Genomic DNA, 115,343 nt, shown 5'->3' on the forward strand with positions numbered 1-115,343 from the left:
GCGTCCAACGAACGATCTTGATCATGGAGCTGTGTCGTAGCCACAGCCAGAGCCTCCCATCACCCCATGATCAAGATCTAGCCCTGTAGTACTAGGCCTTCAACGATCTCGTCGAGCGCGCCCATCGCCCTGTTCCCCCTCCACGTCCGCTCTCTCGGCACCGTCGAAGCCGGACCATGAACGCGCTCCGTCGGCCGGGTTGAGCGGCAGCCGAAAACCCGGGGTCACAGCAGGGATCAAGCGCCTTTGCGGAGACATCAGCTTGACTTGTCAGTCAAACATGGGGCGGGATGCTGCCACTTCGCCAGACGATCGACGTCCGATGAGATCCAGCCTTCCCGGGAGGAATTTATGACCGCAAGCGCGTCCCCCTCGGAGTCCCAGCCGAAACCCGTCTCCTTCCATCTGGAAAATTCCGTGGACGCGGCCGAAGACCATCGGGTCACCATTGTGATTCCGACATTCAACGAAGCCGCGAACATACCCGAGCTGTTGAGTCGTTTATCCGCTGCAGTGCCACCCGGTCAGGAGTTCTCGGTGCTCTTCGTCGACGATTCGACGGACGACACCCGCGAGGCGATCGAGAAGGAGGCCGGGCGACTGCCGATCGAGGTCTGCGTGCATCATCGGGCAGACCCAGTGGGCGGTCTCGGAGGTGCTGTCATGGAGGGCATCGCCCGCAGCGTCTCCCGGTGGATCGTCGTCATGGACGCGGACCTCCAGCACCCGCCCACACTGCTGCCTGAACTGATCGCCAAGGGCGAGGAGACGGGAGCCGAGCTCGTCATCGCGAGCCGCTACATCGGCGGTGGGGACCACAGTGGCCTCGGCACCCGCTACCGCGTTCTGGTGTCTGGCTTTTCCACATCGGTGGCCAAGGCGCTCTTCCCGAAAGCGCTGCGGGACGTCACCGATCCAATGAGCGGCTACTTCGCCATTAGCCGCGATGTGGTCAGCCGGGCCCAAGAGACCGGTGCTGTAAGGCCTTTAGGCTACAAGATCCTCCTGGAGCTGATCGTCCGCAGCCGTCCTCGCTCTGTCACCGAAGTGGCGTACGACTTCGGCGTCCGCTACGCGGGCGAGTCCAAGTCGACCGTGCGCGAGGGGCTACGGTTCCTGCGTCATCTGCTGCGACTGCGCACCAGCGGTATGCCCACCCGCGCGCTCGCCGTCGGAGCGATCGGCCTGTCCGGGTTTCTGCCGAACATCGCGGTTCTGTGGGCGCTGACCCACAGAACCGGCCTTCACTACGCGGCCGCCGAGGTCATAGCCAACCAGGTCGGTGTGCTCTGGAACTTCGTGCTCATCGACAGGGTGCTCTACCGCGGACGCAAGCACATGGGCCCTCGCGCACGGCTGCTGAGCTTCATCGCGCTCGCCAACGCCGATCTCGTGGCCCGAATTCCCCTCATGCTGCTGCTCGTGTCCGGCCTCGGCCTCACGCCCCTGCTGGCCACGGCGACAGCCATGACCCTTGTCTTCGTCCTGCGCTTCCTCTGCGTCGACCGCTTCCTGTACCGGTAACGCCCGCTGCCGCACAGTCCTTGGGCCACAGGGCGGGCGTAGGCGGCCCAGCAGGTTTCAACGTGCCCGTCGCGGAAGTGACGTTCAAACTGGTGTCCAGTCGCCCGGATAGTCGGAGTCGGTCCCGGCCAGGACGTGGGCGGCGTCGATCGGGGGTGCGGCTCATCGGCCCGGGCCAAGCGCCTCGGTGCGGTCGGGGCGCCACCACGTAGGGTGAGCCGGCCTCACGCAGCACGAAATACCGGGCGTCGCGGTACGGAGCTCTGCTACGCCTTCTCATCGGTCTGCGGGAAGTCGGTGGAGAGAGTGAGGTCCTTAAGGAATCGAGGTCGCGCGCGTCGACCACCCCGCCGGTACGACTCACAGCATCGTCACCCGACTGACCGAGACCTCGTCGAAACAATGCCTCGGGGTCGGTTGTGACCTCGTGCGAGACGATCCGTACCGTGCCGCCCGCTCGAAGCGGTCCCAGCATGGTGCGGCGACGTGCGCTGCGGCGCTCTCGTTGCCCTCCTGGTGAAAGACAGCTTTTCCCAGAATTCAACATGGTCGCCCGCCCGCGGTGCGCCCGAGACAATCCGAACGGCCGAACCCACAAACAGAAGAGAGTGTGGACACGTGGCGACGACGACCAGAATTGCGCCGGGGTCTTCCCAGAGTTCGCCGGCGGCGATTCCCCTGCTGAACCGGCGGCCGCTCCTCGCCATCTGCGTCGGGGTGGGTGTGGTGCTGCTGGCCCTGTCGGGGCGGCACGGGTATCACGTCGACGAGTTGTACAACCGGGCCACCAGGGAGCACCTTGCGTGGGGGTACGTCGACCAACCCCCGCTGGTCTCGCTGATAGCCAGGGCGGAGACCACCGTGCTCGGCGACACCCTGACCGCGCTGCGCGTGGTGCCGGCGCTGCTGGCCTGCGTGGTGGTATGGGTGGCTGCCCTCATCGCGCGCGAACTCGGCGGCCGTGGCGGCGCCCAGCTCTTCGCCGCCGCCGCGGCGAGCGCCTCGGTCGTCACGCTCAACGCCGGGCACGTGCTGACCACCAACATCCCCGACCTCGTCACCTGGGTGACGGTGGGCTGGCTGGTGATCCGTCTGCTGCGTACCCAGGACACCCGGCTCTGGATCGCCGTCGGCGCGGTCACCGGTGTGGGCTTGCTCGCCAAGAACCTCATCGTGTTACTGCTCCTCGCCCTGCTCGTGGGCGTGCTGGCCATGGGGCCGCGAGCCGTCCTGCGCAGTCGGCATCTGTGGGTGGGCGCCGCTCTCGCCACTCTGATCTCGGCGCCGGCGGTGTTGTGGCAGGTGACGCACGGCTGGCCCGCGATGGAGATGAGCGCCGCGTTGAAGACAGCCCTGGGAGAAGACTCCCGGGTTGCCTTCGTTCCGTTCCAGGTGCTGATGATCGGCTTGTTCCTCACTCCAGTGTGGATCGCCGGAGTGGTGGCCCTGCTGCGCCGCGCGCAGTGGCGGGCGTTCCGATCGGTCGGCCTTTCCTACCTGTTCATGGCGGTGCTGCTGATCGCCATCGGCGGAAAGCCCGAGTACACCGGCGGTCTCCAGTTGGTGCTGCTGGCGGCGGGCTCGGTCGTGGTGGTGGAGTGGGCGAACACCACCGTCCGCCGCACGCTGGCCGGTACCGCACTGGTGGGCAACGCGGTGATGTCGGCCGTGCTCATGCTGCCGGTGCTGCCGGTCGCGTTGTACGGGTCGAACCCGGTGCTGAAGGGACTGGGGGTCTTCCAGATGGACCAGGCGGCCTGGCCCCAGCTGGCCGAGCAGGTCGGCACCGTCAACCGGTCGCTTTCTCCGCCGGACCGTGCGCACGCCGTCATCTACGCCAACCACTACGGGCTGGCGGGTGCCCTGGACCGATACGGACCGGAGCATGGTCTGCCGCACGTCTACAGTGGCCAGAATTCCTACGCCGACTTCGGCAGGCCCGCCGACGACACCGACGTGGTCATCGCGGTCGGCGTGAACCGTACGACGTTCGGTGCCCTGTTCACGAGTTGTGAGCCCAGCGGCAAGTTCAGAACCGACCTGCCCGTCGCCGACCAGGACACCGAGTTCCTGGTATGCCGCGGTCCCCTCGAACCGTGGTCACAGTTGTGGCCCAAACTCACCTGGATCGGCTTCCAGTGCCCGTACACGGCCGAAGCCATTACCGCCAAGAGCGAGAAGGGTTGCTCGCTGACGTGAGCGCCGGGCCCGGAAAGGGGCCCGCACGACACTTGGCCGCGCATGCGATCGCATGCGCGGCCAAGTCACTTCAGCGTGGGAAACCGGCGCAGGGCGGGGCTGAGGGCGGTGCCCACGGCTACGACGACCAGGCAGGCGGACCAGATCAGCAGGGTGCCGCGGCTGTCTCCGTTCGCCATCAGCAGACCGCCCACCAGCGAGCCGATCGCACCGGCACCGCCCGCGAAGAGCCCGACGATACCGCTCAACCTGCCGCGCAACGCGGCTGGCGCGACCGCGAGTTGATAGGTCATGACCGTGGTGAACGCGGTGGGGATCAGGAACGCGATTCCGCCGAGCACGACGCCGGTCGACACCCCGGTCGGCGCCAGCGCCATCACCAGCGTCAACACCCCCGCGCACCAGGGGAATCCCATGATGATCGCGGGCGCGGGCAGTACGGAATGCAGTCGGCCCGCGACCGCGGCGCCCAGCAGACCTCCGATACCGAACCCGGTCATCATCATGCCCAACGCGCCGGGGGCCATGTCGTCCTCGCCGGACAGCGCCAGCACGATGGTGATCAGGGCGGAGATGAACAGCTCGCAGCACATCAGCCAGACGAGCGTCGGCCTGATCACCTGGTGCCCCAGCACCCACCGGAACCCTTCGACGAGCATTCCCGCCCTCTCGGACTCTCCCTCGGGCCGCCCCTCGGGTTCGGGCCGGGGAAGGCGCAGGAAGGAGAGCACGACGCAGGACGCCACGAGCAGGACGACGGCGACCGCGAACGGGGCCATCGGGTCGAAGGCGAACAGGAAGCCGGCACTGGCCGGTCCCAGCAGCGTGGCGATGTAACGGCGCGTGGTGTTGCGTGCAACCGCCGTCGACAGCTGCGACTCGTGGACGACCTGCGGCAGCGCCGCGTGCTCGGCCGGGTCGAAGGCAGCGCCCAGCAGCCCCTCCACCACCGCGACCACGAACACGTGCGACAGGGAGAAGTGGTCCGCGAGCAGAGCGATCGCCAGGCTCGCCATCGCCACCGCGCGGACGCACTGGCACACCAGCATGAACCACTTACGGTCAAAGCGGTCCACCAGTACGCCCGCCGGGACGTTGGCCACCATGCCCGCCGCCCCGATGACGGCGGCGACGGCTCCCATCCAGGGCGCTGAGCCGGTCGTCGCCATCACCATCAACGGGAACGCGATGAGGCACAGCTGGCTGACCAGTTCGGACACCAGCTGGCTGCCCCACAGCATGTGGTAGTCGCGGTTGCGCGACAGCGGTAGCGGTGGCGCAGCATCTGCCTCGGTCGTCATTCAGCCGTCGCCCCGGTCCGGTGGAGCAGCCGCCCCGCGAGCTGAAGCATCTCGACCCGGCCCGTGTCCGGGTCGCGAACGAACCGGCCGGTGTCCGGCACCCCGCAGCCCTCGGTGGTGAACCGCAGGTCCGCGTAGCAGGTCAGCGCGGAGCGCGGCCCGCCCCCGACGGACAGGGTGAACCCTTCGGAGCGCACCTCGACCACGCACTCCCAGTCGCCGTTGGCGTAGCGCCCTGCGCAGTCGGTCGAGCCCGCGATGGGCGCCCCCGGATCGGACAGTGTCCGCATGGAGTGGTTGGCCACGTCGAGTCCCACCGCGCCGAGTTCGGCGACGAGGTCCTCCCACAGCCCGGAGCCGGTGCTCGCGTTCGTGACGAGTGCCACCGCCGTTCCGGTGGCCGCGTCGAAACGCAGGTGGGACCAGGTGCCGTCGCCACTGCCGTCGTGCCCGTTCCAGTCACCGTCCGCGCCGCGGTACACGGACCAGCCGAGCCCCCAGCCGTCGGCGAGGCCGAACGGTCCGACGGCGATGTCGCCGGTCCGGTCGTCGAGCATCGCGTCGGCGGCCGCGGGATCGAGCACGGCCCGGGAGGCGGTCCGGTCGTGCACACCGGCCAGCCGCACCAGGTCGGCCGCGCTGGCCGCCAGCGCCGCGGCCGGCTCCTCGACCGGCGTGAAGTACTGCTCGGGCACGGGAAGCACGTGGTCACTCACCACATGGCCCTGTGCCATGGCCCGCTCGCCCGGCTGCCCGTTGTACGCCGCCGTGATGTCGAGCGGGTGCAGCAGCATCGACTCCACGGCGGTCCGCCAGTCCTTGCCGGTCAGCACTTCGACCAGCCGTCCCGCGAGTACGTAGCCGACATCGGAGTAGGAGAAGGCGGTGCCCGGCGGGTGCATCACGGCGGCCTCGCCACAGTGCCGTTCAACCCACTGACGCCGGTCCGTGCTCGGCACCCGTTCGTCGATCGCGGCGACCAGCCCCCCGGTATGGGCGAGGACCTGCCTCGCGGTCAGCCGGCCCACCGGGCTCGTGACGGAGAGCTCGGGCAGGTACGCGCCGATCGGGGCATCGAGGTCGAGGCGCCCGTCGGCCGCCAGCAGTTGCACGGCCAGCGCGGTCACCGGCTTGGTCAAGGAGGCGATGGGGAACGCGGTGTCCGCAGTGACCGGCAGGCCGCTCCCGGCCACCCGCTCACCCGTCTCGACGACGGTCGACCGCCCCGCGTGACGCACGGCGAGCTGCGCACCCGGCACCCGGTGCGTGCGCGCCAGCTCGGCCAGACGGGCGGTCAGGAAGTCGTCGCTGATGACCGGGCCCCTGGTGCCGGTCGCCGCCGCGCTCCCGGAGGCGACCGCCTCGGGCGCGCTCTGCTGGAGCACAGCCGGCTCGGCCACCTGCGGCTGCCCGCCCGCGGGCGCGTCCGTGGTGGCCTCGGCGCGCACGGCCACCACCGCCAGACGTTCGATGGTCGGGTGCGAGAACAGGTCCCTCGGTACGACGTACCACCCGGCACGCCGGGCGCGGTAAGCCACTTGAACACAGAGCACCGAGTCCCCGCCCAGCTCGAAGAAGTCACCGGTCACATCGATCTCGTCGACCGGGAGGCCGAGCACGTCTGCCCAAACATCGGCGAGCGCGGCCTCCGTCGCATCGCGCGGAGCGATCCGCCGGGCGCCGCTGTCGGCCACCGCGTCCGGAGCCGGCAGCCGCCGCCGGTCGACCTTTCCGCTGGGCGTCAGCGGGAAGGTGTCCATCGCCACGAAGAAGGCGGGCACCATGTACTGCGGCAGGGACTGTCTGGCGTACGCCTTCAGGTCCGCGGCCGTGGGTGGCGTGTCCCCGGCCGCCACGACGTACGCCACCAGCTGCTTGCCGACCGGTCCGTCCCCGCGCGCCACCACGACGGCCGAACCCACCTGCGGGTGGGTGTCCAGCAGCGTCTCGATCTCGCCGAGCTCGATCCGGAATCCCCTGATCTTGACCTGGTCGTCGACCCGGCCGATGAACTCCAGGTCCCCGTCGGCCCTCCATCTGGCCACGTCGCCGGTGCGGTACATCCGCTCGGCGGGCGGTCCGAACGGATCGGCCACGAACCGGCTCGCGGTCAGGCCCGCGCGGTTCGCATAGCCCCGGGCCACCCCCGCACCGGCGATGTACAGCTCACCCGGTACGCCGGGTGGGACCGGCTGGAGACCGGCGTCGAGCACGTAGATCCGGGTGTTGGCGATCGGTCTGCCGATCGGCGGCGCACCCGTCGCGCCGCGCGCCAGCTTCGCCGCGGTCGACCAGATCGTGGTCTCGGTCGGCCCGTACACGTTCGTCACCGACGGCGATCCGGCGGTCAGGACCTCGGCCAGTTCCGCGGGCAACGCTTCGCCGCCGACGAGCACCCGGATCCGGGGGAGCACGTCCGCGGCGCCCTCGACCACCCCGCGCCACAGGCTCGGTGTTGCCTGCACCACCGTCACGTCATTGCCGTGGACCACCCGGCGCAGTTCCTGGGGGTCGTGGACCACTTCCTTGTCCGCGAGCACCACGGTCGCACCGCTGATCAGCGGAACGAACAGCTCCAGGTGCGCGATGTCGAAGCCGACGGTCGTCACGGCCAGCAGCCGGTCGTCGCGGGTCATCGCGGTCCGCTCCCGCATGTCCTGTACGAAGTTGCGCAGGTTGCCCCGGGTGACCACCACTCCCTTGGGACGGCCGGTGGAGCCGGACGTGTAGAGCATGTACGCGGCGTTGTCCGGGCTCGGCGGCACGGGCAGGTCCGGCTTCGTCGCGAGGTGCCCCGCCAGTGCGGCAGCCACGTCGGGGTCGGTGAGCGAGAGGGACGGTGTGCCCTCCGGCAGGTCGAGTACGGTCGCATCACCGATCAGTACCAGAGCCGGGGCCGCGTCCCGCAGCATGAACGAGAGGCGTTCGCGCGGGTGGTCCAGGTCCAGTGGCAGATAGGCGGCGCCCGTCTTCAGCACCGCCAGCATGGCCACCAGCAGGTCGGGCGTCCGCGGGCAGGCCAGGGCGACGATCTGTTCGGGGCCGAGCCCGCGCGCCACGAGGTGGCGCGCGAGCCGGTTCGCGCGGGTGTCCAGCTCGGCGTAACTCAGCGCGGCATCCCCGTGCACCAGGGCGGTGCCCGCCGGGGTGTCAGCGGCCTGCTGCTCGAACAGCTCGACGGTGGTGGCCTGTCCGGTCTGCCGGGAGGTGGCGTTCCACTCGTGCAGCACCACGGACCGCTCGGCGGACGGCAGCATGGGCAACCGGGCGATCGCCTCCTCGGTGTGATGGGCGAAGGCGTCCAGCAGGGTCGCCAGGCGTTTGGCCATACGCTCCACCGTGTCCTGGGAGAACAGGCGCGGGTCGTAGCCGACGCGCAGGTGCAGCTCGTCGGTGGTGTATGCGGTGAGCGTGAGCGCGTAGTTGGTGTCCTCCGCGCCTTCGCTCTCGCGGACCACGAGCCCGTGCCGGGAGGCCGCGTCCCGGTCGTAGGGGAAGCTCTCGAAGATGACGATACTGTCGAACAGACTCGAGCCCCTCGGCACCTCGCTCCAGGCACGCACCTGCCCCAGCGACACGTGCTCGAACTGCCGGGTCGCGACCTGCTCGTCCTGCATCCGCCGCAGCCACGACACGAGGTCGAGACCGCTGTCCAGGCGCGTCCGTACGGGCAGCGTGTTGATGAACAGACCGACGATCTCGTCCGCGCCCGCCAGTTCCGCGGGCCGGCCGGACACCGTCGCGCCGAAGCACACATCGTGCTCACCGCTGTGCCGTGCGAGCAGCAGGGCCCACGCGCCCTGCACCACGGTGTTCACCGTCAGTCGGGCGCTCCTGGCGAACTCGTAGAGTCGGTGTGAGCTCTCGGCGGGCAGCCGCAGGTTCACATCGCGCGAGGACCGGGAACCGTGCGCGACCAGTGGCACCCGGTCGAACGGCAGGGGCGTGGCCGCCGTGAAGCCCGCCATCGCGCGGCGCCAGTGCGCCTCGGCGGCGGCGTCATCCTGCTCGGCCAGCCACTGCACGTAGTCCCGGAACGGAGGGCGAGGCCTCTGCGCGGAGGGGGCCGTGGCACCGAGCGCCGCGTGTTCCTCGAAGACCTGCGCCAGCACGTCGGCGAAGCTCCAGCCGTCCAGCAGCAGGTGGTGCGAGGACCAGAACACCTGGACGCTCTCCGCCGACAGCCGGGCCAGGGTCAGCCGCATGAGCGGTGCCTCGGCCAGGTCGAGTTCCCCCGTGGGCAGGCTCTCCCACAGCGACCGCGCTCGGCTCTCCTTCCCGGACAGGTCGCTCCAGTCCAGGTGTGTCACGGGCAGTCGTACGCCGCGACGGACGATCTGGAGCGGAACGTCCAGATCGGATCCGAACACGGCGGTGCGCAGGATCGGGGTGCGGTCCACCACGCGCTGGAACGCTTCGGCGAGCCGGTGCGGGTCCTCGACCCCGTCCAGCACCGCGGCGAAGTGGGTGAGGTACACGTCGCTGCCCCCACCGTCGAGCGAGTGGAAGAGCATGCCGCTCTGCATCGGGGTGAGCGGGTAGATGTCCTCCACCGCGCGGCCGTCGCCGACGATCCGGTCCACTGCCGCCTGGTCGAGGCCGGCCAGCGGGAAGTCCGACGGGGTGCAGCCGCCGCTGCCGGGCTGGGCGCAGTGCTCGACGATCTGCTCCAGTGCCGCGAGGAAGCCCTCTGCCAGCTGTGCGACCGTCTCCTCACGATGGATGTTGCCGGAGTACTCCCAGCCGAACTCCAGCCGGCCGTCACGGACCATGCCGGTGATGTCGATGAGGCACTGCCGGGCCTGCTCGGGGCTCCGGTCGGGCACCGGGTTCTCGCACCAGCCGTGGAAGAGCCCGCCGTCGCCGGTGTCGGCGTCGAAGCGGCCGTGGTAGTTGAACCCGACCTGGCACTGGCGCCCCTGGCCCAGTGAGCCGGGCGCGCCGAGGTGCCGCAGGGCACCGTAGCCCAGGCCCCGGGACGGTACGGCGCGCAGCTGTTCCTTGACCGACTTCAGGGTGGCGCCCCATTCCTCACCGTCGGGCAGCTCCAGCGCCACGGGAAACACCGTGGTGAACCAGCCGACGGTACGCGCGAGGTCGACGTCGTCGAACAGGTCCTCACGCCCATGGCCTTCCAGCTCGACGGGCACGGTCCCGCCGGCCCATTCCCGCAGTACCCGGGCGAGGGCGCTGAGCAGTACGTCGTTGACCTGCGTCCGGTACACCTCTGGCACCTTGCGCAGCAACGCGTCGGTGAGGTCGGCGCTCAGCCGCCGGGTCAGGGTGCGTGCGGAGCCGACGGTGTTGCGCCCCTGGAGGTCCACCGGCAGCGTGGCCGCTTCCACGGTGGCCTTCTCGACCCCGGACCAGTAGCCCAGCTCCGCGTCGAACCCGCCTTCGGCCACCAGGCCGGTGAGGCGGTGCGCCCAGTCCCGCAGCGATGTGGACTTCGCGCCCAGGTGCACCTTCTGCCCGCTCGCCGCCTGCTGGTGTCCCGTCTCCAGATCGGCCAGGACGACCCGCCAGGAGACCGCGTCCACGACGTAGTGGTGCGCGCAAAGGAACAGCCGGGGAGCCCTGCCGCTGCCGAGGGTGAACAGCAGGCCCCTGAGCAGCGGACTGTCTCGGATGTCGAACCCGGTCTGCGCCTTGGTGATCGCCGCGCGCATCGCCTGTTCCTGCGCGGCTTCGTCGAGCGCGGACAGGTCGACAGCCTCGAGCACGGTGCCGTCGGCCGCGGCCTCGTTGTGCTGCCGCCACACCCCGTCGACATGCTCGGCACGGAGGCGCAGACCGTCGTGGTGGTCGAGCACGGCGGCGAACGCCGCGCCCAGCGCGTCGGCGTCGGCCTCGGCGTCCAGTTCGAGGTACAGGGACTGGTTGAAGTGGCCCGGTGTGTCGGGGAACTCCTCGAAGTACCAGTGTTGTACGGGCGTCAGCGGCACTGGCCCGGTGACCGGCCCCTGCTCGACGTCGGGCGAGGTCACCATGACGACCTCGCCTGCCAGCTCGGCGATGGTCTGGCGCAGGAATATCTGCTTGGTGGTCAACCGGAGGTTCGATCGCCTGGCGAGCGACACCACCTGGAGGCTGAGGATCGAGTCACCGCCGAGGTTGAAGAAGTTGTCCTCGACGCCGATGCGGTCGGGCGCCACGCCCAGCGCCTTCGCCCACACGTCGACGAGCACGGCTTCGACCGGGGTGCGCGGCGCGACCCGGCGGGACAGGTCGGCCTCGGGCTCATCCACCACGGCCAGGGCACGCCGGTCCAGGGTCCCGTTCGGGGTCATCGGCAGCTCGTCGAGAAGCACGATCGCCGAAGGCACCGCCTGGCTCGGGAGGTTGGCGGCGAGGAACGCCCGGAGTTCGGCGGGGTCGGGCGCCTGCGTACCGGCGGGCACCACGTAGGCGAACAGCCGGTTGTGGCCGGACTCGGACCGGCGCACGACCGCCGCCGCGGTGGCCACCTCGGGGTGGCGGGTCAGCGCGGTCTCCACCTCGCCGAGCTCCACCCGGAAGCCGCGGATCTTGACCTGGTCGTCGGCACGGCCGAGGTACTCCAGGTTGCCGTCACCGCGCCAGCGCACCACGTCCCCGGTGCGGTAGAACCTGCCGGTGCCCGGCCCGAGGACGTCATGGGGGAACCGCTCGGCGGTCAGCTCTGGCCGGTTCCAGTATCCCTGGGCGATGCCGCCGCCGCCGATGAAGAGTTCGCCGGGCACCCCGATCGGCACCGGGCGGCCCAGCTTGTCCACCACGTACACGCTGGTGTTCACCATCGGCTTGCCGATCGGGACGATCGGCGAGGGCTCGACCGGGTCGACACCCAGCGCGAATATCGTGGCGTCGATCGTCGTCTCGGTCGCACCGTAGGCGTTGACGGTCAGCGTGTCGGGGCCGACGTGTTCGAGCAGGCTGGCGCAGTCCTCCGCCAGCCAGCCCTCGGCGCCCAGGGAGAGCAGCCGCACCGACTCCAGGCCGCCGCCGCCCCGCCAGGCCAGCTCGGTGCTGATCGCCCTGGCCAGCGATGGCGTCGTCGCCAGGATCTGCGGCTGGACCTCGGTGATCAGATCCGCCAGCGCGGGCGGGTCGGTGACCACCTCCGCGGGGCACACCACCATCTCGCCGCCGAAGAGCGCGGAGAACAGGAAGTCGCCGAGGAACAGGTCGACGCCGAAGCTGGCCACGCACAGGGCCCGGCCGCGGATCTCGTCCAGCCCGTACCTGGCGTTCCAGGACCGCAGGATGTGGTGCACGTTGCGGTGGCTGATCTGCACGCCCTTGGGCCTGCCGGTCGTACCCGACGTGTAGATCACGTAGACGAGGTCGTCCACGCCGACCCCGGTCCGTGGCGGCCCGTCCGCCAGGGCGTCGATCAGCGGCCGGTCGCGGTCGAGATACACCACGGCCGCGTCATGTCCGGCGACCCGGTCCGCCACGGCGGTGTCGGTGACCACCACCGGCGCGGCCGCGTCGGCCAGCATCATGCTCAGCCGCTCCGCCGGATAGTCCGGGTCGAGCGGTAGGAAGGTCGCGCCCGACTTCATCACGCCGAGCAGCGCGACCATCGCGTCCACGCCGCGCTCGACGCACACGCCGACCCGCGTTCCCGGCTCCGCGCCCAGACCTCTCAGGTGGTGCGCCAGCTGATTGCTTCGGGAGGCCAGCGCGGCGAAGGTCAGTTTCTCGCCCGCACAGCTCACCGCCACCTCGTTGGGAGTAAGCGCGGCCTGCTCGTCGTACAGCTCGTGCACGCACCGGGGCGGATCGAACTCCACCGTGGGGCCGTTCCACTCGACGGTCAGCCGGTGCAGTTCGGTCTCGGTGATCATGGGCAGGTCCCGCATCGGCCCGTCCGGCCGCGCGGCGATGCCGTCGAGCAGGGTCAGCAGGTGCCCGCCCAGCCGCTCGATCGTCGCCCGGTCGAACAGGTCGGTGTTGTACTCGACATGGCCGGTGAGTTCGCCGTCGTGCTCGTAGAAGTCGAAGGAGACGTCGAACTTGGTGACGTGTACCGGCGGGGCGATCTCCGTGACCCGCAGGCCCGGCAGTTCGGCCTTTCCGTCCAGTGCGTTCTGGAGGTTGACCATCACCTGTACCAGGGGGGACCGGCTCGGGTCGCGCTCCGGCCGCAGGGTGTCGACCAGCAGCTGGAAGGGAACTTCGTCGTTGGCGAACGCGTCGAGCACGGTGGAGCGGACGTCCCCGAGGAAGTCGGTGAAGGACCGTGATTCGTCCACCTGGGACCGCAGGATGACAATGTCGCTGAAGTAGCCGATGAGATCGTCCAGTTCGGGCCGGCCGCGGCCCGCGGTCACCGAGCCCACCGCGATGTCGCCCTGCCCCGAGTACCGGGCGAACAGCAGCTGGCCGGCGGCCACCAGTGTCATGAACAGTGTGGAGCCGTTGCGCGCGCCGAGTTCCGTCAGCCGCCGGGTCAGCGGTTCGGGCACGGTGATCTCGTGCACCTCGCCCGCGGTGCCGAACACCGGGGGCCGCGGGCGGTCCGTCGGCAGCTCCACCGGCGGCAGCGCGGCGAGCTGCCGCCGCCAGTAGTCGACCTGACCCGCCACGTCCGGGCCGGCCAGCCGTTCCTGCTGCCAGACGGCGAAGTCGGCGAACTGCACCGGCAGGTCCGGCAGTACGACCGCCTTGCCGCGCACCTGCGCTGTGTACCGGGTGCAGAGCTCGTCGACCAGGATGCCGATGGACCAGCCGTCGCCGACGATGTGGTGCAGGCCCAGGACCAGCACATGCTCGTTTGCGGCGAGGCACACCAGCGTCACCCGGAACAGCGGACCGCGGCGGAGGTCGAACGGCGTGGCCCCCTCGCGCTCCAGGTGGTGGTCGAGTTCGGCCGCCCGCTCGGGCTCCGGCAGGCCGGACAGGTCGATGATCTCGACCGGTACCCGACCGGGCTCGTGCACCACCTGGAAGCCGTGGCCTTCGACATCGCCGATGGTGGTGCGCAGCGCCTCGTGCCGCGCGACCACGCCGTCGAGAGCCGCGCGCAGCGCCTCGATGTGGAGTTCGCCGGTCAGCCTCAGCACCCGCGGCGCGTTGTACTCGACGCTGCCGGGGTTCAGTTCGGCCAGGAACCACAGCCCTTTTTGGCCGGCCGACAACGGCAGCGCACCATCCCGGGGTGCCGGGGTGATCGAGAGCTCCTCGGCGGCGGACCCGGCCTCGCCGGCGAGCTGCCGCATGACGAGCTCCCGTACGTGGTCGGGAAGCTCCGACAACCGGTCCTTCGCGGCGGATGGCAGTTCCATGCTGTTCTCTCCCATTCAGAGGTGCGGGTCCAGCGCGGTCAGGTCTGAACTGCGGCCGTCTCCAGCACCCGGGCCAGGATGCGGTCGTGGATGGTGGCGGCCAGAGCGGCGATCGTCGGCTCCTCGAAGACGTCCCGGGGGGTGATCTCGACGCCGAATGCGGTACGCATCCTGGCGGTGGTGCGAAGGCTGTTGATCGAGTCCCCACCGAGGGCGAAGAAGTTGTCCGCTGTGCCGACCCTTTCGATGCCCAGCACTTCCGACCAGATCCGGGCCAGCGCCTCCTCGGTCGGGTCCCTCGGGGCGACGTACTCGGCACCCGCGCCGTCCTGACGGGTCGGCGCGGGCAGCGCCGATCTGTCGAGCTTGCCGTTGTGGTTGAGCGGCATGTGCTCCAGCAGGACGATCGCGGACGGGATCATGTAGTCGGGCAGTGAGACGCCGAGGTGGCAGCGCAGCTCCTCCGCAGTCGTCGCCCGCGTCATGGGCCGGCCCACGACGTAGGCGACGAGTCGCTTGTCGCCCTTGTCGTCGGGCCACACAGACACCGCGGCCTCGGCCACCCCGTCATGGCGCAGCAGTACGTTCTCGATCTCGCCGGGCTCCACCCGGAACCCGCGGATCTTGACCTGGTCGTCGGCGCGCCCGACGAAGTCCAGCATGCCGTCGGGGCGCCATCGCACAACGTCGCCGGTCCGGTACAGCCGTGCCCCGGGAGGGCCGAACGGGTCGGCGACGAACCGCTCGGCGGTCTTGGCCCGGTTGTCCATGTAGCCCCGCGCGATGCCCACGCCGCCGACGTACAGCTCGCCCGGCACTCCGATCGGCACCGGGGACAGCCGGTCGTCGAGCACATAGGCCCGGGTGTTGGCGAGCGGCTTGCCCAGCGGCACGCTGTGGTGGCCCGCGCCCGGCTCGACCTCGAAGAGGCTCACCGTCACGCCTGCCTCGGTCGGCCCGTAGTTGTTGATCACTCGGTGGTTGCGCGCCCAGGCCTCGGCCAGCTCGGGCACGACCACGTCGCCGCCGACCCGGATGGTGTCCATCCCGGGCAGGGAACCCGCGTCGAGCGACGACAGGACGGTGATGGGGATGGATGCCGTGGTGACCTCGCCCGCGAGCATGTGCTCGACCAGGTAGGCGCCGTTGCGCGCGACGTCCGGGCGCGGCACGACCATGGTGCCGCCGGCGGCCCAGGTGGTGAACAGGTCCTGTACGCCGGTGTCGAAGCTCATGGAGCACAGCTGGAACACCCGGCTGCTCGGCGTGAGCCCGTAGGGCCCGACCACCGCGGTCACGGTGTTGTAGAGCGAGCGGTGTTCGACCATCACGCCCTTGGGCTGGCCGGTCGAGCCCGAGGTGTAGACGACGTAGGCGAGGTCGCGGGCGCTGCCCCGAAGCTCGGGGTCGGTGACCGGGTACGTGTTGATGACCGGCCGGTCCCGGTCCAGGAACACCAGGTCCGCATCGGTTCGGGGGAACCGGTCGATGCCGCGCTCATGGGCCAGCACCACGGGCGGGCGGGTCTCGGCCAGCGTGACGGCCAGCCGGTCCGCCGGGTAGTCCGGGTCCAGCGGCACGTACGCGCCGCCCGCCTTGAGGATGCCGAGGATGGCGACGAACAGGTCCAGGCTCCGTTCGATCGCGATGCCCACCAACACATCGCTGCCGACGCCCCGCTCGATGAGGTAGTGGGCCAGTTGGTTGGCCCTTGCGTCCAGCTCGGCGTAGGTCAGTCGCTGGTCGTCGAGTTCCACCGCGACCGCGTCCGGGCGCAGCCGCGCCTGCTCGGAGAACAACTCGTGTATCCGGTGCTCGATGGAGGCGGCCGTATCGGCCACCTCACCCATGACCACCCGGCGCTCGGCGGGCGAGAGGGCCGGCAGCTCGCCGAGGGTCCGCCCGGGGTCGTCGGCGAACGCCTCCAGCAGCGTCCGCAGGTATTCCGCCATGCGGCGCACGCTGTCCGCCTCGAACAGCTCCGGATCGTAGTGCAGCCGCATGGTGAGCCGGTCACCGGGGAGTACGACGACGCCGAGCGCGGCGCCCGCGCCGACCTCGGTGTCGAAGTGGCTGAGTTCCAGACCGTGCGCGGTGAACGCCCGCTCGTCGAACGGGTAGTTCTCGAAGACGATGATGCTGTCGAACAGGCTGTCCCCGGAGGAGAGGCCGCTCCACGACTGCGCCTGGGTCAGCGACACAGCCTCGAAGTCCCGGGCGCGGGCCTGGTCCTCCTGGAGCCCGGCCAGCCAGGACACCAGGCTGTGCCCGCTGTCCACCCTCGCGAGGACCGGCAGCGTGTTGACCAGCATGCCGATGACGGTGTCGATGCCCGCGAGGTCCGGTGTCCGGCCGGATACCGTGCCGCCGAAGCAGACGTCCCGGCCTCCGCTGTAGCGCGACAGCAGCAGCGCCCACGCGCCCTGCAGCAACGTGCTCATGGTCAGCTTCGTCCGCTTGGCCACCTTCCCGAGCCGTGCGGACAGCTCGGGGGCGATGTCCACCTCCACCCACTCGGTCGTGCGCGGCCGGTAGTCCGGCGCGGCCGGGCGGTCGTAGGGCAGCCGGGTCGGCACGGTGAAGTCGCCGAGCACGCCGCGCCAGTACGTCTCCACCGCGGACCGGTCCTGCTCGCCCTGCCACCGCACGTAGTCCCAGAACGGCACACGGGGTTGCGGTACCGCTCCCTCGCCGTCGCGCAGCCGCGCGTAGTCGGCGGCCACCTGGGCGAGCAGCTCGGCGCCGCTCCACCCGTCCATCACGATGTGGTGGACGGACCACAGCACGCGGACGCTGGAGTCGGTGAGCCGGATGATCGCGACCCTGGCCAGTGGTGCGGCGGCGAGGTCCGTCCCCGCTGCCCGGTCCGCGGCGCGCAGTGTGTCCCACCGCTCTCGCCGTCCGGACTCCGGCAGCTCGCGCCAGTCGTGCTGGGTCACGGGCAGGGTGGCCTCGGCGCGCACCACCTGCACCGGGTTGCTGACATCGGCCCAGACGACGGCGGTGCGCAGAACGGGAAGCCGCTCCGCCGCCCGCTGCCAGGCCCGGCGGAGAAGATCCGGTTCGTCCACGTGGTCGAGCACCAGGTCGAACTGGATCAGGTGCAGACCGGTGTCCCCGGTCATCAGCGCGTCGAAGAGCATCCCGCTCTGCATCGGAGTCAGCGGGTAGACGTCCTCGACGGTCCCGCCCTCGGCGAGGCGCTCGGTCTCGGCGGCGGTGATGTGGACGAGCGGGCCCTTTGCCGGGACGCCGGAGGGGCCGCCGTCCGCACGGGTGGCGACCTCGGCCAGTTCCTCGATGGTCGGGGTGAGGAAGAAGTCCTTGGCGGTCAGCCGAATACCGTGGAGTCGTGCCCGGGAGACGACCTTGATGGCCAGGATGGAGTCGCCGCCGACGGCGAAGAAGTTGTCGGTCACGCTCACGCGCTCGACACCGAAGACCTCGGCCCACACTTGGGCCAGCAGTAGCTCGGTGTCCGTCCGCGGCTCGACGTGGTCCGCCGTGGACAGCATGTCGGCCTGCGGCGCCGGCAGCGCGCGGCGGTCGACCTTGCCACTGTTGGACAGGGGCAGTGCGTCCATGGGGACGAACCAGGACGGAACTTCATAGCTCGGCAGTCGCGCGGACAGGGCCTCCCGCCATGCCTCGACGTCGGCCTCGTGGCCGTGTTCCGGCACCACGTAGCCGACCAGGTGCCGGACGCCACGTATCTCGTGTACGACGACCGCGGCGTCGGTGACGCCGCCGAGCGCGGTGAGCGCGGTCTCGATCTCGCCGATCTCGATCCGGAGGCCGCGGATCTTGACCTGATTGTCGGCCCGGCGCAAGTAGTCCATCGTCCCATCGGCGCGCCACCGGACGACGTCGCCGGTGCGGTAGAGCCGCTTGCCCGCCCGGAAGGGGTCGGCCACGAACCGCTCAGCGGTCAGTGCCGCCCGGCCGAAGTAGCCGCGGGCCAGGCCGTCGCCCGCAATGTACAACTCGCCCGCCGCGCCGACCGGAACCGGGCGCAGCCACGCGTCGAGCACGTACAACCGGGTGTTGTCGGTCGGCCGTCCGATCGGCACCACGCCGGAGCGCACCTGCTCCACGGACAGTTCCTGGAGCAGCGCGTAGGTGGTGGCCTCGGTCGGTCCGTAGGCGTTGACGACCAGGGTGCCGGGGCAATGCGTCATCACCCGCTCCAGCGCCTCCGCCGAGGGCGCCTCGCCGCCGGTGATCACCGTGGCCGCGCCGGCGAAGCAGTCGGGCGCCTCCTCGGCAAACAGGCGGAGCAGTGCGGAGGTGAGGAATATCGCCGTTACGCCGTGCTCGGCGATCAGCTCGCGTATGAGGGCGGGCGTCGGCTCCTGCGTCGCGACGACCATCTCACCGCCGGTCAGCAGCGGTACCCACAGCTCGTAGGTCGAGGCGTCGAAGGCGTGCGACGAGTGGAACAGGACGCGCTGGTGCGCCACGTCGCGCCAGCGGTGGTCCCACGCCAGGGCGACGACGTCAGCATGGGTGATCGCGACGCCCTTCGGGGTCCCGGTGGAACCCGAGGTGAACATGATGTACGCCAGCTGACGGGCGTCCGGAATTTGCTCGGGGTCGTGGGCAGGCTGACCCGCGGTCGTGGCCGCGTCGTCCACCACTAGCACCGGGAGGTCGGCCACGGCGGCCTTGGCCGCCATGCCCCGGTCCGTCAGCACCAGCGCGGCGTCAACATCGGCCAGCACGGAGCGGACCCGGTCCTCGGGGTAGGAAGCGTGCAGCGGGACGTAGACACCGCCGGCCTTCAGCACGGCCAGGATGGACACGACCGCGTGCAACGACCGGTCCAGCAGGAGCGCGACCCGTGACTCCGTGGCGACGCCCTCGGCGAGCAGGCGGTGGGCGAGCCGGTTGGCCCGCTCGTTCAGCTCGGCGTAGGTGAGCCGCTCATCGCCGCACAGCACGGCCGTCTTGCCCGGGGAGAGCCGTACATGCTCGGCGAAGATGTCCGGCAGGCTTCGGAGCGCTGGGAAATCGTGCCTGGTCTCGTTCCAGTCGAGGAGCATGCGGCGCAGCTCGTCGCCGGGCACCAGCCGCAGCTCGGACAGCGGTCGACCCGGTCCGTCGACCACGTCCTCCACCAGCGTGCGGAACACGTGGGCCATCCGCTCGACGGTCGCCGCGCCGAGCGCGGCGGGGTCGTGGTCGACGCACACCTCGAGGCCGCCGTCCACTTCGGCGAACCGGAGCACGACGTCGGCGACGGCGAACTCACCGGGCAGCGTCGTGGCGCCCACCGCGTCACGGACCCCGCCGAGGAGACTGCCGATCGGGAGCCTGCTGTCGACGGTCGCGTGCAGTACGACCGGCGCGCCGTCGTCCTTGGCGGACCGCCCGCGGACGGTCGCGGTCACCTCGTCCTGACCCGCGTAGACCGCGGACAGCACCTGGCCGACGGCGACCAGCGCACCGAACAGCGTGCCGCCGGCTGCTTCCGCGAGCCGCCGCAGACCCGACGTGAGCGCGCTGTCGAGCGTGAACCGGTGCGTCGCCGTGGCCTCGGCGAGCGCCACCGCCCGTGGACGGTCCATGGGAAAGCGGGTCAACGCCTGGTCGACGACCGGGTCCGATGCCGGTCCTGCTCCCGGAACCCCCTCGTGTGTCACGTGGCCTCCCTCTACGGTCTGGGCGTCACTTCCACAGCGGAAGCCGTGCCGGCCGCCAAGTCTTTCCAACGGGGCACGTCCCAGCTACGCACTTGAGCGAAGGGCGAAACAGGGCGGTCAGCAGGCGAGGTGAGTCCGGGGACCGCTGCCGCCCGCACGGAGCAGCGCCGATCATGCCGGGACCAGCCCGGATCCGGTCACTGCTCGGTCCCGGGGAGCCGATGGCGCCGCCGGATGCCCGGCGGCGCCATCGCTTGCTCCCGCGGTATCAGCGGCCCATCGGTCGGATCACTCACGCCCGCCGATCGCGTCGACCGGAGCGGGCCGTATGGCGTACTTGGTGGCCATCGCGATCGAACCCCAGGAGAGCATGACGGTGAGCGTCACGATCGCGATGAGGCCGAAGGGGGAAATGCTGGGAACAGGCGACTTCGCCAGCGAGTTGCTGATGCCGACGAGCGGCGGGATCGTCGCCAGCAGCCCGAACAGCAACGCCGAGAAGATCACGATTCTGGCCTCGCCGTTCATCATCGCGCGGATCTGCTCCCGGCCGGCGCCGATGAGTTGCAGCATGGCGAACTCGCGAACCCGCGCCGCCGTCGCCATCACCAGGGTGTTCACGACGGCGATGGCGATGTAGCCGAGAAGCAGGGTCTGGAACAGGAGGTTGAGCGCCCAGTCGCCCGAACTGCCGGACCCGGGCGCGTTCTGGAACGCCTCCCGGTCGCCCACCTCGACCGTCGGGTAGCGCTCGACGGCATTCCGCAGCGCGCCGTCGAGCGTCTTCGAATCGGTTCCGACCTCGGCCCTGATCAGCACCGTGCTGTTGACCTGCGATGTCGTGTGCGCGACGACGAGGTCGTTGGGGAGGGTGACGTCCCCGAAGCCCAGGCCCCTCTCGTAGATCGCCACCACCCGTGGCTTGATCACCGTGCCGTCGCCGAGCCGCAGGTCGACCGTTTCCCCGCGGTGCGCCCGGACGGTCTCCGCGACGACCCGGCTCAGCGCCACCGTCCCGTCCTTCAGCTTCGCGACGTCACCCTCGATCACCTCGAGGTCCATGGTGTCGGAGAGCCGTTCGGGCGCGACACCCTGGGCTCCGAAGACCTTCGTCGCGGTGCTGTCCTCGGACGGAAACGTCAACAGCACCCGCATCCGCGCGACCGGCGTCACCACGGCGACCCCGGGCGCGCCGCGCACGGCGTCCACGGCCTGCGGGGACACTCCGGCGCCGGACGACGCGGTCAGCACGCGGTCGGCCCGCAGGCCGTCCTCAAACTGCTCCTGCGACGCCGCGATCGTCGTGGAAGCGCCGAACACCTGCACGGCGGCCAGCGTCACTCCCATGGCCAGCGGCGTGGCGGCGGTACTGAGCCGCCGTACGCCGGCCCGCGCGTTGGCATGGGCGAGGAAACCGTGCGCCCTGGACCGCCGGTTCAGGACGGAGCCGAACAGCAGGATGGCGCCTCTGAGCAGCAAGGGCCCGACGCACCCGAGCGCCACGACGAACAACAGGACCGCGGCGGCCGCGGTGTCGGCCACCGAGTCGCCCGAGACCGCGACATCGCTCACGGTCAGCAGCAGGCCGAGCGGGATGAGCAGGAAGCCGATGCTCAACCGGATCCAGCCGAGCTTCTTGGGCTCGATGGCGGCGTCCCCGAGCGCCTCGACCGGGCTGGTTTTGGCCACCCGGCGCGCGACCAGCCAGCCGCCGAGGCGGGCGCTGACCATACATAGCACCAGCGAGGCGAGGAAGGGAAGCCACCCCACTTCCATCTGGAAGTCCGGCGGCATCGCGTCGGCGAAGATGAACACGCCGCGCATCACGAAGGCGAGCACGATGCCGGGGATCGCGCCGACCAGGGCACCCGCCAACGACACCAGGGTCATCTCGGCGCCGATCATCCAGTGGATCTGCTTGGGCGTCGCGCCGATGGCGCGCAGCAGAGCCAGTTCCCGCCTGCGCTGCTGCACCGACAGCCCGAGAGTGGTCGCCACCACGAACACCACGATCAGCACCATGGTGCCGCCGAACGACGCCGACGACTCGACCACCAGGCTGCGGGCATCGCCCACGTCCAGGAACTCCACGTCGCCGCGTTCGGTGCCGGTGCGTGCCACCACATGTGGTACGGCGGCCGTGATCCGCTCGGCCAGCGCCTCCGGGGTGACGCCGGGTTCGGCGCGCACACCGATGGCGTCCACCCGGCCCGGACGGCCCGACAGTCCCGTCGCCCGGTCATCGGTGAAGAACACCGCGGACTGCCGGTCCAGCCCGCCCTTCGGCGGGTCGGCGATGCCCACCACACGGTAGGTCGAGGGTATCGAGCCGACCACGATCCGTACCTTCGAGCCGACCGACAGGTCCGCGCGCCGGGCAAGGTCCGCGTCGAGTACGACTTCGTCGGACGCGGAGGGCGCACTGCCCTCACGTACCGAGAAGGGCCCGAGTGACGCGCCGGACCAGCCGTGCCCGAACACCGGGAAACCGTCCGGGCCGCCCGTCTCCTCGCCGTCCTGGTTCAGCACGCTGACGTCGATGTCGACGTCGCCGACGGCGGACTTGACACCGGGCACGGCGGCCACGGCGTCGACCTTCTCGGCCGGCAGCGTGACACGCTCGCTGTAGCGGACCTCTGCGCTCTCGTCCAGCCAGTACGACTGCTCCCCGCCGATGGCTACCGCCGTGCCCGAGTACCGCTCAGGCACCACACCGGTGTTGAGCCCGGACATCAGCAGGATCCCGCAGGCGGTGATCACCGCCGAGCCCGCGGCGATCGCGACGAAGGAGCCGATGAACCCCCCCTTGCGCCCCTTGATCGTGCTCCACGCAAGCGACAGGTCCTTGCGGTACGGCACCACGAGGCGGACCAGTCGTCGAATGAGGCGGATCACCACTCGCCCAGGTGCGTCATGCGCGACGCGACCTGCTCCGATGTGGGGCTTCGCATCTCGCCGGCAAGCCTGCCGTCGGCCAGGAACACCACCGAGTCGGCGTACGAGGCGGCGACCGGGTCGTGGGTGACCATCAGCACCGTCTGCCCCATGTTGTCCACGACCTGTCGCAACAGTTCCAGGACCTGTTTGCTGGACCGGGAGTCCAGCGCTCCGGTCGGCTCGTCCGCGACCACGGCGTCGGGCCGGGTGATCAGCGCGCGGGCGACCGCGACTCGCTGCTGCTGACCGCCGGAGAGCTCGCTCGGACGCCGCTTGAGGTGCTCACCGAGGCCGACCGCGGTGAGCACCTCGCGCAGGAACACACGGTCGGTCTTCCGGTCCGCGAGTCGCAGCGGAAGCGAGACGTTCTCCTCGACTGTCAGTGATGACAGCAAATTGTAGGCCTGGAAGATGAAGCCGATCCGCTCCCGGCGTACCTCGGTGAGCTGGATCTCGTCAAGGTTCGACAACTCGACGTCACCCAGCCAAACGGAACCCGAAGTTGGCCGATCCAAGCCTGCCGCGCAATTGAGAAATGTGCTCTTACCTGAACCGGAAGGTCCCATTACGGCGGTGAAGGTGCCGCGCCGCAGTTCGATGCTCACGGCATCCAGGGCCTGCACCGGGCTCTTTGCCGAGCCATACACTTTGGATACCGAATCTAATCGAATCGACCCGTCAACTGGTGTGGCGCTGCGCGCAGTTCGAAACATGGCAGGAGCCTACCCAGGCCGTGCCGCCACCTGCCACCCTCCCCCGCCATGGGGTAGTCGAAACCGCCAGAACAGGACATCGGAAATTCAGGGATCGCAGAAGCCCCACACGACTTTCATGGAGAGTTCGAAGGGCACTCCGGAGACAGGCCGGCTATTCGAACCGTTCGAACCGCCTACCGAACCCCGGAATCCTGGATATGCAGTCTTGTCGAGGCCTTCAGGCGGAGAGCCGGCAGCCCTATTCGGCGAGGAGTTGCCGGCTTCGGGTGTCAGACGCAGTCGTACTGCGCGGGTGTGGAGGCATCGGTCCCGATGAGAGTCTTCTCGTCGGTGCTGATCGCCTTGAGTGTGAAGTAGTCCGAGACCCCGGACAACGGGTCGGCAACCACACCGTCACGCCACAGGACAGCCCGCGGAGTCGATTTGACGAACCCCACGCCGCCCACGGTTCCCGCACCACCGATGGCCTTTGCCGAGATGGCGCCGTTCCTGATCGTCCGGACCAGCGAACCCTGATCATTCCATTCGGCCGCAGCGTAACTCGTGTCATTGTCCATGCTGCCGACAACGCGCCCGTCCCGGATCGCCCACGGAGTGCCCATGCCGTTGGGGCCTTGCGCGGCGAGCGTGTGCCACTGACCGCTGGTGTCCGTGACGAATCCCTCCGTGTCGGTGTACCCGATGATCCTGCCTTGCTCGTCGATGTCGGTGGCCGTGAGACTCCTGGTTTCGGGGACGGCCAGTTCGCGGTAGGTTCCCGGGGCGCTCGCCGGCCACACCACCAGGATGAGCTTCGACCCGACCGAAGCGGTCCCGGCGATGTCACCGGCGTTGTTGATCGCGTCGGCCGACGAGTGGTCCCAGGACGGATCCATCGGCAGCGCAGCCGTCGTCCCGGTGCGGGTCACCGTCACGCCTTTGAGCGTGCCGTCGAAGCGGCCGTTGCCCGCGATGAGGCCCGCCGCGTTGACGTCCACCGGCGTGATCGAGGGCAGCCGCAACACGACCTTTCCGTTGTCCCACAGCGTCCCCTGCTTCGTCTTGTAGTCGTACGGCCAGGTGGGGGACCGCGTTCCGGTGACGCCGACTCCGTATCGCCCGCCGTCGCTCGCGTACAGCGTGCCGCGATCGGTGGTGGGCGGCAGTTCCCACACCGTCTTCTGCCATACACAGGCCGCCGCCTGACTCGTGCCGACCGGCACCAGTCCGAGTGCCGCTGTGAGCGTCGCCGCAGCGAGCACGCTTCTCATTCGTCCGTTGAACAACGGTATGACCCTTTCTGTCAAGGAATGCATTTTTTTGATAGCGGAGCCTGAAGGACTCGCCGTGGCACGTGAGGCAGGTGGAGGGAGAACGGAAGAACAGCCAGGCGCGGCAGCTTCGACGTCCGATCCGGTCGATCAACGGAACGCGAACCCCAGAAGATCGATCCCGGGCGCGGTGGTGATGGGTTCAGGGATCAAGTTGTCCTTGTGGACGAACCGCTTCAGGTAACCGGCACCTTCGGTTCCGCCGGATCCCTTGACCCCGGGCAGGTAGCGACGGCCGAATCCGTAGTGTCTGCCGCGCCAGGTCAGCAGCCTGCGTTCGACCCCGGCGAGTGCCTCGGTCAGCGCCGGATCGCCCGACCTGAGTACCACGTCGCGCAACGGACGCACCGAGCGCAGCGGCGGCAGGGTCAGTTCACGCAGGTGATCGAACTTCGAGTACGCCTCGATCTTGCGCGCGTCGTAGCCGTACACCGCCAGTTCCATCATGTGGTAGTTCAGCGACTGGACGGCGCTGGCCTCACCGGTGGCGTCGCGGAAGTTCAGGAACAAGTCCGGGGTCAGCGTCTGCAGCATGTGGAATATGTGGCTGGGCAACTCCACGTAGTGGGCGAGCTGCGCCATCAGCGCGTGCGCCTGGCCGTCGCCGCGCCCGATCGACGTCCGCGCCCTCACTGCGAAGTAGCGGATCAAGTAGAAGGCCAGCTCACACGCCTGAACCGAGCGCAGGAAGACGTTCTCGTGATGGTCGCCCGAGGCGAGGAAACCGGAGCAACGGGTCAGCACACGCGCCTGCCAGCACGCCAGCCCGTCGCCACGCGCCCGGTCGATCACCTCGGCTGCCGTCGTGCCACCGTCGGTCTCCACGCGCAGCCGCCCGATCTGCTCGCGCAGCTCGTCCAGCCTGCGTAACCGCTCCTCGGTGTGATCGGCCACCGTCAGCCGGGGAGCCGCACGCCGCTCGACCGCGTCCAGGTCGGCCAGCGTCGCCTCCAGCGCCAGCACGGCACCGGCTACGGGTTCGGTCGGATGCAGGTCGAGGAACCACGAGTAGACGTGCAGGTTGGAGTAGCGGTAATACTCGGGGATGGGTTCCCGGCTGAACGTCCGGGTCAACAGCCGCATCACCTCGCTCCCGGCTCTGCGGTCCGCGTACGTCTCTTCGTAGAGCTTGGCCAGCAGCGCGTGCTCATCCCCGGTCAGCGCACTTCGGCCCGCCCTCTGTTGAAGCTGTATGACCTCGTCGCACCGTCCCGGGAATTGCAAGGACGCCAGTCCTGTCTCCATCTGTCCTCCAGGGCTGCGCTCGGAGCCACGGGTCGCCATCGAGCCGTGGCATGACGTTTCATCTCTTGAGACCGACGACCAACTGCTTGTCCTGCGAAGTCCGATGCACCTCGCAGTCACCGAACCCCGCGCTCTCCAGCAGGCCTACGTACTCGGCCGCGGTCCTGTGCCGGCCCTTCGCCTCGACGTGCATCGACAGGTTCATCACGGCAGTGGGCAGCGGACCGCGGCGGTCGTCGTCGAACAGGCGGTCCATGATCAGGACTCGGCCGCCGTCGGCGCACGCGCGATGCGCCTTGCGCAGCAACTCCAGGCCGATCTCGTCGGTCCAGCCGGAGAGGATGTAGCCGAACGCGACGCACTCGGTCGGCGGGAACTCGTCCTGGTGGAAGTCGCCGGCGGCGAAGTCCAGCCTGCCCTGCAGGCCGTACCGCTCGACGGTGTCAGCCACATAAGGGCCGACCTCGGGCAGCTCGAACACCGTGGCGCTCAGGCCAGGGGTCGCTTCCAGCGCGGCCACGCAGAACGGCCCGCTCGCACCACCGATGTCCACCAGATGCCGGACCTCGGCCAGCCCGGCCATGGGTACCAGTTCGCGGGAGACGCCGTAGGTGAGCTGCCACATGGCCTCCAGGAACTCCTCGGTGAGCTTCGGAGTCCTGTACATGACGTCGAACGGGGCAGGCAGGGCGGCGTCCACGGCCGACTTCCCGGCCGTCAGGTAGCTGTCCAGCTGCGGCAGCCGACCGAGGGTGCTGTTCATCACATGACTGAGGAAGCCGCCGACCGAGCGTGAACTCTTGGGGTCGAGGAAGGGCGCCATCTCCGCGGAGATGCGGTACGCACCGTGCTCGTTCTGCTCGATGACGCCGAAGGAGTCGAGGAGGATCAACAGCCGGTCAAGGGTCTCCTCGTCGAGCCCGAGTTCACTGGCGATCTTGCCGGTGGGCGCCTCCTCGACAATGAGGAAACCGAAAACACCGTGCTTGCCCGCCAAATGCACTGCGGTTGTCGCATACACGCCGTACATCGCTTTTTCCAACGCGCTGGGTAGCATTACTCAATCTCCACATCGTTTCCTTGTGCGGTTACGCAGTCGCGGCTCGAGCCGATGTGCGCCCGTTTCCCGGGTCGCACGGGAGACTGACGCGAAGACGGCAGAAGTACGCGATCACGACTGGGCAGTACGGCCTTCTTGGCTTCCGCGAGTGGAGGCTATGCGCGGGCAGCGAGGCCCTCAAGGAAGTTGCTTTGTGGTTCAAGGATCGAGGCAGCCTCGCACGGAGGGCATCGACGAGAGTTTCCCCATACGAAGCATTCGCTCCGCGGAAAGAGTTTTACTCCTACGGCAAACAGCGAGGCAGCGAGGCCGCTCCGGACTGCTGACCGGGCAACGCACATCGAGCACCCCGTATGGATCCGCCACCCAGGCGCCGTCGCGGATCTCGCCGTGCGCCTCGGCGGCCGGGGCCAAGGCCGACGCAGGGACCTTCCGCACGCGGCTGCGGATCACTTCGGTGATCACCCTGCCGACCGAGTGGGACGGCCGGCGCCCGCGCCGGGCGAGCCGGGCGACGAAGTCGTGGGTGCCGCCCGCGGAGTCGGTGCGGATCGACGGTCACCCTCCCGTCCGGGCCACCCGAACCTCACCCTCACCGGCGTCGGCAGCAGCCGCCCCTCCCCTGCTCGTCGCCGGTGGCCATGAAGGCGACGATGCCGCACGGCAGGTGGCGCTCCCGGCTCATGCTGCCTCGGCCTGGGACTCGACGGCGGGACACCACCCGTTCAGCGCCGTCTTCAGGGGGGGTGTCACGACTCCTGACAGACCCGGCCGGCATGCCGAGGGTGCTGCCGCATGGTCCACGGGGTCCGCCATGCCCCGCCGGTTTGCGTCCGGTCCCGTGGGGCCGTTGCGGCCGTACCGGTATGGGCGACGCCTCGGGCGAGGGCGGTGTGGCGGCGCTGGGTGCGATTGTCGGCCAGCGCGCGCTCGACGGCCCACTCCGGCCGATGAGCGTGACGCCGTCGCGGGCGCAGGTGCCGGGGTGGAGAGCAGGTTGCGCTGGAGCAGCATCACTCCGGCGGCGCTGACCCTGAGGACGTCGCGACAACGCCTGAGACGGAGAAGTGGGCGGCGCCGAGGACGGATGCAAAACAAGTGCACAGCGGCAGAACATTCGAACGCGCCATCGATAGAGGCAGATTTGCGCCAATCTCATTGTCAAGGTCCACACCGGCGTTCAGACAGTGATTGGATCGCCTACGATCACCGAGTTAACCACCCACGCGTTTCGCGACCACCCGGCCGACCAGCAATGCAGGTGACGTGCTACTGCCGCACGAGCGCATCTCGCACCATGGTTTTTCTCATGATCGACATGGGGGCTACAGGCATGTCATTTCGGACGACGGAAAGTGTCGCCCAGATGAACTTGAGGCGACAGCAATTTCCATCCATCACCCATCGCAAGGGCGCCTGTCGGGTTGACCGCAGGACGGCATCAGGGCCTTTACTGCAGCAACATTTGGCGCCTCAGCTCGATTTGGTCGCATTTCTTGCCATGAGCGTGACTGCCACTTCCATGGTTCCCTTTCGCGGCTCTTCGAAAACGTCCGTTCCCCTGCCGCCGACCGCTACCTGGACACGCCATCGGCTCCACGTTCCATTTCTTTTCGGACATGAGGCCGAGGGGAGCCATGGGTGATGAAGCGGACTGGGCGGCGATGCCCCGGCTCGGACCTCACGAACAGCGCACTCGACCAGTTGCGAGCCCGCCGCAAACGGCGCGTTCTGCGGCATGAGACCGAGCGGCTGGTGGCCTCCATGCCGATCCCGCGGCCCTTCGATCTTGATCATTTTGTTGCGAATATCGAGCAGGCCCGCGGTCGGCGCATCGTCCTGCAGCCGATGCCGGCCCACCTCGCCAACCTCACCGGCTTCTGCGGCCTCTGGATCAAGCACGACACCCGGCCCCTCGACCTGATCCTTCATGTCCAGGGCGGTTCCCCCTCGCACGAGCGCCAGATCAAAGTGCACGAGCTCGTCCACGTCTGGGCGGAGGACGCTACCGGCGTCGGCGGCACCGACGAGGTCCTGCGAGACCTCACACCGGCGCGAGTCGAGCAGTTGGTAGCCACCGGCCAAGCTGCCGGACGGCGCCGCTACGACACCGCGATCGAGAAGCGCACCGAGGACGCGGCCGCCCTCATCAGCCAGCGAGCCGACAACCCCGACCTCATCGAGGACTCCGTAGCCCGTCGCCTCGCCGAAGACTTCGCCTACCCGTTCGGTAGCGATACCCCGGTACGGAATAGGTAGCCATGACCGTGACCGATGCGTTCGCCTGCGCGATCGCAGGCCTTCTCCTCGTCCAGGCGGCCCTGAGAGCCAAGTCCGCCTGGAGCGGGCGCCGTCGCGAGCGCTCACTGTGGGGTGCGTTCGCCGCGCTCGCGGTGAGCTGGTTGTGCCGGACATCGACGGTCAACGATCTCCTGGACGCGACGGGCATCTACGATCTCGGCTTCCTGGTCAAGCACGCCACGGCGATCGTCGGGATCTGTGTGCTGTTGCGCTACGTCACCGCGGTCTACGCGGACGCCGGCCACGCCGCAGGTGCGCGGCGTAGCGCACGCTTGTCCGCCGTCGTCCACCGGATCGCCACGCGCGCCTCGTTCGGCACGATCGCCGTCATGACGGCCGCCTTCATCTTCCTGCTGAACCCGCCGGACACCAACACCCTGTTTTTCCTGGAGCGCCACGAGGGAGATCTGGGTCTGCCGATCTACATGGGTCTCTTCTACCTCTACATGGGTGCAGCCGCCGCGGTCTGCGCCGTCCAGTGGGGCGGCGCAGCCCGAGTGACCCCGGTTCGATCGATTCGTATCGGCATGATCCTCATGTCCTGCGCGATGGTCCTGGCCGTGGTGTACGTGCTGCTGCGCATCGCCTTCGTCCTGACGATCACCGTGACGACGGTGTCCGACGGCACCAGCCAGGCCCAGGAGACACTCACCGACTCCCTGCTCTACCTGTTCTCACTGCTCTGGGGGATCGGCGCCATCGCGCCCGCCGGCCGAGCGGGCTCCGAGCGGTACCGGGCGGCCCGCAACCTCCTCTCGCTGCACCCGCTCTGGAGGGAGTTGGCGATGGCCGCACCTGACGTCGTCCGTCACAGGCCCAGCCGGCTCTTCGCGCGTCTGCCGTTCGTCGGCCAGTCCCTCGACACCTTCCGCGACGTGTTCGCGAGCCCTGACGCTTCCTTGCCCGTGCGTGTCAACCGCTACACGGTCGACATCCGCGACGTGATCTTCGAACTGCAGCGACGAGCCCCGGCAGACCTTGCCGAGAAGGCCCGCGACCACACGCAGAGCCTGCCGGACGGCCTCCACGACACCGAGATCCGGACCGAGGCGCTGTGGCTCCGCGCTGCCCTGCTGTGCGGGAGCCCTGCGATACACGGCAATTCGGCCACTCCGGCACCGTACCCCTTCGGCCCCGGCACCGACCCACGGCACGAAGTGCCGCACCTGCGGGCCGTGGCCGCGGCGTACAGGGGCATCCGCAACTCCGAAGCCCGCACGCTGCTGGCGATGACCAGTGCAAACCACGCCTGCTCTCCAGACGCGAGGAGCCACTGATGAACGCCAGTTCCGCTCGACCAACCATGTCTGCGGGGGCCGTCCTCACCAATGGCCAGGGCGAGTACCTCATCGTCAAGCCCGGATACAGGAAAGGCTGGAACCTGCCCGGCGGCGGAGTCGACGAGGGCGAGACGCCCCGGCAGGCATGTACGCGTGAGCTCAAGGAGGAACTCTGCATCGACCGCACGCCCGGGCGCCTCCTGCTGTCCGCCTACGTGCATACTGCCGACGGACCGCACATCTACTGGGTGTTCGACGGCGGAACACTTACCGCTGAGCAGCAGAAGGCGATTGTGCTGCAAGAAAGCGAACTCACAGCATTCCGCTTCAGCGCACCCGGCGAGATCACTCCGGGCGAGATCCCGCCGTCACGCAGGCCCCTGTGGGACGCGGCGATCGGCGCGCTCACGGACGGCAGTACGGCCCATGTCGAGGTAGTGGGCTAGGAGATGCCGACGGTGGGGGTGCCTGCTACGTCGGCATGTCATCCGCATCCGAGCCGAGGATCTCCGCCATGGTGTCGCTGATAAAGTCCCGGAGCTGATCCCGTGCTTCCTGTGAAATCTCCCTCTCTCCGCCGCGCGCGGCCATCACCGTGTACTGGCTGCGAACGGCGCGCGCCGAGGCGACCAGGCGGTCGATCTCCGGATCACTGCTACGGAAGAACACCGGGGGGACGTCGAAAGCCAGAGCCAGGGCATCGAGAACGTCATCCGGGGCAGTCGGCAGCGTACCTATTCGCAACTCCCTGACCAGGTCCTCCGTCAGCAGGACCCTGCCACTTTTCCGATTGCCGGCCGAGGCGAGGTCCGCGTCCGAGGGCACAGCCCCATCGTGGTTCTCCGTCTGCAGGTACTTGATCTTCTCGGCAACAGTATTGACGACCTGTGACGATGACGTCTTCGTCACCGGCTTCACGGCCGGCACCTCCTGGCTGAACGATCGCCTCTGTGCGGCCAGTAATTCAGCGCGGGTGACGTTGTAGGCGGCTGCCAGCGCCGTCACTGCCTCATCGGACAGTGCTCGCTTTCCCTGTTCGGCTGCGCGGATCGGCATCGGCGACGCGGTGTTGGTGCAGCGCGTGGTGTCCGACTGCCTCATGCCGGCGTCGCAGCGCAGATCGGCGAGGTTGGGTGGCTCCAGCCGCGGAAAGAGTGCGTCGAGTTCAACCCCGACCATCGCGGCGATCGCCGGCAAGCGTTCCTGCGGCGGCGTTGCCAGCTGGTTCTCCCAGCGGTAGACGGCGTTCGTCTTGACGTTCAGGCCTGCGGCCAGATCGGACTGCGACAGGCGCTTGACCACACGGCAGTCGCGCAGCTTGCTCCCGTCGAAGACGCGTTCGGGCACGAGTGCTCCACAGAGTTGGCGGGTTAGACACTTTAACCACTTGATCGGATCGAAGGAAGGCGATAAATTCACCTTTCAGCGATTGGCGGTCGGACCCGGCCACCGAGGGTCTCGAGGTCATGTGACGACCGCCGACGTACGCAGTCCCGAAGGTTATGTCGACGGCACCAGCATTGCCTTTTCATGTGCGTCCACGTGCCCGACCAGACACATGCGGGACATCACCAGCACCGTCACGAAGAGGTTGCCTCAACCATGGCCGGGACCGCATCAGAGGCTCCAAGGATGTCAGTACAGCTCAATCAACGGGGGTGTCGCATCTGAGATCGAGTGGGTGAACACGGGAGCGGGCAGTGCCTCGGGCCTGTGCTGCGGCCTCACTTCCCGAGCGGCCGATCGAGGCCGGTCGGAAGCGGTCACCACCTCGGAGGTGTGATGCGGTACAGAGACCCGCAAAGGCGGAGTCGGCCCGACACCGCCGCCGAGCGCGAAACGATCAGATTCTCTCACCAACTCAAAGATCCTCGACTGCAGTACTGATGAGGCTTCGCCCGAGCCGGACGAGCCACGTCCGGGTGGTGCGCGTTCGCCACGCGCTGCTGCCGTGACGACTTGACTCGATCATGCATCGTTTCGACAACCTAGCAGGCTAGTGGAGGTCTACTCGGACCAGCTTGAGACTTGACCACGATGTGTGCTAAGCGCGGGCGGCCTCCCGCGCAATTCTTCAGTCGGGCGCGTGCCGTAGCCCGACGGATCGTGGTGACGTGCCGAGGTGCCGAGGTGCCACTCGCCAGCATTGACACGCACAGGGGGACAGAGACTTGAGAATCCACTTCACGGTTGACGATGTCGCGCAGTTGAGCATGATTTCCTCGTTAGGGCCCGTCGTCGAAAGCGCATTTGCGCTGAAACAGTTAGGCAGGCAAGGCAGTCCCGCCTTCCGCGGCTGGCGCAAAGGAGTCCGGGAGCAGCTCGGCACCCGCATCGCCGCGATCGAGCAGCTCGCCGACCGGTGCAGCATCGACGAGTTACTGCCGTTGCTCAAACTCTACTCAAGCGGCAATTCCGGCATCGGGGTCGACGAACGTACCCGTCAGCAGGTGCGAGCTACTTTGTTCGAGTTCTGCCAGGTGGCCGTGTTGCCGCACTGGCGGGAGATGCACGGTCACATGGAATCGGTGCGGGACGCGTGCGGCCGGATCGGCATCGCCAACGGTATGCACGCCCTGCTGGACAACCTCCATCCGAAGCTGAACTGGAAGCCGCCGGTCCTGGAGATGGCGGGGGAACCGGACCACGATGTGTACCTCAACGGGCGTGGGATCGTGCTGTGCCCGTCGCTGTTCATGGTCGGCAAGGCCTGCATGATCCTGGAAGACGCCCTGGAGATCGGGGTACCTGTCCTGGTCTTCTCCGTGCCTGTGGACACCGCGGTCGAGACGGAGTTCTGGGGTCACAACAAGGGTGGCGAGCAGGCGTTGAGCGCCCTGGTCGGGCACACGCGCGCCGCCGCGCTCCAAATGCTCTCGGAGAGCTGCACCACGAGTGAGCTCTCACAACGGCTGAACATCTCGCTGGCCGGCGCCAGCAAACACGCCACGGTGCTGCGTAAGGCGGGACTGGTCACGACGGCCCGTAAGCGCAACACGGCGCTCCACTCCCTGACGCCCCTCGGCGTAGCGCTGCTGCGGCAGCGGCATGCGTCCAAGGTGTCGTGAGCACGGCGAAAGCCTGAGAACTCGGATCGAGCCGCCGTTCCGCAACGGGCTCGACCACAACCTACGAAGGGGAAGCAAACCATGAGCGTCAACCCATTCGAGAACCCGGACGGCACCTACCTCGTGCTGATCAACGACGAGGACCAGCACTCCCTTTGGCCGTCCTTCGCCGAGGTCCCCGCGGGCTGGACAGTCGCCCTGCCCGAGACCGACCGGCAGTCGGCGCTCGACTACGTCGAGGCGAACTGGACCGACATGCGGCCCAAGAGCCTCACGGCGGTGATGGACCGGCGCTGAGCGGGCCCACGCCCCACGGCCCCGGCTACGGGCCCACAGCAGTCATCGAGAGCCTGCCTCTCCGGTGGAGACCGGAGAGGCAGGCTCTCCCGTTTCGATGGGGTGTCACCCGGTATAGCTAGCGATACCGGTCTTTTACAACCAGGACTACAGGCGCGGCCCAGGGGTACGTGCTTCACTTGAGGCACAGCACACGGGAGTCCCCGGTGGTCGGATCGTCCCCCGTCCCGACCGACCGGTTGCGTGTTCCCCAACGGCACGGGGCCCACGCGAAAGACGGTCCGTGCGGAGTCACACCTTCGGTGACCCGCACGGACCGCTCACCCCCAGAACCAGTTCAACGAACCTGCCAGGACGAGTACTCCCTGAGTCCGTACAACAGCGGAGACCGGCTGTCCGCCGCCTCTGTCGCCGGGTGGACCACACGGAACACCTCGCCGAACACCACCGTGTGGTCACCGATCCGGACCATCCGGGTGATCCGGCAGTCGGCGATCGCGTGGGCATCGTCGGACAGGTGCGGACCGGCTGCTTCCGAGTCGGCCGACCAACGCAACAGGTCGAACCGATGAGGGGTTCCGGAGGCGAACAGATCCGCCGTCGCCCTGGCACGGGCGTGCAGCAGGTTCACCGCGAAGGCGGAGCGACGCGACATCGCCGCCAGAGTGGGACTCCCCTCACGGAGGCACACGAGCAGTGTCGGCGGATCAACCGCCACGCTGCACACCGACGAGCACGTCATTCCCCACGGCTGCCCGTCGAGGTCCGATGTGGTCACGATGGACACACCGCTGGGGAACGTCGACATCAGAGAACGGAACTGCGTGGGGGCGACCGCCGTCATCGTGGTAGAGCTTCCCATGGCACCGCCCTCCGGTCCGGAATCCATCATCGTCACCTGCTGCCTTCCTCTACCAGGGCCCATGTTTTCCAGCGGCGCGCCGCACGCCGTTCGAGCAGGCTGTAGCACGGTCCGGTCATCGCCGTGGTCACCAGCGCCATGACCACCAGCGCGAGAAACACCGGCGCGGTCAGGATCCCGGCGCTGTAACCCGCCTGAAGTACCACCAGTTCGGTCAGGCCTCGGGTGTTGACCAGCACCCCGACGCGCACCGCGTCCGACGCCGGCGCACCGCCGAGTCTGGCCCCGAGGTACCCTCCGCCCACCTTTCCGGCGATGCCCAACGCAGTGGCGAGCACGATCGCGAACCACGGCGTCGCGCCGAACTGCCCGGAGAACACGGTGATCCCGGTGACCACGAAGAAGACCGGCACCAGCAGGCGGCCGGCCCGGCTCACCCAGTGCACTGCTCCGTGCCACCCGTCGACGGGGATGGCGAATCCGACCAGCAGGGCTCCGAAGATCTCGGCCACCCCCAGTTCCTGGAACGCCCAGGAACTCACCAGTCCAGCGGCACCGATCAAGACGGCCGTGACCTGGCTGAAGCGTGCCCGGAACGCCGTCACGGCGCCGGTACGCAGCAGCCGCCCGAGGAAGAAGATCACCAGCAGCCCGCCGGCCACCACCATGGCGAGCCGTGGCAGGCCCCCCGACCCGCCCGCAGCCAGTCCGAGCGCGAGCGCGAGCAACAGCCAGGCGACGACGTCGATGATCACGGCAACGGTCATCGAGAGCTTGCCGACCGGGGTGTCGAGCAGCTCCTGCTCTTCGAGGATGCGCGCGAGCACCGGCACGGCGGTCACCGACAACGAGACCGCGAGCAGCATCACCAGCGCCGGGGTGGGCGCGGTGCCGCGCAGCTCGGGATCGGCCAGCACCGCCAAGGCGAACGCGCAGCCCGCCAGGAGCGGGACGATCAAGGCGCCCGCGGTGGTCCAGCCGATCAGCTGCCCGCGAGCTGGTGCACTCGTGCGGCGCAGCTCGTGCGCGACCCCGATGAGGAACAGCACCAGCCCGACGTGTCCGATGGTGCGAAGCGTGCCGATCGTCTCCTCGGACAGCAGCGTCCGCTCACCACCGAAGGCGAGCAGGGCCGGACCGATCGCGAGCCCGAAGGCGATCTCTGTGACGACGGTGGGCTGCCGCGCCAGGCGGCCCACCGCGCGGCCGACGAACGCGACCAGGAGCACGGCCAGCAGCGCGAGCGCCACCTGGCCGGTCCTGGCCGCGAACTCAGCGGCGTTCATCGCGCCGAGCCCGCCTTCCGCCGCGCCGCCGGAAGACCGTGCAAGTGGGCGAAGTACTCGTACTGGCTGGGCATCTTCTCGACAAGCGCGGCCGCCTGCTCGGCCACCAGCTGGAATTCCCGGTCCGCCGCGGTGCCGTCGAGTTTGCCCAGTACGGGCAGCGGCTGCACCGGCAGCCCGCCCAGACCGAGGATGATCGCGCGGTAGGAGTACGACTCGAATCCGTGGTAGTGCGGGTAGATCGAGTCCTGGTCGGGCAGCTTCACCTTCCACTGCTCCAGGCGCTCGGCCAGGCCGTCGGGAATCTCCCGGGTCTTGGTGTCCTTCCAGTACTGGTTGTCGGCGCGGCCCGAGGCGTACCAGTGCAGGACCATGAACTCCCGCAGGCCGTCCATCACGTGTGCGGCCTGCCGGTTGTAGGTGTTGCGGAGCTGGTCGTCGGTCGCCTCGTGGCCCCCGGGGAAGTTCTTGACCAACTGCTCGATGCCGTTCTGGATGATGAAGATGCCGGTGGACTCCAGCGGCTCGACGAACCCGTTGGACAGGCCGATCGCCACGCAGTTCTTCACCCAGGCGCGCTCGCTGCGTCCGATACGCATGCGGATGTGGTTGGCGGTGGCGTTCTCCGCCGCCGGGCCGACGAACTCACGCAGTGTGCGCTCGGCCTCGTCCGGGGTGGCGTACTCGCTGGCGTACACGTAGCCGGTGCCGAGCCGCTCGAACAGCGGGATCGACCAGATCCAGCCCGCCTCCTGCGCGATCGCGGTGGTGGCCGGCCGTATACCGCGCTCGGCCATGTCCACCGGGACGCGCAGCGCCACCGCGCTGTCGTTGGGCAGGTGGTTCTGGAACGAGATGAACGGCTCGTCGAGCGCCTTGTTCACCAGCATGCTGCGGAAGCCCGTGCAGTCGACGAAGAGGTCGCCGTGGATGTCACCCTGCTCGCGGGTGCGGACGTGATCGATCGCGCCCTGGTCGTCCAGCACGACGTCCACCACATCGTCGAGTACGTGCCGCACCCCGCGTTCCACGCCGAAGCGGGTCAGGAACTTCGACAGCAGCGTCGCATCGAAGTGGTATGCGTAGGGGAACTGGGTGTTCTGCTCGCTCAGCGTGGTGCGGTATTCCTCACCACGCTCGAACGTGCTGTCGAAGAGCGAATTGTCCAGGTAGCGCGGCGAGCTCTGCGCGTCACACATGGAGGCAATGAGGAAGGAGTCCTTGTCGAACCGCTCGGTCGGCTTCTTCTGCACCCACCAGTCGGTGAGCGGGAAGCCGTCCACGACACGGGTGCGCTCGAAGGGGTGGTAGAAGGTGTGGCCCGGCTCGCGCCAGTCCTCGAACCGGACGGCCAGCTTGTAGGTGGCATGGCATTCCGGCATCCATTCGTGCTCTTCCACACCCAGGTAGTTGAAGAAGTGACGGATAGTGCTGAAGGTGGCCTCTCCCACGCCGATCGCGGGCACATTCTTCGATTCGACCAGCGTTACCGAAACCCGGTCGCCGAATGCCGCTTTCAGGTAGGAAGCCGTCATCCAGCCCGCTGTCCCGCCACCGACGATTACCACGCTGCTAGCCATGTAGGCCCCTTTGTCCATTGCTGACGAACGTGTCCGGTCGAGCCTCTCCGACCCGTCGACGCGCAGCCATGTCTTTGACTTACAGGTGAAACTGGGCTGTCAGGAGCGCAGATACGTGAGCACGGCCAGGACGCGGCGGTGGCCGTCGCCTTCGGACAGGCCGAGTTTCAGGAAGATGCTGCCTATGTTCTTGGCGACGGTGGGCTGGCTTACATTCAGCGCCGCTGCGACGTCGGCGTTCGTCTTCCCTTCTGCCATCAGGGCCAGCACCTCCCGCTCCCGCGAGGTGAGCCGGCTCAGCGGCTCGCTCAAGCGCCGGTGTCGCAACAACTGCCGGACGACCTCCGGATCGACGACCGTGCCGCCCGTAGCGACGCACTCGATCGCCGACATGAACTGGGCTACCCCGCCGACCCGGTCCTTGAGCAGGTAGCCGAGGCCGCCCTCGGAGTGCTCGCCGGACTCCAGCAACTCGCACGCGTAGGCCGTCGCGGCGTACTGGGTGAGTACCAGGACCGCGAGCTCCTGGTAGCGGTCGCGCAGTTCCATCGCCGCTCGCAAGCCGTCGTCGTTGAAGTCCGGCGGCATCCGCACATCGGTCACCACGATGTCGGGCCGGTGCTCCTCCACCGCCGTGGCCAGGTCACGGCTGTCACCCACCGCGGCCACCACCTCGTGCCCGAACCTCTCCAGCAGTTCCACGAGTCCTTCTCGCAGCAGGACAGCGTCCTCGGCCAGCACTACGCGGAATCGGGGGTGCGCCACGGAAGCTCCACGACTAGTTCGGTTGGTCCGCCGGGCGGGCTGAACAGCTTGATTCCACCACCCACCACAGCGACGCGATCGGCAAGGCCCTGCAGCCCGCGGCTGTCCTTGGGCAGGGCGCCGCCCACGCCGTTGTCTCCGACGCGCAGCACGAGGTGGTTGCCCTCCCGGCGGCCGGTCACCTGCGCGACGCGGGCGCAGCTGTGCTTCACCACATTGGTGAGCGCCTCCTGCACGGCGAAGTACGCCACCGTCTCCACGGCGGACACGAGGCGCTGCGGAAGGATGATGTCGACATGTACCGGTACCGGGCTCCGGTCGGCGATCTCGGCCACCGCGGCAGCGATACCACGGTCCGTCAGAAGCTGGGGGTGGATTCCGCGGATCAGCTCCCGTAGTTCGGCCAGTACACCCTCGGCCTGCTTGCGGGCCTTGGCCACCAGCCGTGCGCGGTCCGACTGCTCCTCATGGAGACCGTGTTCCAGGAGGCCCAACGTCATGATCAGCCCGACCACCCGCTGCTGCGCGCCGTCGTGCAGGTCCCGCTCGATCCGCTTGCGCTCGGCCTCGAACGCGTCCGTGAGACGGATGCGGGACCGGGTCAGGTCCTGGACGCGGGCGGCGCTCTCGGACTCCCGCGGGGCCAGCAGCAGGCGCACGAACAACATCCGGGCCGCGGCCAGCACGGTGACCGTGTAGGCCGCCGGCAGAAGCAGAGCAAGGCCGAGGAGCACCAGCAGAGCTCGGTCGAGCGGGGTGGAGACGTCCCAGTAGCCGAAGACGATCAGCGGACCGAGGTCGACGAAGGGCTCCAGGAACGGGGCGGCGATGAGGACGAGCACGCTCCCCGCCAGCAGGGCACCGCCGAAGTCGATCAGCGGCAGCACGGCCGTCAGGGCGATCATGTAACTGAACTCACGCCACGTCGCCGCCTCGCCGACGCGGAACTGCAGCCACGCCTTGAGGCCGGGCTCGTCCGGGGCCGTGTGCGGATTGCCAACGGGATCGCTGTCCACCATCCGCAGGCGGAGGCGTTCCGCCGCGGCCACCGGCATGCCGAGCACCGCGGCCAGGAGTATCCACGCGATCAGTTGGGCGTAGCCGGGCAGCTTCTCGGTGAAGAGCATTCCGTTCATCGCCGCGCCCATGATCAAGAACACGACGACTGCTCCGGAGGACAGATAGCCGAGCGCCCGCCACGGCCAGCTGGACATCAGCAATCGACGGGGGGCGAGAGCCAGCGCCTGCTGGCAGCTCAACGGTGTCGCGGCCAGCGGGCGTGCACGCACGGACGCCCGCTGGCCGACCCTCGGATTCGAGGTCAGCAAAGCACTACGTTGATGCAGAGATCCACGGGCCACAGCCAATACCAGCAGGCCTGACGCCCACAAGGCCGAGGCCGTCAACTTTCCCTATGATTCAACATGGTTGACTTTTCAGGGGACGCCGAGAGGTCCCCCTTTCCCGCCCGAACTGCCGGCTGTGGTTTCATACAACGATGCGCGACCGGGTCTCGGTCGCCATGAACACCCGGCGGAGGTCCCGGATCAGGTTGACTCGCTTCAGCCACCGGTCCGTTCCGTCGTACCTCGGCTGGAACGGATCCCGGCCATGCACGACGCGGTAGTTGTCGAGAAAGATCGCGTCGCCGGGTTCCAGAACCACCTTTTCCTGCGCGCTACAGGCGTACCTGTACAGCTCTGCGATGGCCTCCGTAGCGGCGTGGTCGTCCTCGTCCGCGGCGCAGGTGTCGTCGAAGTCGATGCGCAGGTAGCGCGCCTCGGGCGGGCCGAACAAAATTGCGTCCACCTCCGCCGCCCCGCTGGAATGTCCGTGCGGCCCGACGTGTGACTGGTCGGGGCGGTGGTGGAACCGCTTTTCCGACAGGATCCCGGACAACCGCTCAGGCAGGTCGAGCCGGCCGGCACGCACGACGGTGGTGCCGATCCGGTCCCTGTTGCGCAGGCAGTAGAGCGCCACATAGTCACAGCGGCAATGGTGGAAGGCATCCTCGGTGTGCAGCGACAGCGGAGCTGTGCTGCTACCGCTGGTCTCCGAGCGCTCCTTGCCGGGCGCCGGGCACACATCGTGCATGATGCGACCGCTCTGCTGGTTGCCCCAGGCGAACGGCTCGCCGAGGACGGCGCTGCACAGCATGAGCACAATCTCTTCCCGGTGGCCGGCGCTGTTTTTCTGCGCCATGTCCCAACCGGTCGGGGTCGGTTCGAGGTTGTTACTCAGGGGCAGCCCCGACAGCACTGCCAGGTCGGTTTCGTCGGTCTGGATGCGCCGGAAGAACTGGCGGACCCGGATGGGCAGCGACTCCGCCACCGTCTTGGCGTGCGTGACGAAATGGCCCGGGTCCCACTGGCCGTACTCCTCGAGCACGTCGTCGATCAGCCATTCGATCTGCCTGCGCTCGTTGGGTTCGATGACAAGTCTTTTCACAATAACCATCCTTCAGTCCCGCCGGTCGACGGCGTTATCGACATCAGACGTGCAAGGCTTGAGGCGGATTCATATCCATGCCCGATAAACTCGGCTCTTCGATTCTTTCGAAAATGCCGGCACGTAGCCATGTCTTTGACCGACGGGTGAAACTGGGCGGTCAGGCAGTAGGTCAGAGCGGGGTGCCGTCCCGGTACATCTCGGCGAGCAGGAAGGCGAGGTCCAGCGACTGGGCGTGGTTCAGGCGCGAGCCGCAGGCCGTCTTGTAGCGGTGGTGCAGGCCTTCCGCCAAAACGGCATTGCTGCCACCCACGCACTCCGGGACGTCGTCGCCGGTCAACTTCATGTGCATCCCGCCCGGATGTGTGCCCAGGGCCAGGTGCACCTCTACGAACCCGCGGATCGCGTCAGCGGCTGACCCGGCAAGGGTCTCTGCGCAGTCTCCGCCCTGCAGCATCACCGCCTGTCCGCGCGCCGGTCGCGTAGAGACTCGCATTCGGCGGCGAGCGCCGTCGGATCGTCGATGTCGGCGAGCGGCGCGCGACGGGCTGGGCCGCTTCACCTCGGCGATAACCCGTACATCCTCCCCGCGCCGCAGCGGCGGGGCACAGCCACGGGGTACGCCGGGCCGCCGACTGGGCGCGCAGCGTGGACAGCGGGACGCGCGCTCGTCGCCGTGTCATGTCGTCACCTAGCTAGGGCTTCTTCCGGCGGCTACGGCACCACGTGTCCGTCAGCGCGTGGCAGTTCGGGCACAGGTAACGCAGGTTCTGGGCGCGGTTGTCCAACCAGTCGCCGCTGATGTGGTCTATCTGGAGTGTGATCGGCCGGCCCAGCCATGCGCCGGTGTTCCCGCAGGACGCGCAGCGGTACGGGACACCGATCTCTTGCAGTGCCCGGTGCAGCCGGGGTCGGTTGGTGCGAGGGGAGCCTTGCGGCAGGACGACGAGTGTGTCGTCGGCCACGGGTTTCGGTGCGCGCGGTTGTGCTTTTCCCCAGGCGCGCCGCTTGAAGTGACTGGTATCGAGGCCCAGTTGGGCTGCTATCCGCCGAACACGGCGGTGATTCGTGTTGCTCACCTGAAGTCCGAGGGAGCGCATGACATCCGCATAGCTGGAGGCGCCGGATATCGCTTCGCGCAGCGCCGCCTCCGGGATCGCGAGGCGCGCGTTACGGAAATGGGCGGTGCCGATGCCCCGCTCCTTGAGCATGCGGCCGAGCGCCGCGCGCGACCGGCTGTCGTCGGGTACTCCGAGAATGCGGGCTACGCCACGGATGCTGTCGGCGGAGGCAGCGGCGTCCGCCAGTTCGGGGGTGGTGAAAGGCAGTTCGGTCGGGGTGAGATTCATCCCCGGGAAGTGGCTGATGTCGATGCCCGCCGCCTCGATGCGGCGGGCGATGTGCGACAGCGTGCCTGTGGCGGGTGGCACGCCCAGCTTGGCAACGACCTCACGCAGTGTCATGGATGTCGCGGCAGCGGCGGCGATGGCCTCGTCCGGGTACTTCCGCCACGGACTCCGTTGCTTGAAGTGACTGGTGTCGATGCCGAGGTCGGCAACTTTCTGCTGAAGGACGCGGCGCTGCCCGCCACTTGTTCTGAGCCCGAGGCGGCGCATCAGATCCGCCCAGGTCTGCGCATCGGAGACGGCTGTGGCCAGAAGGTCCCGGTCGTAAGGCTCGGGCACGGCTCCCCCTCGGTCCGGCCGCGCGTTCGCGGCGTCGCACTGAGTAACGAACCGGATATCGGACGGTTACGCCATCCGGCGCAGCCGTCCGATATCCGAGCGAGGCGGTGGAGGTGTCAGAACTTGGGTTCCGGGGTCTGGGACTGGACCAGTTCGACCGCTTCTTCGCGGGTCTCCACCGACGGGGGCGAGCCCGTCAGTGGCTTCTGGGCCGTCTCCTTCATGCAGGCCACGGCGATCACGCCCACCAGTGCCGCCGCCATCGCGTAGTACGCCGGCATCAGGTCGTCGCCCGTCAGGCTGATCAGGCCGGTGATGACCAGGGGGGTGGTGCCGCCGAAGAGGGAGGCGGAGAGGTTGTAGCCGACCGACAGGGAGCCGTACCTGACGTTCGTGGGGAAGAGGGCCGGGAGCGCGGCCGACATGGTGCCCAGGAGGCAGACCAGGGAGAGGCCGAGCATCAGCATGCCGGCGACGATCGCGGGGATGCTGCCCTGTTTGATCAGCAGGAAGGCCGGCAGGGAGAGGAAGAAGAAGCCGAGCATGCCGGTCATCAGCAGCGGTTTACGGCCGTAGCGGTCGCTGAGCTTGCCGATCTGGCTGATGATCAGCATCAGCGCGACCATGACGCCCAGCAGGATCAGCAGTCCGTGTGTCTCGCTGTAGCCGAGCTGGTCCGAGAGGTAGGTCGGCATGTACGACAGCAGCATGTAGTCGGTGATGTTGTACGCGCCGACGAGGGCGATGCACAGGATCAGCGACGGCCAGTACTGGCGGAAGATCTTGGCGAGGTCGTCCTTGGTCGTGGCCTCGACCGTGTCGGCCGCCTCGGAGGCGTGTGCGCTCTCCGCCTCCAGCTTCTGGAAGGCGGGCGTTTCGTCGAGGCGCAGTCGCAGGTAGAGGCCGACGAGTCCGAGCGGGCCGCCGACGAGGAACGGTACGCGCCAGCCCCAGGCCTCCATCGAGTCGGAGCCGAGGATCGCGGTGAGTGCGGTGACCAGGCCGGCGGCGCCGACGTACCCGGCGAGGGTGCCGAATTCGAGGAAGCTGCCGAAGTAGCCGCGGCGCTTGTCGGGGGCGTACTCGGCGATGAAGGTGGACGCGCCGCCGTACTCGCCGCCGGTGGAGAAGCCCTGGACCAGGCGGAAGAGGATCAGCAGTGCCGGGGCCCAGAGGCCGATCGTGGCGTATGAGGGGATCAGGCCGATGGCGAAGGTGCCGACGGCCATCAGCATCATGGTCAGCGCCAGGATCTTCTTGCGGCCGAGCCTGTCACCCAGAGGGCCGAAGAACATTCCTCCGAGTGGCCGGACGAGGAAGGCGACGGCGAAGGTCGCGAACGACGAGAGCAGCTCGATCGTGGGGTTTCCGGACGGGAAGAAGACATGGCCGATGGTGACGGCGAGGTAGCTGTAGATACCGAAGTCGAACCACTCCATGGCGTTGCCCAGGGAGGCGGCTTTCACGGCACGCTTGACCGCTTGGTCGTCGGTGACGGTGATGTCGGACCGGCGCAGTTTGGGGTTCTTCCGCTGTTTGACGGCGCGGAAGAGGGCGGGGTGACGTTTGACCGCTGCGGGGTCGGCCACCTCTTCGTGTTCCTGGCCGGCCATGGCGCGGTTCCTTTCCTTGGAGTGACTCGGGGTGAAGCAGTCCAGGGGAACCTTCTGCACGATGGCGCGGGATGCAAACCGAAGTCCCACGGAAGTGGGACTTCGGTCACAGTTCCGTCAGATGCCGAGATCCTTGATGATCTTCGCTACGTGGCCTGTGGCCCGCACGTTGTAGAACGCGTGCTCGACCTTGCCGTTTTCGTCGACGACGATCGTGGAGCGGATCACGCCGGTCACGGTCTTGCCGTACATCTTCTTCTCGCCGAAGGCGCCGTAGCGCTCCAGGACCTCCTTGGACGGGTCGCCGACCAGGGTGACCTTCAGGTTCTCCTGCTCGCGGAACTTCGCCAGCTTCTCCGGCTTGTCCGGGGACACGCCGATGACGTCGTACCCGGCCCCGGCGAGCAGGTCGAGGTTGTCGGTGAAGTCGCAGGCCTGCTTGGTGCAGCCGGGGGTGAGCGCGGCGGGGTAGAAGTAGACGATGACCTTGCGGCCCTGGTGACCGGCGAGCGAGACGTCCTTGCCGTCCGCGTCGGGCAGGGTGAAGGCGGGGGCGGTGTCGCCGGGGGTGAGTCGCTCGCTCATGGTTCTCCTCCGAGGTCGGGCGGGGTGCCGGTGGTATGCGCCTGAGCGTAATCGGGGGTGCCGTCGGGTGAGGTCGAGGTGGAGCTGACACACTGTCGCTCAAGGACTACCGGACACGACGACGGAGGCAGCGCGGTGTCGGATTCCAGGACCCCGGCGCAGATCGAGGCGGACATCGTCCGCAGGCGCGGGCAGCTCGCCGAGACGCTGGACGAGATCGGGGTGCGGGTGCACCCGAAGACGATCGTCGGCGACGCGAAGGCCAGGGTGGCCTCCACGGTGGATCAGACGGCCGGGCGGGCGTTCGTCGCCGTGAACAGGACGGTGGCGGGTGTGCGCGCGTCGTTCGTCGGTGAGGACGGCGGGCCCCGGCTGGAGCGGGTGGTGCCGGTGGCGCTGCTCGCGGTGGGTGTGGTCGGGCTGCTCGTGATGGCGGGCAGGCCGGCGAAGGTGGCGAAGCGCCGGAAGAGGTGAGTGTTCCCGCGGCGGGTCCGTGTCACCCCTCTGGCGTACGGGAGCGCCGCGGGCAGGTAGGTTCTGGGGCGTGAGCGAGAACTCCCCCAGCCAACACGACAAGCTGCCCATCCGGATGCTGCACGACCGCGTGCTGGTCAGGACCGATATTCCGGAGGGTGAGCGGCGTTCGTCCGGCGGCATCCTCATTCCGGCGACGGCGGAGGTCGGCCGGCGGCTGGCCTGGGCGGAGGTGGTGGCCGTGGGGCAGAACGTCCGTACGGTGACGCCGGGGGACCGGGTGCTGTACGACCCCGAGGACCGGGCCGAGGTCGAGGTGCGCGGGGTGGCGTACGTCCTGATGCGGGAGCGCGATCTGCACGCGGTCGCCGCCGACCGGTTCGAGGGTTCCCAGGACTCGACCGGGCTCTATCTGTAGGCAGTGCTCTGTGGACGGTGGTCTGTAGGCACCGGCCCGCATCCACCGGCCCGCATCCACTGGCCCGCATCCACCGGCGCCGCGGCGTTTGCTACGTTGGGGAGGAACCCGACGAGACGCGCCGTACCGGGGTAATCGAAAGACGACGCACCTGTTGTCCGTGCTTTCTGTGCCGGAGGTGCCGTCATGGCGTGGGTTCTGTTGGTCGTCGCGGGTCTGGTCGAGGTCGCCTGGTCGATCGGGATGAAGTACACCGAGGGGTTCACGCGGCTGTGGCCGAGCCTGTTCACGGGTGCCGGGATCGTGGTGAGCATGGTGCTGTTGGCGCAGGCGGCCAAGACGCTGCCGATCGGTACGGCGTACGGCGTGTGGGTCGGTATCGGCGCGGCCGGTGCGGCGGTGCTGGGCATGGTGGTGCTGGGGGAGCCGGCGTCCGCCGCCCGGATCTTCTTCGTCTCGCTGCTGGTGGTGGCCGTGGTGGGGTTGAAGGTCACGTCCGGTCACTGAGGCCGGATCGCTGAGGCCGGATCACTGAGGCCGGACAGGCCCGGACGAGATCCACCTAGAGGTTGCCGGGGTCCTGTTGCGGGGTGGGCGGCGGGCCCTGTCCCGCCGTGCCGCCTGTGGTGACCGTGCCGTCCGTGGCCCCGGTGGCTCCCGTACCGCCGGTGCCGTCCCCGCCCGCGATGTCTCCCGTACCGCCGGTGGACGGCCCCTCGTCGGCGGTTCCGCCGGTCGTCGCGCCGCCTCCCGTGGTCGTCGTACCGCCGCCGGTGCCGTCCGTGCCGCCCGGTGTCCGGCCCTGGCCGGGGGGCGGGCTCTGGGCTCCGCCGGTGGAGCCGGTGGTGGTGGCGCCACCCGTTCGGCCCTGTGACTGACCCTGAGTCTGCCCCTGGGTCTGTCCCTGACTCTGCCCCTGGGTGCTGGGCCGCGGCGAGGCGCTGCCCGGTGTGCTGGGGTCCGGGGACTCCGGCTGGTCCGGGGAGGCCGTCTCGGTCGATCCGGCCTCCACCTGGAGGTCGAAGTCCTGTACGGGGGTGGACCGCAGGGCGTTCGCGGTGTACTCGCCCCAGATCTGGGCGGGCGCGCCCCCGCCGTTGATGCGGGCCTGCCCGAGGGCCCCGTACAGCGGCTTCTGCTGGGCCGTCTTGGGGTCGGCGCCCATGACCGCGACGACCGTGGCCAGGTTCGGGGTGTATCCGGCGAACCACGCGGCCCGGTCCTCCTCGGCCGTGCCGGTCTTGCCGGCGGCGGGTCGGCCCGCGGACCGGGCGGCGGTTCCGGTCCCGCCGTCGACGACGCCGCGCAGCATGGCGGTGGTGGTGTCGGCGGCCTCGCGGCTGACGGCCTGTGTGGTGGTCCGCGCGGGCAGGGTGATGTCCGTGCCGTTCTTGGTGATCTTGGCGACGAGTGTGTACGGGGTGCGTTCGCCGTGGTGGGCGAGGGTCGCGTACGCCTGGGTCAGGTCGAGGACGCTCGCGGTGGCCGGGCCGAGGGCGATGGAGGGGGAGGCGGTGAGGTCGGGGGTGTCGGCGGGGATGCCGAGCGCGACGGCGGTGTTCCTGACGGTGGCGGGGCCGACGTCCTCGGCGAGTTGCGCGTACACGGCGTTGACGGATTTGTCGGTGGCGGTCCTGACGGTGATGGGGCCGTAGTCGACGTCGTCCTCGTTGTCCGGGGCGTAGCCGGTGGGCCCGTCGGGGCCTTCGACCATGCGTCCGGTGTCGCCGTCGTAGACGGTGTTGGGGGTGATGGGCCGGCCGTCCTGGGTTTCGGAGCCGTTCTGGACGGCGGAGGCGAAGACGAACGGTTTGAAGGTGGAGCCGACCTGGTAGTCGCGGCGGGTCGCGTTGTTGACGTACTGCTTCGTGTAGTCGATGCCGCCGTACATGGCGACCACGTGGCCGGTGCCGGGGGCGATGGAGGCGCCGCCGACGCGGATGTTGCGGTCGGCCGCGCGGGAGCTGTCGAGCTGGGAGGTGACCTGGTTGTCGACGGCCTTGACCAGGGCGTTCTGCTTCTTGCGTGCCAGGGTGGTGGTGATCCGGTAGCCGCCGGTGGCCAGTGTGTTGGCGTCGATGATGTGGTGGCTGGTGAGGTAGTCGCCGACGGCCTGGACGAGGTAGCCGCGCTGTCCTGAGAGGCCGGTGGCGGCGGATCTGACGGGTCCTGGTGTGGGGAACTTCAGGGTGGCGCGGGTGCGGGCGTCGAGCCACTTCTCCTTGACCATGCCGTCGAGGACGTAGTTCCAGCGGGCTTCGGCGGCGGGCTTGTTCTCGGGGTGGAGGACGACGTCGAACTCGCTGGGCGCGTTGAGGAGCGAGGCCAGATAGGCGCCCTCCGCCGTGGTGATGTCCTCGACGTCCTTGCCGTAGTAGGCCTGTGCGGCGGCCTGGATGCCGTACGCGTTCCGGCCGAAGAAGCTGGTGTTCAGATAGCCCTGGAGGATCTGTTCCTTGGTCTCCTCGCGGTTGAGTTTGATCGCGATGAAGAACTCCTTGGCCTTGCGGGCGATCGTCTGTTCCTGGCCGAGGTAGTAGTTCTTGACGTACTGCTGGGTGATGGTGGAGCCGCCTTGGGTGCCCTTGCCGGTGGCGGTGTTCCAGGCGGCGCGGATCATGCCCTGCGGGTCGACGGCGGGTTCGTTGTAGAAGCCGCGGTCCTCGGCGGCGAGCACGGTTCGCTGTACGGTCCTGGGCACCTGGGCGAGTTGGACGTTCTCGCGGTTGATGTCGCCGTCGCGGGCGATCTCCGTGCCGTCCGCGTACAGGTACACGTTCGACTGGGCGGTGGCCGTGGCGTTGGCGGCGGGGATGTCGACGAGCTTGTAGCCGAGGGCGAAGCCGCCGATGAGGAGGAGCGCGCAGAACAGGAGCGCGCCGAGTGTCATGCGCCAGGTCGGGAGGAGCCCGCGCGGGCCGGTACGGCGGCGCCGCTCGGCCTCCTTCCGGGCCCGCTTCCTCGCCTGCTTGTCCGCCCTCTTGTCGCCAGTGCCGCCGGTGCGGTCGTCGGGGCCCGGCGGGGTGGGTGCCGAGGCGTCTCGCGGGGCCCAGCCCTGCCGCTGCGGCTCGTCGTTCATGTGCGTGGAGACTCCTCGGCCGTGGCCGAAGGTTGACTCTCCGGCATAACGGTGTCGTATCAGGCTATTCGTAACGCAGGCATAAGAAACGCTGCGCAGTCCTATGAAACACGGCCAGAACGGCGACAGGGGGACGAGAGGGTGCGCGGGCGGGCCGGATTATTCGGTCGCGGCGGCGCGGCGGACAGGGCTAGGGTCGTGCGCTTTGGTGCCTGCGGCCGTCGGCCCTGGCGCCCGCAGTCGTTGTCCGGCGTCCGGCAGGCGTCCCGTCGACGGACGACCGGCGTCCGACCGGCATTCGAAGAGAGAGAAAGGGGCCTTCGTGCGGCTCTACTTAGCGGTGGCCGCGGGAGGGTTCCGGCGTCACGCGACGTACCGGGTGGCCACCGTGGCCGGGATGTTCACCAACACCGTGTTCGGCTTCATCATCGCGTACACGTACATCGCGCTCTGGGACGAACGGCCGCAGCTCGGGGGTTACGACCTCTCCCAGGCCGTCACCTTCGTATGGCTCGGCCAGGCACTGCTGATGACCTGCGCCATGATGGGCGGCGGCTTCGAGGACGAGCTGATCGAGCGCATCCGTACCGGCGACATCGCCGTCGACCTCTACCGGCCCGCCGACCTCCAGCTCTGGTGGCTCGCCGGGGACCTGGGGCGCGCGATCTTCCATCTGCTGGGGCGCGGCATCGTGCCGATGGCGATCGGCTCGCTCGCCTTCGACCTGGCGATGCCGGGTTCACCGCTGGTCTGGGCGGCCTTCCTGCTGTCCGTGCTGCTCGGGGTGGTCGTCAGCTTCGCGCTCCGCTATCTCGTCGCGCTCTCCGCGTTCTGGCTGATGGACGGCGCGGGCGTGGCGCAGATCTCGTTCCTGGCGGGGACGTTCTTCTCCGGGCTGCTGCTGCCGCTCACCCTCTTCCCGGGGGCGCTGGGGGAGATCGCGCGGGCGCTGCCCTGGTCCTCACTGCTCCAGATCCCGGCGGACGTGTTCCTCGGCCGGCGCACCGGGTGGGACCTGGTGGGGGCGTACGCGTTCCAGGCGTGCTGGGCGGCGGGGCTGCTGGTGGCCGGGCGGCTGCTCCAGACCGTGGCGACGAGGAGGGTGGTGGTCCAGGGTGGCTGACGAGACGCTCGCGGAGGGATCCGTGGCGGAGAGAGAGGGACACGCGGAGCTGTGGATTCCGCGGACCTCGCGCGCGGCGGCCCTGCGGGACGGGCTGCGGGCGTACGGCCTGATCGTCGCCATGTGGATGCGTTCCACGATGGCGTACCGCGCGTCCTTCGTGATGACGGCGCTCGCCAACTTCGCGGTGACCGCCTTCGACTTCGTGGCGATCCTGCTGATGTTCACGCACGTGGACACCCTGGGCGGCTACGCGCTGCCCGAGGTGGCCTTCCTGTACGGGACGTCCGCCACGGCCTTCGGCCTCGCCGATCTGCTCCTCGGCTCGATGGACCGGCTGGGCCGCCGGGTGCGCGACGGGACGCTCGACACGCTGCTGGTGCGGCCCGTTCCCGTACTGGCGCAGGTGGCGGCCGACCGGTTCGCGCTGCGCCGGCTCGGCCGGGTCGTGCAGGGGCTGCTGGTGCTGGGCTACGCGCTGCTCGCGCTGGACATCGACTGGACGGCCGTACGGGTGCTGATGATGCCGATGATGCTGATCAGCGGGGCGGCGATCTTCGCTTCGGTGTTCGTGGCGGGCGCGGCGTTCCAGTTCTGGGCGCTGGACGCCGCCGAGGTGCAGAGCTCGTTCACCTACGGCGGGACGACGCTGCTGCAGTACCCGCCGACGGTCTTCGCGAAGGACCTGGTGCGCGGGGTGACGTTCGTGGTGCCGCTGGCCTTCGTCAACTGGATCCCGGCGCTGTACGTGCTGGGCCGGGAGGCCCCGCTGGGGCTGCCGGACGCGGTGGCGTTCCTGCCGCCGGTGGTGGCGTGCGGGTGCTGCGCGCTGGCGGGGGTGGTGTGGCGGGTGGGGCTGCGGGCGTACCGCAGTACGGGGAGCTGAGGAGCGAACCTGCCGAACCGGGTCGGAAGAGAAGCGAAGAGAAGTGAAGAGAAGTGAAGAGGGCGCACGGATGACGACGGACCAAGGCGACGACGACGGAGAAGGCAACGGCAACGGCAACGGCGACGGCGACGGCGACGGCGACGCGTCGCGTTTCATCGAGCTGGACGGTGTGGAGAAGGTCTTCGACGTCCGCCGTAAAACGGGTCGGCTGCGTCGCGAGAAGTACCAGGTGCGGGCGGTCGACGGCATCAGCTTCCGGGTGTCGCGCGGCGAGATGGTCGGCTACATCGGCCCGAACGGCGCCGGGAAGTCCACCACCATCAAGATGCTCACGGGCATCCTCACCCCGAGCGGCGGCAGGCTGCGGGTCGCGGGCATCGACCCGTCGCGGGAGCGTACGCGGCTGGCGCACCGTATCGGGGTGGTCTTCGGGCAGCGCACCACGCTCTGGTGGGACCTGCCGCTGATCGACTCGTACCGGTTGATGCACCGGATGTACCGGGTCCCGGACGCGCGGTTCCGGGCCAATCTGGAGCGGTGCGTGGAGCTGCTGGATCTGGGGGAGTTGCTGGACGTACCGGTACGGCAGCTCTCGCTCGGCCAGCGGATGCGCGGCGACATCGCGGCGGCGCTGCTGCACGACCCGGAGGTGCTGTATCTGGACGAGCCGACGATCGGGCTCGACGTGGTCTCCAAGGCGAAGGTGCGGCAGTTCCTGCGCGACCTGAACGCGGAGCGCGGGACGACGGTGCTGCTGACGACCCACGACCTGACCGACATCGAGCAGCTCTGCCGGCGCGTGATGGTCATCGACCACGGGCGGCTGCTGTACGACGGGGCGCTGGCCGGGCTGCACGAGGTGGGGGAGAGCGAACGGACGCTCGTCGTCGACCTGGAGCGGGAACTGCCGCCGATCGACATGGTGGCGTTGGGCGCGCGAGTGGTGAAGGTGGAGGGGCCGCGGCAGTGGCTGGCGTTCCCGGCGACGGAGTCGGCGGCGCCGCTGGTGGCGCGGATCGCGGCGGAGTATCCGCTCGTGGACCTCTCGGTGCGGGAGCCGGACATCGAGTCGGTGATCGCCACGATGTACGCGGAGCGAACAACCGTGTGAACCGAACGCCTGTGTGACGTGGGCCTCAAGGGGTGGCTACTCTGCTCCCATGACGAGTGAACGGCCTGAGACGCGTGCCTCCGACGCCGAGCGCGAGCAGGTGGCGGAGCGGCTGCGGGAGGCGATGGCCGAGGGTCGGCTCACGATGGAGGAGTTCGACGAGCGCCTCGGCGTGGCCTACCAGGCGCGTACGCACGGTGAGTTGGTGCCGCTGGTACGGGACCTGCCCGCGCCGGGGACGACCACGGACGTGGCGCGCACCGCCGACCGGGAGACCGCCCCGGGCGTCTGGGCCGACCGTATCGGCCGCGAACCGGCCACGTCCAAGGGCGCGTTCGCGTTCTGGGGCGGCTTCGGCCGCAAGGGGACGTGGACGGTGGGCCGGAAGTTCACGGCGGTCGTCTTCCAGGCGGGCGGCGAGATCGATCTGCGCGATGCGCGGTTCGAGGACCGCGATGTGGTGATCCGCTGCTTCACGATCATGGGCGGGGTCCATGTCACCGTCCCGCCGGACCTGGACGTCGAGGTCAGGGGCTTCGGCCTGATGGGCGGCTTCGGCGAGGCGGGCCGCGACGACGCGGCGGTGAGCCCCGGTTCGCCGCGCGTGATCGTCACCGGGTTCGCGCTGATGGGCGGGGTCGGGGTGGAGCGGAAGATCCGGGAGGCGGAGAAGCGCCGGCTCAAGGAGGAGCGCAAGCGCCAGCGTCTGGAGAAGAAGACGGACCGCGGGGAGCTGGAGTGAGGCGGGGGCGGGGGCGCCCGTAAGCCGGCAGTCGGCATTTCGCGGGGCGGCGCCCGTAAGCCGACCCGGCGGAGGGGACGGTTCCGTACCGCTCCCTCCTGCCGTCCCCGCTCCCGCCTCCTCCTGCCGTCCCCGCCCCGCTTCCTCCCGCGCGGCTTCCCGCTACAGCGCGGCGGGCGCCTTCGTCTCCAGGAGCTCCAGGTCGAGTGCGCGGCCCATCGCCCGGTACCCGGCGTCGCTGGGGTGCAGGCCGTCGCCCGCGTCGTACAGCGGCCTGATCCGGTGGGGGGCGTACGGGTCGCGCACCACCCGGTCGAAGTCCACGACGTCGTCGAAGACACCGCCCGCCCTGATCTCCGCGTTGACCCGTTCCCGTACGGACTCGTTTTCCGCGGTGTAGCCGCGGTGCGCGCCGAACGGCGTCAGCGTCGAGCCGATGACGCGCAGCCCGCGCGTGTGCGCCTGCCGGGTCATCTCCCTGAGCCCGGCGGTGATCCTGGCCGGGTCGCGCTCCTGGCCGCGCAGGATGTCGTTGACGCCGAGGTCGATGACGACGGTCCGTACCCCCGCGCGGTCGAGGACGTCGCGCTGGAAGCGGGAGACGCCGCTCTCGCCCTTGCGGTCCTGTACGGAGTCCTGGAGGACCGTGTTGCCGCCGATGCCCTCGTTGAGCACGCCGATGTGCCGGCCGCTCAGCCGGTCGGCGAGGATGTCCGGCCAGCGGCTGTTCGCGTCGGTACGGGAGCCCACGCCGTCGGTGATCGAGTCGCCGAAGGCGACCACCGCCCCCCGCGACTCGCGGTTCTGCACATCGACGGCGGTCAGGTAGCGCCAGACCTTGCTCGGCTCGGTGTACACGGCCCCGGAGGGGTCCTGCGTACGGTCGCCGTCGGCGAGGTACGAGGTCTGGAGCGCGGACGGGTGGTACGTGACGGGCCCGCCCGCGACCGGGGTGAAGAGCGTGACCAGCAGATCACCGTCGTACGGGACGCGCAGCGCCACCGGATCGCTGATGAGCTGCCCGCCGGCCGGTATGGTCACGGCCGCGCGCCCGTTGAAGGAGAGCTGCCGCAGCGTCCCGTCGACCGCGCGCGGGCCGCCCGCGCCGACCGCGACGGAGGCATGGCCGATCACGAGGGGGCGCGGGCTGTAGAGGTTGGAGAGGGTGACCCGGGCGCTGGTGCCGCCGATGCTGGTGTGCACGACGTTACGGATGGAACGCCCGGGGTGGCCGTACGGCATCCCCGTCTCGACCCCGGCCGGAGCCGTGGCCCACGTTCCGGTCCAGGCGTCGGCGGAGGCGGGCGCGGCCCGGCCGGGCGGCGGGTTCTGGCCGCGCGGCCCTCCCGTACCCGTACCCGTACCGCTCGTGGCTGCTGTGCTGTTCGCGCTGTCGGCACCGGCGTCGGCACCGGTGTCCGAGCCGGTGGCCAGCAGGCCGAACCCGCCGAATATGGCGGCGCACACCAGCGCCACCACCCCTATGAGCCCCCCGAGCAGGGCAAATCCGCGATGTCTGTTCATGGCCCCGTATCCCCTCACCCCTGCGTACAGAACAATCATCCGGCATCGCGCCGGGAACTCGACGTGCGCCCCGGGAGTACGAGAGGAAGGGACAATGTGTACGAGTGGGTCGGTCGTGTGGCGTACGTGGACGGGTGGAGCGGATGGAACGTACGGATCCGGATAAATCGGCTCCGGGCAAGGAGCTGACGGCGGGGCCCTCCGGGCCCCCCGGAGCGTCCGGGGCCCCTGGGACTTCCGGGGCGTCCGGGGCGTCCGGGGCGTCCGGGGCGTCCGGGGCGTCCGGACCACCCTCCGGGGCTCCCGGGGCGTCCGCCGGTGGGGCCCCCGGTGCTCCCGGGGGGTCGCCGGGGCGCCGCTCGGGGCTGCCCGGGTTCTCCTACACGGCCGCCGACGAGGAGAAGCGGCGCGGCGTACGCCGTATGAAGACCACCGCCACCGGCCTGCTCGTCTTCGTCGCCCTGGTCTTCGTCCTCGCCACCTGGGCGAAGAACTCCGGTGCCGGCCCCTGGGCCGGTTACGTCGCCGCTGCGGCCGAGGCCGGCATGGTCGGCGCGCTGGCCGACTGGTTCGCGGTGACGGCGCTCTTCCGGCACCCCCTCGGCCTGCCCATCCCGCACACCGCGATCATCCCGAACAAGAAGGACCAGCTCGGCGCCTCGCTGGGCTCCTTCGTCGGGGAGAACTTCCTCTCCGCCGATGTCGTGAGGACCCGGCTGCGCGCCCTCGGCATCGGCGGCCGGCTCGGTACCTGGCTCGCCCAGCCCGACCACGCCGACCGTGTCACCGCCGAGCTGTCCACGGCGCTGCGCGGCGCCCTCACCGTGCTGCGGGACTCGGACGTCCAGGCCGTCGTCGGTGAGGCGATCACCCGCCGCGCGGACGCGGCGGAGATCGCGCCGGGCATCGGGAAGACGCTGGACAAGATCGTCGCGGACGGTGCCCACCACCGGGCCGTCGACCTGATCTGCGCGCGGGCGCACGACTGGCTGGCGGAGCACGGCGACTCGGTCATGGACGCGGTCCAGGGCGGGGCGCCGGGATGGACGCCGCGGTTCGTGGACCGCAGGATCGGGGACCGCGTCTACAAGGAACTGGTGCGCTTCGTCACCGAGATGCGCGACATGCCGACGCATCCGGCGCGCGGCGCGATCGACCGCTTCCTGCGGGACTTCGCCGCCGACCTCCAGTCCGACACGGAGACCCGGGCGCGCGTCGAGCGGCTGAAGTCGGAGCTGCTGGCGCGGCCCGAAGTGCAGGACATCATCGCCTCGGCCTGGTCCTCCGTACGCGGAATGATCATCTCGGCGGCCGAGGACGACCGCAGCGAGCTGCGCCTGCGCGCCCGTGCCTCGCTGCTCTCGCTGGGCGGCCGGCTGGTGACGGACGACCGGCTCCAGGGGAAGCTCGACGGGTGGATCGAGGACGCGGCGGCGTACGTCGTCTCCACGTACCGGGGCGAGATCACCTCGCTGATCTCGGACACCGTCGCGAGCTGGGACGCCGCCGACACGTCGAAGAAGATCGAGGCGAACATCGGCCGGGACCTTCAGTTCATCCGGATCAACGGCACGGTGGTCGGCGCGCTGGCCGGTCTGCTGATCTACACGGTGTCGCACGCGCTGGGCGCCTGAGGGCCGGGCGCCTGAGGGCCGGGGCCCCGGCCGGTGCCCGGCGCAGGCGTGAAAAAGTGCTGGGCGCGTGTACCGGACCCTGTCGTCCGTTCACGCGCCCAGCCACCATGGGGGAGTTGCCGTTAAGTACGCGGCCCGGCCCCGGGGTGTTCAACAGCTCCGAAAAAACTTTTCTGCGGTTTCTGAGGCCCGTTCCGGAACCGGGCTCACGCGCTCCCGCGCCGCGTGACCCCGGCTCACGCGCTCCCGCGCCGCGTGACCGCCCAGGACGTGGCCGCCACCGCGCCCGCCACCGTGAAGACCGCGGGCCAGGCACCGACCTTCCTGGCCAGGGGGTGCGATCCGGCGAAGGCCGCGACGTACAGCGTGGTCAGCCCCACCGCGGTCCCCGTCCCGCCGGTACGGTGCCACTCGCGCGCGGCGACGGCCCCGGCGGCGGCGAGCGCGACCCCGCCGAGGGGGCGCTTCTTCGTCCACCGGGCGACCCCGTATCCGCCGACGAGCCCGCCCGCCGCCACGGCCGCCGCCGGGATCCTCGCTGTTGCCGCCGCCATGACCGCCACCTTTCGTCGTCCTGTCCGGTCGAGCGTAACGATCTCAGCCTTCGACGATCCGGCCGTCGCTCAGCTCCACTACCCGGTCCGCCAGATCGAGCAACTGCGGGTCGTGCGTCGCGACCAGGGCCGTCACGCCCTCGCTCCGTACGACCGTCCGCAGCAGCTCCATCACCATGAGCCCGGTGTGGGCGTCCAGTTGGGCGGTCGGTTCGTCCGCGATCAGCAGGGCAGGCCGGTTCGCGAGGGCGCGGGCGAGGGCCACGCGCTGCTGCTGGCCGCCGGAGAGTTCGCCGGGGCGCTGCGCCGCGTGGTCGGTGAGGCCGACGAGGGCCAGCAGCAGCGCCACCCGCTCCTCGCGCTCGCGCGGATCGGCCCCGCGCAGCCGCAGCGGGACCCCCACGTTCTCGGCCGCGGTGAGGAGCGGGATCAGACCGAAGGACTGGAAGACGAACCCGACCCGGTCGCGGCGGAGCTCCAGCAGCCCGTCCTCGCCGAGTTGCGAGAGGTCGGCGCCGTCGACGACGATCCGCCCCCGGTCCGGCGCGTCCAGGCCGCCGACCAGGTTGAGCAGCGTGGTCTTCCCGGCCCCGGAGCGCCCTTTGAGGGCGACCAGTTCACCCCGCGCGATGTCGAGCGAGGTGCCGCGCAGCGCGTGGACGGCGGTGGCGCCCGTGCCGTACGAGCGGTGCAGGTCCTCGGCGCTGACCATCGGCCCGCCGGACCGGCCGTCCGGCTCTGCGATGGCCGGCCCCGCGGTGGTCCCGCGTGTGCTGGTGTGTTCCGTCATGGGCGCATCCCCCGAACGTTGTCGCCTGTGATGGCCGGCCCGGCCACAGTATGTGCGGGCACAGGGTAGGAGATGAGCCCGTTCTGTGTTTGGCTGGGCGCGGATCAACGGGGAAGACCTGGAAGAGAGCCGTGGCGGTTCCGGCCGAACGGCGTGCGGGTTGTCGGGGGATGCGTGACGGGGTTCGTTCTTCTGCGTGCGGCGGGGCATCGGCTGCTGCTGGCCGCCGCGCTGCTCGCCGTCGTGCTGACCACCTGTGTCCTCGCCTCCCTCACCGCGTTCTCCGGCTCCGTCGGCGATACGGCGCTGCGCGAGACCCTGCGCGGCCGGGACGCCGCTGCCGCCGCGCTCGTCGTCGGCGCGGACGTTCCGGTGGCGGGGCGGGACGCGGCGGAGCGGGCCGTGGTCCGGGGCGTGCGGGAGGCGTTCGACGGGCTGCCCGTGACCGTACGGAAGCTGGAGCGCTCGGGACCGTACGCGCTGCCCGCGTCGCTCAGGGCCGCCGCACCTCCGCTCGACGAGAAGAAGCCGGACCTGACCCACTTCGCCGCCCTGGACCGCTCCCGGATCACCCTGGTGGCGGGCGAGTTGCCGGAACCGCCCCCGGCGGGCGGCGGCGACGGCGGGAGCGAGCCCGTACCCGATTCCGGATCCGGATCCGAGCCTGTACCCGTACCCGTACCCGAGCCCGTACCCGTGGCCCTGCCCGAAGAGGCCGCCCGGCGGCTGGAGTTGGCGCCGGGTGCCCGGATCGTCCTCACCGACCGGCTGACCGACGACCGGCTGACCGTCCGGATCACCGGTGTGTACCGGGCCACCGACCCCACCGAGCCGTACTGGCGGCTGGACGCACTCGGCGGACGCGGTGTGCGCGAGGTCGACTTCACCACCTACGGCCCGCTCCTCACGGACACGTCCTTCCTCACCTCCGGCCCCGTCACCGACCTCACCACCGGCTGGCTGGCCACCGCCGACTACCGGGGCGTCACCACCGACCGGATCGACGCCCTGCGCACCGCGTCCACCCGGGTTCCCGAGCGGCTGCGGGAGGATCCGGCGCTCGGCGGGAGCGCGACGGTCGGCACCGCGCTGCCGTCCCTGCTGGACCGGACCGAGCGGGCGCTGCTGGTGTCCCGGTCCACGCTGGTGATCGTCGCGCTGCAACTGCTGCTCCTGGCCGGGTACACACTGCTGCTGGTGGCCCGGTCCCTCGCCACGGAACGGGCGGGCGAGACAGGCCTGTTGCGGGCGCGCGGCGCCTCGCGCGGCCGGCTCGCTGCCCTCGCCGCCACGGAAGCGGCGCTGCTGGCCCTCCCGGCGGCCCTCTGCGCCCCGCCGCTGGCGGCCCCGCTGACCGGCCTGCTCGCGCGCCGGTCCGCGCCCGGCGACGACGGTCCCGGCGCGGGGGCGGGCCTCGGTGACCTGCCGGCCTGGCCGGTGTGGTCCGTCTCGGCGGCGGTCGCGCTCTGCTGCGCGGCACTGGTCGTCCTGCCCGCCCTCGCCGGGGCGGCCGGCGCGGGCGAGTCGGCCGGGGCACGCGGCCGGGCCGCCGCGCTGCCCGCACCCGTACGCGCGGGCGCGGACCTCGGCCTGCTGCTCATCGCGGCCCTGGCCTACTGGCAGTTGGACCGCCAGACCGGCACGGGGGCGGGAACCGGCGCGCTCGGCAGCGACCGCGAAGGCCGCCTCGGCATCGACCCGCTGCTCGTCGGCGCGCCCGCGCTGGCGCTGCTCGCCGGTACGGTGCTGACGCTGCGGCTGCTGCCGCCCCTGGCGCTGCTCGCCGAGCGCCGCGCCGCGAGGAGCCGTGGTCTGCCCGGCGCGCTGGCCGCCCACCGCCTCGGCCGCCGGTCGCTGCGCGGCGCCGGGCCCGTCCTGCTGCTGGTCCTCGCCGTGGCGACCGGCCTCCTCGCCCTCGGCCAGAGCGCGTCGTGGGACCGGTCCCAGCGCGACCAGGCGGACTTCGCCACGGGCGCGTCGGTACGGGTCCTGGACGGCAGGCCCGCCGACCCCGGTCAGGCCGGCCTCTACGCCGCGCAGCCGGGGGTACGGCAGGCCGCCCCCGCCCACCGTACGGACGCGGGTCTCTCCGGCGGCCTGACGGCGACCGTACTCGCGCTGGACACCGCCCACGCCGAGGAGGGGATGCTGCTGCGCCCGGACCTCACCGACGAGCCGGCGCGGAGCCTGCTGGACGGGGCGGCGAACGCACCTACGGCCGGACCGGAGCCGACGGCCGGACCGGAGCCCGGGGGCCGAGCCCGGGCCCGTACCGGGATCGCGCTGCCCGACGACACCCGCCGGCTGGCCCTCGACGTACGGATCGCGGCAGGGAAGGGCGCGTCGGGCGCCCCCGCCGCCACCCTCCTGGTGGTGGTCGAGGACCGCTACGGCATCCCGTACCGGCTCAGCGCCGGACAGGTGCCCGCCGACGGCCGGTTCCACCGCGCCGCCCTCGATCTCGACCTGACCGCGGCGGGCACCCGGAGCGCCCCCGCCGGGCCGCTCCGCGTGACCGGGCTGCGGCTCGGCGGGGCGGCCCCGGAGCAGGAGTCCGAGCAACACCGGCTGACCGTAGGGCGGTTGCTCGCCACGGGAGCCGGGGGCGACGCGCGCCCGGTACCCGTCTCCGTACCGGACGAGGTGCGCTGGCGCGGCAGCGCCACGGTGACGGAGGGCTCCGCGGAGAGCGCGCCGAAAGCCCTGGAACCGACCGCGTCCGCGTCCGACCCGGGTACGTCGGGCCCGGGAACGTCGGCGCCGCTGACCGTCTCGTACCCGACCGGGCGGGCGGAGCGCGACGTCGTCGGCTACTTCGCCGTCCGGCTCGATGTCGTGGGCGCCGCCGCCCCGGAGCGGATCGCGGCCGTCGCCACCGACGGCTTCCTGCGAGCCACCGGGGCCGGGCGCGGGGACAGCGTCGATCTGACGCTGGCGGGGGAGCAGGTGCGGGTGACCATCGTGAAGACGGTACGAGCGCTGCCGACGACCGGGACGACCGAGGACCTGGAGGCGGTCGCGGGCGTGGACGGGGGAGCGGGCGGGGAAGTGGGCGCGAGCGCACCGCAGAACGCCGGTGCGCTCCTCGTCGACCTGCGGGCCGTCAACGCCGCCCTCGCCGCCCGCACCGACCGCGCCCTCGCCCCCAACGAGTGGTGGCTGAGCACCGCCCCCGGCGCCGCCGCGCAGGTCGCGTCCGCGCTGCGCGACCCCGCGGACGGGGCCGGCCCCGGCCGGGTGCTCGTACGCGACGAGACGGCGGCCGGACTGCTCGGCGATCCCCTCGGCGACGGGCCGCGCGCCGCGCTGATCGCCGTCGCACTGGTGGCCGCCGCGCTCGCCGCCGTGGGGTTCGCGGTCGCCGCCGCCGCGTCCCTGCGCGAACGGACTGCCGAACTCGCCGTGCTGCGCGCCCTCGGAGCGCCCCGCCGGAGCCTCGCCCGGCTGGTCGTGACGGAACAAGGGGTGCTGATCGGTATCGGCCTGGCCGTCGGCGCCGGGCTCGGGGCCCTGCTGACGCGGGCGCTCGTCCCGCTGACCGTGCTGACCTCGCGCGCCGACCGGCCCGTGCCCCAGGTGCTCGTGGAACTCCCGCTGCCCCAGGCGGCCCTGTTCCTCGCGGGCGTCGCGGCCGTGCCCCTGCTGATCACCGCGGCCCTGGCCGCCCGGCGCGGCGCCGACCCCGCGGTCGCGCTCCGCCACCAGGGGGACCACTGACATGACCCGTAAGGACACACCGGCCACGACAGGACCGGCCACGGCTGAATCGGCCGGAACCACCGGAACCACCGGAACCACCGGAACCTCGCGCCCCGTAGCGCCCTGGGTGCGGACTCGGCTGCGTACGGCCCCCGGGGCCGCCGCCGCCTTCGGCGTGCTCGTCCTGCTCACGGCCTTCCTCGCCGCCGCGTTCCCGAGGGCCGTCGACGCGTACGAGAGCGAGGGGCTGCGCCGCGAGATCGCCGCCGCGCCCGTGACCGACACCGTGCTGCGACTGACCGCTCCCCAGGCCGGCCTGGAACTGCCGGAGGCCGCCCGGGTCGCGCAGATGCGCCCCGACGCCCTCGAAGCCGTCCACCGGGAGGTGGCGGCGAGGCTGCCGAGCCCGCTGCGGGCCGACCTCGCCCAGTCGGCGTACGGGGTACGCACCGGCGAGGCCCTGACCGGCACGGACCGCTGGCTGCCGCGCCCCGACGCGATCCCGCCCCGCTTCACCCTGGCCACGCAGTCGGAGCTGGCCGCCCACGCCACCGTACGCAGCGGACGGCTGCCGACCGCGGGCGAAGACGGCGCGGACGCCCGTACGACGGAGCTGGAGGCGGCCGTGACCACGGCGACCGCCCGTGACCTGCGGCTGCGCGTCGGCACCGTACTCAACCTCAGCGATTCCGTCGGGACCCCGGCGCTCACCGTGACGATCACGGGTGTGGTCGACCCCCGTACCCCGAAAGGGAGTTACTGGTCCGCCGAACCGCTCCTGCGCACCCCGGGGCTGACCGCACTGCCGTCCAAGCCACCGCAGATCCGCTGGGAGGCGGGGCTCCTGCTGGCGCCCGAGGCGGCGCCCGCCCTCCTCGGCACGCGGACGGACACGCAGAAGTACTGGCGCTTCGCCCCCGCCATCGGAGAGCTGACCGCGGCGGACGCCCCGGAACTCGCACGGCTCACCGCTTCCCTCGAAGACGGCCCCGGCCTGCTGCGGATGCGGGAGATCGCGGGCGGGAACACGGTCGTGGAGACCGGCCTCGGCGCGATCGCCGGCCACCATCTCGCGACCCGCGAGGCGATCTCGCGCATCGTCGTCGTGGCGGCCTTCGGGATGGGCGCCGTCGCCGCCGTCGTCCTCACGATGGCCGGCGGTCTGCTCGCCGCGGGCCGCGCCGCCGAACTCGCCCTGCTGCGCTCGCGCGGCGGCTCCCTGCCCGGCATCGGCGGACGGCTGCTCGCCGAGACCGCCGTGATCGCGCTGCCCGCCGCCGGGGCCGCCCTGCTGCTGGCGGTGCTCGTGGTGGACGGCAACGGGAGCGATGTGCGCCTGGCGCCCGCCGTGTACGGTGCGTCCGCCGTGGCGCTGGTCGCCTGTGTGACGCTGCCGCTCCGGGCCATCATGCCCCTGCGCAGGCCGCGCGCGTACGGGGACCGCGAGGACCTCGCGGCGGCGCGGCCCAGCCGCCGCCGTACCGTCGCCGAACTGACCCTGCTGGTGCTGGCCGTGGCCTCGGTGGCGGCGCTGCGCCGCAGAGGCACATCGTCGGGCTCCTCGGGCTCCTCCGGTGGGGCGGGCGGTGCGGGCGGTGCGGGCGACCTGCTGGTGAGCGCGGCCCCCGTCCTGGTGGCGCTGATCGCCGCGCTCGTCCTCGTACGGCTGTACCCGCTGCCCCTGCGCTACGCGGCCCGTCCGGCGGCGCGGCTGCGCGGGATCGTCGGTTTCCTGGCGCTGGCGCGCGCGGGCCGGTCGTCGTCCACGGCGACGGCGGCGCCGCTGCTGGCGCTGCTCATCGCCCTGACGACGGCGGCGTTCGGCGGTTCCGTACTGGCGGGCATCACGGACGCGCGCGACCGGGCCGCGCTGCTGGCGGTCGGGGCGGACGCCCGGATCTCCACGCCGGACGACGCCGTACCGCTGCCGGCGGGCGCGGAACGGTCGGTGCGGCAGGTGGACGGCGTACGGGACGTGACGCCGGTACGGATCGACACGGCGGCGGAACCGGCGTCGCCGGACGGTGCCGGGTCCCTGTCCGAGAAGCCGGTCACCCTGATCGGCGTGGAGCCCGACGCGTACAGCCGGCTGGCCCGGCAGCAGGGCCTCGGAGCGTTCCCGGCCGGGGAGTTGACGGCGCGCGGCGCGGGCGGGGCGCTGCACGCGGTGGCGTCGCCCGCCACCGCCGAACGGCTGGGTACCGGGCCGCGCCGGATCGTCTCGGCGGCGGGCGAGATCACCGTACGGATCACCGCGGTCCGGTCCCACACCCCGGCCGCTCCCCGCACCGAGTTCCTGCTGGTGGACGCGGCGGGCCTGGCGGCGTCGGACCCGACGACGCTGCTGGTCACGGGGGAGCGGCTGAACGGGAGAGAGCTGACCGCGGCGACAAAGGCGACCCACACCACCCACACCACCCACACCACCCACACCACCCACACCACCCAGGCGACCCAGCCCACCCAGCCCACCCACACCACCCAGGTGACCCTGCTGACCGAGGAACGGGCGGCGTTCACCCCGTCGCCGCTCCAGTCGGGCGCCGAGCGGATCTACGCCGTGGCCGTCCTGGCCGGCGCGGTCTACGCGGTCATCGCCCTCCTCCTCTCCCTCCTGCACTCGGCGCGCGAACGAACCGCCCTGCTGGCCCGGTTGCGCACCATGGGCCTCACCGGCCGCCAGGGCCGTCTGCTGCTGGGCCTGGAGTCCCTGCCGCAGGCGCTGCTCGCCGCCGGGGGCGGCATCCTCGCAGGCTGGGCCACGATCCGGCTGCTGGCCCCCGGCATCGACCTGGCCCAACTCGCCCTGGGCTCCGCGTCCCAGGCCGACGGCGTGGCACTGAGCACGGACGGCTGGTCCCTGCTGCTCCCGGCGGGCGCGGTACTCCTCCTCGCGGGGGCGGTCGCCACCGGGCAGGCGTGGTGGGCGGGCAGACGCGGATCGATCACGGAGCTGAGAGCGGGAGACACACGATGACGGAACCGGCCCTGCCCCCCACCCTCACCGACCTCGAACGGCAGGCGACGGCCCACCGCGACCGCCCCTCGTACGGGCACGACGCGCTGATCACCTGCGACCGGCTGGTCCGCGTCTTCACCACGGACGGCGTGGAGGTGCAGGCCCTCCAGGGGCTCGACCTCACCGTCCAGGAGGGCGAGCTGATGGCCCTGGTCGGCGCGTCCGGCAGCGGCAAGTCGACGCTGATGAACGTCCTCGCGGGCCTGGACGTCCCCACGGCCGGCGCGGCCAGGGTCGCGGGCCGCGATCTGCTCACGATGAACGCGAAGGTCCGGCTCAACTACCGCCGTGAGGTGGTCGGTTTCGTCTGGCAGCAGACGAGCCGCAACCTCCTGCCCTACCTCACGGCCGCCCAGAACATCGCCCTCCCCATGCAACTGAGAGGCCGCCGCGCCCCACGTAACGCGCATTCATCACGGGCGAAGGCGGGAGCGAAGGCCGAGCGGACCAGGGACCTGCTGGCGATGCTCGGCGTCACCGACTGCGCCGACCGCCGCCCGCACCAGCTCTCCGGCGGCCAGCAGCAGCGCGTCGCGATCGCCGTCGCCCTGGCCAACTCCCCCTCCGTACTCCTCGCCGACGAACCGACCGGCGAACTGGACTCGGTGACGGGCGAGGAGGTCTTCGCCGCGTTCCGCCGGGCCAACGAGGAACTGGGGACGACGATCGTGATCGTCACGCACGACCAGGCGGTCGAGAACGAGGTCCGCCGTACGGTCGCGATCCGGGACGGCCGCACCTCGTCCGAGGTCCTGCGGCGTACGGAGATCGACGCGGAGGGCCAGGAGTCGGTGGTGGCCCGGGAGTTCGCGATGCTGGACCGGGCCGGGAGGCTCCAGTTGCCCACGGAGTACACGGCGGCGCTGGGCATGGAGCAACGGGTGATGCTGGAGCTGGAACAGGACCACATCCAGGTATGGCCGCAGGGCCCGCACACCGAGGACGGCCCACAGCCCTAACCGCCCCCCCACCTCGACTGCGCGCCGAGAGTCCCAAGAGGCGGAGAAAACAGACCACGGTGAGGCGTACGTGGCGTATTCTCGCCGCCTTTTCGTCACGGAGGGTAACTGGCCCGTGTTGCTGGGCAGACCAGGCTCATGCGTACACACACCGCTCCGCACACCGCCCCACTCATCGCGGCCCAGGACGGCCTCGCGACCTCGTCCCAACTCGCCGGCCTGGGCTGGGCCACCTCCACCATCTCCCGCCGCTGCGCCCCTGGCGGCCCGTGGCAACGGGTTCTCCCCCGCGTGGTCCTGCTCCAGACAAGCGCCCCGAGCCCACATCAACGCCTGCGCGCGGCATTGCTGTACGCCGGTGAGGGCGCGCTGCTCACGGGCGCGGCAGCGCTCGCGCTGTACGGGGTGCGCGCCGTGGGCCCGTCGGCGAGGCTGCGCACGGTCGACGTACTCGTGCCGCCGGGCCGCGACCCCCGCAGCCGCTCCTACGTCCGCGTCCACCGCCCGAAGAAGCCCTGCCGCTCCCTGCCGGTCTGCCGCCTGCCCTGCGCGACGCCGGCCAGGGCGGTCGTCGACGCGGTCCCGTTCCTGACCGGCCAGGCCGCGGTGACGGCCCTGCTGGCGGAGGTGGTCCAGCGGGGCCGCTGCACCCTCCAGGACCTCACGACGGCGCTGCACGCCGCCCGGCGCCCCCGGGACTCCCGGGTCGCGAGGGCGCTGGAGGGTCTGACCGCGGGGGTCCGCTCGGTCGCGGAGGCCGAAGCCCGCCGCGTACTGCGCGAGGCACTCATCGCGGACCCGCTGTGGAACCAGGACCTGCGCTTACCGGACGGCACCTTCCTCGCGCGCCCCGACGCCTACTGGCCTTACGCGGGCGTCGTGCTGGAAATCGACTCGCGGGAATGGCACCTGAGCCCGGCCGACTGGGAGCGCACGATGGCCCGCCGCAACCTCATGACCAGGTACGGACTGACCGTACTCTCGGTGTCCCCGGCTCAACTCAGGGACAACCCCGCGCAGCTCCTGGCCGCTCTCCGGGCGGCCCTGGCCAGGCCCGCCCCGACCTCTCCACCACTGGTCCGGCTCACCCACCGGCCCTCCCGCTGACGCGGCGCGCTCACTCACCCGCTGCCGCGCTCCGGACCCCGGCGGCGAGCGCCCGGACCCGCTCGGGCGGCAGGGCGGCGGGATGGCGTACGGGCGCGGGCTCACCCCGGCAGACCCCGCACTCCCCGTCACGAAGGGCCTCCGGCCGCCCCGGCGTCCGACACGTGGCACACTCCACCATCCCCACGGCAGGAGCCGACGCGGGCGGCAGGTCGGCGAGTTCGGGCGGCAACTTGGCCACCAGCCGCGACCGTACGAGCCCGGCCGGATGATGTACGGGCACGGGCAGCCCACCGGTGAGGGCCCGCAGCAGCTCCTCCTCACCGGCCCCTCGTACGAACCATTCGGCGGCCAGCGGCTCCAACTCCGCGCACTCGGCGGCGGACAAGGACAACGCGGCGCACCGGCGCCCGATGGAGGCGAGCACGGAATACCCCCGGGACCGCGCGGGCAACCGAGCCGGCCGACGCACCACGGGCTCCGCCGCCGATTCCGAGGCATCACCGGAAGGACGGGGCGTCCAGGCCCCATCATCCCGGGCGACCCGGGAGAACCACGTACGAGTGACCCACCGCCCACCGGCAGGCCCGACCACCAACTCCCGCCGCCGGAGGAGATGCCCGGCCCGCTCAAGGAAGTTCAGGGCGGTACGTAAGGCGCACTGCCCGTACTCCATCACTTTGGCCAGGGCTTTCACCGAAATATCAGCCCCGTCGGGCAGCCGGTCGATAAACCCGGCGACAGCCGCCTCACGCCCCGGCAGCAGCGCGAAGTCACCGGAAGAGGGGCCCGGTTGCCCGGCAACCGAACGCTTGCCGTACCCGGCACTGGCCATCGGGTGGGAAGCGGTGTGCAAGCGCGTCGGCGCATCACTAAACTGCGCATCAGCCAAGGGGATCGCCTACTTCGATCTCGTCGGTCAGGCCTCCGTCCGGTGCTGAGAACACCAGGCGGAGGCTGTTTTACGTCCAGGGGGCACGCTAGACGCTGCTCACCCTGAGTGGCAACTCAATCGCAAAAAGTCAACACCTGGGGCAGGGAGGGTGGGTGGGGAAACAAGAACCAACCAATCCTCACAAACAGAGCTCGACCCCCGAAGCTTGAGCCCCGACCCCCACCGGCACCCCCAAACCCCCAGCTAACCCCTCCCGACGTACAGACCCCCGACCCCCGAAGCTCAAGCCCCGAGCCGCCCACCGTCCCCGTGGTGCCGCAACGCGCCGACGAACAGATCCCACGCGCCAAGTTGCACAGCGATGTGGGGGCCCTGCGGCACCTTCGAGTCTCGGATTCCCACCTTGGCTGCTCCAGCAGCGGCTACCTCTACGCACTCGCCACCAGCACCGTTGCTGTAGCTGCTCTTCCGCCACTGGTCTCGTATGAGGGGCGAGGTCATCGAGCGTGATCCTCCATGGCTGAGTGGATCAGCGAAGCTGATCGCTGCGGGCTCAGGGCGAGCGCTCTGAGGTGGTCGAATGCCTTGGTGTAGATGCTTACATCCGAGGGGAGTTCGAGATAGACCGAGTCCGTCAGCCCCTCCCGATACACCACGTCGGGATCCTCTTGCTCCGGGAAGCCGAGCACGGTGAAGGGGCCGGTGCTCGGGTAGGCCCCTGCGTCGTAGGGCAGCACCTGCACCGTTACATTCGGCAGCTTCACCACTTCCAGCATACGTTCGAGTTGGCGGGCCATTACCTGGTGGTTTCCGATGACTTGCATGACCACGCTCTGGTGCACAACGGCCCAGACATCAGGCGGATTCGCCTGGGTGAGAAGTTCTTGGCGTCGCATGCGGACGTCGACGAGGCGTGGGATCTCGCTGTGCGGGAGGTCGGGTGTGACGCGGCTCAGTTCAGAGGTGTACTCGGCCGTCTGCATGAGGCCAGGGACGAACTCGCCCTGGTAGGCGCGCAGACTGCTGGCAGCCTGTTCGAGTCCCACGTACACGGAGAACCATGAGGGAACGGCACTGCCGTGCGCATGCCACCACCCCTTGGTCTTCGACTGCTTGGCAAGAGACTTCAGCAGCTCGCGCAACTCGTCCGACGTCCCGTAGAACCGGCACAGCGCGTCGACGTCGGACGGTTGTACCCGCCCCTGCCCCGTCTCCAGCCGGTTGACCTTGGAACCGCTCCAATCGAGCTCCTTGCCGACTTGATTGCAGGTCAGGGCGTGTTCTTCACGCAACTTCTTGAGCTCGATCGCCAGCCGTCGACGCCGTGCAGTAGGTGATCCGGCCACTTCAACTCCTCGTGAGACAGGGGAGGTTCCATCCCATCTGAAAGAGGGGGGCCCGCCAATCACTCGTTGGAGGGAATCCCCCCGTGCATATTGCATAACGGGACGCGCGAGTGTCATCCTCACACACAGCGCGTAACTGTGCGCACACAGAACGGCGGAAGGTGAGGCTCATGTCCACTGACCATCACGACTGCATGCAGAGAAAGCCATGGGAGGTCCCGTTCCTGGCTGAACCGAGAGAGGTCGCCGGCCTGCGTCGGGTGCTCCACATGCACATGGGGTTCTGGGGATTGCCGGAGATCATCGCCCCGGCTCAGATCTGTGTCAGCGAGATGGTCACCAACGTCATCAGGCACGTGGGCGAAGGGACGCCGACGACGCTCGCGGTCTCGATACAGGGCACCCGTGTGCGCCTCGAACTCCGCGACCCGGACGCCCGCGCCTTTCCCGCTCTGCTCGCACCTGACGATGACGCGGAGTCCGGGCGCGGGATGCTGCTGGTGGACGAGCTCGCGGACCGTTGGGGAGTCGTGCTCCGCCCGGACGCAAAGATTGTCTGGTGCGAACTGGCTACGACGCTGACGTCACCGTCAGGCCACACGGGCGGCTCCCGAGTTACCCGAAGTGAAGCTCTCCTGGCGTCTTATGCGGTAAGGCGCCCCCTGGGTACCGAAGCGGGCAGTCCGCTCTCGGTCGCCGTGGCGGAAGAGGTCGCGATCGACATGATCACCGACCTCCTCCACTGGCTACGAGCCCACGGCTGCGACCCGGACGAAGCTCTTGACCGCGCTCAGACGCACTACGAAGCCGGGTTGGTGGATTTGTGGTGATATTGACCTAAATGGCTACGCGAGCCGATCGCCCCAGCGCGCGCGATGCTTTCTGATGAATTCGACACCTATTTCGTGCCCTTTTACGCGCTTTAGTTCTGTGACGAACTTTTGCGTAAGGCTGTCGATCACCTCGAACGAGTCGGTGATGAGGAGAGCGCCCCGGTCGAATCGGGCATGGCAATTTGGGCAGAGGCATAGGACGTTCTGAGAAATGTCTTTCCCGAAGTGGGGCTTCCCCACCGCCTGAATGTGCGCTGCTTCGCTATATGCCTCACCTGTGGGCGAGACAATGAGGCGGTTGGTGCAGATCTGGCACGTATTGTCATGGAGGCTCTTGATGTTGCGTGCCACACTCGAATCACGCACAAGTCGATTTTGTTGGATGTATCGACGTACTTGCTCTTCGAAGTCGGTGTCTTCGTCTGCTGCGGGATCTACTGGCTGGGGTGGGATTTTCTCGTCTTGAGTGATCTTGAGGAGTCGAAACTGGCAGATACTGAAACCTTCTTGACCGAAGGTCATCCAATGGTCTGCCACGCGGTAGAGCCCGCGGTAACGATAACCGCCCATGGCTCGACGTCGTGTTTTTCCTCTGATGTCGAGACCTTCAATCACCCGAACGGGGAGACCGCGGGCCTGGGAGACGACCAAGGCGGCATTGCCGTCCTCGGTGATTGATTGGTCGGATACCATTCGGCCAGTTTCTCGATCGCGTCCCCCCTCGCCGGTGTATTTGATCTCGTCGCCTTCGTCGGCGTCGTCAATGTATCCACCGGATAGGACGATGGAGTCGGCACCTGTTTTCGCTGTTCCAGAGATTCCTTGGCCACTGAAGCGATGTAGCCCGTGTTCGTGAAGATCTTTGTGGCCTTTGAACCAATCCCCCTCGGCGACACCATCTGGGGTACCAAACTCAGCTTGCTTCGACTCACTCGGCATAGGTCATGGTCTCACTATGTGGTTCCAGGGTTCCATGTTGTTTCTTGCCCGATCGAATCGGGCAAAAGGGGCAGTCTGGCCCTGTGGCCTTCAGGAAGCCGCCCCGTGGCACTCCCGGTAAGCCTTCGTCGAGCCGCACCAGCACGCCGCGTTGCGGGATGGCGGCCACGGGGTGGCTCGGCCTCGGGCGGCCAGGGTGGTGGCGTATTGGGGGAGCAGGGCCGGGTGGGTGGGGGAGGACTGTTCCGAGGCTGCGAAGGCTTCGTACGAGGGGACCGTGGCCGTGACGATGCCCAGGTTGGGGGTGCCCGCGGCGGCGAGGTCGCGGAGGGCGGATTCGATCTGGGCCAGGTGTGCTTCGTGCGAGGGGTACTCGGCGGCGAGGGAGGGGTACGCGGCCAGGAGTTCGGAGAGTTCCTGGGCCGGCCAGTGCAGGAGTGCCACCGGGAAGGGGCGGGACAGGGCGGTGCGGTAGGAGCCCAGTTCGGCGCGGAGGCGGGTGATCTCGGCCTGGAGTTCGTCCGGGTTGTCGGAGCCCAGGGCCCAGAGGCGCTTCGGGTCGTGGAGTTCGTCGAGGGGGACGGCGGCCGGATTGACGCGGTCGGCCAGGGTGTCCCAGTCGTCGTGGTCCAGGCCCAGCAGGCGGCGGACGCGGTGGCGGCCGATCAGGAGGGACTGGGTGGGGTACGGGACCTCCTCGCCCGGGGAGAGGAGCAGTTCCAGGGCCGTGGTGAACGAGTCGTGGGCCGCTTCCAGCTCGTCGTGGGACTCCAGGGTCTCCGCCACGATCTCCCACGGCGCCGGGTCCAGCGGGGCCGCGGTGCGCAGGCCGTCGATGATCGCCCGGGCCTCCGCCTCGTGACCGTACTCCCAGAGGTTCGCGGCCTGGAGCGCCTTCACGAGGTGGGGGTGGTCGGGGGACGCCGCGAGGACGGAGTCGTAGAGGCCGGTGGCACGGTCGCGGTCGCCGGCCAGTTCCAGGTGGGCCGCCGCGCGCAGGAGCAGGGGCTCGTGGTCCTCGGGGTACCGGGCAGCGGTGCGCAGCAGGCGCTCGGCTTCCGTGGTGTGGTCGGCAGGCAGCATGTCGGGGCGCATGGTCCACACCGTACTGCCGTACCGCGCGGGGGTGGAGGGGAAGGGGAGGGGAAGCGAAGGGGGTACGGGAACGGCCTGGTGGGAGGGTTTGGGGGGTGGCCGTCGCGCCGGTGCGCGCCCTCCCCGTTCCGTCCCGTCGCGCGGGCTTCGGGTGGCCGGTCCCGCCGGACGCCGGTACGGCTACGGGCCGGCCTCGCCGGTCGCCGGTACGCACCCGTCTCCTCCGGCACCGTCCCCGGTTCTGTCGTTCTTCTGTACGATCCGGCGCCCGCGGCCCATCGTGTATAACGAAGGGGAAGTGGTGGACGGAGCGAGCGACGGAGGAGGCAGGCTTATGGTCCGCAGTGCGCTGCGCCTGTTGCGCCCGGCCCTTCTCCTGGTCTTCCTCCTCGCCGAGTTCCTGCTCCTCGACGCGAGCAGCCTCTCCGCCGCCGTCGCGCTCGCCGCGACCGCCACCGCCGCCGCGGGCTCCGCCCTCGTCGTCTGCGCCGTGATCACCGCGCGCTCGGTGCCCGCACACCCTCCGCACCGGGTACGGACGGCCATCCGCGACCGCGAGCAGCGCACCGCCTTCCTGCCCCAGCGCGATCCCGACGCCTCGGGCCGCACCAGGCCCCGAGCCCCCGGCCGTTCTCTGCCGACGGCCTTCGCGTAGGGGCACACCCCGCCACCGTTCTCTCTCCGGGTACCCCGCGCCGGTCGTCACGCCCCGCTGCGCCGCCGCGCCTCGATATCTCGATGCCTTGATATCTCGATGCCTTGAAGCCGAGTCGAGCCGAGTCGAGCCGCGGTGTCAGCCATTCGTCCGGCACGCCGAGACCCCCGGAGGGCTCACCTTGTCCGCGTTCATGTCCGTATTCGCCCACCTCGTCGGGCAGCTCGCCGATCTGCTCCAGCCGCTGTTCCACGCGGGCGCCGCCGCTGCGGCGATCGTCCTGTTCACCGCGTGCGTACGGCTCGCGGTCCATCCCCTGTCGCGGGCCGCCGCCCGAGGGCAGAAGGCCCGTACGAAGCTGGCGCCGCAGATCGCCGAACTGCGCAAGAAGCACGGCAAGAACCCCGAGCGCATGCAGAAGGCGCTCATGGAACTGCACACCAAGGAGAAGGTCTCGCCGCTCTCCGGCTGCCTGCCGAGCCTGGCGCAGATGCCCGCGTTCTTCCTGATGTACCACCTCTTCTCCAGCCGGGAGATCGGCGGCGAGGCCAACGAACTCCTCGGCCACTCCCTCTTCGCCGCGCCCCTCGGCGACCGCTGGACGCACGCGCTCGCCGACGGTGGGGTTCTCGGCGGCGCCGGGCTCGTGTACCTGGGGCTCTTCGCGATCGTCGCCGGTGTCGCCACCTTCAACTACCGGCGTACGAAGATCCAAATGGCGAACGCGCCCGCGATTCCGGCGGGCCCGGACGGACAGCAGGCCCCCGGGGCCGGTGCGATGACCGCGATGACGAAGATGATGCCGCTGATGTCCTTCGCGACGCTCTTCACCGTCGCCGTCGTGCCGCTGGCCGCCGCGCTGTACGTGGTGACGAGTACGACCTGGACGGCCGCCGAGCGGTACTTCCTCTACCGGGACGCGCCGGTCGCGGGCGCGCTCGCCCCCGGCACCGCGATGTGAGGGGCGACCGGCCGGGCGTCCACGGGGTGGTCGGGGTCTTGCCCCGGCTCCCGCGTAATGATCGGATGTATCGCAGACCGGGCCGACCAGAGGGAGATCAGAGACCATGAAGCTGCTGCGTGTCGGTACGGCGGGGGCGGAGCGCCCGGCGCTGCTCGACCAGGACGGGACGACCCTCCGGGACCTGTCCGGGCTGGTCACGGACGTCGACGGGGCGCTCCTCGCCGACGAAGCCGCGCTGGAACGGATCCGTCGGGCCGCCGCATCCGGCGAGCTGCCCGTGCTCGACGGCGCCGGGACGCGCGTCGGACCGCCGCTCGGGCGGATCGGCAAGATCGTGTGCATCGGGCTGAACTACCACGACCACGCCGCCGAGACCGGTGCCGAGATCCCCGCCGAACCGATCATCTTCTTCAAGGCGCCGGACACAGTGATCGGACCTGACGACACGGTTCTCGTTCCCCGGGGCAGCCTGAAGACCGACTGGGAGGTCGAACTCGCCGTCGTCATCGGGCGGACCGCGCGCTATCTGGACTCGGCGGAGGACGGGCTCGCGCACGTCGGCGGGTACGCCGTCGCGCACGACGTGTCCGAGCGCGCGTTCCAGATCGAGCGCGGCGGTACGTGGGACAAGGGCAAGAACTGCGAGACGTTCAACCCGCTCGGGCCCTGGCTGGTGACCTCCGACGAGGTGGGCGACCCGCAGGCGCTCGGCCTCAGGCTCTGGGTCAACGGGGAGCTGAAGCAGGACGGGACGACCGCCGAGCAGATCTTCGGGGTCGGGGAGGTCGTACGGTACGTCAGCCAGTTCATGACCCTGTACCCCGGCGACGTGATCAACACCGGGACCCCGGCGGGCGTGGCGATGGGCCGGCCGGAGCCCAAGCCGTATCTGCGGGCGGGGGACGTGGTGGAGCTGGAGATCGACGGGCTGGGGCGGCAACGGCAGGAGCTGAAGGACGCCTGACGGGAGCGGTGGCCGGGCGTACGGGTACGGCGGTACGCCGCCCTACCCGTACGCCGCCCTACCCGTACGCCGCCCTACCCGTACCCCGCCCTACCCGTACCCCGCCCTACCCGTACGCCGCCCGGCAGCTCCGCCCCGGCGGCGCCTCAGCCGCGCAGCTGCTCCAGTGCTTCCACCACCAGCGCGTGGTCCTCGACCTGCGGCAGGCCCGAGACCGTCACCGTGCCGATGACGCCCGCGCCCTCCACCGCGATCGGGAACGAGCCGCCGTGTGCCGCGTACCGGTCCGGGTCCAGGCGCGAGGACTCCTCGAACGTGGTCCCCTTGGCGCGGCAGCGCGCGCCGACCAGCAGCGAGGCGGCCCCGTACCGCTCCACGACCCGGCGCTTGCGGTCGATCCACGCGTCGTTGTCCGCCGTCGAGCCCGGCAGCGCGCAGTGGAAGAGCTGCTGTGCGCCCCGGCGGATGTCGATCGCCACCGGCGCGCTCCGGGCGCGCGCCAGCTCGACGAGCAGCGTGCCGAGCGCCCAGGCATCGTCGTAGGTGAAGTGGGGGAGCGTCAGGCGGGCTTCCTGGGCCTCCAGTTCGGCGACCGTGGGCGTGGTGTTCGCGGGGGTGGTCATGAGTGCGGGGCCTCCAGGGTGATCGCGGTGCCCTCGTGCGCCGAACGCACCGCCGCTTCCAGGACATCGAGCGTCGCCGCCGCCTCGTACGCCGTCACCGGCGGCGGTGTGCCGTCGCGCAGCGCGGCGGCGATCGCCGCGTAGTACGCCGGGTAGTCGCCCGGTTCGGTCTCCACCGGGTGGCCGCCGCCGGTCAGCGGCGAGTCGCCGGCGCCGAGCCGGCCCCACAGCGACTCCGGCTCCAGGCCCCAGCCCGCAGCCCGGCCCCCGCCAGGACGACGGCCCTCGCGCAGATCCGCCTCCTGGGGGTCGAGGCCGTACTTCACATAGCCCGCCTTCGAGCCCAGCACCCGGTAGCGCGGGCCGAGTTGGGCCGTAGTGGCGCTGGCGTACAGATGCGAGCGGACGCCGTTCGCGTGCGTGAGCGCGATGAACGTGTCGTCGTCGGTCTCGGCGCCCGGACGCCGTACGTCCGCCTCCGCGTAGACCCGTACCGCCGGACCGAAGAGCACCAGCGCCTGGTCGACCACATGGCTGCCCAGGTCGTACAGCAGCCCGCCGATCTCCTCCGGGGCGCCCGACTCGCGCCAGCCGCCCTTGAGTTGGGGCCGCCACCGCTCGAAGCGGGACTCGAAGCGCTGTACGTCGCCGAGCCGGCCGGTGCCGAGGAGGCGGGTGAGGGTGAGGAAGTCGTTGTCCCAGCGGCGGTTCTGGAAGACGGAGAGCAGCAGCCCGCGCTCCTCGGCCAGCGCCGCGAGTCCGCGCGCCTCGGCGGCGGTGCCCGCGAGCGGCTTGTCCACGACGACCGGCAGACCGGCCTTGAGCGCGGCCGTCGCGATCGGGACATGCGTCCGGTTGGGGGAGGCGATGACGATCAGGTCCAGCTCGTCCGCCCGCTGCCACAGCTCTTCCGGTGTCGCCGCGAACCGTACGTCCGGGAACTCGGCGCGCGCCTGGGCCCGGCGCTCCTGGGCGGCGGTCACGACCGTGTCGAGGACGAGTCCTTCGGTGGCGGCGATCAGCGGGGCGTGGAAGACGGAGCCCGCGAGGCCGTAGCCCACGAGTCCGACGCGCGGAGGGGTGCCGGTACCAGTCATGCATCCACTTAAGCAACGGTGTTTCCAAAGTGCAAGACCGGTGGACAATGGCGGTGTGAGCAGAAGAACGGGGACCGGCGCGGGCAGGGGCGGGGAGACGAGGATGGGCACGGGGATGAGGACGGAGACGAGGACGGGGACGGGGTGGGCATGAGTACGAGGACGGGCGCGGGCTCCGGTGGGGGCGCGGGCTCTGGTGCTGGCGGCTCCGGGGCGAATCTGCCGGTGCTGCGCGGGTACAACGCCGCGCTCGTGCTCGACCTGCTCCGTACGGCGGGCGCGGGCGGCATCAGCCGGCTGGAGCTGGCCGAGCGCACCGGGCTCACCCCGCAGGCGGTCAGCAAGATCACGGCCAGGCTCCGCAGGGAGGGCCTCGCGGCCGAGGCCGGGCGCCGCGCCTCCACGGGCGGCAAGCCCAGGACCGTACTGCGGCTGGTTCCGTCGGCCGCGTACGCCGTGGGGCTGCATCTCGACCGGGACGAGCTGACGGCGGTGCTGGTGGACCTGGCCGGCACGCCCATCGCCGTACGGAAGGTCCCGTTCGACCTGGGGGCGGGCGCGGAGCAGGTCGTCGCGACGGCGGCGGCACAGGTCGAAGCGGTACGCGCCGACGCGGTACGGGCGGGTGCGGTACGGGCCGACACGATACGGGCGGACGCGTGCGTGGCCGGTGGCGGCGGTTCCGGCGGTGACGGATCTGGTGGTGACGGATCTGGTGGTGACGGATCCGGGGATGGCGGATCCGGGCGTGACGGTGAGCCGCTGGGGGTCGGGGTCGCGATGCCGGGGCCGCTCGACCACCCGACCGGCGTGCCCGGCCGGGTCACCGGCTTCCCGGGGTGGGAGGGGTTCCCGCTGCGCGACGCCCTCGCCGCCCGGCTCCGGCTGCCCGTCGTCCTCGACAAGGACACCAACGCCGCCGCACTCGGACTCGCCCTGCGCGGTTCCGGGGGAGTCGGCGGCGCCGGGAACTCGTTCGCGTATCTCCACCTCGGTACGGGACTGGGCTCCGGGCTCGTTCTCGACGGCGTACTGCACCGGGGCGCGCGCACCGGCGCGGGCGAGTTCGGGCACCAGGTCATCCAGCTCGACGGGCCCCTGTGCTGCTGCGGCAACCGCGGCTGCGTCGAGGCGCTCTGCCTGGCCGCCGTCGCGCGCGGCGACCTGGCGGAGGCGGCGCGGGTCCTCGGCGCGGGCGCGGCCAACCTCGTGGCGCTCCTCGACATCGACCGCGTTCTGCTCGGCGGCCGGACGATCGCCGCGCACGAGGAGCGTTTCGTACGGGGCGTGCGCGCCGTGATCGCCGAGCGCGCCGGGGGCGTGGGGATCCCGGTGGAGCTCGCCGGGGGAGGCGCGCACGCGGTCGCGGAGGGCGCGGCGCAGTTGGTGCTCGCGCCGGTGTTCGGGCGGCGGCGCGGGACCGGCACGGGGGTGACCGGAGGGGCTGAGGCGGCCGGGGCGACCGGGGCGGGCGCGCTGGGCCGATGAGGTGCACTTGTGTGACTTTGTGACTTTCCTGGGGGTGTGGCGCACCGGACGGGACGCGGGCCCATGACAGCGTCGGGGCGCCCCGACCGCCTCGCTGGGCGGTCGAGGTGCCCCGACCGCCCAGCGACCAGCGAAGGCCGTGTCTGCCATGCGTCCCGTGCGACCGCTTCCTCTCCTCGCCGCCGGAGCCACCGCGGTCGCCGCCTTCGTCGTCCTCGCCGCCCTCGTCATGCTCACCATGGCCCCGCCGGCCGCCCTGACGTCCGTTTCCCCGGCCGCCGCGGGACCGGGGCGTAGCTGCGGCAGGGTGGCCGACCCCGACTTCCCGATCAGGACCGAGCTGCGCGGCGGCCCCGGCGCGTACCGGGCCGGTGGTGCGGCCGGGGAGTGGTCGCTCGACCTGACCAACACCACCGGCGCGGAGTGCCGCCACCTCCACCCCGTGGTGATCCTCTACGACCGGGAGCGGGTGCTCGACGTCTCGCACGTGAAGCTGGAGATGGCCGACGACCAGGGGCGCATGCGCGTCCTGCCGCTGGAGCGGACCGACCAGGACGAGATCGTCGCCGTACCGGACGACAGGTCGCCCGGCTTCACCGTGCCGCCGCACCGGACCGTCACCGTCCGCGCCCGGCTGGCCTTCGCGGTGACGGCCCGCCCGAACGAGATCTCCGCCACCGCCGCGACGGTGCAGCGCCGCGGGGACGGCGGCGACTGGGTCGGCGCGTCCAACACCTACCGCTTCGCCGTCGCCGCGCCCGGCGGCCAGGGGCGGGCGCGGGACACCGGCCGCGCCACCGCCTCCGCGCCGGTCGCCTCCGCGTCGTCCTCCTTCGCCCCGGTCGCCGCGTCCCCCAACACATCGGCCAGCGCCTCGAACGGCGCCCCCGATCTCGCCACCGCAGGAACCGCGGAAACCGCTGAAACCACCCAAACCACAGCGACCACCGGAACCGCAGGAACCACCGGAACCCGCGGCGACCTGCTCGGCCGTGTCGTCGCCGCCCTGGCCCTGCTCACCGCCGGCGCCGTCCTCCTCCTCGGCGTCCGCCGTCTCCGCGACCACCGGCCCTGACCACGACCGGGCGCACCACGACCGGGCGCACCACGACCGGGCGAACCGACCGGGCGAACCGACCGGGCGCACCGCGTCCGAACTGCGGAGGCCGAGCCCCGTGCCGTCCCCGGAGCGCCCTGGTTAGGCTGGGAGGCGAGTCGACGGCAGGTATCCGGCCATCCGGCCCACAGATATTCGGCCCCGCAGAGCGGAGAACAGTCCAGTGGCAGAGCGCAAGCCGATCGAGTCCTGGCTCACCGACATGGATGGCGTCCTCATCCACGAGGGCGTTCCGATCCCCGGCGCCGCCGAGTTCATCAAGCGGCTGCGGGAATCGGGCAAGCCGTTCCTCGTCCTCACCAACAACTCGATCTACACCCCGCGCGACCTCCAGGCCCGGCTCGCCCGGATGGGTCTCGACGTGCCCGTGGAGAACATCTGGACGTCGGCGCTCGCCACCGCCAAGTTCCTGGACGACCAGCGGCCCGGCGGTACGGCGTACGTCATCGGCGAGGCCGGACTGACCACCGCGCTGCACGACATCGGGTACATCCTCACCGACCACGAGCCGGACTACGTCGTCCTCGGCGAGACCCGTACGTACAGCTTCGAGGCCCTGACCAGGGCGATCCGGCTGATCAACGGCGGAGCCCGGTTCATCTGCACCAACCCCGACGAGACCGGCCCGTCGACCGAGGGCCCGCTGCCCGCCACCGGCGCCGTCGCCGCGCTGATCACCAAGGCCACCGGCAAGGACCCGTACTTCGCGGGCAAGCCGAACCCGCTGATGATGCGGACCGGGCTCAACGCCATCGGCGCGCACTCCGAGACCAGCGCGATGATCGGCGACCGGATGGACACCGACGTCCTGGCCGGTCTGGAGGCGGGGATGGAGACCTTCCTCGTGCTGACCGGGGTCACCACTCCGGCCGACGTCGACCGGTACCCCTTCCGCCCCTCGACGGTCGTTGACTCGATCGCCGATCTCGTCGACCGCGTCTGAGCACGTCAGAGGGGTGTACGGGGTGACGACGCGCCGTTGAGGATGCGAAAACCCCGCGCACGGGTGAGCCTGGCCAGTACCAGGAGGTTCACGATGCGTACTGCTCTGCTCGCTCTCCGTGCCACGGGTGTGGTCACCGTCCTGGTGACCACACCCGTCCTCGGCACCGCCACCACCGCCCAGGCCCATGACGCCGTCCGGGTCACCGTCATCCCGTCCACCGCCGCCCCCGGCGACCAGGTGGAGATCCGCGCCGAGGGATGCAGGAGCCGCGAGGCCGTGGCTGTGTCCCGGGTCTTCGCCAACGACGCGAAGCTGATCCCCAGCGCCTTCGGCGAGGACTGGAACCGGGACCAGGCCGAGGCGGCCAGGAACCCGGAGAAGCCCGTGCCGCTCACCGGCCACGCGCGGGTGAAGGCGTCCGTCACCGGGGGACGGTACGAGATCGACATCAGATGCGACGGCCACAGCCACGCAGGCTCGGGCAGCTTCGACGTCGTCGCCAAGGGCCGCCCCGACCCGGCCCGCCCCGACCCGGCCCGCCCCGACCGGCCCGACCACGACCGCGGGAACGGCGACCACCGGGACCACGAGCGCGGGGACGGCGACCGCAGGGACCACGAGCGCGGCGACGGCGACCGCAGGGACCATGACCGCAGGGACGACGACCGTCGTGACAACGGGCGTTGGGACAACGAGCGGCCCGGCCACCACCGCGAACCCTGGTCCCCGGTCAGGGCCGGCGGCGGCGGTACGGCGCAACTCGCCGCGGAGGCCGCGCCCGCGAACCGGGCGGAGGAGCACAAGTCCACCGGAACGGCCGGCCCCGGCACCCCGCACGCGGTGATCGGCCTGATCCTGGCCGGGGTCGCGGCGGTCGCCGTGGCCTTCAGGAGCGTACGCAGGCAGCGTACGGCGGCAGGGCGGGACGCGGACTGACATGTTCTCAGGGCACCGTTTCTCAGGGCGTGCGTCGGACCGACGCCTCATAGGGCACTGCTCCCATGGGCCCTGTCCGCCAGGCCACTGTCCCGTGGACCACTGCTCCTGGGGGCGCCGTTCCCGCTGGCACCGCGGCGGCTACGGCTACGGATACGGGTACGGCTACGGGTCGGGCCGGATGCTGACCGGCGTGGCCTGGGCCGTACTTCTGCTGAGCCTGTGGATCTGGGGGCGGGACGGCCAGGTACCCGGCACCGTCTCGGCCCCCACCACCGGCGACGTGGCCGCGGTCGGCCGCCCGCTGGGCGTGCCGCTGCCACCGTCCCGTACCCCGCTGGACTCCCCACCGCAGGCGGGGACTCCGCAGCGGATCGAGCTCCCCTCCCTCGGCATCGAGGCGCCCGTCGTGGCCCGCGGGCTCGACGCCGCCGGGGCGGTCGACCCACCGCCGTACGCGACGCCGGGCACGGTCGGCTGGTACGGCGCCGGGGTCCGGCCGGGCGCGGAGGGCGCCGCGATCCTCGTCGGCCACGTCGACACCAAGACCGAACCGGCCGTCTTCTACGGGCTCAGCTCCGCCAAGCCGGGCGAGAAGGTCCGCGTCGCCCGCGCCGACGGGAGGACCGCCGAGTTCACCATCGACGACGTACAGGTCGTCGACCGGGACCGGTTCGACGCGAAGAAGGTCTACGGCGCCCACGAGAAGTCCCGTGCCGAACTGCGCCTCATCACCTGCGGCGGCACCTTCGACCGCGCCGAACAGGCCTATACGGCGAACGTGGTGGTCTCGGCCTATCTGACCGGAGTGAGCTGACCGGAGTGAGCTGACCGACGTGAGCTGACCGTACGACGGTGTGCGCCACCGGCGTAACGCGCCGGACGCCGGGACCGGTATGCCAGGATTGGCGGCCCCGGACGAGGAACCGGGGAGGGGGCCCGCGAAGCGGCGATCACAGGGGCAGCGCACCAAGGGGGAGTGGATGTACGGCAGTTATTCCCGTCGCGGACACAGCGGTACGGGAGGTGTCCGGACGGGCCCGGGGGCCCGCAAGGGTGGAGCGCTCGCCGTCGTGGGGGTGACGGCGCTGCTGCTGGCGGGCTGCACGTCCGGCGGGGACAGCGACGGAGACGGCGACGGCGACAGGAAGGCGGCGCCGATCGGCCAGCGCCCCAAGGCGGCGGACCCGTACTGGGTCAACCCCGAGGGCGGCGCCGCCCGGCAGGCCGCCGCGTACACGGAGAAGGGCGACAGCGAGAACGCCGCGCTGATCCGGAAGATCGCGGAGCAGCCGGCCGCCGAGTGGATCCTCCCCGACAACGCGGAGGCGCAGACGAAGGGGTTCACGGAAGCGGCGGCGAAGGCCGACCGGGACGCCCTGCTCGTCCTCTACAACATCCCGCACCGCGACTGCGGCCAGTTCTCCAAGGGCGGCGCCTCCGACGGCGACTCCTACCGGGCCTGGGTCGACCAGGTCGCGCGGGGCATCGGGGACCGCAGGGCGACGGTGGTCCTGGAGCCCGACGCCGTACTGCACCTGGTGGACGGCTGCACGCCCGAGGAGTTCCACGAGGAGCGGTACCACCTCCTCAAGGGCGCGATCGAACGGCTCAAGCAGCAGCCCGCCACCACGGTCTACCTGGACGCGGGCAACGCGGGCTGGCAGAGCCCCGACGCGCTCTTCGAACCGCTCCAGTGGGCGGGCATCGGCGCCGCCGACGGCTTCTCGGTCAACGTCTCCAACTTCTACACGACCGGCGCGAGCAAGGACTTCGGCAAGCGGCTCTCCGCGAAGGTCGGGAACAAGCCCTTCGTGATCGACACCAGCCGCAACGGGAACGGCCCGTACAAGGGCGGCGATCCCGGCGAGAACTGGTGCAACCCGCCAGGGCGCGCCCTCGGCGAGCGGCCGACGGTCCGGACCGGTGACCCGCTGGTCAAGGCGTACCTGTGGATCAAGCGTCCCGGCGAGTCGGACGGCGACTGCAAGGGCGGCCCCAAGGCGGGGGAGTGGTACGCGAAGTACGCCCTGGACCTGGCGCGCAACACGAAGTAGACAGGTCGGGTACCGAAGGCCCTGCCCTCTAGGCCCTGCCCTTCTGGCCAGGGCCTTCGGCCTGCCGAGCCGCCCCGTACCCCTCCTGGAGATCCCCGTGGAGACCGACCCCGTGGAGAGCCTTGTGGAGACCGAGCCCGTGGAGACCGACCTCGCCGCCCTCCTCGACCGGGCCCGCGGACTCCTGGCCCGGCCCGGCCGCACCGTCCTCGGCATCACCGGCGCCCCGGCGGCCGGCAAGAGCACCCTGGCCGAACTGCTCGCCCGTGAACTGGGGCCGGGCGCCTGCCTGGTGCCGATGGACGGCTACCACCTGGCCGGCTCCGTACTCCACGCCCTCGGCCGCCGGGACCGCAAGGGCGCCCCCGACACCTTCGACGCCGCGGGGTACGTCGCGCTCCTGCGCCGCCTGCGGGACGCGGCCGGAGGGGAGACCGTCTACGCGCCCCGCTTCCACCGGGAGATCGAGGAGTCCATCGCCGGGGAGATCGTCATCGCCCCCGAGGCCCGGCTCGTCATCACCGAGGGCAACTACCTGCTGCTGCCGGACGGCCCATGGGCGGGGGTACGGCCGCTGCTGGACGAGTCCTGGTACGTGGAGCCGGACGAGGCGCTCCGGCTGCGCCGCCTGGTCGACCGGCACGTGGAGTTCGGCAAGTCCCCGGACGAGGCCCACGCGTGGGCGCACGGCACCGACCAGCGGAACGCGGCGGTGATCGCGGCCACGCGCGGCCACGCCGACCTCGTGGTCCGGCCCGTCAGCGGTCCGGCTGCCGAACGGCCGACGCGAGCCCGGCAGGATCCGAACGGCTGACCCCCTAAGGGATTTCCACCCACACCGCCTTCGACGGTGTGCCCTCCCCGTCCGTCACGAAGAGCATGTACCACCCCGACGGCACCAGCGCGTTGTTCTTCGGCACCGTGACCTCGACACCGTCCGCCGTCTTCTTGAAGTCCAGCGCCACCGTGCGCTGTTCGACGTCGGTGACATGGGTGACCGCGCTCGGCCGCATCAGCTTCGCCGTCGTGACCGCGCCCGGGTCCTTCACCTTGAAGACCGCGGAACCGCCGCGCTTCACGGCCTTCGGCCCGTCCGTGACCTCCGGCGCCGTGTCCCGGAAGAGGTACGGCGGCGTGTAGATCTCGATGCGCTGCTCGAAGACGCCCGGCTTGGTGTTGGCCTTGTCCGCGTAGAGCGAGTCCGAGCCGAAGATCATGACGCGGCCGTCGGGCAGCAGCAGGGACCCGGAGTGGTAGTTGCGGCCCACCGCCGGGTCAGCCATCCGTGTGTACGTGTCCGACGCCGGGTCGTACCTCCGCGCCTGGAGTACGTTCGAGCCGCCGCGCCCCCGGTAGTCCTCGGAGCCGCCCGTGACCAGCACGCTGTCGTCGGGCAGCAGGGACGCGCTCGGGTAGCGCGTGCCACGCTCCAGCGTCGGGCCGTCCTTGAAACGCGGGTCGGCGTCCTTCAGGTCGACCAGCCGGGACTTGTCGCTGGACTTCTCGGACTCGCCGATCCCGCCGCCGCCGATCACCATGAACTTCTGGTCCTGGGCGGGCGGCAGCATCACCGTCGCCGAGGTCTCCATCTGGTCCGGGTCGCTCAGACCGGGGATCTTGTCGAACTTGTTGGTCTTCAGGTCCCAGATCCCCGGGTCACGGCCGACATCGGCGGGCCCGTACCCGGAGTTGGAGCCGCTGTAGAAGAGCTTCCCGTTGTCCATCAGGAAGACCGCGGGGTAGGTGGGGAACTTCTGGATGTCCCCGGTGTACTCCCAGGTCCGCTTCTTCGGGTCGTAGATCTCGTTCTTGCCGGGGACGAGCTGGCCGATCTCGTCGAGCCCCGAGAGCGCCAGCACCTTGCCGTCCCGGAGCGTGGTCAGCGTGGGGTACCAGCGGGCCTCGTTCATCGGGTCGACGCTGATGTACTTCTCCGCGACCGGGTCGAACTCGTACGCCTCCTTGATCCCCTGGAAGTCCTTCTTGTCGAGCGCCAGCTTCTGCCCGATGCCGTACACGTTGCGGGCGTCGGAGCCCTTCATGCCGTGCACCCGGTAGTTGTCCTCGGCGCCGGTCTCGTACTTCGCGCCGGACTGGCGCGCCTCGACGTAGACACGGCCCAGACCGGGGTCATTGCGCAGATACGCACCTGTGGTCTTGTCGAAGACCTTCGTGGCCTTCTCCACCAGGATCGGGTCCTTGGAGACGAACGTCTTGCCGTTCTCCTTGCCGGTGAACACCGTGCCCGCGGGCAGGGTGATCGGCTTGTCCGGGTCCTCGTTGTGGACGACCATCAGGCCGCCCGCCTTGGTGACATCGCCCTTGAGCTTCTCGTACCGCTTCGTGCCGCCGGCTATGAGGAGCTTCCCGTCGGGCAACTGGGAGTGCCCGGAGCAGAACAGGTCCTTGGGGGTGGGGATCTTCTTGTACGTGTCGGTCGCCGGGTCCCAGAGGATCGACTCGAAGGTGCCCGCGTCGAAGTTCTTCTGGTTGTTCCCCGAGCCGGCGATCAGCAGCACCTTGCCGGTGTGCAGCAGCGAGGCGTGGATCGAGTTGATCCGGAACCTGGCCGGGACGTCCAGGAAGTCCCAATAGCCGTTCGCCGCCTTGTAGTCCGGGCGGTTGATCTTGTACTCGTGGTACTGCTCCGAGCCGAACCGGTAGAGCGCGGGTCCGTTGAAACCGGCGACCGCGACGACGACCGCGGCGCCGATCGCGAGGCGCCTGGCCCGGTTCCTGCGGTGGTTCTGCCGGACGGGAATCGCGCTCATTTCTTACGTCCCCCAAGGGAAATCCGTGCTGTCGGTGCAGTGGGTTCTGCCGGTGCCGGTGCCGGTGCCGGTTCGGCGGGGTGCGGGAACTGCGGCAGCGGTGCCGTACGGTCCAGTGGCGCCGTACGGTCCAGCGCTGCCGTGCGGTCCAGCGGTGGTACGGCGTGATCCGCGCCCGCCCCGGGTGTTCCCGGGCCCCCGGAAGCGCGACCGCCGCGATGCGCGCCGCGCCTGCGCTTCGCGCGCTTCTCCTGGCGCAGGGACCACCACCAGATGAAGACCGGCGCCGCCGTGATCAGCATCGCCAGCGTCGCCCATGTCAGCATCGCCGGATGGTCGTGCCCGAGGACGAACGAGGCGATCACCGAACCGCCGAAGACCAGGATGAAGAAGAAGTGCACCCGGAACGTGCCGAAGAGGGTGTCCGGGCTGGACGAGTCGCCCTTCGGCGTCACCACGAAGCTGCTCTTGCGGCGCAGTACGGCGTCCATCAGCGAACGGGCGTACAGCGGCGCCGACATGGCCGACATCGCCATCCCGGCGAGCCCGCCGGAGCCCTCCGGCTCGTGCGGTGAGACGTTGTGGCGGCGGTTCCAGATGTAGAGGCCGATCTGGAGGGCCGAGGCGTTCCCGTACAGCATCATCCAGATCGCCGGGTCGATCTGGACACCCGAGGCGCCCATGCCCAGGAAGAGCGCGCAACTCAGCGCCGCCAGGATCCAGTTGAGGGCCGACATCGGATAGAAGATGATCATCATCGTGTAGTTGAAGAGCTTGCCCGGGGGCAGCGAGGAGAAGCCCTTCCAGTACTGCTTGAGGATCGTCTCGTACGTACCGCGCGACCAGCGGAGCTGCTGGGTGAAGAAGTCCGTCCAGGCGGACGGGCCCTCGCCCACGGCCAGGACGTCGGGGGTGTAGACCGAGCGCCACTTGTTGCCGGAGGCGGGGTTGCGGTGGCGGTGCATCTCGAAGCCGGTCGCCATGTCCTCCGTGATGGAGTCGTACAGCCCGCCGATCTGCTTGAGCGCCCTGATCCGGACCGCGTTGCTCGTACCGACGAACATGGGGGCGCCGTAGCGGTTGCCCGCGCGCTGGATCAGCGCGTGGAAGAGGAACTGCTGCGACTCGGCGGCCTTCGTGACGAACGAGTCGTAGTTCCCGTACACCTGCGGGCCGATGACGAAGCCGACGTCCGGATCGCGGAAGTAACCGAGCATCCGCTCCAGGTAGTTGGGCATCGGCACATGGTCGGTGTCGACGGAGGCGAAGTACTCGTAGTCGTCGCCGTGCGCGTCCAGCCAGGCGTTGTAGTTGCCGTGCTTCGTCTTGGCGCGGTGGGCGCCCTTGGGCTGGTTCCACTTCGCGATGCCCTTACGGGAGAAGTGGTGCACGCCCAGCCGGGCGCAGACCTCCTTGACCGCCGGGTCGTCGCCCTCGTCCAGCAACCAGACGTGCATCACGCCCCGGTGCCGGATGCGGACCGCGGCCTCCAGCGTCTTCGTCACCATCTCCAGGGGCTCTTTGCCCGGCACGAAGGAGGTGAGGAAGGCGACGCGCGTATCGCTCTCGGGCACGACGGGGACCGGATCACGCGCCACCAGCGTCGCGTGCGCGTTCGAGAGGACATTCATGGTGCGGAACAGCTCGATCAGACCGATCGAGACGAGCATCACGATGTCGAGGACGAGGAGCGTGTCGTTCTTGAGGTTGGGGTCGCGCTCGGTCCAGTGCTGCGGCTGCATCAGCCAGACGAAGAGGCCGAGCGAGAGCAGCGGCGCCGCGCCGAGCAGCAGGGCGGCCCGGATGCGGTGCGTCTCCTGGGAGAGCAGCGAGCGGTACTGCACCGTGTACGGTTTGTCCGCGTCGGGCCTGGTCAGCGGCCCGGCGAGCCGGCTGTAGTGCTCGTAGTCGTACTTCGGCAGGACGTTCTTCGGCGGCCGGGGCCGCTGCTGTCCGGCCCTTCTGAGGTGCGAGGGTATGCGGAGCTGGGTGGTCCTGGACGCGTCGGTCTCCTGCCGGTCGCCGTCCGGCCCGTGTGGCGTCGACGTCATGAGTCATCCCCCCGCACGCACACGTACTGCGTGATGGATCGAGTTTTTCGTCCGGATGTTCCGTCCGGAGTGGCCCCCTGGCCATCACTCCGGGCATGCGAATCGCGGCTTCTGTCTCCTTCTGACCGGAAATATGACCGGTCCGGTTGCGCGATGTCGCCGACGACACCGTGCACGCCGTGTCCGTACGGGCCCCCGCCCCGCCGCACCGCCGTCACTGGAACAACTCGGCACGCCGCGTACAACTGTGCGGATCGCGTGTTCCTTTGATGGTGATGAGTTGAGGATAGGTTGTCCGACCATCGTCCGGATCGCAAGGGAGAGAAGAGCTGATTGCTGTTCATCTGGGCGATTTGTGTGTTCGGTGTGACGGATGCGATGGCGAGCAGTCGCCAAGATTGGCGGGTTTCCGCGAGTCGTAGGCCGGCGCGGGAATGAGTCGGCGCGGGAATGAGTGAAGCCCCCTCACGTGGCGTGAGGGGGCTTCACTGTGCGTGCGCCGCCAGGGACTCGAACCCCGGACCCGCTGATTAAGAGTCAGCTGCTCTAACCAACTGAGCTAGCGGCGCCTGCTGACCTGGAGAACTGTACCCGACAGGGAGGAGTGGCTCCGACCATTTGATGGCTGTTACGGCCTGTCGGATTGTCTTTTCTTACCTTCGATCCGTCAAAATGCGATTTGTCTGGACAGTTGCCCCACCAGCGCCCGTGCCACCGGGCTGAAAGATCTTGAACGAAGAGTCTCTCGATGAGCTTGATGAGGATGAGTGTGGAGGGGATCGCATGACCGTCCCGGTCTTCGAGGAGTACGAGCCCGCTCTCGACTGTCCCTGCGCCGGGTGCGCCGAGCGGCGGCGTGATCTGGCCAAAGGCCTGCCCGTACGGTCCGGCGGCCACCCGGCCGCGCACGGCGCCCGGCGGGCGCTGGTCCTGATGACCGCAGCCGGGGTCGCGCTCGGCACGGCGGGCGTGGAACCGGCGCGCGCCGCCGGACCGGTCGCCCGGGCGGCCTTCGACCCCGACCCGGAGACACCACAGGGCGGCAGCGGGCCCCTCCACGGACGGCCCCTGCCCGGCCCCGGCTCGGACAAGCCCACGGCGGAGCCCCATACGTCCACCCGCGCCGAGATCATCAACCGCGCCAAGCTGTGGGTGAACGCCAAGGTGCCGTACAGCATGGAGGAGTACTGGACGGACGGGTACCGCCAGGACTGCTCCGGCTATGTCTCGATGGCCTGGAACCTCGCGGGCAACGAATGGACCGGCAGCCTCGCGGAGTTCGGCGTACGGATCGAGCGCGAGGAGCTGCAACCCGGCGACATGCTGCTCTTCCACAACCCGGCCGACCCGAACAAGGGGTCGCACGTCACGCTCTTCGGCGGCTGGACCGACTACACGCACACCTACTACGTGGCGTACGAGCAGACCAAGCCGCACGCCCGCGTCCAGTCCACGCCCATGGCGTACTGGAACAACTCCAGCCGCTACATCCCCTACCGCTACAAGGGCGTGATCGAGAGCGGCGACGGCAAGGGCCCGGAAGGGGGTACGGGGAGCACGGGCGGCGCGTCCGCCGCGTACCCCGGGGCGCGCGCCTTCGGCCCCCGCGCCAACAACAAGCACGTCACCCAGCTCGGCCGGATGCTCGTGAAACGCGGCGGCAAGCGCTTCTACGCCCAGGGGCCGGGACCCCGGTGGGGCGAGGCGGACCGGCGGGCCACCCAGGCGTTCCAGCTCGCGCAGGGCTGGCGCGGCAAGGCGGCGGACGGGATGCCGGGGCCGGGGACCTGGCGGTATCTGGTGAAGGGCCTCGGGAAGAACATCGCGCGGGGCGCGGGTAAGGGCGGGGGCGGGGGCGGGGGCGGACAGGGCGTCGTCGTCCCCGCGGGCCCGCCGGTCGCCGCCGCGAAGCCGTCGGCGCCGCACACGACCGCGTTCCCCGGGAGCGCGTACTTCCGGCCCGGCGCGGCCAACCCGTACGTGCTCCAGCTCGGAGAGCAGCTCGTGAAGCGGGGCTTCGGCCGGCACTACACCACGGGTCCCGGGACGCGGTGGACGGAGGCCGACCGGCGCAACGTCGAGGCGTTCCAGCGGGCCCAGGGCTGGCGCGGCGCCGAGGCCGACGGCTACCCGGGCCCGGCGACCTGGCGGCGACTCTTCGCATGACGGACACGAGGATGACGGTGACGATGACGACCACCCCGCAACCGCAACCGAACGACGACGAGGACGGCCTGCGAGGGCTGTTCACGGTACGCCCCGAGCCGGCGCCCGAGCCTGTGGCCGAGCCCGAGCCCGAGCCCGATCCGGCCCCGGTCGAGTCGGCCGACGCGGCCGAGTTGGAGGAGCGCGAGAAGCCAGAGGGACCAGAGGCGCCAGAGGGGCTTGAGGCGGCTGAGGTGCCCGAGGCGCCTGAGAAGCCCGAGGACGGTGTCGGCTTCGACGACGTGGTGGCCGCCGGTATCGCGGACGCCGTATCCCCGGCGGCACCAGCGGACCTGGAGGCACCAGCAGATCCGGAAGCCTCAGCAGATCCGGAAGCCTCAGCAGATCCGGCGGCCTCAGCGGTCCCGGTGACCCCAAAGCTCCCGGTGACCCCAGTGCTCCCCGTGGCCCCAGTGCCCCCCGCGGTCCCCGTGCTCCCTGCGGCCCCACGGGACGAGCGTCCCGCGCTCGAACTGGGGCCCGGTGCCTTCGGTCGGGGCAACGGGGTCTCCGTACGGTCCGGGCGCCCCGGGTACCCCGGTGACCGTCCCCGCTGGAGCCCGCTCATCGTCGGTGAGTCCACCCACGAGATCCCCGTCCACCTCCTCTTCCGCGACGAGGCCGAGGCGCCGGCGCCCGCCGGGGGACCGGTCAGACCCACCGTCGTGGGGCGCCGGCTCGGGACCGGCGAGCAGCCCCGGATCCGGCCCGCGCCCGCGCCGGTGCCCGTCGTCCCCGCGCGTGCCGCGCCGTCCGGCGATCCGCATCTCACCGAACGTCCCGGCCCCGCGCTGCCCGGCTGGGCCGCCGTGCTCGTCGGACTCGGCGCGCTGCTCGGGTGCGCGGCCGTGACCTGGTGGGCCGGGGCCCTGCCGGGCGCGGTGACGAAGGCGCTGCGGATGCCGTCGTACCCGTACGACGGCATCGGGATCGTGGAGTGGGCGCTGCTCACGCTCGGTGCGACGGTCGCGCTCTTCGCCTTCGGCGGGCTGGGCCGCGGCCGGGCCGGTCAGGCGTGGGTGCTGACGCTCTTCGGCGACTACCGGGGGAGCGTGCGCCGTACGGGACTGCTCTGGGTGAGCCCGCTCCTGCTGCGCCGCGGTGTGGATGTACGGCTGCGGCACTGGCGCAGCGAGCCGATGTCCGCCGTCGACTCGAACGGTACGGCGCTGCGCGTCGTCGTCCTCGTCGTCTGGCGCGTGCGGGACACCGTACGGGCGGCCCTCGGCGTCGAGGACCACGAGGAGTATCTGCGGGAGCAGGTCGAGGCCGCGATGGCGCGGGTGCTCTCGCAGCTTCCCGCCGACGCGTTCCACGACGAGGCGCCGACCCTGCGCGACGCGGAGGCGGTCGGGAACGCGCTCACCCGGATGCTGTCGGCGGAGGGCCGGCCCGTCGGCGTGGAGGTCTTCTCGGCGCAGCCGACGCGGATCGAGTACGCGCCGGAGATCGCCGCGGCGATGCAGCGCAGCCGGATCGCGGCGATCGACGCCAGGCACCGGGACTCCGTCCTGACGTCGGTGGTGGACGCGGTGGACGACACGGTGCACCGGCTGACGACACGTGGCCTGGTCGAACTGGACGACTACGAGCGCAAGGCGCTGGTGAAGGACCTCACCGTCGCGTTCTACACGGGCCGGCAGGAGGCCGGGGCGCGGCTGTGAGCGCCCCGGAGGCCCGCCAAGTGGTCTGGACCGCATGGTGAGTTGTTATGGACACGACCACAATTCCTTCATACTCTGAGACTTGGTCCAGACCAACAGTCGTATTCTCTCTGCGCGCGCGTGCGGCACGGCTCACCGAACTCCCCCACGTTCTCTGGAGCGAAGCATGCGAAAGAAGATGGGTGCGGCCGTCGTCGGCCTCGCCGTCACCGCCGTCTCCCTGCTCGCCACCGGCAGCGCCAGCAGCCACGGCTACACCGACTCACCGATCAGCCGCCAGAAGCTCTGCGCCAACGGAACCGTCGCCAACTGCGGCAACATCCAGTGGGAACCGCAGAGCGTCGAGGGGCTCAAGGGCTTCCCGGCGGCCGGTCCCGCCGACGGCAAGATCTGCTCGGGCGGCAACGGCCAGTTCGCGCAGCTCGACGACCCGCGCGGCGGTACGTGGCCCACCACCAAGCTGTCGAGCGGCCAGAGCCACACCTTCCGCTGGCAGTTCACCGCCCGGCACTCCACGACCGACTTCCGCTACTACATCACCAAAAACGGCTGGAACCCTTCGCAGCCGCTGACCCGCGCGGCACTGGACACCCAGCCGTTCCTGACGGTGCCGTACAACAACCAGCAGCCGCCCGCCACGCTCTCGCACACGGGCACGCTCCCGTCGAAGTCGGGGCGGCACATGATCCTGGCCGTCTGGACGGTCGCGGACACGTCGAACGCGTTCTATGCCTGCTCCGACGTCCAGTTCTGACCTGACGGGCAGTCAGTAGGTAAAGACCTTGGGAGTACGGCGTCTTCGGCCCGGTACCAAGCGGGGCGAGTGCGGACGGACCGTCAACAGGCGCCGCTCCCAAGGGGCGTGAGTGCGCCAAGGGGTGTTTGGCGATGGCTGGAATTGGGGCACCATTCCCGCATCGGTCATCGCGCGTAGACCCGTGCGACAGCCGCGGAGTTCACGCTGTGGACGCTCCTTGCCACCCCGGTCAGGGAGCGTCTCCCCCCATATGCCCGGAGGTTTTCCGTCATGCGCAGACGTCTGGCACTTCCTCTCGCAGCAGCCGTACTCTCCCTCCCCACCGCCCTCCTGACGGCCACTCAGGCCACTGCCGCACCGGCCGACAAGCCGCAGGTGCTGAGCAGTTGGACGCAGGAGAGCGCGGCGAGCTACAACTCCTGGGTCGCGGCCCGTGGCAGCCAGGGCTCCTGGACGTCCTACGGCTTCGACTGGTCCACGGACTACTGCTCGTCCTCGCCCGACAACCCGTTCGGCTTCCCCTTCCAGACCTCCTGTGCCCGGCATGACTTCGGCTACCGCAACTACAAGGCGGCCGGTCAGTTCGAAGCCAACAAGGCCCGGCTCGACTCCGCCTTCTACGCGGACCTGAAGCGGGTGTGCGCGGCGTACTCGGGCGCGCAGAAGGCGTCCTGCGACGGGACGGCGTGGACGTACTACCACGCCGTGGACATCTTCGGCGTGGACGGACAGAAGGGCGGCGGCGCGAAGAGCGCGGCCTGATCTTTGAGCGCCTGATCCTGGGCGTCTGATCGTGAGTTCCTGATCTTTGAGCGTCCGGCCCCCACGTCCGGACGCGAGGAAGGCCCCCCGCTCACGCGAGGGGCCTTCCTGTGTCGGTGCGCCGCCAGGGACTCGAACCCCGGACCCGCTGATTAAGAGTCAGCTGCTCTAACCAACTGAGCTAGCGGCGCCTGCTGACTCGAAAATAATACCCGGTGCTCCGGGGTGCTCCGAACCAGCGCCCGCGGCGGCCCTGACCCTAGATCGTCAGCGCCAGCGCCACCGGGGCCGCCCCGCGGTTCAGCGACTCCGCCGCCGCGCGCAGCCGGTGGGCGTGTTCGAGCGGGAGGGAGAGGGCGAGGCACCCGACCGCCGAGCCCGCCGTCAGCGGGACGGCCGCGCAGACCGTGCCGACCGCGTACTCCTGGAGGTCCAGTACGGGGACGGTGGACGGATGGCCGTCCAGCCGGGAGAGGAGCAGCCGCTCGCTGGTGATCGTGCGGGAGGTGAACCGGGCGATCTTGTGGCGGGCGAGATGTTCCTTGCGGCTGCCGTGGTCGAGCTGGCTCATCAGGCACTTGCCGATCGCGCTCGCGTGGGCCGTGGTGCGGAAGTCCACGTACTCGTTGACGGCGGGCGTGAGGGGGCCTTCGGAGACCTGGGTGATCTTGATCTCGCCGTCGACGTAACGGCTGACGTAGATGGCCGCGCCGATCGCGTCGCGCAGCCCGGCGAGGGTGTCCTGGAGCCGTGTTTCGAGGACCTGCGCCCGGTCGGCGCCGGAGCCGAGCAGGGTCAGCGAGTCGCCGATCACATAGGCGCCGTCCGTCGCCCGCTCCACGTACCCCTCGCGGCGCAACATGGCGAGGAGCGGCGCGAGATGTCCGGCCGGCAGCCCGCTCTCGCTGGCGATACGGGCTGCGGTCACGCCGCCGCCGTGCCGGGACACCGTCTCCAGCACACGCAGGACGTACCGCACCGAATGGAACGGCGCGGTCGGCTCCGGCTTCAGCACCACGGTCCCCCCTTGGCAGGTTGTTACCGCAAGCTCACCCCCACGATAACCGTCAAGGGTGCGGAAAAGGGCCGCTGTTGACCACCGGATTCGGCGCGGCCCAGGTCTCTGTACTGGGCCGCGCCACTCTGGCATATGCCAGAGGGATAATTCTTCAACAGAGTGTGAGGTTGCTGTGCAGGTCAGGGCGCGCTCCGCGGACCGCCAGGTATGCGCCGGGCGTACGCCGGGCGCAAGGCGCTCAGAGCACCGCGCCGAGGAATTCCCGCGTACGTTCGTTCTCCGGGTCCGTGAAGATCTTCTCCGGCGGTCCCGACTCGATGACCTTCCCGGCGTCGAACATCATCACCTCGTCGGAGATGTCCCGGGCGAAGTTCATCTCGTGGGTCACGCAGAGCATCGTGATGTCCGTGGTGTGGGCGATGTCCCGCAGGACGTCCAGGACCCCGGCGACCAGCTCCGGGTCGAGCGCCGAGGTGACCTCGTCCAGCAGCAGGATCCGCGGCCGCATCGCCAGCGCGCGGGCGATGGCCACGCGCTGCTGCTGCCCGCCCGAGAGCTGGGTCGGCTTCGCCTCGCAGCGGTCGCCGAGCCCGACGAGGTCGAGCAGTTCACGGCCGCGCTCCTCGGCCTCGTCCTTGCCGAGCCCGAGCACCCGGACGGGCGCCTCCGTGATATTGCGCAGGACGTTCATGTTGGGGAAGAGATTGAACTGCTGGAAGACCATTCCTATGTTCTTCCGCACCTCGCGCACGTGCTTCTCGCTCGCGGGGAACAGCTTGTCGCCGTTGATGGTGATGGTGCCCTCGTCGGGTTTGACCAGCGTCATCAGCAGCCGCAGGATCGTCGTCTTGCCGGATCCGGACGGGCCGACCAGAGTGACGTGCTTTCCCGGCTGTACGGAGAAACAGAGGTCGTCGAGGACGGTGTTCGAGCCGAATCTCTTCGTGACGTTCTCGAAGCGGATCAGCTCGGTGTCCGTAGCGGTATCGGTGGTGTCAGTGCGGTCAGCGGACAAGACGACGCTCCAGGGCTCGCATGAGAAGAGAAGCCGGATAGGCGATAAGGATGAAGGCGACACCGACCACCGTCAGCGGCTCGGTGTACTGGAAGGTGGCCGCGCTCTCCAGCCGGGACTGCTGGAGCATTTCCAGCACACTGATCCCGGCGAGCAGCGGGGTGTCCTTCAGCATCGAGATGACGTAATTTCCCAGCGCCGGCACGATACGCCGGATCGCCTGCGGCAGGATCACCGCGATCCACGTCCGGCCGACGGGCAGGCTGAGCGCGGTGGCCGCCTCCCACTGGCCGGCGGGCACCGCGTCGATTCCGGCCCGGTAGACCTGTGCGGTGTACGTCGAATAGTGCAGCCCGATCGCGAGCGTGCCGGTGGTCAGACCGGAGAACTGCACGCCCCACTCGGGCAGGACGAAGAAGAAGAAAAAGAGCTGTACGAGCAGCGGTGTGTTCCGGATGAATTCGGTGAAGACATGGACCGGCCACCGGATGAGACGCGTCGGCGCCCGGAATCCGATCGCCCAGACCAGACCGAGGGTGAAGGAGAGGAGCGAGCCCACGACGAGGACCTGGAGGGTGAGGAGCAGCCCGTCCCAGAAACGTGGCATGAAGTCCGCGACGGCGGACCAGTCCCAATTGTTCATCGGGTGCCTCCCGGTGTCCCCGGGGTGCCCGGTGTCATGGTGATGCCGATTCCGGCCTTCGTCTTCCGCTCAAGCGCCTTCATTCCGCGCGTGAGGACGAACGCGAGCACGAAATAGATGACCAGGGTGATCGAGTAGATCTGCGCGCTCTCCTGGGTGGCCAGCCGCACCAGATAGGCGGCGAACGACACATCGGCCACCCCGAGCAGGGAGACGAGCGCCGTGCCCTTCAGCAGTTCGACGAGGAGATTGCCGAACGGGGGGATCATCTCCGGTATCGCCTGCGGCAGCAGGATCAGTCGCATGCGCTGCCACGGCGTGAAGTTGAGGGCGATACCGGCCTCGCGCTGCGCGGGTACCACGGAGTTCAGCGCGCCCCGCACGACCTCGGCGCCGTACGCCCCGTACGACAGGCCCAGGGCCAGCACGGCGGCCCACATCGGGACGAGGGCCCAGCCGAACAGGCCGGGCATCACGAAGAAGAGCCAGAACATCAGCACCAGTGCCGAGGTGCCGCGGAAGATCTCCGTGTAGAAGCCCGCGAGGAATCGGACGGTACGCGAACGGTGCGTACGGGCCATTCCCACGGAGAATGCCACGAAGGTGGCCAGCGCCGCGCTGTACAGGGTGAGTTGAACGGTGATCCAGATACCGGGAAGCACCCAGTGGGTCCAGAGGCCGGCTGTCATGCGCACAGCTCCTCTGCCGTCATGGTGGTCATCTCCGACTCGGCGAAGCCGAACGGCTTGAGAATGCGGAACAGTTCGCCGCTCTTCTTCATCTTGTGGATCTCGACGTTGAAGGCGTCCCGCAGACCGGAATCGGTGGGCCGGAAGGCGAAACCACCGCCGTCGACCTTCTTCTTTCCGTCCACGACCGGTGCGAACGGTTCGGTCGCCTCGGCCTTGCGGCTGTTCTTGACCACTTCGCGGCCGGTCAGCGCCGTACCGGCGAAGACGTCGACCCGTCCTGATTCGACGGCGTTCAGCCCCGCGACCGGGTCCTGGAGGATGACGATCTCTTTCTCGGGTATCCCGGCGGAAATCGCGTAGTCGATCTCCGCGTAGCCGGCCCCCGTGGCGAGTTTCGCCTTGGAGCGCACCACGTCCTGATAGGAGAGCAGCTTCTTCGGATTCCCCTTGCGCACGAGGAAGGAATCCAGCATCTGATACTCGGGATCGGCGAAAATGACCTGCTTGCACCGTTCCGCGTTGATGTACATCCCCGCCGAGACGACATCGAACTGCTGCGCGTTGAGACCGGGTATCAGCGAGGAGAAGTCGGTCGCGACCGGCTGTACGGAACCGATGCCGAGCCGCTTGAAGATGACCTTCGCGAGTTCCACCGCCTCGCCGGTGAAATCGCCCTGGTCGTTGATGTACCCGTACGGTGCCTCGCCGGCGATCCCGAGCCGTACCGTGCGCTGCGATTTCAGCCGGGCGAGGGTGTCCCCTGTCGGAACCCGGCTGCATCCGGCGGCGCCGAGCGCCCCCGCGGCGCCCAGCACAGCCGTACCCAGCAGCAAGGAACGTCTGCGTATGGACCGTTTTGGTGCTCTTTCCGAGGTGTTCTCAGGTGGTGAGGCCATGGGCGCGCGGCTACCCGACTCCACCGGGGTTATGCGCGTCAATTTGAGCCGATCTTGCACATCCGGTGTGCCCTTGACTCGGGGGACCGGACGAGGACCATGAAGACATGACCGATCGATTTGTCACCGTGTCATTGGACAAGCGCGGCGTGCACTGCACCGCGAAACTGCTGGACGACCGCGCCCCGGTCACCTGCGCGGCGGTGTGGGAGGCACTGCCGCTGGGCTCGGACGTCTACCACGCGAAGTACGCGCGCAACGAGATCTACGCGCTGTTTCCAGCCTTCGCCGCCGAGGAGCCACCCCTCGAAAACCCGACAGTGACCCCGATCCCCGGGGATCTGTGCTACTTCACCTTCTCCGACACGGAGCTGGGCACGTCGTCGTACGGATACGAGGAGAAGGCCACCGCGGGCCGCCGCACGGTCGTGGATCTCGCCCTCTTCTACGAGCGCAACAACCTGCTGATCAACGGCGACATGGGGTGGATCCCCGGCATCGTCTGGGGCACGGTGGTCGATGGCCTCGACCGGATGGCCGACGCCTGCCAGGACCTCTGGCGGGCGGGGGCCATCGGCGAGACGCTCAGCTTCCGGCGCGCGTAGGGGCGCCCGGGGGCGCCGGGACCCTGTGCGCGAGGCGCCCAAGGGCTTCGGGCCCCGAGCCCCGGCGCTCAGGCCCCGGCGGGCGCCGCGCTCCGGCGCTCAGGCCCCGGCGGGCGCCGGGATCCGGGCCGCCCCCGACTCGTACAGCGCGTGCGCCGCGCGCAGCACCAGCTCGTCCGCGTGGCGCGCCGCGACGATCTGCACCCCGATCGGCAGCCCGTCCGCGTCCACCCCGCACGGCACCGTGGCGGCGGGCTGCTGCGTCAGGTTGAACGGGTACGTGAACGGCGTCCACGCCGTCCAGCGCCGCTGCCCCGAGCCCCTCGGCGTCTCCACGCCCGCCTCGAACGCGGTGATCGGCAGCGTCGGGGTGACCAGCAGGTCGTACGACGTGTGGAAGCGGCCCAGCCGCCGCCCCAGCTCCATCCGCGCGTCCACCGCCGCCAGATAGTCCAGCGCGCTCCGCCGCTCACCGGCCGCGATGATCTCCCGCAGCCCCGGGTCGAGCCCCTTGCGCTGCTCCTTTCCGAACGGCGCCACCAGCCGCGCCGCCCCCGTGAACCACAGGGTGTGGAAGGCCTCCACCGGATCGCTGATGTCCGGATCGGCCTCCTCGATGTACGCGCCCAGCTCGGCGAGCCGGCTCACCGCCGCCCGTACGGCCGAGGCCACCGCCGGGCGCACCGCGACCTGCCCGCCGAAGGACGGGGAGTACGCGATGCGCAGCCCCTTCACGCCGTCCACGCCCGCCGTCAGCGCGTCCCGGGCGGCCGGGGTCGGGGCGAGCTGCGACCAGTCCCGCCAGTCCGCGCCGCTGATCACGTCCAGGAGGAGGGCGGCGTCCGCCGCGTCCCGGGTCATCGGCCCGGCGTGCGCCAGCGTGCCGAAGGGGCTCGACGGATAGAGCGGAACGCGCCCGTACGTCGGTTTGAGGCCGAAGATCCCGCAGAAGGACGCCGGGATACGGACCGAGCCGCCGCCGTCCGTACCGACGGAGAGCGGCGCAGCCCCCAGCGCCACGGCCGCCGCGCTGCCGCCGCTGGACCCGCCGGAGGTGCGGGAGAGGTCGTACGGGTTGCGGGTCACCCCGTTCAGCGGGGAGTCCGTGACGCCCTTCCACCCGAACTCGGGGGTGGTCGTCTTCCCGACGAGGACCGCGCCGTGCTCCCGCAGCCGCGCGACCGCCGGGGCGTCCTCGTCCCACGCGCCGCCCGGCCGTACGGCCCGGGAGCCGCGCAGGGTGGGCCCGCCGCGCTGGAGGAAGAGGTCCTTCACCGAGACCGGCACCCCGTCGAGCAGGCCCTGCGGCTCCTTCCTGCGCCAGCGCTCGGCGGAGGCCGCCGCCTGCGCGAGCGCCGCCTCGGAGTCCACCCGTACGAACGCGTTGACCAGCGGCTGCACCGTCTCGATCCGGTCCAGTACGGCACGGGTCGCTTCGACGGGGGAGAAGTCGCCCTTCGCGTAGCCCGCCAGCAGCGCGCGTGCGGTGAGGTCGGTGAGGAAGGTGTGATCCGTGGTCGTGCGACCAGCAGCCGTGTGATCCCTGGTGCCGCGGTTCGTCATGTGGCCTCCGATGCGATCAGTCATGCATGGGGACGTACCCACGTTCCTTGTCCACCACGTGGGGAAACGGCTTTCCGCTCACCCACAGTTCGTACAGACCGACGAACTGCTCGCCCAGCCGGTCACGCCAGCCGACCGTGTCGCCGCTCATGTGCGGGGAGACGATCAGCCCGGGGACGTCCCACAGGGGGCTCTCCGGACCCAGCGGCTCCTGCTCGAAGACGTCGAGCGCCGCGCCCGCGATCCACCGCTTGGAGACCGCGGCGACGAGATCGTCCTCGACGACGAGCTGCCCCCGGCCCACATTGATGAACCGCGCGGACGGCTGCATCAGGCCGAACAGCCGGGCGTCGAACATGCCGCGCGTCGCGTCCGTCAGCGGCGCCGCGCTGATCACCCAGTCCGCCCGGGTCACCAGCCGGTCGAGCTGGTCCGCGCCGTGCACGCCGGGGCGCGCCGTACGGCCGGTGACGGCCACCGTCACGCCCAGCGCCCGCAGCGTATGGGCCACGGCCCGGCCGATCGGGCCCGCGCCGACCACGACGGCCCTGCTCTCCGCGACACGCAGCCCCTCGCGGTGCTGCCAGCGGCGCCGGCTCTGGAGCTCCAGCGTGCCGGGCAGATCCTTGGCCATGGCCAGTACGAGCCCCGCCACGTACTCGGCGATCGGCTCCTCGAAGATGCCCCGCGCGTTGGTGACGACGGTCTCCGAGGCGACCAGTTCGGGGAAGAGCAGCCGGTCCACGCCCGCGCTCGCGGTGTGCACCCAGCGGGGCCGGGGACCCGTACCAGGCCAGGCGTCCCGTACCGCGTCCGAGGTGAAGTCCCAGACCAGCAGGGCGTCGGCCAGCGGGAGCTGCGCGGCGAGGCCGTCCGCGTCGACCGACGTGATCCTGGCGTGTCCGGTGAGCCGGCCGAGGCGCGGCGGCGGGTCAGCCGTCAGGACGAGGAGGGTAGGTGGGGGCATGGGGAGCAGCCCTTCTGCCGGGGCCGATACACCCGGCGGGTGCCGGGCGCGGGCCGAGCGGAGTTTCCCGCTGGAAAATTCCGTGCAACGTCTGAGATGTACCGATTGACCACGCTCGCATCCCGCTCCTACCGTCGTCAACAAGAGCTGAACCCTGTCAGCGCGGGCGTGAGCAAGGGGCCGGCAATGGATGTCTCCTTTTTGGGCGGACCACAGCCACAGCGTGGTGTGGGAGTGGTCGCTCCGTTCGATTTCGCACTCGATCGCGAACTGTGGCGATGGGTGCCCGACAACATCTCGTTGCGTCTGACCAGAACGCCTTATGTGCCGGTCGAGGTCTCCCTCGACCTGGCCAGGCTGGTCAGTGAGCACGAGACTCTGGGGGAGGCGGTCCGGGCGCTGGGCGTCTCCGAGCCGGAGGTCGTCGCGTACGCCTGCACGTCGGGCAGTTTCGTCGGCGGCCCGGCCGGGGAGCGGGCCATGTGCGAGGCGATGACCAGGGCCGGGGAGGTGCCGTCACTCACCACCACCGGCGCCCTGGTCGAGGCGCTGGAGGAGCTGGGGGCGGGCAGGATCGCGCTGGTCACGCCCTATACGGAGTCCGTCACGCAGTCGCTGGAGGACTATCTGGCTGAGGTGGGGGTAGCCGTTACGGGTCGCGCTTTTCTCGGGCTGACGCGGGACATCTGGAAGGTGCCGTACCGGTCGGTCATGGACATGGCGCGACAGGCAGTCGTCGGGGCGGCCGACGCGCTGTTCATCAGTTGCACGAATCTGCCGACGTACGACGTGATTCCGCAGTTGGAGGCCGAACTGGGTATGCCGGTGCTCTCCGCCAACCAGGTCACCATGTGGGCCGCGCTGCGCAGGCTCGGCGCCCACGCGGTCGGCCCGTACCAGGCGCTGCTGCTCGACCCGCCGCCGGTACAGGCGGCCCCGCCGATGACGACGATCGCACCGATCGCACCGATCGCACCGATCACGCCGATCACGCCGATCTCGCTGGTGACCGCGTTCCCAGCGGTACCGCCGATCCCGCCGGTCACGCCGATCTCTCCGGCCGTGCCGAACCGGTCGGTGGCGCCGATGCCGTCGCAGGCATCGCCCGCGTCGCCCGTGGAGGGCTTGGAGGGTGTGCCGTCGGCGGAGTCCGTGCCTACGGTGGAATCGGTCGCTCCGGCGTCACCCGTCGCACCGGCCGGCCCCGGCGGGCCCGTCCCGCCGACCCTGCCGGACGATACGGAAGGATGGACATGACCACCGTCGGATTCCTCTACCCCGGCCACTCCGCCGAGGACGACTACCCGCGCATCGAGATGCTGCTCGCCGGCGACGTCAGACTGCCGGTCGTCCACACCGACATCGGGGAGGACGCCCACCGCGTCGACGCGCTGCTGGAGATGGGCGCGGGGGAGCGGCTGGCGGCGGGGGTGGAGGAACTGCGGCTGGCCGGCGCCGAGTCCGTGGTCTGGGCCTGCACCAGCGGCAGCTTCGTCTACGGATGGGACGGCGCGCACGACCAGACGCGCGCGCTGGCCCTGGCGGCGGGGCTGCCCGCGTCGAGCACGTCGTTCGCGTTCGCCCACGCCGTACAGGCGCTGGGCGCGGAACGGGTCGCCATCGCGGCGACCTACCCGGCGGACGTCACGGAGTACTTCGGGGTCTTCCTCAAGTCGGCGGGCATCGAGGTGGTGGCCGACCGGGCGAGCGGGATCATCACGGCCGCCGAGGTCGGCACGTGGGAGCGGGACCAGGTGCTGGAGCTGGCCCGCGCGGGCGACCACCCGGACGCGGAGGTCGTCCTCCTCCCGGACACGGCGCTGCACACGGCGGCGTATCTGCCGGAGCTGGAGGAGGCGCTCGGCAAACCGGTGCTCACGGCGAACCAGGTCTCGGTCTGGGAAGGGCTGCGGCTCGCGGAGCGCACGGCGTGGGCGCCGAAGCTGGGCACGCTCTTCGCGAGCCGGGGGTAGCCGCCGGGGCCGCCGGTCCGCGTCAATGCACGGACCGGCCCGGTCCGTGCACCCGGTCCGTGCGCCGGCCGGTCCGCGTATCGGCGCGGGAATAAACGGAGAGACCCTCCTGTTGGCTGCGGTGAAGTGACTTCACGTTGACGCACACGCAGGAGGGTCTGACCGGTGGACGAGGCGAGCCGAGGCGCTACGGAACGCGGCACGACGGAGACGGGTCCGGGGGCCGGTGACGCGGTCCGGGGAGCCGCCGACCCGATCCGGGGGACCGTACGGGGAACCGCGCCCGTACCCCTGTCCGTACTGGACCTGGTCACCGTGGGCAGCGGCTCCACCGCCACCGACGCGCTCCGTACGAGCGTGACGCTGGCGCGGCTCGCCGAGCGCCGGGGCTACCACCGGCACTGGGTCGCGGAACACCACTCCATGCCGGGCGTCGCGTCCACCTCGCCCGCCGTGATCCTCGCGCATCTCGCCGCCCACACCGAGCGCATCAGGCTCGGTTCGGGCGGCGTCATGCTGCCCAACCACGCGCCGCTCGTGATCGCGGAGCAGTTCGGCACGCTGGAGGCGTTCGCCCCCGGCCGCGTCGACCTCGGCCTGGGGCGCGCGCCCGGCACCGACGGGGCGACGGCCGCCGCGCTGCGCCGCTCCGACCGGCTGAACGAGGGCGCGGACGACTTCCCGAAGCAGCTCGCCGAGCTGACCCGCTTCCTGGACGACGACTTCCCCGACGGCCACCCGTACTCCCGTATCCACGCCGTGCCGGGACCGGTCCAGGGCCCGGCCGCGCGCCCGCCGATCTGGCTGCTGGGCTCCTCCGGCTTCAGCGCCCGGCTGGCCGGGGTGCTGGGGCTGCCGTTCGCCTTCGCCCACCACTTCTCGGCGCAGAACACCGTCCCGGCGCTCGACCTCTACCGCGAGTCGTTCAAGCCGTCCGCCGTGCTCGACGCGCCGTACGCCCTGATCGGCGTCGCGGCCCTGGCGAGCGACGACGAGCACGAGGCCCGCCGCCAGGTGCTGACCGGCGCGCTCTCGATGGTGCGGCTGCGGACGGGGCGGCCGGGGCTCGTCCCGACGCCGGAGGAGACCGAGGCGTACCGGTTCAGCCCGATGGAGGAGGAGTTCGTCAACGGCTGGCTCGGCAATATCGTGCACGGCACGAAGGGCGCCGTGGTCGACGGGCTGAACGACCTTCAGAAGCGCACGGGCGCCGACGAGTTGATGATCACGGCCAACGCGCACAGCGGCGAGGCGCGGCTGCGCAGCTACGAGCTGATCGCGGACGGGTACGGCCTGCCGGGGTCTGCCTGAGGCGCTGCCCGGGTCCCAGGGGGATCAACGGGCCCGGAGACGGCACCCCGTCTCAGGGGTGTCACCTGGGGGGTGGTGAGCGGAACGTCGGGGTTGGATCAGGGGCTGCCCGGATCCGGCGGGGAGCGCGGGGCCTCAGTCTGGAGACATGACCGAACCCTCCGCACGTCCCTTAGCCCCCGCGTCCCCGCCGACTCCCCTGGCTCCTCCGGCTCGTCTGGCCTCGCGCCGGCTCTCCCGCCGGGTCCTCCTCGGCGGCGCGGCGAGCGCCGCGCTCGTCGCGGCGGTCCCCGCGCGGGCGTACGCGCGGCCTGCCGCTCCGTCGTACCCACCGCTCGACACCAAGGCCCTGCAAGCCGCCATCGACGATCTGGAGCACCCGAGGGCCACGGGCGCGCAGCTCCGCGTCGGTGGGAGGGGCGGGCGTTGGTACGGCACGTCGGGCGTCGCCGATCTGCGCAGCGGACGGGCCATAAGGACCGGGGACCAGGTCCGGGCCGGCAGCATCAGCAAGGCTTACATCGCGACCGCCGTGCTCCAACTGGTGGGTGAGCGACGGCTGGTCCTGGAAGCCCCCGTCCAGCGGTACCTGCCGGATCTGCTGCCCGCGGAGTACCCGGAGATCCGGCTCTCGCACCTGCTGAACCACACCAGCGGCCTGCCCGACGAGAGCGGCCCCGACGTTCCGGACGTGAGCACCCCCGAGCTGATCCTCGCCCATCGGTACGACCGCTTCACACCGTCGCGCCTGGTGGCCCGGGTCACCCGTACGAAGCGGATGAAGTTCGACCCGGGCACGAAGCAGGAGTACCGGGGGATCAACTTCGTCCTGCTGGCGATGGTCGTCGAGCGGGTCACCGGCCGTTCGTACGGTGCGGAGATACGCCGCCGGATCGCCCGGCCGCTGGGGCTGACCGGCACGTACGCACCGGCGAGCGACGATCCGTATCTGCACGGTCCTCACGTCCACGGCTATCAGGAGATGAGCGACGGCAGACTGGAGGACGCCACCGTCTTCAACCAGTCGGCCGCCTACGGCAGCGGAGAGATGGTCTCCACCACCCGCGATGTGGAGACTTTCCTGGCCGCCCTCTTCGCGGGCGAACTCCTGCCGCCGCACCTGCTGGAGCACATGTTCACGCTGCCGCCGCCGGAGGTGCGGATGGTCGACGGCACCCCTGCCCGCTACTCGGCCGGGCTCCAGACGGTCACCGTCAACGGCGTCACGCTCTGGGGCAAGACCGGCGAGCGCTACGGATACCACTCGGGCGCGTTCGGAACCCTGGACCGGCGACTGCGGCTGGTCTGGTCCTACACGCCGGTACGGCGCGACGCCGAGCAGGGGCGGATGGCGGAGCGCATAGCCGCGGCCCTGACGAGCTGACGGGGCGGGCCTTCACCGGGCCCTCGCGGACCCGAACGGCCCGTCACACGCCGTTCGGGCTCACCGCCGCGATCATCTCCGCGATCCGTTCCGGTGCCACGGGACGGGAGAACAGCCACCCCTGTCCCGTGTCGCAGCCGATCCGCTGGAGCCGCGCCGCCTGCCCCGAGGTCTCCACGCACTCCGCCGTGACCGTCAGCCCCAGCCGGTGCGCGAGCTGGATCAGCGCCTCCACGATCGTCTCGTCCGCCGGGCTCGGGTGCACCCCCTCGTCGTACCGGAACCCCCGGACGAAGGAGCCGTCCAGCTTGAGGACCGAGACCGGCAGCCGGCTCAGATAGGCGAGGTTGGAGTAACCGGTGCCGAAGTCGTCGATCGCGATCCGTACGCCCATGTCGCTCAGCGCCTGGAGTGCCTGGAGAGGGCGGCCCGCCGAGCCCATCACCGCGGACTCCGTCAGCTCCAGTTGCAGCAGGTGCGGCGAGAGCCCGGTCTCCGCCAGGATCTCCGCCACGTCCCCGACCAGATCGGAGTCCCACACCTGACGTACCGCCACATTGACGCTGACGAACAGCGGCTGGGCGTGCGGGTGGTCGAGCTGCCAGCGCCGCGCCTGGCGGCAGGCCGTGCGGAGCACCCACCCGCCGAGCTGCACGATAGAGCCGTCCTCCTCGGCGATACCGATGAACCGATTCGGCGACAGGGTCCCGAACTGCGGGTGGTTCCAGCGGACCAGCGCCTCCACACCCCGGACGATCCCGTCGGCCATCCCCACCAGCGGCTGGTACTGGAGGACGAACTCCTCGCGCTCGACGGCCGGGCGCAGCGCCGAGGTGAGCGCCTGCCGGGTCATGCGGTGAGCGTTGCGCTCCGGGTCGAAGAGGGTCCAGCGGGCCTTGCCGTCGGCCTTCGCCCAGTACAGCGTGGTGTCGGCGGCCTGCATCAGTCCGGTCGGGGTGGTGCCTTCCGCGGCGCGCTCCACGACCCCGATCGACGCCGACACCGAGAGCCGCTGCCCGGCGAGGTCGAAGGGGCGCTGGAGCGCGGCGAGCACGGAGCGGGCGAGATCGGCGAGCTGTTCCGTACCGGTGGAGTCCTCGACGAGGATCGCGAACTCGTCGCCGCCGAGCCGGGCCACGAGGTGGCCGCCGCTGCGCGTGTACCCGCCGTGGTCGGCGCACTCGGTGAGCCGGCCCGCGACGGCGGCCAGCAGCCGGTCGCCGGTGCGGTGGCCCAGAGTGTCGTTGACGGCCTTGAAACCGTCGAGGTCGAGGTAGCAGAGACCGATCCGCCCTGTTCTGCCATCCCCTCGACCGTTTCCGGTGCCGCGGTCGTGGCCGCGCGCGGGGTACGAGGCCGAGACGCCGTACGCGACGCCGGTGCCGTACGCCGACGCGCCCGTGGTGTAGGTCCTGCTGCCGTACGTCCCGCCCTCGAACGGCCCGTCGTGGAAGGCCGACGCCTCCAGCGCCGAGGCGAGCCGTTCGAAGAAGAGCGTGCGGTTGGGCAGCCGGGTCACCGGGTCGTGCTGCTGGAGATGGCGCAGCCGCGCCTGGAGTTCGCGCCGGTCGCTGATGTCCGTGACCGACAGCAGTACGCGTTCGGTGTCCGGTACGGGCGCCACGGTGACCTCGGCCCACAGGGTCCGCCCGTCGGGGTGCTTGAGCCGCCGGGTGCAGCGGAAGCGGGCGCGCAGGCTGTCGAGGGCGTCGCGGTACGCGTGCCAGGTACGGGTGTCCGAGGCCAGGTCGAGGAGGTCGGCGGCGGCCTGGTCGGCCAGCGCGTCGGCCCGGGTGCCGAGGAGCGCGCCGAGCGCGTCGTTGGCGTCGAGGACGGTGCCCTCGCGGTCGAGCAGGGCCATGGCGAGCCGCGAGACATGGAACGCGGCGCTGTAGTCGCGCGCGGCACTCGTCCGGTGCGGCGCGCGGTGCTCGGTGCGGTCGGTCTGTTCGGCGGTGGTCCTGTCGTGCCGCTCGGTGTCGTCGTCGGGGACGGCCCGGCCCACGGCCTGACGCTCCGTACGGTCCGCACGCCCCGTACGGTCCGCACGCTCCGTGTTCGGCGGATGCCCGCCGCCCGCCGCCGCGACTGCCGCTGGACGCGGTCCTTCGGAGGTTCCGCTCACGGCTCGCTCCCGCGGTGCAGTCGTGTTGTACAGGGGGGTGGTGGAGACGGGTCAGCCAGAGAAAGTGTGCCGATCATAGAGGTAGGCCGGGTGGCCATTCCAGCTCCCCCGTACCGAAGAAGGCCCCGGAGGGGCGTACCCACGGCATCGAGCGATCGTTTCTGCACGGCTGTGGCACCGGGCCACCCGAAGGTGACCGGCTGTGACTTCGACGCCGCGCCCGGGGTGTCGGGCTTCCCTCACCCGCGTGGGGCAGCCCAACAGGGCGTACCCCGGCAAACCGGCACAAGGTGGTGGGTGACGTGCCCCGCGCGTCTGCCGTACCGCCTGTACCCCCATTCCGTAGCCGGAGGTCGATGTGGAGCGTCCGCAGCCACCCGAGGCAGTGGAAAGGCCCCGGCTGCGCAGGGCCGCTGCGGCCTTCACCTCCCTCATGGCGGTCGCCGCCACCTCGCTGGTGGCCGGGCCCGCCGCGATCGCGACCGCGCAGGGGCCCTGCGCCCTGCCCCGTACCGCCGCGCACCACTCCCTCGGACTGGACACCTGGAACGACGCCTATCCGCGCCCCGCCCGCTCCCTCGACGCGGTCATGGTCTTCCTCTCCTTCCCGGACTCCCGGCCGCTCGCCACCACGGAAGCCCTGGTGGCCGACCACTTCCCGGCCACCAGCCGTTTCTACGAGCGGGCCTCGTACGGCAGGTTCACGCTCCGCGCGCACCCGCAGCTCCGCTGGTTCGCGATGCCGCAGCCCTCCACCTCGTACGGGATACGGCGCGACTGGGAGCCGGCCCGGCGCACCGCCTATCTGCGGGACGCGCTGGCCGCCGCCGACCCGGAGATCGACTTCTCCCGCTACGACGTGGTCTATTTCGTCGCCGACCCGGACGCGCCCGGCGTCGACTCCGACGCCACGAAGGTGGTCAACTTCGACCGGCCGATGCGCGCCGACGGTACGGACATCAAGCGCGTCGTCACCGTCTTCGAACGCCATCCCCCCGACCGCAACGTGCTGGCCCACGAGACCGGACACGTCTTCGACCTGGCGGACCTCTACCACCGGCCGACGAACGACAAGGGCGACTGGGACACGTACGTCGGCGACTGGGACGTGATGGGCAGCCAGTTCGGGCTCGCGCCGGACTTCTTCGCCTGGCACAAGTGGAAGCTGGGCTGGCTGGACCGGCGGCAGGTGAGTTGTGTCTCACCCACGGGTACGACGCTGCTCACCCTCGATCCGGTCGCCGCCGAGCCCTCCTTCGGCGGCGGCGGAGGCGCGGGCACCCGGCTCGCTGTGGTGCGCACCGGCACGGACTCGGCCCTGGCGATCGAGGCGCGCGCCGCCACCGGCAACGACCTGCACACCTGTACGGAGGGGGTGCTGATCTACCGGGTGCGGAGCGGGAAGGCGTCGGGCGGCGGCCCGGTCGAGGTGGTGGACACGCACCCGGACAGCGAAGGGTGCTGGGAGCGGTCGGTCTACCCGCCGCTGGCGGACGCGCCGCTGGAGGTCGGCGAGACGTTCACGGTGCCGGGGGAGCGGACCCAGGTACAGGTGGCCGACCGTACGTCCTCGGGCGCCTTCACCGTCAAGATCACGCCAGGCGGTTGACGGCGCGGCGAGTGAAAGCGCCGGGTTGATGAAGGCATACGAAAAGGCCCCCCACCGGAGTGAGGGGCCTTTTCCGTCTGTGCGCCGCCAGGGACTCGAACCCCGGACCCGCTGATTAAGAGTCAGCTGCTCTAACCAACTGAGCTAGCGGCGCCTGCTGACGTCGTAGACCTTAGCACCCGGATCGGCGCGAAGAAAAATCGATGATGCGCAGGCGTTCGGGGAGGTCAGCCCAGGCGGCCGAGGGCTGTGCGCGCCGCCGTACGGGCGGCCCGGACGCACGCCCACAGCAGCACGTCGGGCCCCGGCAGCCACGGATGCCGGGTGTCGGGCGCCACCAGCCAGCGCGGCCCGGACCGGGCGCCGGGGGTGAGCGCCGGTACGGTCACGGCGTCGCCCGCGCCGTGGCAGAGCAGCGGCGGCGGCGCGCTGTCCCGCCCGTCGGGCCCCCGGCGGCCCCACTCCTCCCAGGCGAGCAGCGACGGCAGTCGCTGGGCGGTGCCGGGCGCCGCGAACAGCAGGGTGCGGCCCCGGTGCGCGGCGACGGGCCCCGAGCCGGGGCCGTCGCACCACAGCCGGTTGAGCATGTGCCGCCCGAACATCGACGGCGCGCTCACCACGTCGAAGGCCGAGCCGCAGGGCAGCACGCCCGGAGCGGCCGGGCGGGCGGCCCAGAGGGACAGGGTGGACCGGGGGTAGGGGCCCGCGGAAGCGAGCCAGTCCGCGCCGGCCGGGGTCACCCGGGCGGTCTGGTGGCGGTCCTCGTCGTGGAGGAGGCCGAAGATGTCGGTGCGTCGCTCGTCGTCGCTCCCTCCGGGGCTCAGGGGCTGTGCCGGGGATTCATCTCGTAACCATGCACTCATGACAGTAAGATCTACCGGGAGTAACGATTCGGTTCCCCAGAGTTCACGGAAACCGGGACAGGGTGGCGCAGAGGGGCGTAACCTGCGCCCCGGCATATGCCATGGCCCCGGTCACTGACCCGGCTGCGCGTCCCCGGCCAGCAGGTCTCTGCCGAACTCGACCATCTTCTTCGCGTAGTCCTCGGTCCACTCCGCGCGCCGCGCGATGTCCGCCGTCGTGAGCCGGTCGAAGCGGCGCGGATCGGCGAGCTGCGCGGCGGCGACCGCCTGGAACTCCACCGCCCGGTCCGTCGCGGCACGGAACGCCAAGGTCAGCTCCGTCGACCGGGCGAGCAGCTCGGCGGGGTCCTCGATCGATTCGAGATCGAAGAAGTGCTCGGGGTCGGCGACCGCCTCGGAGGGCTCGAAGAGCAACGGCGCCGGCCGCAGCCGCCGCTCGCTCCGCTCGGGATCCGCCATGTGTCTCCTCCTGCTCGTGCGTGTACCGGGCCCTCGGGCCACGGTCCATTGTCCCGCCCGCCGCAAGTGCGCCTCGGGGGGTGGGTCCGGTGTCAGGGGCGCCACGGGACGCGGTGGTTCGACCACTGCGCCCAGGTCGACTGCATGGCTTCCCAGCCGTCCGGGAACTTCACCGTCACCCCGAGCTGGACCGGTTCGGTGGACGGGTGCTCGTCCAGCAGTTCCGCGACGCCCGCCCGGCAGACCACGACGCAGGCGTGCCGGTGGCGGGAGGCCAGCACGCAGAGCCGGCCCGTCTCCAGGTGGAAGGCGGTGGCGTCCGGGCGGCCCGAGAGCGGGTGCAGGACGACCGTGACGTCGAACTCACGCCCCTGGAGCCGGTTCGCCGTGTCCACGGCGACGCCGCTCACCCCCAGCTCCGCCAGCGCCGCCCGGATCGCCGCCGCCTGGTCGCGGTGGGCCGTGCCGACGGCGATCCGGTCCGCCGTCACGGGCACCGGGCCGGGGGCGCGCTCGCTGGTGGCCGCCGCCCCCCGGTCGAGCAGCCTGCGCACCACCAGCGCCACGGCCCGTACCGCCTCGGGGTCCGTACGGGGCGTGCGCCGCGCGGGCAGCTCCAGCAGCCCCCACCCCGACGCGGCGGCCTCGTCCAGCACCCGGTCGGGCCCCGACCCGTCGGACGGGACGCCGAAAGCGAGGAGCCGGTCGCCGTGGTCCGTACCGCTGCGGAACGGGGTGTACGGATAGAACGCGTCCGAGACCAGCGGCGCCGCCGACGCGGGCAGCCGCCAGGAGACCGGCAGCCGGTGCTGCGGCAGCTCGGGGTTGTGCGCGAGGAGCGTGGAGACGGCGCTCGCCGACGGGTCGTACGAGAGCCCCGCCCACTGGTCCGCGCCCACCACGCTGAACGGGTCGAGCTGGCCGGGGTCCCCGACGAACAGCGCGTGCTCGAAGAGCCCGGCGACGGCGAGCAGCGCGTCCGAACGCATCTGGTACGCCTCGTCGACGATGGCGTGCCGCCAGGGCTCGACGCCCTGGACGTGCGCCCACTTCGCCGCCGTCGAGATGACGATGTCCAGACCGGCCAGGTCGGCGGCCTTCGCGGACTTCCGTACGTTCGCCAGCCCGTCCAGCGTCTTGTCGTACGGGTCGGGGTCGTTGCTGTGCAGCCGGCCGACGGGCAGCTCGGGGTTCTTCTCGGCGAGCCGGACGACCAGATCGTCCACCTGCGCGTTCGTCTGCGCGACGACCATCAGCGGGCGCCCCGCCGCGGCCAGTTCCAGCGCGGCCCGCACCACGAGCGTCGACTTGCCCGCGCCGGGCGGGGAGTCGACGACGACACCGCGGTGCGCGCCGTGCAGCGTGTCGCGCAGGATCGCGTCGGTGGCCCGGGTCGCGGCGGCGCCCGGGTCCAGGGCGGAGGACTGGTTCATCGGCGGGCTCCGGGGATCGGGTACGGGATCGGCGGCACGGGGCTCACAGGAAGTCCTCCTCGGTCACCGGATCCGGCACCGGCGCGGGAACCGTGCCGTCGAGGGTCGCCTCCGGGCCCGCCGGCGGGCCGCCGTGGGTCCACGGCGTGTGCTCCGGGTCCGGCAGCTTCGGGCCGCCGCGCTGGTCGTGCTCGAAGAGCGTCCAGGCGATCCGGTCGCCCTTGGCCGGTACGGAGCCCGGCGCGGGCTCCTTGCTCCGGCCCATGCGGTCGGTCAGCCGCACCACCAGCACGCCGCTCTCCTCCGCCGGCCCGCTCTCCTCCGCCGGCCCGGCCTCCTCGTACGGTACGGCCTCCTCGTACCGTACGAACTCGGCCGTCTGCGGCTTGCCGTCCAGCGAGCGGAACACCTTCACGCCCGCCCCGAGATGGGGGCGGTCGTCGGTGCGGACCGTGACCAGGGGGCGCGGGCTCGGCCGTTTGCTCTCGCTGTACGCCATCACCACCTCCGTCACCTCCCCGAGGAACGCCTCCCCGGCGAGCCGCCGCCCCGCCAGCACCAGCGGATCGTCCAGGGCCTCCTGCGCCTCCAGTTGGCCCTGGGCCGTCTCCCGCGAGGCGAGCTTCTGGGCCGCCGTCACCGCGTCGTCCCTGCGGGGCTGCGGCGGCTCCCCGGCGCGCACCCGGTCGCGGTGGCCGGTGAAGGACCAGCGGTCCCGCGTCCAGCGGTCACCGACGCGCTCGCCCTCCGGCAGCGCGCGCAGCAGGTCCAGGCCCTGCCAGACCGCGTCCCACGTGGGCCGCATGACGGACTCCAGCAGCTCGCGGATCCGCCGCTCGGCCGCCGTCAGCCGGGCCAACTGCTCCTCCGCGCCGGGCCCGTCCTCCGCCGCCGCGAGCGCGCCGCGCGCCCGGTCGTACGCCTCGATCGCGGGCGCCAGCAGCTTGTTGTCGAACGCCGGGTCCGTCGCGGGACCGGCCGGCGGGCACACCAACTGCCCTTCCCCGTCCCGCGCCAGCTCCGCCCGGAGCGCCGCCTCCGCGCCCAGGACGCCGTCCGGCGGAGCCAGCCAGGCGAGCAGCGCGCCCAGGTGCTGGTCCTCCAGGTTGGACTGGCCCGTGGCCCAGTGGCGGCCCAGCAGATCGGTCGTCGCGAGCAGCAGCGAGGAGCCGGGAACGCGGGCGCGCTCGCCGTAGTGCGTCAGCCAGCGGCCGAGCAGCGGCACGCGCGGCGGCGCCGGGTACGGCGCGTCCGGGTCGTCCTCCGCCGTCCGCCGGAACCGCATCGACCGGCCCAGCAGCCGGACGAAGTCGACACCGGGCCGGTTCGGCACGATCACCTGCGGCGCGTCCACGCACAGCTCGACCTCGACCTTGACCCGCTTCCCGGTCTCGGGGTCGGTCTCGTTGCGCTCGGCGGCCTCGATCACATCGGCGTACCCGTCCAGGTACGGCAGGACGGTCTCGGCCAGCTCGCCGAGGAACGCGAACCGCAGATCGCGGTCGCGCGGCTGCGCCACGGTCAGCAGCAGGGGCGCGGCCCGGTCCGTGCCCACGAGCGCGCCGAGCGGCGCGCCCGCCTCGCCCGCGGTGGTGAGCGGGACGAGCACGAGCGGCCGGTCGGAGATCCGGCGGTGCAGGACGGTCGTCAGCGGCTGGGCGCGTCCGCTCGCCGTGGCCTCCAGCCGGGCGAGCGTACTGATCAGCGACATACGGCCTCCTCGGTACGGGCGCCGGCCGCGCGGCGGCGTCCCTCCTCCAGGGCCTCCGCCCGCAGCGCCGCCGCCCGCCGGAGCGTCGCGACCGTCGGGTCCGCCGGGTCGCCCGCCTCCCCGCGCGCCGCGGCCAGCACCGCGGGGACCGTCGTCAGGGTGCCCAGTTCACCCCGTACGCCCCGGCCCAGCGCCTCCACCGCGCCGTCCGTGCGCGCCGCCGAGCGGCAGTGGAAGGCCAGTTCGCAGGCGGCCAGGCACTCGGGGGCGTACGCGGCCGAGACCGCTTCGACGGCGGTCGTCAGCTCCGCGCCCGAGCAGCGCTCCACGTCGAAGGTGGTGCCCTCCGGCAGCGCCTCGGCGATCTCCTCGATCCTGGTGAGCCGGGTGAGCTGCCGGCGCGTCACCGAGAGCTGTTTGCGTACGTCGACGACGGACGCGGTCGGCAGGTTGGAGAAGTCCTTGGGGCAGACCAGCAGCACCCGGTGGCCCACCTCGGCGCCCGCGGTGACCGCGGCGACCCGCTCCAGCGCGAGCGCGTACACCGCCGCCTGCCGCGCCGCCGCGCCGACCTTGGCCGCGTCGGCCGAACCGTCGATCATCGGGAACGACTTGATCTCCACGACCGTCCACCGGCCGTCGGGCCGCACCACCACCGCGTCCGGCTCCAGATACGCCGGTGACCCCGCGACCTCCAGGGCCAGCAGCGGATGGTCCAGCAGCGCCCACGCCGCCGCCGCCGTCGCCTCGCGCAGCGCCAGCGCCGTACGGGCCACGCGGCCCTCGGGACCGGCCGCCGACAGGTCGGGTACGAGGACCTCGCCCGGCCCCGGTGGGGGCGCCGCGCCGCCGAGGCGCTCCGCGACCAGCCGCATCAGCTCCGTACCGCCGTCGGCCTTGACCTTGGCCTCGAAGGCGTTGCCGCGCATGAACGCGAACTGCGACTGCCCGAACGGCGCGGGCGAACCCAGCGCCGTCGCGAGCGCGGCCTTGTCGACGCCCGCGCCGTCGAGCAGCGCGCGGCGCCGGCAGCCGGGGTTGGCCGCGAGGGCGGCCAGCGCGCGGGCGTCGAGCGGCTGCGGCGCGACGGTGGGGCCGCGCAGCTCAGCGAGCCGTCGCCGGAGTGTCGTCTGCGGAGGAGGTGCTGGTGCTGCTGCGGGTCCGCTGCCCAGGGAATCGCTCACCCGCGGAAGTCTCGCATCCACCGCTGACAATCGGGGCCGAGCGGGCAGAACGGGCCGGTGACGACGCCTGCGACGGGGCAGATGCCTGCGGCTGGGCGGGCGCCTGCGGCGGGGACGATGCCTGGGACGGGGCGGATGTCTGCGGCTGGGCGGGCGCCTGCGGCGGGTGGGGGGCCTTCCCCGCCGTCAGCCGGATCCGTACGCGCTCCACGGCGCGCGTCGCCGGCCGCGTCAGCAGCGCCCCCGCGCCCATCACCGCGGCGCCCGCGACCGCGTCCAGGAAGTAGTGGTTCGCCGTGCCCATCACCACCACGGTGATGACCAGCGGATAGGCGAGCCCCAGCCACCGCACCAGCGGGGTGCGCGCGTGCTTCCACAGCAGCACCCCGCACCACAGCGCCCACCCCACGTGGAGGCTGGGCATCGCCGCGTACTGGTTCGTCATCCCGCCGAGTCCGCGCGGCGCGCTGGCCTCCGTACCCCACCAGCCGTACGAGCTGTACTGCGCCATGGTGTCGACGAAGCCGTACCCCGCGTCCAGCAGCCGGGGCGGGCAGGTGGGCAGCAGCGTGAAGCCGACCAGTCCGAGGAGGGTGGAGACCATCAGCCAGGTGCGGGCGGCCCGGTAGCGCGCGGGGCGGCGGCGGAAGAGCCAGACGAGGACCGCCGGTGTCACGAGGTAGTGCAGCGAGGCGTAGGCGAAGTCGGCGGGTATCCCGATCGCCGGGGTGCTGGTGAAGAGCCGGTTGAGGGGGTGCTCGGCGTTGAGGAGCAACGCCTGCTCTATTCGGAGGATCGCCAGCCCGTGGTCGACCGCCGTCGACACGTCGCCGCGCGCCAGCAGCCGGCCCGCCGAGTACGCGGCGTAGACCACCACGAGCAGCGCCAGTTCGGTCCACCAACGGGGGCGCGGGCGGTGCGTCGCACCGGCGTCGGCGCCTGCGTCGGCACGGGCGGCACGGGCGGCGCTGGCGCGGTACGGCATCCGGGCGGTCTCCATCATGTGTTCATGCGGCTTTCGGCCGACGTTCAACCGTACGGTGTACGCGATCGGCGCCTTCGGCCGGGTGTACCCGGGAATCCGTGTGCGACAGCATCACCTCCGACAGAGAGTGGGACGCTGGTACGCGCGGGGAGGTTGCCCCCTGGAAGTCGCCGTTCGTTCAGGTGCGCGATGATGGAACGGCACCGACATGAACCTCAGGGAGCATTTCCATGGCACCGCGCATCCTGCTCGCCCGGCACGGCCAGACCGCCTGGTCGCTGTCCGGACAACACACGGGCCGGACCGACATCCCCCTGCTCGAAGAGGGGCGCAGGGGCGCCAAGCTGCTCGGCGAGCGGCTGCACCGCGAGCCCTGGTCGGGGCTGGCCGACGCCGAGATACGCACCAGCCCGCTGGCCCGCGCGAGCGAGACCTGCGAGCTGGCGGGGTTCGGGGGGCGCGCGGAACCCTGGGACGCGCTGATGGAGTTCGACTACGGCGCGTACGAGGGGATGACCCCGGCGCAGATCAAGGCGGACCGCCCGGAGTGGCTGATCTGGCGCGACGGTGTCCCGGACGGCGAGAGCCTCGCGCAGGTCGCCGCCCGCGCGGACGAGGTCGTCGCCTGGGCGCGCTCGGCCGAC

The 115,343-nt window shown here is 70.6% G+C and carries 85 protein-coding genes, 3 tRNA genes, 3 pseudogenes and 1 riboswitch (1 of these 92 running past the window's edge); of the genes and pseudogenes, 41 read left to right on the plus strand and 50 right to left on the minus strand.

The genetic code is table 11. The annotated features are described in order from the left end of the window. The first annotated feature begins 351 nt into the window (after window positions 1-351). Window positions 352-1,524 (plus strand): glycosyltransferase, encoded by a 1,173-nt coding sequence (locus ACIBJC_RS18275; protein ID WP_399293237.1) that lies wholly within the window; start codon window positions 352-354, stop codon window positions 1,522-1,524. Between the two features lie 618 nt (window positions 1,525-2,142). After that, entirely contained in the window at window positions 2,143-3,723 is a 1,581-nt protein-coding gene (locus tag ACIBJC_RS18280) for an ArnT family glycosyltransferase (protein WP_399293239.1), read from the plus strand. 65 nt (window positions 3,724-3,788) lie between these two features. On the opposite strand, the gene ACIBJC_RS18285 is transcribed toward ACIBJC_RS18280, so the two are convergent. The 9 genes and pseudogenes from ACIBJC_RS18285 to ACIBJC_RS18325 all read right to left on the minus strand — a co-directional run. Continuing rightward, complete coding sequence (locus ACIBJC_RS18285) at window positions 3,789-5,024, minus strand: MFS transporter (RefSeq protein ID WP_399293241.1); 1,236 nt, start codon at window positions 5,022-5,024, stop codon at window positions 3,789-3,791. Next, the gene (locus ACIBJC_RS18290) at window positions 5,021-14,296 is read right to left on the minus strand and encodes an amino acid adenylation domain-containing protein (RefSeq protein WP_399293243.1); all 9,276 of its coding nucleotides are present in this window, start codon (window positions 14,294-14,296) and stop codon (window positions 5,021-5,023) included. The genes ACIBJC_RS18285 and ACIBJC_RS18290 overlap by 4 nt, the downstream gene beginning before the upstream one ends. A gap of 38 nt (window positions 14,297-14,334) precedes the next feature. Further along, the gene (locus tag ACIBJC_RS18295; RefSeq protein WP_399293245.1) at window positions 14,335-19,938 is read right to left on the minus strand and encodes an amino acid adenylation domain-containing protein; all 5,604 of its coding nucleotides are present in this window, start codon (window positions 19,936-19,938) and stop codon (window positions 14,335-14,337) included. A 288-nt stretch (window positions 19,939-20,226) separates the two neighbouring features. After that, window positions 20,227-22,833: an FtsX-like permease family protein gene (locus tag ACIBJC_RS18300; RefSeq protein WP_399293247.1), complete on the minus strand. Its 2,607-nt coding sequence runs from the start codon at window positions 22,831-22,833 to the stop codon at window positions 20,227-20,229. After that, window positions 22,830-23,588, minus strand: a complete 759-nt coding sequence (locus tag ACIBJC_RS18305; protein WP_399293251.1) for an ABC transporter ATP-binding protein — start codon at window positions 23,586-23,588, stop codon at window positions 22,830-22,832. The genes ACIBJC_RS18300 and ACIBJC_RS18305 overlap by 4 nt, the downstream gene beginning before the upstream one ends. A 272-nt stretch (window positions 23,589-23,860) precedes the next feature. Next, window positions 23,861-24,841 (minus strand): hypothetical protein, encoded by a 981-nt coding sequence (locus ACIBJC_RS18310; RefSeq protein WP_399293254.1) that lies wholly within the window; start codon window positions 24,839-24,841, stop codon window positions 23,861-23,863. 150 nt (window positions 24,842-24,991) lie between these two features. Further along, window positions 24,992-26,146: a hypothetical protein gene (locus tag ACIBJC_RS18315; protein ID WP_399293257.1), complete on the minus strand. Its 1,155-nt coding sequence runs from the start codon at window positions 26,144-26,146 to the stop codon at window positions 24,992-24,994. Window positions 26,147-26,204: 58 nt separating this feature from the next. Next, on the minus strand, window positions 26,205-27,149 hold the full coding sequence (locus ACIBJC_RS18320) for a methyltransferase (RefSeq protein ID WP_399294223.1): 945 nt from the start codon (window positions 27,147-27,149) through the stop codon (window positions 26,205-26,207). Between the two features lie 399 nt (window positions 27,150-27,548). Further along, a pseudogene (locus ACIBJC_RS18325) lies at window positions 27,549-27,758 on the minus strand (IS1380 family transposase); the annotation flags it as partial. A gap of 1,089 nt (window positions 27,759-28,847) precedes the next feature. On the opposite strand from ACIBJC_RS18325, the gene ACIBJC_RS18330 reads away from it, so the two are divergent. The 3 genes from ACIBJC_RS18330 to ACIBJC_RS18340 are packed head-to-tail and all read left to right on the plus strand — an operon-like array spanning window position 28,848 to window position 31,233. Next, the gene (locus ACIBJC_RS18330) at window positions 28,848-29,465 is read left to right on the plus strand and encodes a hypothetical protein (RefSeq protein WP_399293260.1); all 618 of its coding nucleotides are present in this window, start codon (window positions 28,848-28,850) and stop codon (window positions 29,463-29,465) included. Between the two features lie 2 nt (window positions 29,466-29,467). After that, window positions 29,468-30,784 (plus strand): MAB_1171c family putative transporter, encoded by a 1,317-nt coding sequence (locus ACIBJC_RS18335; RefSeq protein WP_399293263.1) that lies wholly within the window; start codon window positions 29,468-29,470, stop codon window positions 30,782-30,784. Beyond that, window positions 30,784-31,233 (plus strand): NUDIX domain-containing protein, encoded by a 450-nt coding sequence (locus tag ACIBJC_RS18340; RefSeq protein WP_399293265.1) that lies wholly within the window; start codon window positions 30,784-30,786, stop codon window positions 31,231-31,233. Before ACIBJC_RS18335 ends, ACIBJC_RS18340 begins: the two co-directional genes overlap by 1 nt. 25 nt (window positions 31,234-31,258) lie before the next feature. Here the strand turns inward: ACIBJC_RS18340 and ACIBJC_RS18345 are convergent, their stop codons facing one another. Next, window positions 31,259-32,134 carry a helix-turn-helix domain-containing protein gene (locus ACIBJC_RS18345; protein WP_399293268.1) on the minus strand — a complete coding sequence of 292 codons (876 nt, stop codon included), beginning with the start codon at window positions 32,132-32,134 and terminating at the stop codon, window positions 31,259-31,261. A gap of 824 nt (window positions 32,135-32,958) precedes the next feature. On the opposite strand from ACIBJC_RS18345, the gene ACIBJC_RS18350 reads away from it, so the two are divergent. Beyond that, window positions 32,959-33,855, plus strand: coding sequence for an ArsR/SmtB family transcription factor (locus ACIBJC_RS18350; protein ID WP_399293271.1), 897 nt, complete (start codon window positions 32,959-32,961; stop codon window positions 33,853-33,855). 81 nt (window positions 33,856-33,936) lie between these two features. Then, on the plus strand, window positions 33,937-34,152 hold the full coding sequence (locus tag ACIBJC_RS18355) for an MbtH family protein (protein ID WP_399293274.1): 216 nt from the start codon (window positions 33,937-33,939) through the stop codon (window positions 34,150-34,152). A 337-nt stretch (window positions 34,153-34,489) separates the two neighbouring features. Here ACIBJC_RS18355 and ACIBJC_RS18360 read toward each other — a convergent pair whose 3' ends face one another. The 10 genes and pseudogenes from ACIBJC_RS18360 to bcp all read right to left on the minus strand — a co-directional run bounded on the left by ACIBJC_RS18360 (window position 34,490) and on the right by bcp (window position 44,976). Continuing rightward, window positions 34,490-35,077: a flavin reductase family protein gene (locus tag ACIBJC_RS18360; protein ID WP_399293277.1), complete on the minus strand. Its 588-nt coding sequence runs from the start codon at window positions 35,075-35,077 to the stop codon at window positions 34,490-34,492. Continuing rightward, window positions 35,047-36,300, minus strand: a complete 1,254-nt coding sequence (locus ACIBJC_RS18365; protein WP_399293280.1) for a cation:proton antiporter — start codon at window positions 36,298-36,300, stop codon at window positions 35,047-35,049. Before ACIBJC_RS18365 ends, ACIBJC_RS18360 begins: the two co-directional genes overlap by 31 nt. After that, window positions 36,297-37,880: a tryptophan halogenase family protein gene (locus ACIBJC_RS18370; RefSeq protein WP_399293283.1), complete on the minus strand. Its 1,584-nt coding sequence runs from the start codon at window positions 37,878-37,880 to the stop codon at window positions 36,297-36,299. The genes ACIBJC_RS18365 and ACIBJC_RS18370 overlap by 4 nt, the downstream gene beginning before the upstream one ends. Before the next feature lie 99 nt (window positions 37,881-37,979). Further along, the gene (locus ACIBJC_RS18375; RefSeq protein ID WP_399293285.1) at window positions 37,980-38,645 is read right to left on the minus strand and encodes a response regulator; all 666 of its coding nucleotides are present in this window, start codon (window positions 38,643-38,645) and stop codon (window positions 37,980-37,982) included. Then, window positions 38,621-39,859, minus strand: coding sequence for a sensor domain-containing protein (locus tag ACIBJC_RS18380; RefSeq protein ID WP_399293288.1), 1,239 nt, complete (start codon window positions 39,857-39,859; stop codon window positions 38,621-38,623). Before ACIBJC_RS18380 ends, ACIBJC_RS18375 begins: the two co-directional genes overlap by 25 nt. Window positions 39,860-40,133: 274 nt before the next feature. Further along, complete coding sequence (locus tag ACIBJC_RS18385) at window positions 40,134-41,093, minus strand: TauD/TfdA family dioxygenase (protein ID WP_399293291.1); 960 nt, start codon at window positions 41,091-41,093, stop codon at window positions 40,134-40,136. Between the two features lie 172 nt (window positions 41,094-41,265). Next, window positions 41,266-41,502: pseudogene (locus ACIBJC_RS18390) on the minus strand (3-deoxy-7-phosphoheptulonate synthase); the annotation flags it as partial. 286 nt (window positions 41,503-41,788) lie between these two features. Next, window positions 41,789-42,778 carry an HNH endonuclease signature motif containing protein gene (locus ACIBJC_RS18395; RefSeq protein ID WP_399293294.1) on the minus strand — a complete coding sequence of 330 codons (990 nt, stop codon included), beginning with the start codon at window positions 42,776-42,778 and terminating at the stop codon, window positions 41,789-41,791. Between the two features lie 116 nt (window positions 42,779-42,894). After that, entirely contained in the window at window positions 42,895-44,391 is a 1,497-nt protein-coding gene (gene proP / locus ACIBJC_RS18400; RefSeq protein WP_399293296.1) for a glycine betaine/L-proline transporter ProP, read from the minus strand. A 117-nt stretch (window positions 44,392-44,508) separates the two neighbouring features. Next, entirely contained in the window at window positions 44,509-44,976 is a 468-nt protein-coding gene (gene bcp, locus ACIBJC_RS18405; RefSeq protein ID WP_399293299.1) for a thioredoxin-dependent thiol peroxidase, read from the minus strand. 135 nt (window positions 44,977-45,111) lie between these two features. On the opposite strand from bcp, the gene ACIBJC_RS18410 reads away from it, so the two are divergent. The 3 genes from ACIBJC_RS18410 to sugE all read left to right on the plus strand — a co-directional run bounded on the left by ACIBJC_RS18410 (window position 45,112) and on the right by sugE (window position 46,375). Beyond that, entirely contained in the window at window positions 45,112-45,450 is a 339-nt protein-coding gene (locus ACIBJC_RS18410; RefSeq protein WP_399293302.1) for a DUF3618 domain-containing protein, read from the plus strand. Window positions 45,451-45,565: 115 nt separating this feature from the next. Then, window positions 45,566-45,868, plus strand: coding sequence for a co-chaperone GroES (locus tag ACIBJC_RS18415; RefSeq protein WP_329827408.1), 303 nt, complete (start codon window positions 45,566-45,568; stop codon window positions 45,866-45,868). A gap of 86 nt (window positions 45,869-45,954) precedes the next feature. Further along, a riboswitch (guanidine-III (ykkC-III) riboswitch) is annotated at window positions 45,955-46,020 on the plus strand. A 34-nt stretch (window positions 46,021-46,054) separates the two neighbouring features. Then, on the plus strand, window positions 46,055-46,375 hold the full coding sequence (gene sugE / locus ACIBJC_RS18420; protein ID WP_329826881.1) for a quaternary ammonium compound efflux SMR transporter SugE: 321 nt from the start codon (window positions 46,055-46,057) through the stop codon (window positions 46,373-46,375). Between the two features lie 55 nt (window positions 46,376-46,430). Here sugE and ACIBJC_RS18425 read toward each other — a convergent pair whose 3' ends face one another. Further along, window positions 46,431-48,947, minus strand: a complete 2,517-nt coding sequence (locus ACIBJC_RS18425; protein ID WP_399293305.1) for a transglycosylase domain-containing protein — start codon at window positions 48,945-48,947, stop codon at window positions 46,431-46,433. A 322-nt stretch (window positions 48,948-49,269) separates the two neighbouring features. On the opposite strand from ACIBJC_RS18425, the gene ACIBJC_RS18430 reads away from it, so the two are divergent. The 4 genes from ACIBJC_RS18430 to ACIBJC_RS18445 all read left to right on the plus strand — a co-directional run bounded on the left by ACIBJC_RS18430 (window position 49,270) and on the right by ACIBJC_RS18445 (window position 52,812). Next, window positions 49,270-50,070, plus strand: a complete 801-nt coding sequence (locus tag ACIBJC_RS18430; protein ID WP_399293308.1) for an ABC transporter permease — start codon at window positions 49,270-49,272, stop codon at window positions 50,068-50,070. Between the two features lie 49 nt (window positions 50,071-50,119). Further along, a complete protein-coding gene (locus tag ACIBJC_RS18435) occupies window positions 50,120-50,956 on the plus strand; it encodes an ABC transporter permease (protein ID WP_399294226.1) in 837 nt (278 codons plus the stop codon). A gap of 70 nt (window positions 50,957-51,026) precedes the next feature. Further along, window positions 51,027-52,070 carry an ATP-binding cassette domain-containing protein gene (locus ACIBJC_RS18440; protein ID WP_399293311.1) on the plus strand — a complete coding sequence of 348 codons (1,044 nt, stop codon included), beginning with the start codon at window positions 51,027-51,029 and terminating at the stop codon, window positions 52,068-52,070. A gap of 49 nt (window positions 52,071-52,119) precedes the next feature. Then, window positions 52,120-52,812 (plus strand): DUF1707 domain-containing protein, encoded by a 693-nt coding sequence (locus ACIBJC_RS18445; RefSeq protein ID WP_399293314.1) that lies wholly within the window; start codon window positions 52,120-52,122, stop codon window positions 52,810-52,812. Window positions 52,813-52,974: 162 nt separating this feature from the next. Here ACIBJC_RS18445 and ACIBJC_RS18450 read toward each other — a convergent pair whose 3' ends face one another. Next, window positions 52,975-54,336 (minus strand): GDSL-type esterase/lipase family protein, encoded by a 1,362-nt coding sequence (locus ACIBJC_RS18450; RefSeq protein ID WP_399293317.1) that lies wholly within the window; start codon window positions 54,334-54,336, stop codon window positions 52,975-52,977. A gap of 143 nt (window positions 54,337-54,479) precedes the next feature. Here ACIBJC_RS18450 and ACIBJC_RS18455 point away from each other — a divergent pair, with 143 nt between their 5' ends. Further along, complete coding sequence (locus tag ACIBJC_RS18455; protein ID WP_399293320.1) at window positions 54,480-55,970, plus strand: DUF445 domain-containing protein; 1,491 nt, start codon at window positions 54,480-54,482, stop codon at window positions 55,968-55,970. 236 nt (window positions 55,971-56,206) lie between these two features. On the opposite strand, the gene ACIBJC_RS18460 is transcribed toward ACIBJC_RS18455, so the two are convergent. Both ACIBJC_RS18460 and ACIBJC_RS18465 read right to left on the minus strand, forming a co-directional pair. Next, window positions 56,207-56,524, minus strand: a complete 318-nt coding sequence (locus ACIBJC_RS18460; RefSeq protein WP_399293323.1) for a hypothetical protein — start codon at window positions 56,522-56,524, stop codon at window positions 56,207-56,209. Between the two features lie 43 nt (window positions 56,525-56,567). Beyond that, the gene (locus ACIBJC_RS18465) at window positions 56,568-57,314 is read right to left on the minus strand and encodes an ABC transporter ATP-binding protein (RefSeq protein ID WP_399293326.1); all 747 of its coding nucleotides are present in this window, start codon (window positions 57,312-57,314) and stop codon (window positions 56,568-56,570) included. Between the two features lie 174 nt (window positions 57,315-57,488). Between ACIBJC_RS18465 and ACIBJC_RS18470 the strand changes: the two genes are divergently transcribed. The 4 genes from ACIBJC_RS18470 (at window position 57,489) to ACIBJC_RS18485 (ending at window position 66,098) form a co-directional block, all read left to right on the plus strand. Next, a complete protein-coding gene (locus tag ACIBJC_RS18470) occupies window positions 57,489-61,031 on the plus strand; it encodes an FtsX-like permease family protein (RefSeq protein WP_399293329.1) in 3,543 nt (1,180 codons plus the stop codon). 1 nt (window position 61,032) lies between these two features. After that, window positions 61,033-63,990, plus strand: a complete 2,958-nt coding sequence (locus ACIBJC_RS18475; RefSeq protein WP_399293331.1) for an FtsX-like permease family protein — start codon at window positions 61,033-61,035, stop codon at window positions 63,988-63,990. Next, the gene (locus tag ACIBJC_RS18480; protein WP_399293334.1) at window positions 63,987-64,991 is read left to right on the plus strand and encodes an ABC transporter ATP-binding protein; all 1,005 of its coding nucleotides are present in this window, start codon (window positions 63,987-63,989) and stop codon (window positions 64,989-64,991) included. The genes ACIBJC_RS18475 and ACIBJC_RS18480 overlap by 4 nt, the downstream gene beginning before the upstream one ends. A 138-nt stretch (window positions 64,992-65,129) precedes the next feature. Continuing rightward, window positions 65,130-66,098 (plus strand): hypothetical protein, encoded by a 969-nt coding sequence (locus ACIBJC_RS18485; protein ID WP_399293337.1) that lies wholly within the window; start codon window positions 65,130-65,132, stop codon window positions 66,096-66,098. A 10-nt stretch (window positions 66,099-66,108) separates the two neighbouring features. On the opposite strand, the gene ACIBJC_RS18490 is transcribed toward ACIBJC_RS18485, so the two are convergent. The 3 genes from ACIBJC_RS18490 to ACIBJC_RS18500 all read right to left on the minus strand — a co-directional run bounded on the left by ACIBJC_RS18490 (window position 66,109) and on the right by ACIBJC_RS18500 (window position 68,339). Continuing rightward, window positions 66,109-66,525 (minus strand): hypothetical protein, encoded by a 417-nt coding sequence (locus tag ACIBJC_RS18490; protein ID WP_399293340.1) that lies wholly within the window; start codon window positions 66,523-66,525, stop codon window positions 66,109-66,111. Window positions 66,526-67,275: 750 nt separating this feature from the next. Continuing rightward, on the minus strand, window positions 67,276-67,494 hold the full coding sequence (locus ACIBJC_RS18495; protein ID WP_399293343.1) for a DUF397 domain-containing protein: 219 nt from the start codon (window positions 67,492-67,494) through the stop codon (window positions 67,276-67,278). Continuing rightward, window positions 67,491-68,339 (minus strand): helix-turn-helix domain-containing protein, encoded by an 849-nt coding sequence (locus tag ACIBJC_RS18500; RefSeq protein WP_399293346.1) that lies wholly within the window; start codon window positions 68,337-68,339, stop codon window positions 67,491-67,493. Before ACIBJC_RS18500 ends, ACIBJC_RS18495 begins: the two co-directional genes overlap by 4 nt. A gap of 170 nt (window positions 68,340-68,509) precedes the next feature. On the opposite strand from ACIBJC_RS18500, the gene ACIBJC_RS18505 reads away from it, so the two are divergent. After that, window positions 68,510-69,169, plus strand: a complete 660-nt coding sequence (locus ACIBJC_RS18505; protein ID WP_399293349.1) for an ATP-binding protein — start codon at window positions 68,510-68,512, stop codon at window positions 69,167-69,169. 15 nt (window positions 69,170-69,184) lie between these two features. On the opposite strand, the gene ACIBJC_RS18510 is transcribed toward ACIBJC_RS18505, so the two are convergent. Together ACIBJC_RS18510 and ACIBJC_RS18515 are read right to left on the minus strand one after the other, a co-directional pair. Beyond that, window positions 69,185-70,111 (minus strand): YDG/SRA domain-containing protein, encoded by a 927-nt coding sequence (locus ACIBJC_RS18510; protein ID WP_399293352.1) that lies wholly within the window; start codon window positions 70,109-70,111, stop codon window positions 69,185-69,187. 90 nt (window positions 70,112-70,201) lie between these two features. Beyond that, complete coding sequence (locus tag ACIBJC_RS18515; protein WP_399293355.1) at window positions 70,202-71,206, minus strand: SEC-C metal-binding domain-containing protein; 1,005 nt, start codon at window positions 71,204-71,206, stop codon at window positions 70,202-70,204. A 334-nt stretch (window positions 71,207-71,540) separates the two neighbouring features. Here ACIBJC_RS18515 and ACIBJC_RS18520 point away from each other — a divergent pair, with 334 nt between their 5' ends. The 3 genes from ACIBJC_RS18520 to ACIBJC_RS18530 all read left to right on the plus strand — a co-directional run bounded on the left by ACIBJC_RS18520 (window position 71,541) and on the right by ACIBJC_RS18530 (window position 73,789). Continuing rightward, on the plus strand, window positions 71,541-71,861 hold the full coding sequence (locus ACIBJC_RS18520) for a DUF6412 domain-containing protein (protein ID WP_384996219.1): 321 nt from the start codon (window positions 71,541-71,543) through the stop codon (window positions 71,859-71,861). A gap of 181 nt (window positions 71,862-72,042) precedes the next feature. Beyond that, window positions 72,043-72,822, plus strand: coding sequence for a YidC/Oxa1 family membrane protein insertase (locus tag ACIBJC_RS18525; RefSeq protein ID WP_399293358.1), 780 nt, complete (start codon window positions 72,043-72,045; stop codon window positions 72,820-72,822). A gap of 106 nt (window positions 72,823-72,928) precedes the next feature. After that, entirely contained in the window at window positions 72,929-73,789 is an 861-nt protein-coding gene (locus ACIBJC_RS18530; RefSeq protein ID WP_399293361.1) for a fumarylacetoacetate hydrolase family protein, read from the plus strand. Between the two features lie 146 nt (window positions 73,790-73,935). Here the strand turns inward: ACIBJC_RS18530 and ACIBJC_RS18535 are convergent, their stop codons facing one another. Both ACIBJC_RS18535 and ACIBJC_RS18540 read right to left on the minus strand, forming a co-directional pair. Then, window positions 73,936-74,412, minus strand: a complete 477-nt coding sequence (locus tag ACIBJC_RS18535; RefSeq protein ID WP_399293364.1) for a heme-degrading domain-containing protein — start codon at window positions 74,410-74,412, stop codon at window positions 73,936-73,938. Beyond that, a complete protein-coding gene (locus ACIBJC_RS18540) occupies window positions 74,409-75,509 on the minus strand; it encodes a Gfo/Idh/MocA family oxidoreductase (RefSeq protein ID WP_399293367.1) in 1,101 nt (366 codons plus the stop codon). Before ACIBJC_RS18540 ends, ACIBJC_RS18535 begins: the two co-directional genes overlap by 4 nt. 150 nt (window positions 75,510-75,659) lie before the next feature. On the opposite strand from ACIBJC_RS18540, the gene ACIBJC_RS18545 reads away from it, so the two are divergent. The 7 genes from ACIBJC_RS18545 to ACIBJC_RS18575 all read left to right on the plus strand — a co-directional run bounded on the left by ACIBJC_RS18545 (window position 75,660) and on the right by ACIBJC_RS18575 (window position 82,867). Next, window positions 75,660-76,997 carry an ROK family protein gene (locus ACIBJC_RS18545; protein WP_399293370.1) on the plus strand — a complete coding sequence of 446 codons (1,338 nt, stop codon included), beginning with the start codon at window positions 75,660-75,662 and terminating at the stop codon, window positions 76,995-76,997. A 157-nt stretch (window positions 76,998-77,154) separates the two neighbouring features. After that, window positions 77,155-78,072: a hypothetical protein gene (locus ACIBJC_RS18550; protein ID WP_399293373.1), complete on the plus strand. Its 918-nt coding sequence runs from the start codon at window positions 77,155-77,157 to the stop codon at window positions 78,070-78,072. A gap of 205 nt (window positions 78,073-78,277) precedes the next feature. Then, the gene (locus ACIBJC_RS18555; protein WP_399293375.1) at window positions 78,278-79,057 is read left to right on the plus strand and encodes an HAD-IIA family hydrolase; all 780 of its coding nucleotides are present in this window, start codon (window positions 78,278-78,280) and stop codon (window positions 79,055-79,057) included. Window positions 79,058-79,150: 93 nt separating this feature from the next. After that, window positions 79,151-79,996: a hypothetical protein gene (locus ACIBJC_RS18560; protein WP_399293378.1), complete on the plus strand. Its 846-nt coding sequence runs from the start codon at window positions 79,151-79,153 to the stop codon at window positions 79,994-79,996. A 181-nt stretch (window positions 79,997-80,177) separates the two neighbouring features. After that, a complete protein-coding gene (locus ACIBJC_RS18565; protein ID WP_399294229.1) occupies window positions 80,178-80,813 on the plus strand; it encodes a class F sortase in 636 nt (211 codons plus the stop codon). Between the two features lie 166 nt (window positions 80,814-80,979). Beyond that, window positions 80,980-82,053 (plus strand): glycoside hydrolase family 6 protein, encoded by a 1,074-nt coding sequence (locus ACIBJC_RS18570; protein WP_399293380.1) that lies wholly within the window; start codon window positions 80,980-80,982, stop codon window positions 82,051-82,053. Window positions 82,054-82,192: 139 nt separating this feature from the next. Continuing rightward, window positions 82,193-82,867: a nucleoside/nucleotide kinase family protein gene (locus tag ACIBJC_RS18575; protein WP_399294232.1), complete on the plus strand. Its 675-nt coding sequence runs from the start codon at window positions 82,193-82,195 to the stop codon at window positions 82,865-82,867. A 4-nt stretch (window positions 82,868-82,871) separates the two neighbouring features. On the opposite strand, the gene ACIBJC_RS18580 is transcribed toward ACIBJC_RS18575, so the two are convergent. From ACIBJC_RS18580 to ACIBJC_RS18590, 3 genes are all read right to left on the minus strand, one after another. Next, complete coding sequence (locus ACIBJC_RS18580) at window positions 82,872-84,824, minus strand: galactose oxidase-like domain-containing protein (RefSeq protein WP_399293383.1); 1,953 nt, start codon at window positions 84,822-84,824, stop codon at window positions 82,872-82,874. After that, window positions 84,821-86,875, minus strand: a complete 2,055-nt coding sequence (locus ACIBJC_RS18585) for a glycosyltransferase family 2 protein (protein ID WP_399293386.1) — start codon at window positions 86,873-86,875, stop codon at window positions 84,821-84,823. Before ACIBJC_RS18585 ends, ACIBJC_RS18580 begins: the two co-directional genes overlap by 4 nt. A gap of 495 nt (window positions 86,876-87,370) precedes the next feature. Continuing rightward, window positions 87,371-87,444: transfer RNA gene (locus ACIBJC_RS18590), tRNA-Lys, on the minus strand. Window positions 87,445-87,658: 214 nt separating this feature from the next. Between ACIBJC_RS18590 and ACIBJC_RS18595 the strand changes: the two genes are divergently transcribed. The 4 genes from ACIBJC_RS18595 (at window position 87,659) to ACIBJC_RS18610 (ending at window position 92,263) form a co-directional block, all read left to right on the plus strand. Continuing rightward, window positions 87,659-89,041, plus strand: a complete 1,383-nt coding sequence (locus tag ACIBJC_RS18595) for a peptidoglycan-binding protein (protein WP_399293389.1) — start codon at window positions 87,659-87,661, stop codon at window positions 89,039-89,041. Beyond that, complete coding sequence (locus ACIBJC_RS18600; protein WP_399293392.1) at window positions 89,038-90,744, plus strand: SPFH domain-containing protein; 1,707 nt, start codon at window positions 89,038-89,040, stop codon at window positions 90,742-90,744. Before ACIBJC_RS18595 ends, ACIBJC_RS18600 begins: the two co-directional genes overlap by 4 nt. Window positions 90,745-90,910: 166 nt before the next feature. Next, a complete protein-coding gene (locus ACIBJC_RS18605) occupies window positions 90,911-91,498 on the plus strand; it encodes a lytic polysaccharide monooxygenase (RefSeq protein ID WP_399293395.1) in 588 nt (195 codons plus the stop codon). A gap of 273 nt (window positions 91,499-91,771) precedes the next feature. After that, on the plus strand, window positions 91,772-92,263 hold the full coding sequence (locus ACIBJC_RS18610; protein WP_399293398.1) for a phospholipase: 492 nt from the start codon (window positions 91,772-91,774) through the stop codon (window positions 92,261-92,263). Between the two features lie 117 nt (window positions 92,264-92,380). On the opposite strand, the gene ACIBJC_RS18615 is transcribed toward ACIBJC_RS18610, so the two are convergent. The 6 genes from ACIBJC_RS18615 to ehuB form a co-directional block, all read right to left on the minus strand. Then, a tRNA-Lys gene (locus ACIBJC_RS18615) sits at window positions 92,381-92,454 on the minus strand. 68 nt (window positions 92,455-92,522) lie between these two features. After that, window positions 92,523-93,281, minus strand: coding sequence for an IclR family transcriptional regulator (locus ACIBJC_RS18620; protein ID WP_399293401.1), 759 nt, complete (start codon window positions 93,279-93,281; stop codon window positions 92,523-92,525). A gap of 238 nt (window positions 93,282-93,519) precedes the next feature. Further along, window positions 93,520-94,296, minus strand: coding sequence for an ectoine/hydroxyectoine ABC transporter ATP-binding protein EhuA (gene ehuA / locus ACIBJC_RS18625; protein WP_399293404.1), 777 nt, complete (start codon window positions 94,294-94,296; stop codon window positions 93,520-93,522). Next, on the minus strand, window positions 94,286-94,939 hold the full coding sequence (gene ehuD, locus ACIBJC_RS18630; RefSeq protein WP_329826921.1) for an ectoine/hydroxyectoine ABC transporter permease subunit EhuD: 654 nt from the start codon (window positions 94,937-94,939) through the stop codon (window positions 94,286-94,288). The genes ehuA and ehuD overlap by 11 nt, the downstream gene beginning before the upstream one ends. Beyond that, entirely contained in the window at window positions 94,936-95,628 is a 693-nt protein-coding gene (gene ehuC / locus ACIBJC_RS18635; protein WP_399293406.1) for an ectoine/hydroxyectoine ABC transporter permease subunit EhuC, read from the minus strand. Before ehuC ends, ehuD begins: the two co-directional genes overlap by 4 nt. Next, window positions 95,625-96,527 (minus strand): ectoine/hydroxyectoine ABC transporter substrate-binding protein EhuB, encoded by a 903-nt coding sequence (gene ehuB / locus ACIBJC_RS18640; RefSeq protein ID WP_399293409.1) that lies wholly within the window; start codon window positions 96,525-96,527, stop codon window positions 95,625-95,627. Before ehuB ends, ehuC begins: the two co-directional genes overlap by 4 nt. Window positions 96,528-96,634: 107 nt before the next feature. Between ehuB and ACIBJC_RS18645 the strand changes: the two genes are divergently transcribed. After that, window positions 96,635-97,132 (plus strand): DUF3830 family protein, encoded by a 498-nt coding sequence (locus ACIBJC_RS18645; RefSeq protein ID WP_399293412.1) that lies wholly within the window; start codon window positions 96,635-96,637, stop codon window positions 97,130-97,132. Window positions 97,133-97,231: 99 nt separating this feature from the next. Here ACIBJC_RS18645 and ACIBJC_RS18650 read toward each other — a convergent pair whose 3' ends face one another. Then, on the minus strand, window positions 97,232-98,695 hold the full coding sequence (locus ACIBJC_RS18650; RefSeq protein ID WP_399294234.1) for an amidase: 1,464 nt from the start codon (window positions 98,693-98,695) through the stop codon (window positions 97,232-97,234). 16 nt (window positions 98,696-98,711) lie between these two features. Continuing rightward, window positions 98,712-99,662 carry a D-2-hydroxyacid dehydrogenase gene (locus tag ACIBJC_RS18655; RefSeq protein ID WP_399293414.1) on the minus strand — a complete coding sequence of 317 codons (951 nt, stop codon included), beginning with the start codon at window positions 99,660-99,662 and terminating at the stop codon, window positions 98,712-98,714. 186 nt (window positions 99,663-99,848) lie between these two features. Between ACIBJC_RS18655 and ACIBJC_RS18660 the strand changes: the two genes are divergently transcribed. The 4 genes from ACIBJC_RS18660 to ACIBJC_RS18675 all read left to right on the plus strand — a co-directional run bounded on the left by ACIBJC_RS18660 (window position 99,849) and on the right by ACIBJC_RS18675 (window position 104,330). Next, on the plus strand, window positions 99,849-100,919 hold the full coding sequence (locus ACIBJC_RS18660) for a decarboxylase (RefSeq protein WP_399294237.1): 1,071 nt from the start codon (window positions 99,849-99,851) through the stop codon (window positions 100,917-100,919). Next, on the plus strand, window positions 100,916-101,635 hold the full coding sequence (locus ACIBJC_RS18665; RefSeq protein ID WP_399293417.1) for a decarboxylase: 720 nt from the start codon (window positions 100,916-100,918) through the stop codon (window positions 101,633-101,635). The genes ACIBJC_RS18660 and ACIBJC_RS18665 overlap by 4 nt, the downstream gene beginning before the upstream one ends. Before the next feature lie 255 nt (window positions 101,636-101,890). Further along, on the plus strand, window positions 101,891-102,946 hold the full coding sequence (locus ACIBJC_RS18670) for an LLM class flavin-dependent oxidoreductase (protein WP_399294240.1): 1,056 nt from the start codon (window positions 101,891-101,893) through the stop codon (window positions 102,944-102,946). Window positions 102,947-103,094: 148 nt separating this feature from the next. Further along, window positions 103,095-104,330 (plus strand): serine hydrolase domain-containing protein, encoded by a 1,236-nt coding sequence (locus ACIBJC_RS18675; RefSeq protein ID WP_399293419.1) that lies wholly within the window; start codon window positions 103,095-103,097, stop codon window positions 104,328-104,330. A 43-nt stretch (window positions 104,331-104,373) separates the two neighbouring features. On the opposite strand, the gene ACIBJC_RS18680 is transcribed toward ACIBJC_RS18675, so the two are convergent. Further along, window positions 104,374-106,455 (minus strand): putative bifunctional diguanylate cyclase/phosphodiesterase, encoded by a 2,082-nt coding sequence (locus ACIBJC_RS18680; RefSeq protein ID WP_399293422.1) that lies wholly within the window; start codon window positions 106,453-106,455, stop codon window positions 104,374-104,376. A gap of 358 nt (window positions 106,456-106,813) precedes the next feature. Between ACIBJC_RS18680 and ACIBJC_RS18685 the strand changes: the two genes are divergently transcribed. Then, window positions 106,814-108,064 carry a M6 family metalloprotease domain-containing protein gene (locus ACIBJC_RS18685; protein WP_399293425.1) on the plus strand — a complete coding sequence of 417 codons (1,251 nt, stop codon included), beginning with the start codon at window positions 106,814-106,816 and terminating at the stop codon, window positions 108,062-108,064. An 80-nt stretch (window positions 108,065-108,144) separates the two neighbouring features. On the opposite strand, the gene ACIBJC_RS18690 is transcribed toward ACIBJC_RS18685, so the two are convergent. The 7 genes and pseudogenes from ACIBJC_RS18690 to ACIBJC_RS18720 form a co-directional block, all read right to left on the minus strand. Further along, window positions 108,145-108,218, minus strand: a tRNA-Lys gene (locus tag ACIBJC_RS18690). Next, window positions 108,209-108,927: pseudogene (locus ACIBJC_RS18695) on the minus strand (hypothetical protein). The gene ACIBJC_RS18690 and the pseudogene ACIBJC_RS18695 overlap by 10 nt, the downstream one beginning before the upstream one ends. Window positions 108,928-109,038: 111 nt before the next feature. After that, window positions 109,039-109,386 (minus strand): hypothetical protein, encoded by a 348-nt coding sequence (locus ACIBJC_RS18700; RefSeq protein ID WP_399293426.1) that lies wholly within the window; start codon window positions 109,384-109,386, stop codon window positions 109,039-109,041. Between the two features lie 92 nt (window positions 109,387-109,478). Next, window positions 109,479-110,819 (minus strand): AAA domain-containing protein, encoded by a 1,341-nt coding sequence (locus ACIBJC_RS18705; protein ID WP_399293429.1) that lies wholly within the window; start codon window positions 110,817-110,819, stop codon window positions 109,479-109,481. A 43-nt stretch (window positions 110,820-110,862) separates the two neighbouring features. Beyond that, window positions 110,863-112,530, minus strand: a complete 1,668-nt coding sequence (locus tag ACIBJC_RS18710; RefSeq protein ID WP_399293431.1) for a hypothetical protein — start codon at window positions 112,528-112,530, stop codon at window positions 110,863-110,865. Further along, window positions 112,521-113,714, minus strand: coding sequence for a hypothetical protein (locus ACIBJC_RS18715; protein WP_399293434.1), 1,194 nt, complete (start codon window positions 113,712-113,714; stop codon window positions 112,521-112,523). Before ACIBJC_RS18715 ends, ACIBJC_RS18710 begins: the two co-directional genes overlap by 10 nt. Continuing rightward, window positions 113,635-114,714: a phosphatase PAP2 family protein gene (locus tag ACIBJC_RS18720; RefSeq protein WP_399294243.1), complete on the minus strand. Its 1,080-nt coding sequence runs from the start codon at window positions 114,712-114,714 to the stop codon at window positions 113,635-113,637. Before ACIBJC_RS18720 ends, ACIBJC_RS18715 begins: the two co-directional genes overlap by 80 nt. A gap of 215 nt (window positions 114,715-114,929) precedes the next feature. Between ACIBJC_RS18720 and ACIBJC_RS18725 the strand changes: the two genes are divergently transcribed. Further along, window positions 114,930-115,343 carry the 5' portion of a histidine phosphatase family protein gene (locus tag ACIBJC_RS18725; RefSeq protein WP_399293437.1) on the plus strand. 183 nt of this gene lie beyond the right edge of the window, so 414 of the gene's 597 nt are visible here — the first part of the coding sequence; it begins with the start codon at window positions 114,930-114,932; its stop codon lies off the right edge, out of view.

The organism is Streptomyces sp. NPDC050509 (assembly GCF_044457965.1).
In the GTDB taxonomy this organism is placed as follows: domain Bacteria; phylum Actinomycetota; class Actinomycetes; order Streptomycetales; family Streptomycetaceae; genus Streptomyces.

What these genes read in the sequence shown, in the direction of transcription:
- ACIBJC_RS18275 (WP_399293237.1), top strand. Translation starts at nt 352, where the DNA reads ATGACCGCAAGCGCGTCCCCCTCGGAGTCCCAGCCGAAACCCGTCTCC.
- ACIBJC_RS18285 (WP_399293241.1), bottom strand. Translation starts at nt 5,024, where the DNA reads ATGACGACCGAGGCAGATGCTGCGCCACCGCTACCGCTGTCGCGCAAC.
- ACIBJC_RS18290 (WP_399293243.1), bottom strand. Translation starts at nt 14,296, where the DNA reads ATGGAACTGCCATCCGCCGCGAAGGACCGGTTGTCGGAGCTTCCCGAC.
- ACIBJC_RS18305 (WP_399293251.1), bottom strand. Translation starts at nt 23,588, where the DNA reads ATGTTTCGAACTGCGCGCAGCGCCACACCAGTTGACGGGTCGATTCGA.
- ACIBJC_RS18310 (WP_399293254.1), bottom strand. Translation starts at nt 24,841, where the DNA reads ATGAGAAGCGTGCTCGCTGCGGCGACGCTCACAGCGGCACTCGGACTG.
- ACIBJC_RS18315 (WP_399293257.1), bottom strand. Translation starts at nt 26,146, where the DNA reads ATGGAGACAGGACTGGCGTCCTTGCAATTCCCGGGACGGTGCGACGAG.
- ACIBJC_RS18335 (WP_399293263.1), top strand. Translation starts at nt 29,468, where the DNA reads ATGACCGTGACCGATGCGTTCGCCTGCGCGATCGCAGGCCTTCTCCTC.
- ACIBJC_RS18340 (WP_399293265.1), top strand. Translation starts at nt 30,784, where the DNA reads ATGAACGCCAGTTCCGCTCGACCAACCATGTCTGCGGGGGCCGTCCTC.
- ACIBJC_RS18355 (WP_399293274.1), top strand. Translation starts at nt 33,937, where the DNA reads ATGAGCGTCAACCCATTCGAGAACCCGGACGGCACCTACCTCGTGCTG.
- ACIBJC_RS18360 (WP_399293277.1), bottom strand. Translation starts at nt 35,077, where the DNA reads ATGGGCCCTGGTAGAGGAAGGCAGCAGGTGACGATGATGGATTCCGGA.
- ACIBJC_RS18365 (WP_399293280.1), bottom strand. Translation starts at nt 36,300, where the DNA reads ATGAACGCCGCTGAGTTCGCGGCCAGGACCGGCCAGGTGGCGCTCGCG.
- ACIBJC_RS18370 (WP_399293283.1), bottom strand. Translation starts at nt 37,880, where the DNA reads ATGGCTAGCAGCGTGGTAATCGTCGGTGGCGGGACAGCGGGCTGGATG.
- ACIBJC_RS18380 (WP_399293288.1), bottom strand. Translation starts at nt 39,859, where the DNA reads ATGTCCAGCTGGCCGTGGCGGGCGCTCGGCTATCTGTCCTCCGGAGCA.
- proP (WP_399293296.1), bottom strand. Translation starts at nt 44,391, where the DNA reads ATGGCCGGCCAGGAACACGAAGAGGTGGCCGACCCCGCAGCGGTCAAA.
- bcp (WP_399293299.1), bottom strand. Translation starts at nt 44,976, where the DNA reads ATGAGCGAGCGACTCACCCCCGGCGACACCGCCCCCGCCTTCACCCTG.
- ACIBJC_RS18415 (WP_329827408.1), top strand. Translation starts at nt 45,566, where the DNA reads ATGCTGCACGACCGCGTGCTGGTCAGGACCGATATTCCGGAGGGTGAG.
- sugE (WP_329826881.1), top strand. Translation starts at nt 46,055, where the DNA reads ATGGCGTGGGTTCTGTTGGTCGTCGCGGGTCTGGTCGAGGTCGCCTGG.
- ACIBJC_RS18425 (WP_399293305.1), bottom strand. Translation starts at nt 48,947, where the DNA reads ATGAACGACGAGCCGCAGCGGCAGGGCTGGGCCCCGCGAGACGCCTCG.
- ACIBJC_RS18440 (WP_399293311.1), top strand. Translation starts at nt 51,027, where the DNA reads ATGACGACGGACCAAGGCGACGACGACGGAGAAGGCAACGGCAACGGC.
- ACIBJC_RS18445 (WP_399293314.1), top strand. Translation starts at nt 52,120, where the DNA reads ATGACGAGTGAACGGCCTGAGACGCGTGCCTCCGACGCCGAGCGCGAG.
- ACIBJC_RS18450 (WP_399293317.1), bottom strand. Translation starts at nt 54,336, where the DNA reads ATGAACAGACATCGCGGATTTGCCCTGCTCGGGGGGCTCATAGGGGTG.
- ACIBJC_RS18455 (WP_399293320.1), top strand. Translation starts at nt 54,480, where the DNA reads ATGGAACGTACGGATCCGGATAAATCGGCTCCGGGCAAGGAGCTGACG.
- ACIBJC_RS18460 (WP_399293323.1), bottom strand. Translation starts at nt 56,524, where the DNA reads ATGGCGGCGGCAACAGCGAGGATCCCGGCGGCGGCCGTGGCGGCGGGC.
- ACIBJC_RS18465 (WP_399293326.1), bottom strand. Translation starts at nt 57,314, where the DNA reads ATGACGGAACACACCAGCACACGCGGGACCACCGCGGGGCCGGCCATC.
- ACIBJC_RS18475 (WP_399293331.1), top strand. Translation starts at nt 61,033, where the DNA reads ATGACCCGTAAGGACACACCGGCCACGACAGGACCGGCCACGGCTGAA.
- ACIBJC_RS18480 (WP_399293334.1), top strand. Translation starts at nt 63,987, where the DNA reads ATGACGGAACCGGCCCTGCCCCCCACCCTCACCGACCTCGAACGGCAG.
- ACIBJC_RS18485 (WP_399293337.1), top strand. Translation starts at nt 65,130, where the DNA reads ATGCGTACACACACCGCTCCGCACACCGCCCCACTCATCGCGGCCCAG.
- ACIBJC_RS18495 (WP_399293343.1), bottom strand. Translation starts at nt 67,494, where the DNA reads ATGACCTCGCCCCTCATACGAGACCAGTGGCGGAAGAGCAGCTACAGC.
- ACIBJC_RS18505 (WP_399293349.1), top strand. Translation starts at nt 68,510, where the DNA reads ATGTCCACTGACCATCACGACTGCATGCAGAGAAAGCCATGGGAGGTC.
- ACIBJC_RS18510 (WP_399293352.1), bottom strand. Translation starts at nt 70,111, where the DNA reads ATGCCGAGTGAGTCGAAGCAAGCTGAGTTTGGTACCCCAGATGGTGTC.
- ACIBJC_RS18515 (WP_399293355.1), bottom strand. Translation starts at nt 71,206, where the DNA reads ATGCGCCCCGACATGCTGCCTGCCGACCACACCACGGAAGCCGAGCGC.
- ACIBJC_RS18520 (WP_384996219.1), top strand. Translation starts at nt 71,541, where the DNA reads ATGGTCCGCAGTGCGCTGCGCCTGTTGCGCCCGGCCCTTCTCCTGGTC.
- ACIBJC_RS18530 (WP_399293361.1), top strand. Translation starts at nt 72,929, where the DNA reads ATGAAGCTGCTGCGTGTCGGTACGGCGGGGGCGGAGCGCCCGGCGCTG.
- ACIBJC_RS18535 (WP_399293364.1), bottom strand. Translation starts at nt 74,412, where the DNA reads ATGACCACCCCCGCGAACACCACGCCCACGGTCGCCGAACTGGAGGCC.
- ACIBJC_RS18540 (WP_399293367.1), bottom strand. Translation starts at nt 75,509, where the DNA reads ATGACTGGTACCGGCACCCCTCCGCGCGTCGGACTCGTGGGCTACGGC.
- ACIBJC_RS18545 (WP_399293370.1), top strand. Translation starts at nt 75,660, where the DNA reads ATGAGTACGAGGACGGGCGCGGGCTCCGGTGGGGGCGCGGGCTCTGGT.
- ACIBJC_RS18560 (WP_399293378.1), top strand. Translation starts at nt 79,151, where the DNA reads ATGCGTACTGCTCTGCTCGCTCTCCGTGCCACGGGTGTGGTCACCGTC.
- ACIBJC_RS18565 (WP_399294229.1), top strand. Translation starts at nt 80,178, where the DNA reads ATGCTGACCGGCGTGGCCTGGGCCGTACTTCTGCTGAGCCTGTGGATC.
- ACIBJC_RS18570 (WP_399293380.1), top strand. Translation starts at nt 80,980, where the DNA reads ATGTACGGCAGTTATTCCCGTCGCGGACACAGCGGTACGGGAGGTGTC.
- ACIBJC_RS18580 (WP_399293383.1), bottom strand. Translation starts at nt 84,824, where the DNA reads ATGAGCGCGATTCCCGTCCGGCAGAACCACCGCAGGAACCGGGCCAGG.
- ACIBJC_RS18585 (WP_399293386.1), bottom strand. Translation starts at nt 86,875, where the DNA reads ATGACGTCGACGCCACACGGGCCGGACGGCGACCGGCAGGAGACCGAC.
- ACIBJC_RS18595 (WP_399293389.1), top strand. Translation starts at nt 87,659, where the DNA reads ATGACCGTCCCGGTCTTCGAGGAGTACGAGCCCGCTCTCGACTGTCCC.
- ACIBJC_RS18600 (WP_399293392.1), top strand. Translation starts at nt 89,038, where the DNA reads ATGACGGACACGAGGATGACGGTGACGATGACGACCACCCCGCAACCG.
- ACIBJC_RS18605 (WP_399293395.1), top strand. Translation starts at nt 90,911, where the DNA reads ATGCGAAAGAAGATGGGTGCGGCCGTCGTCGGCCTCGCCGTCACCGCC.
- ACIBJC_RS18610 (WP_399293398.1), top strand. Translation starts at nt 91,772, where the DNA reads ATGCGCAGACGTCTGGCACTTCCTCTCGCAGCAGCCGTACTCTCCCTC.
- ehuD (WP_329826921.1), bottom strand. Translation starts at nt 94,939, where the DNA reads ATGAACAATTGGGACTGGTCCGCCGTCGCGGACTTCATGCCACGTTTC.
- ehuC (WP_399293406.1), bottom strand. Translation starts at nt 95,628, where the DNA reads ATGACAGCCGGCCTCTGGACCCACTGGGTGCTTCCCGGTATCTGGATC.
- ehuB (WP_399293409.1), bottom strand. Translation starts at nt 96,527, where the DNA reads ATGGCCTCACCACCTGAGAACACCTCGGAAAGAGCACCAAAACGGTCC.
- ACIBJC_RS18645 (WP_399293412.1), top strand. Translation starts at nt 96,635, where the DNA reads ATGACCGATCGATTTGTCACCGTGTCATTGGACAAGCGCGGCGTGCAC.
- ACIBJC_RS18650 (WP_399294234.1), bottom strand. Translation starts at nt 98,695, where the DNA reads ATGACGAACCGCGGCACCAGGGATCACACGGCTGCTGGTCGCACGACC.
- ACIBJC_RS18655 (WP_399293414.1), bottom strand. Translation starts at nt 99,662, where the DNA reads ATGCCCCCACCTACCCTCCTCGTCCTGACGGCTGACCCGCCGCCGCGC.
- ACIBJC_RS18660 (WP_399294237.1), top strand. Translation starts at nt 99,849, where the DNA reads ATGGATGTCTCCTTTTTGGGCGGACCACAGCCACAGCGTGGTGTGGGA.
- ACIBJC_RS18665 (WP_399293417.1), top strand. Translation starts at nt 100,916, where the DNA reads ATGACCACCGTCGGATTCCTCTACCCCGGCCACTCCGCCGAGGACGAC.
- ACIBJC_RS18675 (WP_399293419.1), top strand. Translation starts at nt 103,095, where the DNA reads ATGACCGAACCCTCCGCACGTCCCTTAGCCCCCGCGTCCCCGCCGACT.
- ACIBJC_RS18700 (WP_399293426.1), bottom strand. Translation starts at nt 109,386, where the DNA reads ATGGCGGATCCCGAGCGGAGCGAGCGGCGGCTGCGGCCGGCGCCGTTG.
- ACIBJC_RS18705 (WP_399293429.1), bottom strand. Translation starts at nt 110,819, where the DNA reads ATGAACCAGTCCTCCGCCCTGGACCCGGGCGCCGCCGCGACCCGGGCC.
- ACIBJC_RS18710 (WP_399293431.1), bottom strand. Translation starts at nt 112,530, where the DNA reads ATGTCGCTGATCAGTACGCTCGCCCGGCTGGAGGCCACGGCGAGCGGA.
- ACIBJC_RS18720 (WP_399294243.1), bottom strand. Translation starts at nt 114,714, where the DNA reads ATGGAGACCGCCCGGATGCCGTACCGCGCCAGCGCCGCCCGTGCCGCC.